Origin of the sequence: Flavobacterium sp. MEB061, assembly GCF_000834715.1 — a bacterium.
In the GTDB taxonomy this organism is placed as follows: Bacteria; Bacteroidota; Bacteroidia; order Flavobacteriales; family Flavobacteriaceae; genus Flavobacterium; species Flavobacterium pectinovorum.
This window is the reverse complement of record NZ_JXQR01000045.1, coordinates 57,672-173,014: the sequence shown is the minus strand read 5'-3', so window position 1 is coordinate 173,014 and position 115,343 is coordinate 57,672. Positions and strand designations below refer to the sequence as shown.

Annotated in this window: 85 protein-coding genes and 2 riboswitches (2 of these 87 cut by a window edge); of the genes, 23 read left to right on the top strand and 62 right to left on the bottom strand. The window is 33.8% G+C overall.

All coding sequences use genetic code 11. From position 1 onward, the window contains the following. The 4 genes in view from gldD to mutY are tightly spaced (at most 35 nt apart) and all read right to left on the bottom strand, a layout consistent with a single transcriptional unit that may run on beyond the window. Window positions 1-331 carry the 5' portion of a gliding motility lipoprotein GldD gene (gene gldD / locus RT99_RS18355; protein ID WP_042566192.1) on the bottom strand. Its footprint begins 230 nt before the window's first position, so the window shows 331 of its 561 coding nt (coding positions 1-331); the start codon lies at window positions 329-331; the stop codon falls past the left edge of the window. 1 nt (window position 332) lies between these two features. Continuing rightward, window positions 333-1,628, bottom strand: coding sequence for a gliding motility-associated protein GldE (locus RT99_RS18350; RefSeq protein WP_042566191.1), 1,296 nt, complete (start codon window positions 1,626-1,628; stop codon window positions 333-335). A 23-nt stretch (window positions 1,629-1,651) separates the two neighbouring features. Further along, window positions 1,652-2,092 carry a single-stranded DNA-binding protein gene (locus tag RT99_RS18345; protein ID WP_042566190.1) on the bottom strand — a complete coding sequence of 147 codons (441 nt, stop codon included), beginning with the start codon at window positions 2,090-2,092 and terminating at the stop codon, window positions 1,652-1,654. A gap of 35 nt (window positions 2,093-2,127) precedes the next feature. Further along, window positions 2,128-3,174, bottom strand: a complete 1,047-nt coding sequence (gene mutY / locus RT99_RS18340; protein WP_042566189.1) for an A/G-specific adenine glycosylase — start codon at window positions 3,172-3,174, stop codon at window positions 2,128-2,130. 139 nt (window positions 3,175-3,313) lie between these two features. Here mutY and RT99_RS18335 point away from each other — a divergent pair, with 139 nt between their 5' ends. Continuing rightward, the gene (locus tag RT99_RS18335; RefSeq protein WP_042566188.1) at window positions 3,314-3,604 is read left to right on the top strand and encodes an HU family DNA-binding protein; all 291 of its coding nucleotides are present in this window, start codon (window positions 3,314-3,316) and stop codon (window positions 3,602-3,604) included. A gap of 391 nt (window positions 3,605-3,995) precedes the next feature. Beyond that, window positions 3,996-5,540: a ribonuclease E/G gene (locus RT99_RS18330; protein WP_042566187.1), complete on the top strand. Its 1,545-nt coding sequence runs from the start codon at window positions 3,996-3,998 to the stop codon at window positions 5,538-5,540. A gap of 420 nt (window positions 5,541-5,960) precedes the next feature. Here RT99_RS18330 and pbpC read toward each other — a convergent pair whose 3' ends face one another. The 4 genes from pbpC to RT99_RS18310 all read right to left on the bottom strand — a co-directional run bounded on the left by pbpC (window position 5,961) and on the right by RT99_RS18310 (window position 15,463). Continuing rightward, a complete protein-coding gene (pbpC, locus tag RT99_RS18325) occupies window positions 5,961-8,336 on the bottom strand; it encodes a penicillin-binding protein 1C (protein ID WP_042566186.1) in 2,376 nt (791 codons plus the stop codon). Window positions 8,337-8,464: 128 nt separating this feature from the next. Next, on the bottom strand, window positions 8,465-14,155 hold the full coding sequence (locus RT99_RS18320) for an alpha-2-macroglobulin (protein WP_042566185.1): 5,691 nt from the start codon (window positions 14,153-14,155) through the stop codon (window positions 8,465-8,467). Window positions 14,156-14,364: 209 nt separating this feature from the next. After that, on the bottom strand, window positions 14,365-14,997 hold the full coding sequence (locus RT99_RS18315; protein ID WP_042566184.1) for a hypothetical protein: 633 nt from the start codon (window positions 14,995-14,997) through the stop codon (window positions 14,365-14,367). A gap of 22 nt (window positions 14,998-15,019) precedes the next feature. Beyond that, window positions 15,020-15,463, bottom strand: coding sequence for a nucleoside deaminase (locus RT99_RS18310; RefSeq protein WP_042566300.1), 444 nt, complete (start codon window positions 15,461-15,463; stop codon window positions 15,020-15,022). Window positions 15,464-15,937: 474 nt separating this feature from the next. Between RT99_RS18310 and RT99_RS18305 the strand changes: the two genes are divergently transcribed. After that, the gene (locus RT99_RS18305; RefSeq protein WP_042566183.1) at window positions 15,938-17,725 is read left to right on the top strand and encodes a 1-deoxy-D-xylulose-5-phosphate synthase; all 1,788 of its coding nucleotides are present in this window, start codon (window positions 15,938-15,940) and stop codon (window positions 17,723-17,725) included. A 40-nt stretch (window positions 17,726-17,765) separates the two neighbouring features. Next, window positions 17,766-18,767 carry a DUF3078 domain-containing protein gene (locus RT99_RS18300; protein ID WP_042566182.1) on the top strand — a complete coding sequence of 334 codons (1,002 nt, stop codon included), beginning with the start codon at window positions 17,766-17,768 and terminating at the stop codon, window positions 18,765-18,767. On the opposite strand, the gene RT99_RS18295 is transcribed toward RT99_RS18300, so the two are convergent. Together RT99_RS18295 and RT99_RS18290 are read right to left on the bottom strand one after the other, a co-directional pair. Beyond that, window positions 18,768-20,114 (bottom strand): deoxyguanosinetriphosphate triphosphohydrolase, encoded by a 1,347-nt coding sequence (locus RT99_RS18295; RefSeq protein WP_042566181.1) that lies wholly within the window; start codon window positions 20,112-20,114, stop codon window positions 18,768-18,770. Between the two features lie 84 nt (window positions 20,115-20,198). Next, window positions 20,199-20,660 (bottom strand): Lrp/AsnC family transcriptional regulator, encoded by a 462-nt coding sequence (locus tag RT99_RS18290; protein ID WP_042566180.1) that lies wholly within the window; start codon window positions 20,658-20,660, stop codon window positions 20,199-20,201. Between the two features lie 157 nt (window positions 20,661-20,817). On the opposite strand from RT99_RS18290, the gene metE reads away from it, so the two are divergent. Next, window positions 20,818-23,139: a 5-methyltetrahydropteroyltriglutamate--homocysteine S-methyltransferase gene (gene metE / locus RT99_RS18285; RefSeq protein ID WP_042566179.1), complete on the top strand. Its 2,322-nt coding sequence runs from the start codon at window positions 20,818-20,820 to the stop codon at window positions 23,137-23,139. Window positions 23,140-23,471: 332 nt separating this feature from the next. Here metE and RT99_RS18280 read toward each other — a convergent pair whose 3' ends face one another. Together RT99_RS18280 and RT99_RS18275 are read right to left on the bottom strand one after the other, a co-directional pair. Continuing rightward, the gene (locus tag RT99_RS18280; RefSeq protein WP_042566178.1) at window positions 23,472-24,074 is read right to left on the bottom strand and encodes an outer membrane beta-barrel protein; all 603 of its coding nucleotides are present in this window, start codon (window positions 24,072-24,074) and stop codon (window positions 23,472-23,474) included. A gap of 162 nt (window positions 24,075-24,236) precedes the next feature. Next, window positions 24,237-24,815 (bottom strand): outer membrane beta-barrel protein, encoded by a 579-nt coding sequence (locus RT99_RS18275; protein ID WP_042566177.1) that lies wholly within the window; start codon window positions 24,813-24,815, stop codon window positions 24,237-24,239. A 148-nt stretch (window positions 24,816-24,963) separates the two neighbouring features. Between RT99_RS18275 and gldA the strand changes: the two genes are divergently transcribed. Together gldA and RT99_RS18265 are read left to right on the top strand one after the other, a co-directional pair. Next, a complete protein-coding gene (gene gldA / locus RT99_RS18270) occupies window positions 24,964-25,860 on the top strand; it encodes a gliding motility-associated ABC transporter ATP-binding subunit GldA (protein ID WP_042566176.1) in 897 nt (298 codons plus the stop codon). A 433-nt stretch (window positions 25,861-26,293) separates the two neighbouring features. After that, window positions 26,294-28,402, top strand: coding sequence for a TonB-dependent receptor domain-containing protein (locus RT99_RS18265; RefSeq protein WP_042566175.1), 2,109 nt, complete (start codon window positions 26,294-26,296; stop codon window positions 28,400-28,402). Between the two features lie 207 nt (window positions 28,403-28,609). Here RT99_RS18265 and RT99_RS18260 read toward each other — a convergent pair whose 3' ends face one another. The 19 genes from RT99_RS18260 to RT99_RS18170 all read right to left on the bottom strand — a co-directional run bounded on the left by RT99_RS18260 (window position 28,610) and on the right by RT99_RS18170 (window position 53,668). Then, on the bottom strand, window positions 28,610-29,782 hold the full coding sequence (locus RT99_RS18260; protein ID WP_082036982.1) for a PepSY domain-containing protein: 1,173 nt from the start codon (window positions 29,780-29,782) through the stop codon (window positions 28,610-28,612). A gap of 114 nt (window positions 29,783-29,896) precedes the next feature. Next, a complete protein-coding gene (locus RT99_RS18255) occupies window positions 29,897-31,132 on the bottom strand; it encodes a DUF4374 domain-containing protein (RefSeq protein WP_042566174.1) in 1,236 nt (411 codons plus the stop codon). 77 nt (window positions 31,133-31,209) lie between these two features. Next, a complete protein-coding gene (locus tag RT99_RS18250) occupies window positions 31,210-33,573 on the bottom strand; it encodes a TonB-dependent receptor (protein ID WP_042566173.1) in 2,364 nt (787 codons plus the stop codon). A gap of 296 nt (window positions 33,574-33,869) precedes the next feature. Then, window positions 33,870-35,273: a pyridoxal-dependent decarboxylase gene (locus RT99_RS18245; RefSeq protein WP_042566172.1), complete on the bottom strand. Its 1,404-nt coding sequence runs from the start codon at window positions 35,271-35,273 to the stop codon at window positions 33,870-33,872. 35 nt (window positions 35,274-35,308) lie between these two features. Beyond that, window positions 35,309-36,532 carry a dicarboxylate/amino acid:cation symporter gene (locus tag RT99_RS18240; RefSeq protein WP_042566171.1) on the bottom strand — a complete coding sequence of 408 codons (1,224 nt, stop codon included), beginning with the start codon at window positions 36,530-36,532 and terminating at the stop codon, window positions 35,309-35,311. A gap of 102 nt (window positions 36,533-36,634) precedes the next feature. Further along, window positions 36,635-37,288: a class I SAM-dependent methyltransferase gene (locus RT99_RS18235; RefSeq protein WP_042566170.1), complete on the bottom strand. Its 654-nt coding sequence runs from the start codon at window positions 37,286-37,288 to the stop codon at window positions 36,635-36,637. A 107-nt stretch (window positions 37,289-37,395) separates the two neighbouring features. Next, window positions 37,396-38,352, bottom strand: coding sequence for a methylenetetrahydrofolate reductase [NAD(P)H] (gene metF, locus RT99_RS18230; protein ID WP_042566169.1), 957 nt, complete (start codon window positions 38,350-38,352; stop codon window positions 37,396-37,398). A 150-nt stretch (window positions 38,353-38,502) separates the two neighbouring features. Continuing rightward, window positions 38,503-41,178, bottom strand: coding sequence for a methionine synthase (metH, locus tag RT99_RS18225; protein ID WP_082036981.1), 2,676 nt, complete (start codon window positions 41,176-41,178; stop codon window positions 38,503-38,505). 257 nt (window positions 41,179-41,435) lie between these two features. Next, window positions 41,436-42,368 carry a tetratricopeptide repeat protein gene (locus tag RT99_RS18220; RefSeq protein ID WP_052483725.1) on the bottom strand — a complete coding sequence of 311 codons (933 nt, stop codon included), beginning with the start codon at window positions 42,366-42,368 and terminating at the stop codon, window positions 41,436-41,438. An 11-nt stretch (window positions 42,369-42,379) separates the two neighbouring features. Next, complete coding sequence (locus RT99_RS18215; RefSeq protein ID WP_042566168.1) at window positions 42,380-43,384, bottom strand: homocysteine S-methyltransferase family protein; 1,005 nt, start codon at window positions 43,382-43,384, stop codon at window positions 42,380-42,382. 313 nt (window positions 43,385-43,697) lie between these two features. After that, window positions 43,698-43,812: riboswitch (SAM riboswitch) on the bottom strand. Between the two features lie 329 nt (window positions 43,813-44,141). Next, window positions 44,142-44,501, bottom strand: a complete 360-nt coding sequence (locus RT99_RS18210; protein WP_042566167.1) for a TfoX/Sxy family protein — start codon at window positions 44,499-44,501, stop codon at window positions 44,142-44,144. Window positions 44,502-44,646: 145 nt separating this feature from the next. After that, a complete protein-coding gene (locus RT99_RS18205; RefSeq protein ID WP_042566166.1) occupies window positions 44,647-45,699 on the bottom strand; it encodes an NAD(P)/FAD-dependent oxidoreductase in 1,053 nt (350 codons plus the stop codon). A 97-nt stretch (window positions 45,700-45,796) separates the two neighbouring features. After that, window positions 45,797-46,378 carry a bifunctional precorrin-2 dehydrogenase/sirohydrochlorin ferrochelatase gene (locus RT99_RS18200; protein WP_042566165.1) on the bottom strand — a complete coding sequence of 194 codons (582 nt, stop codon included), beginning with the start codon at window positions 46,376-46,378 and terminating at the stop codon, window positions 45,797-45,799. A 176-nt stretch (window positions 46,379-46,554) separates the two neighbouring features. Next, on the bottom strand, window positions 46,555-47,328 hold the full coding sequence (cobA, locus tag RT99_RS18195) for a uroporphyrinogen-III C-methyltransferase (RefSeq protein ID WP_042566164.1): 774 nt from the start codon (window positions 47,326-47,328) through the stop codon (window positions 46,555-46,557). Continuing rightward, window positions 47,321-49,411, bottom strand: coding sequence for a HEPN domain-containing protein (locus tag RT99_RS18190; RefSeq protein ID WP_042566163.1), 2,091 nt, complete (start codon window positions 49,409-49,411; stop codon window positions 47,321-47,323). The genes cobA and RT99_RS18190 overlap by 8 nt, the downstream gene beginning before the upstream one ends. Before the next feature lie 115 nt (window positions 49,412-49,526). Next, window positions 49,527-50,771: a sulfate adenylyltransferase subunit 1 gene (locus RT99_RS18185; protein WP_042566296.1), complete on the bottom strand. Its 1,245-nt coding sequence runs from the start codon at window positions 50,769-50,771 to the stop codon at window positions 49,527-49,529. A 141-nt stretch (window positions 50,772-50,912) separates the two neighbouring features. Then, window positions 50,913-51,830 (bottom strand): sulfate adenylyltransferase subunit CysD, encoded by a 918-nt coding sequence (cysD, locus tag RT99_RS18180; protein WP_305809585.1) that lies wholly within the window; start codon window positions 51,828-51,830, stop codon window positions 50,913-50,915. A gap of 198 nt (window positions 51,831-52,028) precedes the next feature. Continuing rightward, the gene (locus RT99_RS18175; protein ID WP_042566162.1) at window positions 52,029-52,739 is read right to left on the bottom strand and encodes a phosphoadenylyl-sulfate reductase; all 711 of its coding nucleotides are present in this window, start codon (window positions 52,737-52,739) and stop codon (window positions 52,029-52,031) included. Window positions 52,740-52,765: 26 nt separating this feature from the next. Beyond that, entirely contained in the window at window positions 52,766-53,668 is a 903-nt protein-coding gene (locus tag RT99_RS18170) for a sulfite exporter TauE/SafE family protein (protein ID WP_042566161.1), read from the bottom strand. A 308-nt stretch (window positions 53,669-53,976) separates the two neighbouring features. On the opposite strand from RT99_RS18170, the gene RT99_RS18165 reads away from it, so the two are divergent. Then, window positions 53,977-54,759 (top strand): sulfite exporter TauE/SafE family protein, encoded by a 783-nt coding sequence (locus RT99_RS18165; RefSeq protein WP_042566160.1) that lies wholly within the window; start codon window positions 53,977-53,979, stop codon window positions 54,757-54,759. Between the two features lie 388 nt (window positions 54,760-55,147). Here the strand turns inward: RT99_RS18165 and RT99_RS18160 are convergent, their stop codons facing one another. From RT99_RS18160 to RT99_RS18110, 11 genes are all read right to left on the bottom strand, one after another. Next, window positions 55,148-55,558 (bottom strand): Rrf2 family transcriptional regulator, encoded by a 411-nt coding sequence (locus tag RT99_RS18160; RefSeq protein ID WP_008466594.1) that lies wholly within the window; start codon window positions 55,556-55,558, stop codon window positions 55,148-55,150. A gap of 135 nt (window positions 55,559-55,693) precedes the next feature. Further along, window positions 55,694-56,233, bottom strand: coding sequence for an RDD family protein (locus RT99_RS18155; protein WP_042566159.1), 540 nt, complete (start codon window positions 56,231-56,233; stop codon window positions 55,694-55,696). Window positions 56,234-56,240: 7 nt separating this feature from the next. After that, window positions 56,241-56,750 (bottom strand): RDD family protein, encoded by a 510-nt coding sequence (locus tag RT99_RS18150; protein WP_042566158.1) that lies wholly within the window; start codon window positions 56,748-56,750, stop codon window positions 56,241-56,243. A 196-nt stretch (window positions 56,751-56,946) separates the two neighbouring features. Beyond that, window positions 56,947-58,119 carry a PLP-dependent aspartate aminotransferase family protein gene (locus RT99_RS18145; RefSeq protein ID WP_042566294.1) on the bottom strand — a complete coding sequence of 391 codons (1,173 nt, stop codon included), beginning with the start codon at window positions 58,117-58,119 and terminating at the stop codon, window positions 56,947-56,949. A gap of 142 nt (window positions 58,120-58,261) precedes the next feature. Beyond that, window positions 58,262-58,687: an OsmC family protein gene (locus tag RT99_RS18140; protein WP_042566157.1), complete on the bottom strand. Its 426-nt coding sequence runs from the start codon at window positions 58,685-58,687 to the stop codon at window positions 58,262-58,264. A 67-nt stretch (window positions 58,688-58,754) separates the two neighbouring features. Further along, window positions 58,755-61,169 carry a bifunctional aspartate kinase/homoserine dehydrogenase I gene (thrA, locus tag RT99_RS18135; RefSeq protein WP_042566156.1) on the bottom strand — a complete coding sequence of 805 codons (2,415 nt, stop codon included), beginning with the start codon at window positions 61,167-61,169 and terminating at the stop codon, window positions 58,755-58,757. A gap of 1 nt (window position 61,170) precedes the next feature. Continuing rightward, entirely contained in the window at window positions 61,171-62,154 is a 984-nt protein-coding gene (locus RT99_RS18130) for an alpha/beta fold hydrolase (protein WP_242607225.1), read from the bottom strand. 79 nt (window positions 62,155-62,233) lie between these two features. Further along, window positions 62,234-62,341: riboswitch (SAM riboswitch) on the bottom strand. Between the two features lie 188 nt (window positions 62,342-62,529). Beyond that, window positions 62,530-62,730 carry a hypothetical protein gene (locus RT99_RS18125; RefSeq protein WP_042566154.1) on the bottom strand — a complete coding sequence of 67 codons (201 nt, stop codon included), beginning with the start codon at window positions 62,728-62,730 and terminating at the stop codon, window positions 62,530-62,532. Between the two features lie 623 nt (window positions 62,731-63,353). Further along, complete coding sequence (locus RT99_RS18120) at window positions 63,354-64,442, bottom strand: aspartate kinase (RefSeq protein ID WP_042566153.1); 1,089 nt, start codon at window positions 64,440-64,442, stop codon at window positions 63,354-63,356. A gap of 199 nt (window positions 64,443-64,641) precedes the next feature. Then, window positions 64,642-65,946, bottom strand: a complete 1,305-nt coding sequence (locus RT99_RS18115; protein ID WP_042566152.1) for an O-acetylhomoserine aminocarboxypropyltransferase/cysteine synthase family protein — start codon at window positions 65,944-65,946, stop codon at window positions 64,642-64,644. 101 nt (window positions 65,947-66,047) lie between these two features. After that, window positions 66,048-66,230: a hypothetical protein gene (locus tag RT99_RS18110; protein WP_042566151.1), complete on the bottom strand. Its 183-nt coding sequence runs from the start codon at window positions 66,228-66,230 to the stop codon at window positions 66,048-66,050. Window positions 66,231-66,974: 744 nt separating this feature from the next. Here RT99_RS18110 and metK point away from each other — a divergent pair. Together metK and RT99_RS18100 are read left to right on the top strand one after the other, a co-directional pair. Further along, window positions 66,975-68,225, top strand: coding sequence for a methionine adenosyltransferase (gene metK / locus RT99_RS18105; protein WP_042566150.1), 1,251 nt, complete (start codon window positions 66,975-66,977; stop codon window positions 68,223-68,225). 160 nt (window positions 68,226-68,385) lie between these two features. Then, window positions 68,386-70,170: a DUF4153 domain-containing protein gene (locus RT99_RS18100; protein WP_042566149.1), complete on the top strand. Its 1,785-nt coding sequence runs from the start codon at window positions 68,386-68,388 to the stop codon at window positions 70,168-70,170. A gap of 61 nt (window positions 70,171-70,231) precedes the next feature. Here the strand turns inward: RT99_RS18100 and RT99_RS18095 are convergent, their stop codons facing one another. From RT99_RS18095 to RT99_RS18085, 3 genes are all read right to left on the bottom strand, one after another. Next, window positions 70,232-72,457, bottom strand: coding sequence for a hypothetical protein (locus RT99_RS18095; RefSeq protein ID WP_042566148.1), 2,226 nt, complete (start codon window positions 72,455-72,457; stop codon window positions 70,232-70,234). 95 nt (window positions 72,458-72,552) lie between these two features. After that, window positions 72,553-75,240 carry a TonB-dependent receptor gene (locus RT99_RS18090; RefSeq protein ID WP_042566147.1) on the bottom strand — a complete coding sequence of 896 codons (2,688 nt, stop codon included), beginning with the start codon at window positions 75,238-75,240 and terminating at the stop codon, window positions 72,553-72,555. A 75-nt stretch (window positions 75,241-75,315) separates the two neighbouring features. Continuing rightward, the gene (locus tag RT99_RS18085; RefSeq protein ID WP_042566146.1) at window positions 75,316-76,224 is read right to left on the bottom strand and encodes a GLPGLI family protein; all 909 of its coding nucleotides are present in this window, start codon (window positions 76,222-76,224) and stop codon (window positions 75,316-75,318) included. Window positions 76,225-76,458: 234 nt separating this feature from the next. On the opposite strand from RT99_RS18085, the gene RT99_RS18080 reads away from it, so the two are divergent. The 4 genes from RT99_RS18080 (at window position 76,459) to RT99_RS18065 (ending at window position 78,728) form a co-directional block, all read left to right on the top strand. Continuing rightward, complete coding sequence (locus RT99_RS18080) at window positions 76,459-77,268, top strand: hypothetical protein (RefSeq protein ID WP_042566145.1); 810 nt, start codon at window positions 76,459-76,461, stop codon at window positions 77,266-77,268. Beyond that, window positions 77,268-77,882 carry a deoxynucleoside kinase gene (locus RT99_RS18075; protein WP_042566144.1) on the top strand — a complete coding sequence of 205 codons (615 nt, stop codon included), beginning with the start codon at window positions 77,268-77,270 and terminating at the stop codon, window positions 77,880-77,882. Before RT99_RS18080 ends, RT99_RS18075 begins: the two co-directional genes overlap by 1 nt. 179 nt (window positions 77,883-78,061) lie before the next feature. After that, window positions 78,062-78,358, top strand: coding sequence for a type II toxin-antitoxin system HigB family toxin (locus RT99_RS18070; RefSeq protein WP_042566143.1), 297 nt, complete (start codon window positions 78,062-78,064; stop codon window positions 78,356-78,358). Between the two features lies 1 nt (window position 78,359). Next, the gene (locus RT99_RS18065) at window positions 78,360-78,728 is read left to right on the top strand and encodes a type II toxin-antitoxin system HigA family antitoxin (RefSeq protein WP_042566142.1); all 369 of its coding nucleotides are present in this window, start codon (window positions 78,360-78,362) and stop codon (window positions 78,726-78,728) included. A gap of 69 nt (window positions 78,729-78,797) precedes the next feature. On the opposite strand, the gene RT99_RS18060 is transcribed toward RT99_RS18065, so the two are convergent. From RT99_RS18060 to RT99_RS17990, 15 genes are all read right to left on the bottom strand, one after another. Then, complete coding sequence (locus tag RT99_RS18060; RefSeq protein ID WP_042566141.1) at window positions 78,798-81,344, bottom strand: sodium-translocating pyrophosphatase; 2,547 nt, start codon at window positions 81,342-81,344, stop codon at window positions 78,798-78,800. A 111-nt stretch (window positions 81,345-81,455) separates the two neighbouring features. Beyond that, complete coding sequence (locus tag RT99_RS18055) at window positions 81,456-81,986, bottom strand: inorganic diphosphatase (protein WP_042566140.1); 531 nt, start codon at window positions 81,984-81,986, stop codon at window positions 81,456-81,458. A 110-nt stretch (window positions 81,987-82,096) separates the two neighbouring features. Next, a complete protein-coding gene (locus RT99_RS18050) occupies window positions 82,097-82,696 on the bottom strand; it encodes a DNA-3-methyladenine glycosylase (RefSeq protein WP_042566139.1) in 600 nt (199 codons plus the stop codon). A 281-nt stretch (window positions 82,697-82,977) separates the two neighbouring features. Beyond that, on the bottom strand, window positions 82,978-85,479 hold the full coding sequence (locus RT99_RS18045; protein WP_042566138.1) for a DUF5686 and carboxypeptidase-like regulatory domain-containing protein: 2,502 nt from the start codon (window positions 85,477-85,479) through the stop codon (window positions 82,978-82,980). 70 nt (window positions 85,480-85,549) lie between these two features. Next, on the bottom strand, window positions 85,550-86,527 hold the full coding sequence (locus RT99_RS18040; RefSeq protein WP_042566137.1) for a pyruvate dehydrogenase complex E1 component subunit beta: 978 nt from the start codon (window positions 86,525-86,527) through the stop codon (window positions 85,550-85,552). Between the two features lie 201 nt (window positions 86,528-86,728). Beyond that, complete coding sequence (locus RT99_RS25400; protein WP_165587213.1) at window positions 86,729-86,905, bottom strand: hypothetical protein; 177 nt, start codon at window positions 86,903-86,905, stop codon at window positions 86,729-86,731. An 888-nt stretch (window positions 86,906-87,793) separates the two neighbouring features. After that, entirely contained in the window at window positions 87,794-88,018 is a 225-nt protein-coding gene (locus RT99_RS18030; protein ID WP_042566135.1) for a hypothetical protein, read from the bottom strand. 227 nt (window positions 88,019-88,245) lie between these two features. Further along, the gene (locus RT99_RS18025; protein ID WP_042566134.1) at window positions 88,246-88,773 is read right to left on the bottom strand and encodes a hypothetical protein; all 528 of its coding nucleotides are present in this window, start codon (window positions 88,771-88,773) and stop codon (window positions 88,246-88,248) included. Then, window positions 88,737-89,066 (bottom strand): hypothetical protein, encoded by a 330-nt coding sequence (locus RT99_RS18020; protein WP_042566133.1) that lies wholly within the window; start codon window positions 89,064-89,066, stop codon window positions 88,737-88,739. The genes RT99_RS18025 and RT99_RS18020 overlap by 37 nt, the downstream gene beginning before the upstream one ends. 32 nt (window positions 89,067-89,098) lie before the next feature. Further along, window positions 89,099-89,602, bottom strand: coding sequence for an SMI1/KNR4 family protein (locus RT99_RS18015; protein ID WP_042566132.1), 504 nt, complete (start codon window positions 89,600-89,602; stop codon window positions 89,099-89,101). Continuing rightward, a complete protein-coding gene (locus RT99_RS18010; protein ID WP_042566131.1) occupies window positions 89,603-89,827 on the bottom strand; it encodes an HNH/ENDO VII family nuclease in 225 nt (74 codons plus the stop codon). Next, window positions 89,790-90,824 carry an RHS repeat domain-containing protein gene (locus RT99_RS24805; protein WP_052483724.1) on the bottom strand — a complete coding sequence of 345 codons (1,035 nt, stop codon included), beginning with the start codon at window positions 90,822-90,824 and terminating at the stop codon, window positions 89,790-89,792. The genes RT99_RS18010 and RT99_RS24805 overlap by 38 nt, the downstream gene beginning before the upstream one ends. Before the next feature lie 140 nt (window positions 90,825-90,964). After that, window positions 90,965-91,606, bottom strand: coding sequence for a hypothetical protein (locus RT99_RS18000; RefSeq protein WP_131494929.1), 642 nt, complete (start codon window positions 91,604-91,606; stop codon window positions 90,965-90,967). Window positions 91,607-91,651: 45 nt separating this feature from the next. Next, a complete protein-coding gene (locus RT99_RS17995) occupies window positions 91,652-101,566 on the bottom strand; it encodes a SpvB/TcaC N-terminal domain-containing protein (RefSeq protein WP_052483723.1) in 9,915 nt (3,304 codons plus the stop codon). A gap of 93 nt (window positions 101,567-101,659) precedes the next feature. Continuing rightward, window positions 101,660-104,632, bottom strand: coding sequence for a T9SS type A sorting domain-containing protein (locus tag RT99_RS17990; protein WP_042566129.1), 2,973 nt, complete (start codon window positions 104,630-104,632; stop codon window positions 101,660-101,662). A gap of 522 nt (window positions 104,633-105,154) precedes the next feature. Here RT99_RS17990 and RT99_RS17985 point away from each other — a divergent pair. The 4 genes from RT99_RS17985 to RT99_RS17970 all read left to right on the top strand — a co-directional run bounded on the left by RT99_RS17985 (window position 105,155) and on the right by RT99_RS17970 (window position 108,749). Further along, window positions 105,155-105,901 (top strand): electron transfer flavoprotein subunit beta/FixA family protein, encoded by a 747-nt coding sequence (locus tag RT99_RS17985; protein ID WP_042566128.1) that lies wholly within the window; start codon window positions 105,155-105,157, stop codon window positions 105,899-105,901. A gap of 146 nt (window positions 105,902-106,047) precedes the next feature. Then, complete coding sequence (locus RT99_RS17980) at window positions 106,048-107,016, top strand: electron transfer flavoprotein subunit alpha/FixB family protein (protein WP_042566127.1); 969 nt, start codon at window positions 106,048-106,050, stop codon at window positions 107,014-107,016. A 164-nt stretch (window positions 107,017-107,180) separates the two neighbouring features. After that, the gene (locus RT99_RS17975) at window positions 107,181-107,804 is read left to right on the top strand and encodes a bifunctional nuclease family protein (RefSeq protein ID WP_042566126.1); all 624 of its coding nucleotides are present in this window, start codon (window positions 107,181-107,183) and stop codon (window positions 107,802-107,804) included. Between the two features lie 93 nt (window positions 107,805-107,897). Next, window positions 107,898-108,749: a thymidylate synthase gene (locus RT99_RS17970; RefSeq protein WP_042566125.1), complete on the top strand. Its 852-nt coding sequence runs from the start codon at window positions 107,898-107,900 to the stop codon at window positions 108,747-108,749. Between the two features lie 40 nt (window positions 108,750-108,789). On the opposite strand, the gene RT99_RS17965 is transcribed toward RT99_RS17970, so the two are convergent. After that, window positions 108,790-109,086, bottom strand: a complete 297-nt coding sequence (locus RT99_RS17965; RefSeq protein WP_042566124.1) for an isoamylase early set domain-containing protein — start codon at window positions 109,084-109,086, stop codon at window positions 108,790-108,792. 238 nt (window positions 109,087-109,324) lie between these two features. On the opposite strand from RT99_RS17965, the gene RT99_RS17960 reads away from it, so the two are divergent. The 4 genes from RT99_RS17960 to RT99_RS17940 all read left to right on the top strand — a co-directional run bounded on the left by RT99_RS17960 (window position 109,325) and on the right by RT99_RS17940 (window position 112,197). Next, the gene (locus tag RT99_RS17960) at window positions 109,325-109,669 is read left to right on the top strand and encodes a 2TM domain-containing protein (protein ID WP_042566123.1); all 345 of its coding nucleotides are present in this window, start codon (window positions 109,325-109,327) and stop codon (window positions 109,667-109,669) included. An 8-nt stretch (window positions 109,670-109,677) separates the two neighbouring features. Beyond that, window positions 109,678-110,160: a dihydrofolate reductase gene (locus RT99_RS17955; protein WP_042566122.1), complete on the top strand. Its 483-nt coding sequence runs from the start codon at window positions 109,678-109,680 to the stop codon at window positions 110,158-110,160. Window positions 110,161-110,750: 590 nt separating this feature from the next. Next, window positions 110,751-111,482 carry a bifunctional demethylmenaquinone methyltransferase/2-methoxy-6-polyprenyl-1,4-benzoquinol methylase UbiE gene (ubiE, locus tag RT99_RS17945; RefSeq protein ID WP_042566120.1) on the top strand — a complete coding sequence of 244 codons (732 nt, stop codon included), beginning with the start codon at window positions 110,751-110,753 and terminating at the stop codon, window positions 111,480-111,482. 1 nt (window position 111,483) lies between these two features. Then, window positions 111,484-112,197 carry a porin family protein gene (locus tag RT99_RS17940; protein WP_042566119.1) on the top strand — a complete coding sequence of 238 codons (714 nt, stop codon included), beginning with the start codon at window positions 111,484-111,486 and terminating at the stop codon, window positions 112,195-112,197. A 9-nt stretch (window positions 112,198-112,206) separates the two neighbouring features. On the opposite strand, the gene RT99_RS17935 is transcribed toward RT99_RS17940, so the two are convergent. Then, entirely contained in the window at window positions 112,207-112,935 is a 729-nt protein-coding gene (locus tag RT99_RS17935) for an RNA methyltransferase (RefSeq protein WP_042566118.1), read from the bottom strand. Window positions 112,936-112,972: 37 nt separating this feature from the next. Between RT99_RS17935 and RT99_RS17930 the strand changes: the two genes are divergently transcribed. Then, window positions 112,973-115,343, top strand: partial view of a BamA/TamA family outer membrane protein gene (locus RT99_RS17930; protein WP_042566117.1) — the 5' portion only. The gene runs 185 nt beyond the window's last position; the window shows 2,371 of its 2,556 coding nt (coding positions 1-2,371); the start codon lies at window positions 112,973-112,975; its stop codon lies beyond the right edge, outside the window.

Here is a 115,343-nt window from a genome sequence, read left to right as displayed (position 1 = left end):
TATCATCCGCTTTTATTACATGCTCGTAAGTTAGTTTCTGAGCATCTTTAAGCAATTTTTCGATATCGCCGTTTACTGGTTTATAAGTTAAATAAATGGTAGCTTTCATTTTGGGATACGTAATTGCAAAACCACAATTTTTTTCGCCTTTTATAATCGCAGCTTCATTCATTTGAAAAGAAAATGGACAATTACCTTCAAAATTAGCATATGTAGCTTCCGGATAATCCAAACGTAAAAAACTTGCCGGTTTTGGCATCACATCATCTTTACAGCTTACAAGTGTTAGTGTTAGTAAAATTGTCGCTACTGAAATTATTCTTTTAAGCATTTTATTCTATTGTTACTTTTATTTGTTTTACACGTTTTTTATCAACTGTTTCTATCGTAAAAATACAGTTCTCAAACGCTATTTTTTGATCTTTTTTAGGGAAATTCCCCAGAATCTCAAGGATAAAACCGGCTAACGTTTCGGCTTCCCCTTTATGTGATTCAAAAATATCTTCATTTACATCTACAATTCTGTAGAAATCCTTCATATTGATTTTACCTTCAAAAAGAAAATTCTTTTCATCTATTTGAGAATAATTCAGGTTTTCATCATCAAACTCGTCACTTATATCGCCTACAATTTCTTCTATAACGTCTTCTAAAGAAACCAATCCGGATGTTCCGCCATATTCATCAACCACAATGGCCAAATGGCTTTTAAGACTTTGAAAATCCTTTAATAAATTGTCCAGTTTTTTATTTTCCGGAACAAAAAAAGGCTCTCTTAATAAAGATGTCCATTCAAACTCTTTTTTATCAATATGGGGCAATAAATCCTTAACAAACAAAACGCCTTCTATTTGATCGATATTGTCTTTATAAACAGGAATTCGTGAAAATCCTTTGTCGATTATTTTTGGATAAATTGAAGCAAATGATTCTGATATCTCTAATGCAAAAATATCAATTCTTGGACTCATTACCTGTTTTGTATCCGTATTCCCAAAAGAAACAATTCCTTCAAGTATTTTTTGCTCTTCGCTTGATGTTCCTTCAGAATCTGTAAGCTCTAAAGCCTGTGAAAGCTGATTGATCGAAAAATTATTCTTCTGTTTCCCTAATTTATTCTGCAAATATAGGGTAACCCGACGCATAGGCAAACTTATTGGTGAGAGTAATTTATCTAAAAAAGAAATTGGGTATGCTGCCCATTTCGCAAATTTTATATTGTTTCGACTGGCATAAACTTTAGGTAAAACTTCACCGAATAGCAAAATCAAAGTTGTCACCAAAGTAACTTCTAAAACAAACTTAAATACAGGTGAAATAACATTTGCAAAAATGTTTTGTCCAATAAAAGAGAATAAAATAACAACTCCAATATTGAAAAAATTATTGGCTACCAATAAAGTAGCTAAAAGTTTTTTGGGTTTATCTAAAAGACTGGAAATAATTTTTCCTTTTGAAGTATCTTCTTGTAAAGTATCTTCGATGTCTTTTTGAGATAAAGAAAAAAGCGCTACTTCGGCACCTGATACAATTGCTGATAAGAACAGCAAAATAAATATTCCGACAAAACCAATAATTAAATTGATGTCTAAGTTAGTAGAAAAAAATAAACTGGGCTCCGGGTCCAAATCAAAAAAGATTAGTTAAACAATCAAAAAGGCAAATCATTTATAGGCAAGCCTTCGTTACTCGCTTCAAAGTTAGCATTTTTTGCGGATTCTGACTCGTGATTTTGTTTATGATTTGCTACTTCTTTTTTGGTAGTCAAGAAAGTAAACTCCGTAACCTGAATTTCGGTTGTATATTTTGTAGTTCCGTCTTCGGCTTGCCATTGACGCGATTTTATGCGTCCCTCGATATAAATTTTATCTCCTTTAGAGAGATATTTTTCACAAATTTCAGCCGCTTTATTGCGTACTACTAAATTATGCCACTCTGTAGAGGTTATCTTTTCATTGGTCGTTTTATTAATATAAACTTCATTTGTTGCCAACTGAAAACGTCCAATACAATTTCCTCCATCAAAATAATGCATCTTTACATCATCGCCTAAGTGGCCGATGAGCATCACTTTATTTAATGTTCCGTTCATAGTTTTTGTGGTATTTATCTCAAAGATACATTTTTTTAGCAATTTATTTCTTGCTTTTTTATAAAATTATAAATCACAATAGGAAAAGGAAATGTTTCCAAACTAACTGAGTCTACTCCATTTTCAATTATTTCCTTGATTTTAATTTTCCAGAACTGAATATGCAAATGCTGATGCGAAAGTTTATGAATAACCGTCGCATGGCTACAATCTTCTATACCTAATATAGTGTAGTTTGCAAATATATCATTTTGAATTGCTTTTGAAACAAAATCAAAGTCTACAACTTCCTGTGTTTCCAAAAGTGGAAACTCATATAAATTATGCCAAATCCCTTTTGCGGTTCTTTTTTGAATTAAGGTATTACCCAAAACATCTTCTAAAATTAAATAATTAAAAAATCGATTGGTTACTTTTACCTTTTTAGACTTTACAGGCAAAACATCTACTTTCTTTTTTTGCAATGCCGCGCAGCTATTTGCAAAAACACAAACAGGACAGTTCGGACTTTTAGGAACACATTGCAAAGCACCAAATTCCATTATGGCCTGATTGAAAATTGCAGGATCGTCCTTTGGCATTAATTGGCGTGCCAGTTCTGTAAATTCTTTTTTGGTTGCCGGTAATGTAATATCAGATTCAATATCAAAATAACGGGAAAGCACTCTAAATACGTTTCCGTCTACTACCGGAACAGGTTCATTATAAGAAAAAGAAGCAATTGCAGCGGCTGTATATTCACCAACACCCTTTAATTTTAACAATTCAGTATAAGAAGGAGGGAAAATTCCATTTAACTCATTTGCCACATATTGAGCCGTTTTATGCAAATTTCGGGCACGAGAATAATAGCCTAATCCCTGCCAAAGTTTCAAAACTTGCTCTTCATCGGCATTTGCGAGATCAAATACCGTAGGAAATTCCTCTGAAAAAGAAAAAAAATAGGGCGTTCCCTGCGCAACTCTAGTCTGTTGCAACATTATTTCTGATAGCCAAATTAGGTACGGATTGGTCGTTTTTCGCCAAGGCAAATCACGTTTGTTTTGTAAATACCATTTTATCAATATGTTAGAAAAATCCATCGTAAAATACTTAGAATACAAAAGTAAATGTTTATGTAATTAAAATTTAACGAATTAGCTTGATTAATTATTTTTTTAATTCCTATATTTGCAAACTCAAAAAAATAGTACATCATTTATAAATAAAATAGGAAAGAAAATGACGAAAGCAGATATCGTAGCGAAAATTTCAGAGAAACTAGGTCTTGAAAAAGGAGATGTTCAAGCAACAGTAGAAACTTTTATGGAAGAAGTTAAAATTTCATTAGAAACTGGTGACAATGTTTACCTAAGAGGTTTCGGAAGTTTTATCGTAAAAACAAGAGCTGAAAAGACTGGAAGAAACATCTCTAAAAACACCACTATCAAAATTCCAGCGCACAACATTCCTGCGTTCAAACCTGCAAAAGTTTTTGTAGAAGGAGTAAAAACAAACAACGAAGCAAAATAATACTATTAATTAATTATAAAATCGACACGATATGCCAAGTGGTAAAAAAAGAAAGAGACATAAGGTAGCTACTCACAAAAGAAAGAAAAGAGCGAGAGCTAACCGTCACAAAAAGAAAAAGTAGTTTTAAACTACTTTTTTCTTTTTAACGTTCATTGAAATTGAAAAAAGATGAAAGAGTAAAGAAATAGAAAATAGACGTAAAAATCTATTCTCTTTGTTCTATTCTCTACTAATCTTCTTTTCCCCGGGTTCAATACCTGTTAAAAATATTGTTTAATCCATCTGTAGATAAGATTTTAGATTTTAGATTTCAGATTTTAGGCTTTACTAAGTCTTTATTCTTTACTCTTTACTCTATTTTCTGAAAAAACAGATAAAAATTTACAGTGTGAATAAAGAATTAATCATTAGATCTAGTTCTGAAGCCGTAGATTTTGCCTTATTAAAAGATGGAAAACTAATTGAATTACATAAAGAAGAAGAGAAAAGCAACTTTCAGGTTGGTGATATTTTTATTGCCAAAATAAGAAAACCAGTTGCCGGACTTAATGCTGCTTTTGTAAATGTAGGCTTCGAAAAAGATGCCTTTTTACATTATCACGATTTAGGACCTAACTTAGCTTCTCAATTGAAATTCATAAAACTTGTAAGCGCAGGTAAATTAAAAGATTTCTCCCTAAAAACCTTTCAGTTTGAAAAAGAGATTGACAAAGATGGCATCATTACTGATATTTTAAGTGCCAATCAATCTGTTTTAGTTCAAGTTGTAAAAGAACCTATATCTACCAAAGGTCCAAGAATAAGCGCTGAGCTTTCATTGGCAGGAAGATTTATTGTTCTCGTTCCTTTTTCTGACCGAGTTTCTATTTCACAAAAAATAGAAGACAAAAAAGAAAAGGATCGTCTAAAAAAACTTGTTCTATCTATCAAACCAAAAGGATTTGGTGTTATTGTTCGTACAGTAGCCGAAGGCAAAAACGTAGCCGAATTAGAAAAAGATTTGCAGAACCTGCTTGCCAGATGGACTGCAATGTGTAAAAAATTACCAACTGCTCATCATCCATCAAAAGTATTAGGAGAGCTTAACAGAGCTTCTTCAATATTAAGAGATGTTTTTAATGATACCTTTAGTGGTATCCAAATAGATGACGAAGAGTTGTACCATCAAACGAAGGAATATCTGCAAGAGATTGCACCTTCAAAACAATCGATTGTTAAGTTTTATCAATCAAACGACACTCCAATTTTTGAGAAATACAATATAGAGAGACAAATCAAAACTTCATTTGGAAGAACGGTTTCAATGAGCAAAGGCGCTTATCTTATTATCGAACACACTGAAGCTCTTCACGTTATAGACGTAAATAGTGGGAATCGTTCGAATAAGGCGACTAATCAGGAAGATACCGCCATGGAAGTAAATATGATCGCTGCCGCTGAAATTGCCAGACAACTTCGTTTGCGTGATATGGGCGGAATAATCGTAGTTGATTTTATCGATATGTCTAATCCTGAAAACAGGAAGGTTTTGTTCGACTTCTTGCGAGAAGAAATGAGCGACGATAAAGCAAAGCATAAAATCTTACCGCCTAGTAAATTTGGTTTAGTTCAAATTACGAGACAACGAGTAAGACCCGAAGTTAATATTAAAACTAGAGAAGAAGATCCAAACAATGAACATGGCGAAATTGAAGCGCCAATTTTAATCATTGATAAAATCACCTCTGATTTAGAAAGAATTTTAAAAACCCACAAGGGTGTTGTACTTAATGTACATCCGTTTGTGGCTGCATACCTCAGTAAAGGTTTTCCATCATTACGTTCAAAATGGTTTTTTGAACATAAGAAATGGGTGAAAATCATACCTCGTGACGCTTACACGTACCTAGAATATCATTTCTACGACAAAAAAGGAAATGTTATCAAAGAATAAAACAAGAAACCGCCTCTCGAAAGATTGGCGGTTTTTTTGTGCCTTTTTTTATTTTATTAGCCACGAATTCACGAATTATTATAAGTTCTAATTCGTGAATTCGTGGCTGTTTTTTAGGAGCAATTTCCAGCTATTCGTTACAATCTTTTATTTTTTAAAGAAAAAAATAAAAGGATTTCCACTTCTATCTGGGCTAGGCACTCGTTTTCATTAGACATTTTAATTAAAAATTGTAATGAATTCTATTGTCACCTTGAGCAGAGTCGAAGGGCGCTCCAATTGGATCGTAGGCTTCTCCCGAAGTTTCGAGACGCTCAGCCTGACAAACAATTAACATTATTTAGTTAGAAAAACAAATTAGTTTTACAATTGGAATTTGGTCCCGAAGCCTCGGGATAAAAATTGGAATTTCTTTCATTTTTATTCTCTCACAATTTCAACCTTTCTTCTAATTTCATTTCCAAATTCATCAACAACGGTAACATAATGAAAACCGGCGGTCATCATAATGGGTTTTTCATGAAAAACTTTTGTTTCGCCTTTGTAAACATTATCAACGTACCAGAACAATTTATTTTCTCTCTGCGAATAGGCAACTTTAAAAATTACAGGCTGTATTTCACTATTAAAATCCTTCGTAAGATAGATTTTGCTGTTTGCTTTCGGATAAATAAAATCCATTGAGGTGGTTTGCGATCCCATACAATCTTCCTTAAAAGGTGGCAATGGCAAGTATTCGATATGTTTGCCTTTGTAATACCAAGCCATAACAGGAGGCAGAATAAACCAATTTTTAACTACAATATTCTCTACATTTTCACAACTGCTATTAACCTGAAATTGTTCTGTTTGATCTAAATGCACGACTTTATGATACGGACAAATTGCTGTCGTTTTTCCTTTTTTACTGACCCATTGTTTTATTTTCGGGCATCCTTCTTTTGCCAGATAACCACTTAATTTACAAACTTCTACCTCATCTAAATCATTATGAGGCGTTTCGAACCATTTTTGCCTTGGCAGTAAATTAAAAACATCAAACAAAATAGGAGCCGCACTTGTAACTCCTGTCAAAGTTGGTCTTCCCTCGCCTGTTGCGTTTCCAACCCAAACACCCACTACATATCTCGAATTTGTTCCGATAGCCCAGGCATCACGATTACCAAAGCTGGTTCCGGTTTTCCATGCAATTTTCAATGAACTGTCATAAAATTTCCAGGCTTCGTCTCCTTCCGGACGATTTACTTCTTCCATTGCATTATACGTCAGCCAAATTGAGCCGGCACCTAAAATATTCTTCTGATTCGTTTCGTCTCCAAAATCAGCCTCAAAATTATTTTCGTAATTCAGTTCTGCAAACTCTTTTGTTCTGTATTTTCCGTGACTTTTAGTATAATAATTTACCGTCGAAGATAAGTTTGCATATGAACGGCATAAATCCCAAAGATTACTTTCGGCTCCGCCAAGAATAAGCGATAACCCGTAATGATCTGGCGTTTTATTTATATCTCTTAATTTAAATTTTTGCAATTCTTCATAAAATTTATTTACGCCAAATTCCTGCAGCATTAAAACTGCCGGAATATTTAGCGAACGGGACAGAGCTCTATGCGCAGGTACGGCTCCATCAAAAGTTAGATTAAAATTTTCTGGCGTATAACCCGCAATCTGAGTTGGTACATCTGCAACCAAAGTATTAGGCAAAAGTTCACCATCATCGAGCATTGCGGCGTATAATAAAGGTTTTAGAATACTTCCAGTACTTCTTGGCGCATCAATAATATCAACATCTTTTTGGTGATCTTTATCTGTTGGCGCATTCCCAACATAACTTATTACATTTCTGTTTTTGACATCAACCACCAAAATTGCCAGATTGTTAACTTCGTTTTGTTTGTATTGATTGTAATAATATTTCGCAATTTGATTTACTCTGTTTTGTAAAGCAAAATCGACCGTGGTTTTTACTTTTGTTCCTTCCTGATCTTTAGCAACTCGCTGTAATAAATGAGGTGCAATTTGAGGCAAATCATACGGTTTTCCGGGTAAAGGTTCATCAATAGAAAGCTCATAAGTTTGTTTGTCTATTATACCTTGCTGATTTAATTTCAACAAAAGTCTATTTCTTTTTTCCAGCAATTTAACTTGATTTTTTCCGGGATAAATTAAACTTGGCGCGTTTGGCAAAACTGCTAATGTTGCGCTTTCTGCCCACGAAAGCTGAGTAGATTTTAATCCGAAATAACGCCAGGAAGCCATTTCGAGTCCAACAACATTTCCTCCAAAAGGTGCGTGCGCAGCATACAAATCTAAAATTTCGTTTTTAGAATAACCTAATTCTAAACGTGTTGCCAGAATAAGTTCAATGAATTTTTCGAAATAAGTTCTGTTTTTTCCTTTTCGCGAAAGCCTTATTACTTGTTGCGTTAATGTACTTCCACCGCGAACTACTTTTCCGGCTTTTCGGTTTTGTTTGATAGCATTAACCATTGCGACAGGATTAAAACCTGGATGCTTATAGAAATATTCATCTTCAAAATAAACAATGCATTTTTTAAATTTATCGGGAACGCTATCTTGTTCCGGAAAACGCCATTGCCCGTCACGAGCAATTTTTGCGCCTAATAATTCTCCTTCTTTACTTTCTATAACGGTAGAATAAGGTTCCTGAAATAAAGTTCTTGGCAACGAGAAATAATAAATCAGCAAGAGTAAAAATACAATTGCTGATTTTATTTTATTTTTTTTTATCCAGTTTAAAATGCGTTGAAAAAACGCTTTTGATTTATTTTTCAAAACAATTTCGTTTTAGCCCACAGGTTTTACGGATGAAACGGATTTACACGGGTTTTTAATTTTTGGGAATGAGTATAAAAATAATCTGTGTAAATCCGTTTCATCCATTCTATCCGTGGGCAATATATTTACTTCACAACCTCAACCCAAAATCCTTTAGTTCTTGCTAAAAACGTATTATCATACATCGCTTCGCATTGCAATCCCGGTAAATAATAATTTCCTAAATAAGATGCATTCAGTAGAATTCTAAATACTTTGGTCTCGCCTGCTTTCATTCCAAAATAGAAATTTGTCCTTTCATCACGAATATCAATATAATCTGCAATATTGTTTGTTGCATCTCCGTAGTCAGTAAAACGGGTATTTACGATTTCAAATCCGGAAGGAAGAATTTGCGATAATGCTACATTTTCAACATGTTCATTTCGTTGATTTCTTACCGTAACTTCTGCAACAAATTCAGTTCCTTGTGTAATTCTCGAAACATCTATTGTTCCGCCTTTACGATTTTTGAAAACAATTCCGGCCGAAACATCATTTTGAACAACATTTTCCTGCCCAATTGGTAAAATTCCTGTGTTTAATACACGAACATAAATGGTGTTCTTTTTATTATTTTTTAAAGTAATACTGTTTGATCCTGTTTTTACCACCAAACTTCTGTCTGCAACTGTTTTTGATGTTTTTACTACCTGAGATTTACCGTCTTTACTAAACTGAACATCAATTCCTTTGGCACCATTGTTTGTAGCAAATTTAGACATTGCATATAGGCAATATGCTGTTGTTTGCGTGCTCATCCATTGGTCACTTGCCATGTTTTTAGCCAGTTTTATAGCCATTGCAAATGCTTTTTCTTTTTGCCCTAACAACAACATCGTTTCAAGAGCCATTGCTCTGTTTCTGGCGCTTGAACCATAATAATAGTAATTATAATCACTTGTTTCATCTTCAATTTTACTATGTAAAAACAGGTTTTGACTTGCTGATTTTTGTCCTGCCAGAATATAAGCGGCAGCCAATCGCAATTTACTTTCATTAGAAATTCCTTTTGTTTCTCTTAATCTGTTCATCGAAGATAAATCTGAAGAACCAGCCAAAGCCAATGTATACAAACGATACGCTTGTGCCAGATCATTTCCGTAACGAGGTTCAAATCGCCATTGTTTGGCTTCTTTTTGTTGGTATGAAAGCCATTTTGATTTAAAATTAATAGGTAAAACATATCCTTTTTTCTCAGCCTCAATCATAAAATGTCCTGCGTATGAAGTTCCCCAATCATCGGCAAGCGTATTTCCCTGCCAATAAGAAAGTCCTCCGTTTGGCAACTGAAAACCTCCCAATCGATTTATTCCGGCCGTAACATTCTTTTGAATCAATTGTAAACGTGTTGCATCAATATCGGCAACTTCATTTAAGAATAATTGTGGAAATACAGAGGAAGTCGTTTGCTCTACACAACCGTGAGGATATTGAATCAGAAACTGTAATCTTCCGTTTAAATTAATTGTTGGCATTGATGAAACTTCCAACTTAGCTTTATTGCTTCCGGAGACTCCAAACGTTTTCCAGTTAATTGTTTTAGAGCTATTAGGTTCTAAAATCACATCTGTAAACGTATTCGTTACCGGATTTGGGTTTGTCATATCAATCTCGACATCATAAACTGATTTTTCGTTCCCGGAAGTTGCCACAATTTGCACTTTTCCAATTCCGGTTAAACTGCCTACGGCCAGATTAAAATAAGCCATTTTTTCATCTGGTTGTGCAAATGTCAATCTTTGTGATGCACTTCCAATAACTTTCAATCCATTGCTGGTTTTGATCTGAACTGAAACATTTTTAATATTTTTTTCCATTGCAAAAACCGTAACCGGAATCGTTACTTTTTCTGATGGTGAAATTTTTCTTGGTAATGAAGCCAATACCATCAACGGACTACGAACAGGAGTTGCTTTTTCGACACTTCCGTATGCACTTGTATTGGCATCTCCCGCCACAACCATTGTTCTTACCGAACCAATGTATTTTGGTAATTTGATCTGATGTGTTTTTGTTTGTCCTTTTTCTAATTTAAAAGGTCCCAAATAAACCACAACCGGTTTAAAACGATTGGCTTTTTTAGCTTTTCCTCCACCTAAATCCTGATCTCCCCCAATACTGAAAATTTGATTTACTTTTCCGCCATATGCACCAATAACATCATTGTAAACATCCCAGGTTTTTACACCCAAAGCTTCACGCACATAAAAACTATCCCAGGCATTTGGCGTTTTAAAACGTGTTAAATCCAATAAACCTTCATCGACAATTGCAATCGTATACGTCATTTCTTTTCCGGATTGTTCGTTGACTTTTAAAGAAAATGTCTGTTCCGGTTTTAAAACATCCGGCATGGAAATTTTAGGAGAAAGAATCGTGTTTTTATCCACAACTTCGATCGGAACAATTCCGTACATTCTTATTGGCGAATCATTTTTGGTCGTTGCGTGTGGTTGCAACAGTGTAATATTAAAATACACATTTGGTGCCATCGCGGCTGTAACTGGAACTTCAACTTTTGTTTCGCCTTTTTTAGTTTCAACCCAAAGCGTCTGCACTACTTTTGATCCGTTTTCTATCGAAACCAATGCGCGTCCTCCTTCACTCGAAGGGAAAGAAATTTGCGCTTTTTCGCCTACAGCATACTCTTTTTTATCCGTAGAAAAAACAAGCATATTGGCAGTAGAAGCATCTGTATTTCTGGTTTTTCCAGACCAGATTGGCCAATCGATATTTACGGTTAATGCCGATGCATGTCCGCCAGCTTCATCTGAAACACGAATTAAATAACGTCCCCATTCTTCATCTGTCAAGGCAAATTGAAAACTTCCTTTTCCGCTTGAATCTGTGTTTACTTTAAAAGTTTTATAAGATGTTGTTGCTTCTGATGAATTATAATTGGATAAATTATCGCTTGAAGCATCCCACCACCAGCGCCATTCAACCTTGTATACTTTTATTTCCAGATCTTTAACAGACTTTGGTCTTCCATTTTCATCCACTGTTACAACATCAAATTTATTAGCTGTTCTGGTTTCCAGCATTCCGTATTTGTTTGGTTCAGGCGATTTAACTCCCACATATGTTTTATACGGAGAATAAGTTGTCGAGATAACATCTGTACTAAAATCTCCGCCTTCTTCATACACTTTGGTAACAAAAGCGGCTTTTAGCATTCCCGGCGCCTGACCTTGTAATTCTGGATCTATGTTTACGGATGCTCTTCCGTTTGCGTCTAATTTTCCGGAAAAAACATTCACTTCTTCGGTACTAAACTGGCGCACTAAATCATCAAAAACATATTTAGGATAATTTTTGAAAGTTGTGCTTTGCTGCGAAAATTTAGCCTGCATTTCTACATTCAGATTCTTAGCAATCGCACCGTGAAGCCAGGTTACTTCAAGATTACTTGTATTAGAATGTGACGAAGATAAAATAGGATTTCTGAAACTATTTTTGATTTTTAAACGATTTGGTTTAATCGTTTCTATTTTGATGCTTTTATAATATTTTGCTCCGCCTACGCTTACCATCGCTTCCCAATTTCCGGTTGGCGCGTCGGGATCTGTTGGAACCGTAAAAGCGTAATGATTTAATTCATTCGTTTTTTGTATGGCTTGATACGTCACTTTTCCATTCGGATCTGTTAACCTGAATTTTATCGGATGCGCTTTTGGTAATTTATTCGCAGCATCATTTAAAATAAATGATAAATACAAATTGTCGCCAGGACGCCAAACGCCACGTTCTCCGTAAATAAATCCTTTTAATCCTTTTTGTAAAGTTTCGCCGGAAACATCAAAATTACTTACCGAAAGCGAATTTCCGTCGTCAAGTTTTACATAAGTCGATTGATTTCCTAAAGTGACAATGGCAAAATAGGCAAATTTATCTAACTGAAATGAAGCAATTCCTTCACTGCTTGTTGCTGCTGTTGCCAGTTTTTGTTGCTGAAAACTATACAAATCAACTCTTGCATTTGAAACCGGTTCGGTTGTAATAATATTATTTACAGCAAAGAAATACGATTTGTTTTCGCCTCTTTTGGCAATTACACCCAAATCTGAAGCTAAAATATTGGTCCCTATTTTGGCATTATAATAATACGAACCTGTACACGGATCCTGACTTTCTCTCCATTCATAATCATCATAATAATAGTCATCGTAGGAGTTTCCGCTGTAGTTTACGTCATTTTCATCGACTTCTTCCTCTTCTTCTGCGGAACTATCATCACTTTCAGAACTTTCGCATTTGTATAAAGAATAGGCCTTTTTATAGGAGAATTCAACTCTGTAAATTGCACCGGGTTCCGGGCTTATAATTTTGGACAAATCCAATGCAAAAGTGTTCCATTTACTCGGATTTATTAATGAATTTTCTTTAAGATTAAGTCTTGTTTTAGCGATGGGCTGCGAAACTCGTTTTAGGTTTTGTGTTCCGTTTAGTTCATTATTTTGAAGAAATTGTAAAATGTTGTTTTTATAGATTTTATACACTTTTACATCAACAGCACTTAAATTTACGGCTTCGAAATTCAGTTTCAAATTACTTGAACTTGGCAGGATTGTTCCGTTTTTGACAAGACGAACATTTGGTTTTATTTGATCAAAAGATATTTTTTCAGTATAATTATTTTTCATTTTCTGACCGTACTGGCTCTCGATTCCCTGAAAAACCTCCAATAATAATTCACCTGAAACAACTGCTGATTCCGGCTCTGGTTCTGCTACAACTTCCTCCTCTACAACCGGTTCTGCTACCGCAACAGTATCCACAGCAACACTTGCAGAATCAACTACAGCAACGGTAGAATCTACAGCAACAGCTTCGGTTTCTACTTCAACTTCGTGTACAACTTCTTCAACTGGTTTTTGATTGCTGAAATAAACTTTAAGAATATTTCCCTGAGTAGAAAACTTAAGATTATTTGTGTTTTGAATTGCAACTAATCCTTTAAAATCCTGACCTTTTTCTAATGGTTCAGAAAAATTGATCAATACCTGTTGATTATTATCATCCGGAATATCGACTTTGACAATCTTAAAATCATTAATCGCTGTAATTGGAAAATCCATTTTGCCCTTTTGGTCGATATCAAAATCATTTCCATCATATGCAATCTCCAGATTACTTTCTGAATCTAATCGTTGAATGCTATCAATTATAAACTTAAATTCTTTTCCTGAATTTGGTGTTTTATCAAATTTAATTTTGACTTTATTTCCGTTTTGAGAAGCTTCAACCAATTTTTGGGCTGTTTCTAAATCTATATCATCTGCTGTTTTAAGAACGCAATTCAGATATTGATATTCTTTACTATAAGACTGAATATCCAGCGTATTGATGGTAAAATCCTGTTTTACAGTTTTAACAGTAAAATTAAAATCAGAAAGATCAGTTTTATCATCATCTGTTTTTTTAGGAAGTTCAATTAACTTATCTAAGTGTAATGTTACCTGATATTCTGTTCCTGCTTTTAGTTTTTCCTCCGGAATAAAAGCAATTGTATTGCTTGAAAGCGCCACTACTTTTCCGTCGACACTTGGCGAAATATCAAACAAATCATTGTCTAAAACCTCATTTACTTTCCATTCTTTTTTATCGAAAGCCAAAACAACACGTATATCCGATTGTGCTGAAACAATACCGCCCGTAAAACTTGTTATGTACTCTTTGAATAATGAAAAATCAGAGTTGAAATCTGATTTTTTGCCACAGGCCTGAAAAATTAAAAACACAAAAAACACGTAAACTAATTTTCTTGCTTTCACTTTGATAAAGGAGTTAATTGTTACAAATACTGTTAAATATAAAGAAAATGCGGTTTGATGATCTTAAAATCATATTAACAAAACACTAATTATATTCTAGTAAATGTATACTATTTTCCGAAGTATTTAAGAGGAAAATTCAGTTGCCTGAATTATTTTTCAGAAAGGAAAAGAAAGAATTATTGATAGCTTTTAGCAGAAAAAATGTTTTACATTTCTATACCTAATTTAGACAAATTTTCATCCATCTCACAAAAATGCTCCTCGGTATTGGCTGAATAAAAAAGTTGATTATTACTCATAATTATAATAACATCATCACTATAATTTCCGTAAAATTTTATTCCCTCACACCATTGTTTAAAAGCAACGTTTTTATTTTTGTAGTTTTCAACGACAAAATCTATCTCATTTTGTTTCAACTCTTTAAATGATTCAGATGGAAATTGAAGTGCAAAAGCGGCCTGAAGAAAAGCCATTGCAGTAAAAAACTCTAATAAGGTTTGTGTTTCTAACAGCCATGTTTTTTGATCATAACTTATATAAACTGGCGGATTAGCATTTAATAAATCCTGTTTATTGATTCCCCAAACACAAGCTCTTTGATTCTCAGAATAAAATATCAAAAAATCATTATGTTGATAATATTGAAAACGTTCCGGTGTAATTAATAAATCTTGTGTCTGATTTAAGTTTTGAATTTTTCCCAATTCAGCGTAATAATCGACAAATACTTGTGGAAGATTCCCAAAAATATTTTTAATGATTTCTATTTCATTATCTGTAAAACCATTAGATTCTGAAATGTGAAATAGTTTTTTTATTGTTGAAAAATCAGTCATAACATTGTTATCATCAAAAATATTATTTACGTCTCTCCATAAAAAAACGCTTCATTAATTCAGCCGCTTCATTTGCCATTACTCCAGAAACAACAGTTGTTTTTGGATGCAATTTTGTTCCCATTACCATAAAACCGCGCTGTTCATCGCGCGCTCCAAAAACGATTTTCGAAATCTGACTCCAATACAAAGCTCCTGCACACATTTGGCAAGGCTCGAGCGTAACATATAAGGTACAGTCTTTAAGATATTTGCCGCCCAGAAAGTTTGCGGCAGCGGTTATGGATTGCATTTCGGCATGAGCCGTAACATCATTTAATAACTCTGTCAGATTATGACTTCTTGCAATTACTTTATCAGCCACAACAATGATGGCACCAACAGGAATTTCGCCTTTTTCGTAGGCCATTTCAGCTTCCTGCAAAGCTTTTTTCATAAAGTATTCGTCGGTAAAAGGATTTATCATAATTGCAAAAATAGGGTTTTGAAATAATTTTTGCTGACTTTTCATTATTCCTTTTTATTTCGTGAGGCGATTAATTTTAGTAATTGCCTCAAATATGACGGTTTTTTGAGGCGATTAATTCTGTTAATCGCCTCAATCCTTAATTTAATCAGTTGTGAAGAATTAATTATTAGTTTAAAAATTTATTTGAGAAATTGATGAACTCACTACTTTCTTTTGAATTGCCTCCAGCTTTAGCTGGAGATATCATATATTATAGTTGAAAGGCTTTAGCCAAATTAGAGTTTGGCTAAAGCCTTTGACCTTTATTAAAATCCCCTCCAGCTAAAGCTGGAGGCTATTCAATGAAACAAAAACTTACTAAAATTAATATTTTCCCATTTAGTTCCATAGCGCATTAATATGGCGACGACAATAAAGAGCTCTATACCCTGAAAATAAATTTAAAACCGTAAATTTGTTTTTTACTCTACAATGAAAAGCAATTTACTTTCAAACATATTCAATCCAGCCGATTTACGCCTTTTACAAGAGACGCAATTACCTCAAATTGCTCAGGAATTACGTCAATTTATTATTGATGTTGTTTCTGTAAAAGAAGGGCATTTGGGCGCGAGTTTAGGTGTAATTGAATTGACAATTGCCTTGCATTATGTTTTTAATACGCCCGAAGATTTATTGGTTTGGGATGTTGGACATCAGGCTTACGGACATAAAATCCTGACTGAAAGACGAGAAAATTTTCATACCAACAGACAAATAGGCGGAATTTCCGGTTTTCCTAAAAGAGGTGAAAGTGTTTACGATACTTTTGGTGTTGGACATTCTTCAACATCAATTTCTGCGGCACTCGGAATGGCGATTGCCTCTCAACTAAAAGGTGATTTCAACAAACAGCATATTGCAGTTATTGGCGATGCTTCTATAGCTTCGGGAATGGCTTTTGAAGGTTTGAATCACGCCGGAGTTACAGACGCTAATATTCTGGTTATTTTAAACGACAACGCAATTGGAATTGATCCAAGTGTTGGGGCTTTAAAAAAATACCTTACGGCGGTTAAAAACGGAAAAAATCCGAAGCAGAATAATATGATCAAATCTTTGAATTTTGATTATTCCGGACCAATTGATGGTCACGATCTTCCCAATTTAATCAAAGAATTAAACCGTTTAAAAAAAATAAAAGGGCCTAAATTCCTTCATATTGTTACAACAAAAGGCAAAGGTTTACAGCAAGCTGAGGAAAATCAGGTGAAATATCATGCGCCTGGAAAATTTGATGCTTTAACCGGAGAAATTCATTTGAAATATGAAGAAAATCTTCCTCCAAAATATCAGGACGTTTTTGGTTTAACCCTTTTGGATTTGGCCAAAAAGAATGAAAAAATTATCGGAATTACACCCGCAATGCCATCCGGAAGTTCTTTAAAATTTATGATGGATGAAATTCCGGAGCGTGCTTTTGATGTGGGCATTGCAGAACAACATGCTGTAACGCTTGCCGCCGGAATGGCAACTCAGGGCATGATTGTATATTGCAATATCTATTCGACTTTTTTACAGCGTGCCTACGATCAGGTTATTCATGATGTCGCTTTACAGGATTTGCCTGTTATTTTTTGTCTGGACAGAGCGGGTTTGGTTGGCGAAGACGGAGCAACGCATCACGGTGTTTTTGATATTGCTTATTTAAGATCAATCCCAAATATGATAATTTATGCGCCAATTAATGAAATTGCGCTTCAAAACATTTTATATACTGCTCAATTTGGACTAGAGCATCCTATTGCAATTCGATATCCGAGAGGTCGGGGCGTTATTTCAAATTGGGAAGTAGAAAATTTCGGACAATACGAAAATATTAAAATTGGCGACGGAAATTGTCTAAAAAGCGGTACAGAAACAGCCGTTTTATCTACTGGAACAATTGGTAATAATGTGATTGCTGCCTTAAACGAATGCGGAAATCCAAAAACTATTGCCCATTACGATTTTCCATTCATTAAACCTTTAGATCACAATATATTACATTATATTTTTGAAAATTTCAAAACCCTTATTACTATCGAAGATGGTGTCATCAGCGGAGGTTTTGGAAGCGCAATTCTTGAATTTGCAGCAGCAAATAACTATACGAATAAAATACAAATTCTGGGCGTTCCTGATGTATTTATTGAGCATGGAACTGTCTTACAATTACAACAATTATGCAAAATTGACGTTAAAAGTTTAGCAAATCTTTTTTCTAACCGTTCAAAATAATTATTTTGCGCAGTCAAAAAAAAAATCAAAAGTTAACCTAATGAAATTATTTCGATTCACCATCTTATTATTCCTTTTTAGTTTTTCAATTACGACGTCTGCTCAAATTATTCGAACTACGCTAGATCCTTCCCAATTGCCAAAAATTCCTTCAAACTGGACAAAGAAAAATCAAATAGGTTTTGATATTTCAGAAATTGCGTTTGTTAACTGGAGCGCGGGGGGAACAAGTTCTATCTCTGGTTTATTTAAAGGTGAATTTGGAAGAACTTATGCCAAAGGAAATCATAAATGGGTGAATGAACTTATTGTAAAATATGGTTTAAACAAACAAGATGGTACCGAATTAAGAAAAACTGACGATGCTGTTCAGTTGAACTCTACTTACGGATTTAGAAAAGACACTTTATCAAACTGGTATTATTCTGCCAAGTTTAATTTTAACACGCAATTTACAGACGGTTACAATTATCCTAATAGGGATATTGCAATCTCTAAACCATTTGCACCGGCCTATATCTTTTTAGGAGCCGGAGCTGAGAATTCAAACAAGCAAAAAGACAGAACATTTTATTTCTCTCCAATCACGTTAAAAACTACTTTGGTATTAGATCAATATTTAGCAAATCAGGGATCTTTTGGTGTTAAAAAAGCCGTTTATATAACTGATCCTAATGATCCTGCAAGTCAAATCTTAGTTGAAGAAGGACAAAAGGTAAAAGCCGAATTTGGTATTTTATTCACCGGATATATGAAAAGCGAAATTTATAAAAACGTTTTTTATGAAAACAGGCTAAGTTTATATACCGATTATCTGAACAAATTTGGAAATGTCGACATTGATTATGACACGCGTATAGACCTTGTAGTTAATGCTTATGTAAAAGCAAACATTGGGGTTCATTTAGTATATGATGATGACATCAAAACCAAAATAGATGTTGTAGACCCGGTAACAGGAACAACAAGTCAGGTTAATGACGGACCAAGAGCTCAGCTAAGACAAGTTCTGGGTGTAGGTCTTGTATATGCTTTTCAGTAATTAGTTATTCTTTCTTCCGTTAATAGTTTCGAATAATTCTAAAGCATTTCCATCTGTTAAAAGAGAAACAAAATGACAAATATGAAGCAAACGTTCGTATAAGTTAGTTTTATCTAAATGATGCTTTTCCGGCAGCATTTTTAAAATTAAATTATCATAATTGGATGCCTTTCCTTCATATTTGTTATTAAAAGCTGTTATAAATTTATCCAGCAAGGTTTGAATAATTTGATAACCCACAATTTCCTTTTCAATTACTTCACGGCTTTGATAGATTTTCTCAATACTTAATTTGATAATATCATCCATTTGAGCTTTGTATTTACTTTTATCTGTTAAAGCAAAAGGAAATTTTCCAGCCAGGATTGCTTCTTCATTTTCAATAAAAACATCAACCGCGTCGTTTATTAAAGCTCCAATTGCTAAAGCTCTTAAATAACTAATTCGATCTTCTTTGGTCTCTAACATTTTATATTTTGAAACGCCAATATTGTCTTTCACAAGCTTTATTAAATATTCTAAAGCGAAATCTTCAGAAACTAAACCAAGATTTATCCCATCCTCAAAATCAATAATTGTGTAGCAAATATCGTCTGCAGCTTCTACCAAATATGCAAGAGGATGTCTTTCGAAACCAATATCTTCACCCTCTTTGTTGGCAATCATTCCCATATCCTGAGCTACTTCTTCAAAAAATGATTTATCAGTCTGGAAAAAACCGTATTTTTTATCGGCAATATTGTTTGTTGGTTTTTTAGGAAGGCTTTCTTTGGGATATTTCATAAAAGCGCCTAAAGTGGCATAAGAAATTCTAAGCCCGCCCTCAATTCCCGGACGACTGGCTGTAAGCACAGAAAATCCGTTGGCATTTCCTTCAAAATCAATCAAATCCTGCCATTGTTTTGCCGTTAGTTTATCTTTATGTTTCAGTCCGTTTCCTATTGAAAAATATTCCCCAATAGCTTTTTCACCAGAATGACCAAAAGGCGGATTTCCTATATCATGTGCCAAAGATGCCGCTGCTACGATAGCACCAAAATCATTCATATGATAGCCATGAATTTCTTTTAAGTCCGGATATTTTTCGATAATTTTTTTTCCAACCAAACGCCCTAAAGAGCGCCCTACAACCGAAACTTCCAAACTGTGTGTCAATCGTGTGTGTACGAAATCTGTTTTTGAAAGGGGAATAACCTGCGTTTTATCCTGCAAAGATCTAAAGGCTGACGAAAATATAATTCGGTCATAATCCACCTCAAATCCCAAACGGGTATCATCTTGTTCTACACGTAATCTTTTGTTAGTATCGCCTTGACGTTTGAGTGATAAAAGTTGTTCCCAGTTCATTATTCAATTTTAGATTTGTGATTTTAGATTGTAGATTTGGATCTAAATGTCAAAAATACATTTTATTTTATGATTTTATAGCGATTAAAACTCTAAAGCTGTGCTATGTTTAATTTCTCCCATAACAAAAATACTGTTGGTATTTCCAATATTTTCTATGGTTGATAATTTATTCATGACAAAATCCTGATAACTAGCCATATCCTGAACCAATATCTTTAGCATAAAATCGTAGTCTCCGGCAATATTATAACATTCTATAATTTCTGGAAGTGCCACAATATCTTTCACAAAATTACTTCCTACATTTTTTGCGTGCTCTTTTAGACGAACGTTACAGAAAACCGTCATGCCGCGATTCATTTTTTTCTTATCTAATAAAGCAACATATTTAGTAATATATCCGTCGCGTTCCAGTCTTTTTATACGTTCATAAACCGGCGTTACCGTCAGAAACAATTTACTTGCGAGGTCTTTTGTATTGATATTGGAGTTTTCCTGCAAGTGTTTAAGTATCAACAAATCGGTTTTATCTAAGTTTTCCATAGTAATTTTTACGGCTAAAGCTCTTTTAAATAAATTTAATCAGTAATATAATCTTTAAAAAAATCATTTTAAAAGACATTTTACTTAAATAATAACCAAATATAAGTATTAAAACCTAAAACAATAAATTTGTTCAGTAAAAACTACTGAGACAAAAATGAAGACAAATAATTTAGGTTACCCACGAATTGGCAGCAACAGAGAACTGAAAAAAGCCAGCGAATTGTATTGGGCAGGAAAAATTTCGGTTAACGAACTTATCGATACTGGAAAAGAAATTCGCCTTAACAACTGGAAATTACAAACTAAAGCCGGAATCGATTTAATCCCTTCTAATGATTTTTCTTTTTACGATCAGGTACTTGACTTAACATTGGCTTTGGGTGCCATTCCGGAGCGTTATCATGAATTTGCAAAAACCAACTCTTCTATCGATTTGTATTTTGCAATGGCAAGAGGCGCACAAAAAAATGGACAAGACGTTGTGGCGATGGAAATGACAAAATGGTTTGATACCAATTACCATTATATTGTTCCTGAATTTACAAAAAACCAAAAATTTGAATTGTTTTCAGAAAAAATAATCAATGAATTTAAAGAAGCAAAAGATTTAGGAATTGCTACAAAACCGGTTTTAATTGGGCCAATTTCTTATTTACTTTTAGGAAAAGAAAAAGAAGAAAGTTTTCACCGAATTGATCTTATTGATGCTCTGCTTCCTGTTTATTTCGAGATTTTCGAAAAATTACAAGCCGAAAATGTAGCATATATTCAGCTTGACGAACCTTTCTTAGCTTTAAATTTAACGGATAAAGAAAGAAACACTTTTACAGAAGTTTATAATGAAATCAATATTCGTTTTCCAAAAATAAAAATCATTCTGGCAAACTATTTTGATTGTTTTGGCGAAAACCTGGCTACTGCATTGGCTTTGCCTGTTGACACTCTTCATTTAGATTTAGTACGCTGTCCGCTTCAACTAAATGACATTTTAGAATCAGGAAAATTAAATACTACTGTAAATCTTTCATTGGGAGTTGTTGATGGTAGAAATATCTGGAAAAATGATTTCAAAAAATCTTTAGAATTAATCAAAAAAGCTACTGATGCTTTGGGAGAAAACAGAATTTTAGTTGCTCCGTCTTGTTCTTTAATTCATAGTCCGTGTGATTTAGATTTAGAAACAAATGATGCGACGCTTACGCCTGAAATCAAACAATGGCTTGCTTTTGCCAAACAAAAAATCAATGAAATTGTATTATTAAAACAGTTTTCTTCAAACGAAGTGAATACTGAGAATTCAGAAGATTTTAAACAAAATACAATTGCGAATGAAAACCGTAAAACTTCAAAATTAATTCACAATAATGAAGTTAAATCTCGTGTAGCCAACATTACAGCTTCTGACGATAAACGTAAAAGTACATTTGCAACGAGAAGAAAAAGTCAGGTTGAAGCTTTAAATCTTCCATTATTTCCAACAACCACAATTGGATCTTTTCCTCAAACGGCTGAAGTAAGAAGCTGGAGAGCGAAATTTAAAAAAGGCGAATTAACCGTTGAACAATACAATGATTTAATCGAAAAAGAAACCGAAGCTACGATTCGTTTTCAGGAAGAAACGGGAATTGATGTTTTGGTTCACGGAGAATTCGAGCGTAATGATATGGTGGAATATTTTGGAGAACAATTAGCAGGATTTACGTTTACTAAAAATGGCTGGGTTCAAAGTTACGGAAGCCGCTGCGTGAAACCTCCGGTAATTTATGGTGATGTTTCGAGACCAAACCCAATGACGGTTAAATGGTCGAAATATGCACAATCCCTAACTCCAAAATGGGTAAAAGGAATGCTTACAGGACCTGTAACCATTTTGCAATGGTCGTTTGTTCGTAACGATCAGCCCCGTTCTGAAACTTGTACACAAATTGCATTGGCGATTCGTGATGAAGTAGTTGACTTGGAAAAAGCAGGAATCAAAATTATTCAAATTGATGAGCCTGCTATTCGCGAAGGATTGCCATTGCGAAAAGAAGAATGGGCAAATTATCTGGATTGGGCTGTAAAGGCTTTTAGAATTTCCGCAAGCGGTGTTAAAGACGATACACAAATTCATACGCATATGTGTTACAGCGAATTTAACGATATTATCCAAAATATTGCTGACATGGATGCCGATGTTATTACAATTGAATGCTCGCGTTCGCAAATGGAACTTTTAGATGCTTTTGCCAACTTTAAATATCCTAACGAAATTGGACCTGGAGTTTATGATATTCACTCGCCACGTGTTCCTTCGAGTCAGGAAATGGTAAAATTACTAGAAAAAGCTTCGGCTGTAATCCCTGTAGATCAATTATGGGTAAATCCGGATTGTGGTTTAAAAACACGTCATTGGGATGAAACCAAAAAAGCTTTAATCGAAATGGTTGCCGCTGCTCAGGAAATGAGAGCTGCCGTTGAAAGTCCGGTTAATTAATACTTTTTATTTTAATATATTTTTGTTTTTTAATGTCAACAAAGTGAAGTCGGAAATCTGTAGTTATGATTTTTTTGGCTTCACTTGGTTGGCATTTTTGTTTTTAAAAATAAAATGAGTTAAAGTGAATTTTGAAGCAGAAATTTATGGTTTTAAAACACCTTATGTCCCGCTATCCGCTATATCTTTTATGTCCGCCGCAGCGGCCACAAAAGGATATCGCTTCTATCGGGGCTAAATGAGAATTTTTAGTTTTTAAAAGACTTCACGTAAAAAGCAAAAAGCATCCGCCTACGCGGATGCTTTCTTCAAAATTGAATATGATTTATATATTAAAAGTTTTTAGAAACTCCGATACTAACTGTTTTTCCAAAATTGAAATAGAATTTACTAACATCAGTATCACTAGTATCAAAACTTAATGTTTCGTATCCTAAACCACCAATGCTAAAATTTAATCCAAAGCCTTTTTTCATATTGATAAAAAGTGCTGGTGTTATTCCTGCGTAAAGTCCATCTGCTTTACTTTCTGAAGTAAGCGATCCGTTAATATAATCTTTATTTTTCTGATTTTGGAAACCAGCCCCTAAATCGGCAAATACTGAAAATGTTTCACTCAACGGAACCGAATAACGCACAAATGCACCTACTTTGAAAGTATTATATTTCGATTCTGATTCTTCTCCAAGATCATTTGGTAAAGAAATTGTAGATTTTGAAGAAGACAAGGCAAATTCAACACCGGCTGTCCAATTATCGTGAAACTGATACCCCACTTTTGGAGAAAAACCAAATGAATTTGATTTTCTCTCCTCGCCTTGATTATCAATTTTTTCAGAAGCAAATCCGATGTTTCCACCAACTAAAATTGTTCCCTTTTGGGCATTTGCAAAGCTAAACGTAGCCAATGCAAGAATAAGTAGCATTTTTTTCATATGTGATATTTGTTAAGATTTCACATAGACTAAACAACAAAAATACCACGATTTCATTCTAACAGATTTCTTAACAATTTGTTTAAAATCGAATACATAAAACATCTTAAAACAAAAAAGCATCCGCCGTGGCGGATGCTTTCATTTAATATAACCTTAATATTAGAAGTTTTTAGAAACTCCAATATTAAATGTTTTACCAAAATTAAAATCGAAGTTTTTGTATTCTGGTCCGTTGTTTTCGTAGTTTATTGTACCGTAGTTTAATCCACCAATGTTGAAGTTTAAACCAAAACCTTTTTTCATATCGATAAAAAGAGCTGGTGTTACACCAACATACATACCGTCACCTTTAGCTGTTGAAGTAAGTGGTCCTGCATAAGTTTTGTCTTTTTCAGCCTGATAACCTAACCCTAATTCTGCAAAGAATGAGAAAGTTGGATTTAATGGCATTGTGTAACGTAAAAATGCACCTAATTTAGTAGTATTAAATCTATCTTCGTTAACTCCTTGTTTCGTTTTAGAAGAACCAAAAGAAGCCTCACCCCCTACTGTCCAACTTTCGTGAAATTGGTAACCTACTTTTGGAGAAAAATCAAATTCATTGTTTTTTACTTCGTTGTTACCAAGAGTTCTGGTTTCTGAAGAATAACCAATACTACCACCAACTAAGATTGTTCCTTTTTGTGCATTTGCAAAGCTAACTACAGCTAATGCAACAATAACTAACATTTTTTTCATTTTGTTTTTGTTTTAAAAAATTTAATAACGCTTTAACAATAACGATGCCGCAACAATTAAACATTAAGATTTTTTTATGAGTTCTTAAAAAGACAAAAATTTAGTAAACGAGCGTATTTCTGTTTACTTTTGTAGCAAATAAATACTCATGTCGATAGAAGTAAACAACATATCAAAAAGTTACGGAACGCAAAAAGCTCTTAACGAAATTTCATTTAAAATTGAGAAAGGAGAAATCGTAGGATTCTTAGGACCAAACGGCGCAGGAAAATCTACGTTAATGAAAATTTTGACTACTTATTTACTTGCCGATAGTGGCTCGGCTCTTGTAAATGGTCATGATGTCATGACAAACACAAAGTCAGTCCAGCTTTCTATTGGGTATTTACCAGAGCACAATCCGTTGTATTTGGATTTGTATGTTCGTGAGTATTTGGCTTTTAATGCGGATGTTTATCATGTTGCCAAATCAAGAATTGAAGAAGTAATTCAACTGACAGGTCTGACACCGGAGAGCCATAAAAAAATAAGTCAGCTCTCTAAAGGATACCGCCAGCGTGTGGGACTTGCGAATGCTTTACTGCACAATCCGGATGTTTTAATTCTGGACGAACCAACTACAGGTCTGGATCCGAATCAGTTAATGGAAATCCGAAATGTAATTAAAAATGTTGGGAAAGATAAAACAGTTTTTTTATCAACTCATATTATGCAGGAAGTAGAAGCTATTTGCGATCGTGTCATTATTATTGACAAAGGACAAATTGTGGCTGATAAAAAATTAGATCATTTAATTTCTGAAAATAAAGAACAGGTTATCGAAGTAGAATTTGATTATCAGATTCAGGAACAGCTTTTAGCAAAACTTGAAAATATCATCTCATATAGAAACATTCATGATATGACCTGGGAATTAACTTTTGTTGCAGAAAAAGATATGCGTCCGGCTATTTTTGATTTTGCCAACGAAAACGGTTTGAAAACATTACAATTAAATCAAAAAAATAAAAATCTTGAAGCTGTTTTTAGAGAGATAACAAAATAGGTTTCAATTTAAAGTTTCAATTACAGAAAAGCTCGTTTTATAAACGGGCTTTTTTGTTTGTCTATTTTTCAATAGAATTCAATTATTTATTTTTCTTACTTTATTTCTAAGGTTAAGTTTTCGAAGTTTTAAAAACGGTTCATTCCCAGTATTTTGGCATTTTCTTGAAAAATTTATAGTTATTTTTATTTAGACTTGATATAAATAGTGTTATATTTGGAAAATAAAAACTCCAAAAACGTTCAAAATGTTGTCACTATACTCCTCCTTCAAAAACTACTTCCTTCGATTAATCAATCGCATTTTGCATTTTCGAAAAGTTCTTTCAGAAAAACTCGAACGCATTGTTTTACCATAAAAAACATTCTAAACTAATTTAAATCCCAATTCAATGAGATTTGAAAATCTCTTTTAAATTAAATATTACCGTAATATGAAAAATATTATAACCTCTCTTATGCTTGCTTTTTCTGTCTACAGTTATTCGCAAACGGAAAAAGAAACTGACAGTATTGTTGAAACCTCTATAAATGCGCTTGACGAAATTGTTATTGTAAAAAAGAAGGTTCTCTATACTCAAAAATCAGACAGAATGGTTTTTAATGTTGAAAACAGTATTATTTCTGAAGGCGGAACGGCATTAGATGTTTTAAGCCGCGCTCCGGGTGTTGTGGTTTCTCAGGATGGCGAATTATCAATTCGCGGGCAACAAGGCGTTGGTGTCATGATAAATGGCAAATTAACCCAGCTTTCTCAAAAGGAACTGGCTAATTATTTAAAATCGACAACCTCATCAAATATCAAACAAATTGAAGTTATTACCAATCCTTCATCAAAATATGATGCAACCGGAAAAGCGGGAATTATCAATATTATTTTAAAAAAACCAAGCAATTCCGGCTTAAAAGGAACCGCTTTTTCAAGTTATGGAAGAGGTAGAAAAAACAGAACAAATTCAGGAATAAATTTAAGCTATAATAAAGACAAATTTGGTGTTTACGGAAACTACAGCTACACCTTTAGAGGCGAAGAAGAGCGCAAAAAATATGATCAGATTCAATATACCGACAATACCAGACAAGAAATTGTAACTAAAAATTATCAGAACGCAACGACTGACGAACCCTTGACTTCAAACAATTTCAAAATTGGAACGACTTATGAAATTTCGCCTAAAACTAATTTAGAAGCGTATGTTGATGCTAAAATTGGCCGTTATGAAAATATTGCCAACGGAAGAAATACGTTATTGAATACGCAAGATCAATTACAATTTGATGCTTTGACTTATAATGACAGTAAAGAAAAATGGAATGATTATACTTATGCTTTTTCCGGAGTTCATAAATTTGATACTGAAGGAAAAAATATGACTTTTGATTTTGAATATGAGACCTCTAAATTTAGATCGAACCAGTTTCAGAGTGCCCAAAGCTCAACAGTTATTAATGACAGGAGAGGTTTTATTCCTTCGCAATTGAAAGTTTTTACAGGAAAAGTTGATTTTACAAATCCCCTAAAAGAAAAGGAAAACATTGAATGGGGATTTAAAGCAGGTTTGAAAAACAATGATAATCCATCGGTTTATGAATATAACGAAAATAACCAATGGATTATAGATGCAAATTCGACCAATCATTTTGAATATAAGGAACAGATTTATGCGGCTTATGCGAACTATAAATATCAAATGGAAAAACTCAATATTCAGGGTGGATTAAGAACGGAATATACTGCTATTAATATTCTACAAAAAACGTTGAATGAAGAACATAAAGATGATTATCTGAAATGGTTTCCGAGTGTTTCAATGAAATATGAATTTAATGAAAATAATTCTGTACACGCATCGTATAGCAAAAGGATTAACAGACCAAGCCAATTTGATTTAAACCCATTCCGTTTTTATGATGATTCTTTTAATTATTCGCAGGGAAATCCAAATTTAGTTCCCGAAATTACTCATGCAGCAGAAATTGGATATGCATGGAAAAGCACTTTTATGGCTTCGGTATATTTTAGCAAAACAAAAGATGTTTTTACAGAAGTGTATGTTTATAATGCAGCAACAAATACAACAGTAACTTCTCAAATTAATGTTGATAAATCATATAATTATGGTGTAAATATTACCAACACAAATGAAATATACAAATGGTGGTCACTTAGTACACTTTTTAATGTTTTTGAAAATAAATTTATGGGAAACACTGTAAATACCGATAAAATCGACCCAATAATTACTTTTAACTTAAGCGCACAAAATGCCTTTACAATTTCTGAAACATGGAAAGCTGAAGCAAATGCACAATATCAATCGAAATCAAATTTAGGTATTTATGAAAGAGCTGATTTTTTTGATTTCAGCATCGGAATTTCGAAACAAATTTTGGCAAATAAAGGAAATATCAAACTGAATTTTACCGATATTTTCAACACTAATAATTTTGATATTAAATCGGTCATCGGACAAACAGGAATTAATAAACAATACGAGCTTGATAACCGTATTGCTACAATTGCCTTTACCTATAGAATATAAGCCTATAATATAATTCAATCTTTGTTTTTTTGTTTTTTTTGTGTTAGTAAAGAGCCTGTTTGTAGTTAGCAGGCTCTTTTTGTATTATAAAACATCATCAAAAACTTATTTAATTTAATCTAAGAATGAAAAAAAGCCTTTTGAAAATCGTTAATTTTTCAAAAGGCTTTTCTATTCTCATTCAAACCAATACGTTTGAAATAAAAGCTAAGATTTTACTGTTGGTTTCTGTTTTTTCTTTCTTCCTAACCAAATATAAAAACCTGTGAGAGGTAGACTGGCACAAATTAAACTGGCTGTAAAATAAATTATTTTAGTTGTTAATCCGCCGATTGCACCAACATGAAGACTATAATTAGAACGGCTCATCCAATCATGGAATTTTTCATCGCCAATATATTTTCTTGAATTCGGAAGCAATTCTAATGTTTTTGGATCAAAATACAAATCTCTCCAATTTCCGTTATGCATATCTGTACAGGCATAAAAATCATCCTTTGGCTCATCAGGAAAATGAATAATAACGGCTTCTTTATTTTCTTTTGCGATTTCTTTTCGAACTTTATTCCAGATAAAATCTGCGGCTGTTAGTTTATCTAATTGTAGTGTAGCTAATGCATCTTTTTTGACTGAAAGAATTTGTTCTTTTTTCTCTTTTTCATTTGCCCAGCCACCGGTAATCCAATAAGTACTTTCTCTTACCCAATGAAAAGTCATAATCAATCCGGTTAATGAAATAAGCAAAGCCAAAATGAGTGTATAAAACCCCATTACGTTATGCAAATCATAATTCAAACGTTTAAACTTAGCATTCCATTTAATTTTAAAACTGCTATTTATCGTGGTTTTATTCCATTTTTTTGGAAACCAAAGAATAAGTCCGCTGATAAGCAAAAAAAAGAAAATAAAGGTTGCCCATGATGTTATGGCAGTTCCTATTTCTTTCCCTAGCCATAAATAGCGGTGCCCTTCATCTATTTCATGGAAAAAATCTTCATGATCAACCATTCCGGTTATCTTACCATTATAAGGATTTACGTAAATCAACGAATCTGATTCAACATCAACTTTTATTGTTTTATCTAAACCATTATACCATAAGCCATGAATTTCCTTTTCCGGCAAAGATTTCCTGACCAAAGCATAGATTTGGGAAGGGGGCAAAACTTTCTCCGGACTTTGAGCTTCTACATTTAACCAAGGCGAAGTGAATCCTTTTATTTCATGCTCAAAAACCAAAATACAGCCTGTAACTCCCATTATTACAACTACAATTCCAGAAGCAAGTCCGAGCCATAAATGAAGCCAGGCGTTTATTTTACTGAAGCGTGATTTGGATTTGGGTTTTGTTTTAGAAGGTTTTGTATTGATTGTAGACAATTATAGCAATCTTAGTATTTCATCAATAATGAAATCGTTATTATTTAAAAAACCATATAATCAATACCCGTCGAGGCATTGATTATATGGTTAAGTATTAAAAAACTCTTAGAATTATTGTCTTGGAGTTAATTTTGTAATAGCAGAAATATCAGTTCCACCTCCAGTTACTTTTGCTCCTGCAGTTGCAGCACCAGTTTCAATGTTAACTTTGTAAATACGAACTTCTGTATCTGTTACAAAAGCTTTGTAAGCATTTCCGTTCTCAACATATAAACTTCCAACGCCGAAGTAATTATCTCCAGCATGACCTGGCAATCCTGTCACAGGAGTTATTTTTTTCGATGGTAAATCAATAATTGCTGATTTAAATTTGAATAAATAATGTCTAAGGAATCCCCATTCAAAAGTATCATCTTCTGTTGGTATATATACAATATATGCTTTTTCTCCTCCAAGAGGGTAAGCAGCAACAACTTTACCATTTAAAGAACTCGCCTGAATATCAAAGAAATAAGAAGAATCAAAATCTGTCTGTCCTTTATTGATACGAAGAATAGCAGAATGTGCCTCTGTATTTACTTTATAACCTGCTGCTAAAGCATTAGATGAAAAAGTATACACATTTCCTGAATCGGTACGAATAATACCTGTATTGCTGTAGTACATACCTACAGAAGTAGTACGTGGGTCAGCAATTCTTTTCACAAAAGTTAATGCTGGGTAATCGTAAACTCTAATGTATGCATTAGTTTGATCAATATCCCAGTTTTCACTTGCATCTCTGTTAAATACACTTACAAATACTTTATCTCCAACTACAGTTACACCAGTAGGAAAATCAAAACGACCTTCGCTAGTAAAAAAATCATTAAACTTACGATTTGTAATAGCCTGTTTTGCAGGATCGTAAACAATTAATTCATTATCTGTAGAAGTACCATCCCAAGAAGCACCAATAAGTAGTAATTTATTATCATCTGTAACACCGTAAGCATAAGTAGATTCGATAAAAACGCGATTTCCTGCAATTAATTGACTGGCACTATTTAAATAAAAAGGAGCCGCTCCTTCAACCTCATTATCACAAGCAAACATTGTGTTTGCAACCGGAATGTAAGAACCACCTTGCTCGATACCTTTTCCTGTCATGTCGATAGTTCCACTCATTAATTGATCTAATGAATCAAAACTCCACATGTAGTTAACGTTCCAGGTTGCTGTTTGATATCCTAAAACATATTTATCTCCTGCTGTAGTATCTTCTGAAGAATCATCACTACTACACGAAAATAATGCCGCTGACATTAGCATTAAAGCTAATAGGTTTTTAATTGTAAATGTTTTCATATTATTTGATTTTAATTATTATTCTGTTTCTTAAAACAGATTCAGTATTGAGATGTATTGATTTATTTATTTTTTAATTACATAAAGAAATAGCGAAGCTTTAATGTAAATGCTCTCCCCGGTTTTTGCACTTTATAATAATCGTACAGTTTAGCATCAGTAATATCATTGCATTCTAAAGCAATATTATAACGTCCATTTTTTAATGTATAAGCAATAGCCGCAGAGTAATAAAGCTGTTGTGGAATTTCTTTTTTATTCTGACTTCCTAAAGTTGGTGGATTCAGGTAATAACTGTCAGAAAAGTTAGTCGATAAATTAACCGTCAGGAAATCATCTGTAAATTTTAATTTTTTGAAATGAAAGCCTATATTACCATTCCCGTACAAAATTGGTGTGTTTGGTAATTGTGTATTATATAATTCATTAGGTAAATTAGTTCCTGGCATAAGCGAATTATCCATATTTATCATTTTTTGATAAGTCGCATTCACGTCTACAGTAAACCATTCTTTATAACCATAATGTACCACTCCGTCTACTCCAGTAACCCTAACATTTGCAAAATTTATACTTTGGCTTTTGGTAACATCACCTTTAGCAGGACCTTGTTGTATAAAATCTTTTGCTTTTCTATAAATAAAACTTGTTTCTAATCCGAAAGAATGCGTTTTATAAACTTTTTTATAATTGAAACCAAAATTAATATTATCACTAATTTCAGGCTGAAGGTTAGGATTTGCAAGCTCTTGTACCCCATTACCTAATAACTCTGCTGCTGATGGAAGTCTGTAAGCATGTTCATAAGATAATTTTAGCTGGAGCATTTCAGGAATTAAAAAATAAGCAACAGCAGTTCCATATCCTACATTATCAAATGCAGGTTTTACTTGTATTTCTGAGGTTGTTCCAGCATTTGTAACTATTTCACCGTTCAAATTAAGTAATTTACCAAAAGCAGTATAAGTCAATCTTTTTTCAAGTGCAGATAAATTATAAGAAAGTCCTAAAATATTTTTATTTACGAAAGGCTCGCTTGGCGTATAGGTTTTTGAATATTCATTGTCTTCTTTACGTTTATAATTTACAAGTGTATAATTAAATGCCAGAACGTTATTTTCATTTAAATTGTAAATAAGATTAGCATTACTCTGAAGCGATTTTATATCAAATACTGTCAATGTCTTTTCTAAGTGAAATTCACCTCCGCTTTCATAATTTTTAATTTCGTAATTTCCTGACCAGTCATATCTGGCAGACGAAGTATCTACTACTCGCTCTTGTGATATATTATAAGATGCTGCTAAACTTGCCGTTAAATTTTTAGTAAACAAACCTGTTTTTTTATACTTTATCGAAGGAACAAAGTTTTTACCATCTCTAAAAGCATCTCCAACAACTCTTAACATCGTAATTCCTTGCTGTATTTCTTTTTTATTAGCACTTGCCCCTACGCCGAACATTAAGTAATCAGCATATTTTTTATCTTTTACACCTACTTCAGCCATCAAAGCAGCTTGCTTATAGCCATCGTGAAAATGTTTTACTTTTTGAACCGGTCCAAAAACTCCTGAAAAAGGATCAGGAATACTTGCATCTACTTTATAATCATTATCAGAATAATTTCCAAAAGCAGTAAGATTGGTTACAATACCTTTTTTACTCGTAAATCTTGTATTTAGGGAAACTTTATGTGTATTGAAAGATCCAATACTATAAGACGCATCAATAAATTTTTCGATACTTCTGTTTGTAACAATATTTACAGCACCTCCTAGTGCGTCACCACCAAGGTCAATTGGCACTACACCTTTATAAACATCAATACGTTCTGCTATATTAGTTGGAATATTATTTAATGTAAAAGATGAACCATAATTATCTAACGGAATTCCGTCTAAAAAAAACTTAACCTGTTCTCCTGCAAAGCCATTAATAGAAAATTTAAATTCAGAACCCATCCCTCCAGATTCACGAACTCGGATTCCTGTAGTAGTATTCAGAACCTGATTTAAATCGGCAGAAGTATTGTACAGCTTTTTCAAATCAACTGATGAAATATTATAAGCTTGTTCTTTAACACGTTGCACTTTAGACTTCCCAGTTACCTGAACCTCATCCAAAGCAGCCATATCTTCTTCTATACTAATGCTTGGTGCAGTTTGATTAGATTGTAAATTAATTTTTGTTTGCTTTGATTTGTATCCAACATAGGTAACGGATAAAACATAATTGCCCGGTTCGGCACTTAGTTCATATTCCCCTTTTTCATTTGTTAATGTTGAATAAGCTGTTCCTTTTAATGCTACAGAAACACCTTCAGCAGGCTGACCACTATCTGTTAAAATGACACCGGTTAAATTTACTTTACTACTTTGCGAAAAACCCTGAATTGAAGCCAGCAAAACCAGCATCAAGATTAACAATCTTTTTATTTGCATTATTTAAAATTTGAATGACAGTTAAAATTTGGCACAAAATTAACTTCTCCAATGGGTTTTTCCAAATTATATTTAATTATTCTAAATAAGGATTGCAATTAACTTTTAAACTGTTTTTTCTCAAAAAAAAAGACTCAATTATTAAGATTAACTTAATTTAGTCTTAATAATTGCTTAAAAAATAATCAAAAGGGTTAAAGAAAGACAAAAACATTTTATTAAAAAACTTACAAAAATTCACAAAAAAAGTCCTGTTTATGGATAAACAGGACTTTTAATAAATACTTATGATTTTGTTATATTTCTAAAAAAACAGCTTTCATTTCTTCAATTACTGTTTTAATATCATTTTCTGTAGTTTGCCAATTTACAAATGAAGCTCTGATTCCTTTTCGGTTGCGATAAACCGTTGGTGTCATAAAAACCTTGCCGCGGTCATTTAACTCTGTTAAGAATTGAGAAACTTTTTCCTGATTATGATCTCCTTTTAAAGTAAAACAAACATTATTAAGACGAATTGGCGCCAATAGTTCAAAATTTCCATCTTCGATAAGCTGATTTCCAAAATGCAAAGCCATTGAAGCACTGTTTTCGACAATATCACAAAAACCTTCCTTTCCGTACGCTAATAATGAAAACCAAACCGGCAAAGCTCTTAAACGTCTTGAATTTTCAGGCAATACATTCAAATAATTAAAATTCTCTAACGGATTTCCTAAATAGGGCGCATTCGAATTTTGAAATGTTTCTATTTGTAAAGTTGTATGTTCTTTTTTAACCAAATAAAAAGCGCTTTCATAAGGAACGTTCAGCCATTTATGGCAATCAATTGTAATACTGTCTGCTCTTTCCCAGCCTTCAACTAAGTGTTTAAATTTATCTGAAACTGCGGCAAAACCACCAAAAGCGGCATCAATATGCCACCAGAAATTGTATTTTTCTTTTAGTTTTGAAATGGCCAGAAAATCGTCAAAATCGGCCGTATTAACCGTTCCTGCACTTGAAATTAGTATAAAAGGCCTTCCATTTAAGCTTTCAATGTTTTTTTCTAGATCAGAGATATCAATTGCTTCACGATTGCCTTCAATTGTTTTAATTGTCGTGTAATTATTACTTCCAATTCCTAACATTGCCAATGATTTTATTGACGAAGAATGTGGTGTTGCAGTCAAAATAGTAATTGGTTCTGAAATTCCGTTTTTGGCAAAATCTTTCCCAAATTGTTTTCCAAACCATTGTCTCGCAACTCCTAAACTGGTGAAATTTGACATTGTGGCTCCAGTCACAAATCCGCCTAAAAAAGAATCAGGTAATTCAAATAACTGCAATAATAAATTGATGGTTTCAAATTCAATTAATGCCGAAGCGCCGCCTTGTGCTTTTATCGCCTGCGTATTTTGGTCATAAACCGTAGCCAGCCAATCGCCCACAATAGACGCCGGAGTTGATCCTCCGGTAACAAATCCCCAATACCGTGGCCCCGGAGAAGCAACCATCAAAGGTGCCAATCGCTCATTAAATTCTTTCAGCGCACTCAAAGAGCCTAAGCCTAGTTCGTTTAATTCTCTGGTATAATCAATTGAGTTTTTATTAGAAGTTGGAATATTTTCGAGATTATTTAAAAAATCTATTCCTTGTTGTTTTGCTTTTTCTAAAATATTTTCGAGATCGTTTAAATCGTGTTGTAATACTGAATTCATTATTTTATTTTGAAATCGTTATAAATAATAATTTTTTACCATTTTGTTTTTTCGGAAAACCGCGAAATCATCATCGAACAAATTAAATCGCCGTTTACGTTTAATAAAGTTGCAATTGGATCAACAAGAGTTCCTAAAATCATAGCTACAGGCAACGCTTGCTCCATTGGTAAACCATAAACTGTTATGGCCAAAACTTCTCCAATATATCCGCCATTCGGTATTCCGCCTTCTACAATAGAAACAATTACAGTAATTCCTAAGGCTAAAAGTATGGTTGAAGGTTCGGTAAAATCTTTTCCAAACATGGCAAAAAGAACTGTTATTTTTAAGATAGATGACATACTGGAACCATCTTTATGCAAAGGTGCGCCGAGCGGAATAACTAAGTTTTTTACATGATTTGGAATATTCATTCTTTCTGCCGCTTCGAGATTTGCGGGAATCGTAGCAATACTACTGCAGGTTCCTACAGCTGTTAAAGCAGGCGTAATATTGTTACTCCAAAATACTTTAAATGCTCTTTTCCCTCCTGCAACAAAAGCATACAAACTAAAAAACACAAAGAAATAGAATATACAAGCACCATAATAAATCCCTAACGGTTTGGCATAAACACCAAATAATTGCGGTCCGAAAACGCCAACCTGATAAGCAAAATAAGCGCCCAAACCTATTGGTGCCAATTTCATAATCATATTCAGTAATTGTTTCATAACTTCATTTCCTGAATCCAGAAAACTTCTAAAACTGCTTCCTTTTTCTCCGGATTGCAAACTGGCGAATCCAATTAAAAACGAAAAAATAATAAGCGCCAGCATACTTTTTCTGGACAACAATTCGAAGAAATCATTTACCGTAAGCAATTGTGCAATTTGTTCGCCAATACTTGCTGACTCAATATTTTCAATAGGAACTTTAGAAATTATAATGTTTTGGTGGATAGGAAAAAGATAAACTGCTGCAATCATAACTATTGCCGAAATTAGAACTGTGGCTAAAAATACAGCAATCATAATAATGAAAAGCTTCCCTAACTTTTCTGTTCTTTCTAAATTAGCAATAGAAGAAGCAATCGTGAAAAATATTAACGGAATAATTGCAGTAAAAAGTAAGTTTAAAAAGATGTCGCCAAGCGGTTTTATAACCATGACATCTTTACCAAAAAAAAGGCCTAAAATACTTCCCAGAATAATACCTCCAAGAAGCAACAGAATACTACTGTAACTTTTGAGAAAATTGATTTTTTTAACTTCCATAATTATAAAAAGTATTTAGGATTCAGAAATAGAAACTTGCAATAAAAAAATCAATTAAAGTACTCAAAAAAAGAGTTCGAAAATTATTATTCTAACTTTTTGTTATTTTTCTAAAACCAATGTAGTAAAAGCTCTGTCAACCAATTCTCCTGTTTTACTTTTTACTTTCTCTGTTTGAGTTTCTGTATAAACAATTTTAAAAGGTGTTTTCTTTATTAATTGCTGTGCTTTTTCGGTGTTGTAGAGTTCAAATTCAAATTGAGTGAAAGGAAGTTTCTTCATGAAGTCTTCTTCAGCAAATGTGATGCAAAAATTTCCTTTTGGTCTTAGAACCCTGTAAATTTCGAGAAGTAATTTTTCTGGTTCCTGCCAAAAATAAATAGTATTTACAGTAAATATTTTATCGAAAGAATCCTCTTCAAACGGAATTGTATTTCCATCATAAAGTGAAAAGAAAGCTTGTTTTTGAGAGACAAAATTCCTGTTTATCTGACGTGCTTCCTGAAACATTAATTCAGACATTTCGAGTCCAAAGTATTTCAGGTTTTCGCCTTGTTCAAATATAAATGCTACATGTCCCGCATTTCCGTGGCCTAATTCCAAAATAGAATTTCCGGCTTTTATATTTAGATTTTGAACAGAATGGCGCGTCATATTGATGTTGGTTTCATTCATCATATTTGCCATTTCAATTCCTTTTTCTCCCGTTGGATGTTTTAGCTGAGAAGCTATCGCTTGTAATTCTTCTTTTTCCATAATGTTTAAATTTAAAAAATTCTAAACTTTAACTCCCAAATTCCAAGCTAGCAATATCTTTTTCAAAGTTTTGAACTTTGACAAAGATTACAGCATTGTCTTAAATATTAAAAAATCTGACTCGCGATTTGGCGAATATTCTCAGATTTTCCCATTGAATAATAATGTAAAACAGGAACTCCGGCAGCTTTTAATTCTAACGATTGCTGAATTGCCCACTCGATTCCTACTTGTTTTATTTCTGCATTGTTTTTGCATTTATCAACAGCATCGATTAAATCTTCCGGTAAATCAATTCTGAAAATCTGTGGTAAAATTTGTAAATGTCTTTGAACAGCAATTGGTTTAATTCCCGGAATAATAGGAATTGTAATACCCATTTCTCTCGCTTTTTCTACAAAAGTAAAATATTTAGCATTGTCAAAAAACATCTGCGTCACCACATAATCTGCTCCTGCATCTACTTTTTCTTTCAGTCTTTTTAAATCTGATTGTAATGAAGGAGATTCTAAATGTTTCTCAGGATATCCCGCAACTCCAATACAAAAATCAGCTTTATTGCCGGCATCCATAACTTCATGCAGATATTTTCCGCAATTTAAATCGTTTATTTGTCTTACCAAATCAATAGCAAAACTATTACCACCAACTTTTGGCACAAAAGATTGTTCATCTTTCATGGCATCACCACGAAGAGCCATTACGTTGTTGATTCCCAAATACTGACAATCAACCAGCATATATTCTGTTTCTTCCTGTGTAAAACCACCGCAAAGCAAATGTGGTACAGTATCTACATTGTATTTATGTTTTATAGAAGCGCAAATTCCAAGCGTTCCCGGACGCATACGAGTTAACTTTTTATCCAAAAGTCCGTTGCCTTTATCAATATAAATGTATTCTTCGCGTGAAGTTGTTACATCAATAAATGGCGGTTTAAACTCCATCAACGGATCGATATTATCGTATAATTCCTGAATGCTTTTCCCCTTTTGAGGCGGAATAAGTTCAAATGAGAATAATGTATTTCCTTTGGCGTTTTCTATATGTTCTGTTACTTTCATTCTTTAAATTATGAGTTATGAATTATGAGTTTTGAGTTGTTTGTGTAAAAAATCTGAATCAAAAACATAAATCAAATATCTTTTTTTGTTTCAGGTTTCAAAGTTTCAAGTTGCTTTAGAGAACCTGAAACTTGAAACCTGAAACTTTTCTTAATCTGCTATATTAGGGTTTAACCATTTCATTGCGTAATCTGTTGGCACGCTACGTCGTTTGGCGTAATCAACCACCTGATCTTCTTTTATTTTTCCGAGTCCGAAATACCTGCTTTTCGGGTTTCCGAAATAATATCCGGAAACAGAGGAAGCCGGCCACATTGCCATGCTTTCCGTCAAGGTAACTCCAATTTCTTCGGCTACATTTAAGAGCTTCCAGATTGTTGGTTTTTCCAGGTGATCCGGGCAAGCCGGATATCCTGGCGCCGGACGAATTCCTTTATAATTTTCTTTAATTAATTCTTCGTTTGTTAAAGATTCTTCTATATCATAACCCCAGAAATCTTTACGAACTTTTTCGTGAAGATATTCGGCAAAAGCCTCAGCAAAACGATCGGCCAATGCCTTAACCATAATTGAATTATAATCATCCAAATCCTTCTCAAATTCTGCGGCCCATTCGTCTACACCAAAACCGGTTGTCACACAAAAAGCTCCCATATAATCCTCTATCCCGCTTTCTTTTGGCAGAATAAAATCAGACAATGCAATATTCGGCGCGCCTTTTGTTTTTTGTGATTGCTGACGAAGCGTTAAGAATTTCTCTAAAACTTTTCCATTTTCATCACGCAATTCGATATCGTCATCATCAACCTGATTCGCAGGAAAAATTCCATAAATACCTTTTGCTTGTAGTTTTTTCTCAGCCAAAATTACTTTCAGCATTTCCTGAGCATCTGCAAAAAGAGAAGTTGCTTCTTTACCCACAACCTCATCTGTTAAAATCGCAGGATATTTTCCATGCAATTCCCAAGTTTGAAAAAATGGCGTCCAGTCGATATACGGAACCAAAACATCTAGTTCAACCTCGACGGTTTGTTTTCCAATAAATTTTGGTTTTGTCGGCGTGTATTCACTCCAATCTAATTGCATTTTATTTTTACGGGCATCTTCAATACTCAAGAAGTTTTTATCTCTTGAACGATTTAAAAACGTTTCTCTAAACGAATCGTATTCTGCACGAATATCGCTTGCATATATTTTACGGTTATGATCTAACAGGTTTCCTGCAACTGTCACGGCGCGCGAAGCATCGTTTACGTGAATTACAGTTTCTCTGTATTGCGGAGCGATTTTCACAGCGGTATGCGCGCGCGAAGTCGTTGCTCCACCAATCATAATCGGGATTTTAATATCTTGTTTGTCAAGTTCTTTGGCCAGATACACCATTTCGTCAAGCGAAGGTGTGATTAGTCCGCTTAAACCAATGATATCTACATTGTGTTCAATTGCAGCAGCAATAATTTTTTCCGGAGGCACCATAACACCAAGATCTACAATCTCATAATTGTTACAAGCCAAAACTACCGAAACAATGTTTTTACCAATATCGTGAACGTCACCTTTTACGGTTGCCATCAATATTTTCCCGTTTCCTTGTTTGTCTCCGGCTTGTTTACTAGCTTCAATATAGGGCAATAAATATGCAACCGCTTTTTTCATTACACGTGCCGATTTTACTACCTGAGGCAAGAACATTTTTCCGCTTCCGAATAAATCTCCTACGACATTCATTCCCGTCATCAAATTGATTTCGATAACTTCGATTGGTTTGGTTGCTGCCAAACGGGCTTCTTCTACATCTTCTTCAATAAAAGCATCAACTCCTTTTACTAATGAATGTGTAATTCTTTCCTGAACCGTTCCTAAACGCCATTCCTGAATCGCTTTTTCATCTGATTTTACTTCGCCTTTTACGTTCTCAGCAAAATCTAAAAGTCGTTCTGTCGCATCGTCACGCCTGTCCAGAATTACGTCTTCAACGTGTTCTAATAAATCTTTCGGAATATCATCGTAAATCGAAAGCATCTCCGGATTCACAATTCCCATCGTCATTCCGTTCTTGATTGCGTGGTATAAAAACACCGAGTGCATCGCTTCACGAACGTGATCGTTTCCTCTAAAAGAAAACGAAACGTTACTTACTCCACCGCTAATATGCGCATGAGGCAAGTTATCTCTAACCCATTTTGTACCTCTAAAAAAGTCCAAAGCATTCAGGCGATGTTCTTCCATTCCGGTTGCAACGGGGAAAATATTTAAATCGAAAATGATATCCTGTGGAGGAAAATCAACTTTATTAACCAAAATATCATACGAACGCTGACAAATCTCGACTCTTCGGTCAAAATTATCGGCCTGACCTACTTCGTCAAAAGCCATAATAATCGCAGCCGCTCCGTAACGTTTGATTAATTTGGCATGATGAATAAAGGCTTCTTCACCTTCTTTCAATGAAATGGAATTTACAACACTTTTTCCTTGTACTACTTTTAGACCCGCTTCGATGATTTCCCATTTCGAACTGTCGATCATAATCGGCACTCTCGAAATATCCGGTTCTGATGCAATTAAATTCAAAAATTTAGTCATTGCCTGAACACCATCAAGCATTCCTTCATCCATATTAATATCGATGATTTGTGCTCCACCTTCTACTTGTTGTCTTGCAATATCAAGCGCCTCGTCATATTTCTCTTCCTTAATTAAGCGAAGGAATTTTCGTGAACCGGTTACATTCGTACGTTCCCCAACGTTTACAAAAACACTTTCGGGCGTAATAATTAACGGTTCTAATCCTGCTAATACAAGGTCTCTTCTTTTTTCTGCCATTTTTTCTAAGTTACTAAGATCCTGATCCCGAAGCCTCGGGACTAAGGTTCTGAGTTTTTTTTATTCTTTTCTTTCCTGCAAGGTTTTCGAAACCTTGTAGGTATATTTCGTTTTTTAATAATCTTATTTTGGGCGTGCCCCAAGGGTCGGGCTATCCGCTACAAGTCCTCGCACTTCCTTCGTCAGGCTGTGGGCTTTTCACTTCTATCCCTCACGCAACATTTGTTATATAATAATCTATTTGTTCCGTAACATATTTAATTACAAATTGCCTTTATCGCTTCAGCTGAAGACTTTCCACCTAATTCTTTTCCTTTTTTAAAATCAGAACAGGCTTCATTTTTTTTATTTAATTTTAATTTACTAAGCCCTCTATTATGGTAAAACTCTGGACGATCCGGACTTTGTTTAATCGCTATATCATAATAAATAATTGCATCATCATATTTTTCCAATTTAGCAAATGCATCTCCTTTAGCAGAATAAGGTCGCGAAAAGTCAGGCCTCAATTCACTTGCTTTACTAAAATCACTAATAGCTCCTTTATAATCTAAATTATCATATTTAATCAAACCTCTATTATAATATGCGTTGGTAAAATCTGGATTAAGTTCAATTGCTCTATCATAATCCGCCATTGATCCAATAGCATCACTCGAACTATACTTTACACTTGCCCTGCTATAATATAAATCAGCATCTTTATTACTAAACTCAATTGCTTTATTATAATCAGTTATCGCTCCACTGTAATCATTAAACGCCGTTTTAGCTGAAGCTCTTTCGGAATAATACATATCAGGAAAATTGTCTAAATCATCATTATTTAATTGTACAGCTTTATTTAAATCATTTATTGCTTCTCTGTAATTCTTAAGACATTTTTTCGCAATTCCTCTATTAAAATAAGCATTTATATATTTGGAATTAAGTTCAATTGCCTTATTATAGTCAATTATAGCTTCTTTATATTGTTCTTTTTTTGCTTTTATAATTCCAATTCCACAGTATGCTCTCGAATAATTGGGATTAATCTCTATTGCTTTATTATATTCAATAAGAGCATTTATATAATCCTCTTTTTCATAGCTTTCTTTTCCTTTTTTAAAATGTATTTCCGCAGTTTGTGCATAAAATTTCTCAATTGCAAAAAAAGAAAAAAAGGCTAATGCGATTATAAATATTCTCATAGTTATATTAATTAGACTAATATCGGCGCTACTCTCGGCTTATAACCCTTCGCAACCTCAGCAATTAATCGAATATGATCCGGAGTTGTTCCGCAGCAACCGCCAATTATATTGATTAAATTATCATCTAAATATTCTTTGATTAGCGCCTGAGTTTGTTCCGGCGTTTCATCGTATTGTCCGAAAGCGTTTGGCAAACCTGCATTGGGATGTGCCGAAACGTTAAACTGTGTATGCTGAGATAATGCTTTTAAATACGGCTTCAATAAATCGGCTCCTAAAGCACAATTGAACCCAACACTCAATAACGGAATATGTGATACTGAAATCAAAAACGCCTCAACCGTTTGACCAGAAAGTGTTCTTCCTGAAGCATCGGTAATTGTTCCCGAAACCATGATTGGAATATCCAAATTGCGTTCGTCTTTTACTTCTTCGATTGCAAAAAGTGCTGCTTTAGCATTTAAGGTGTCGAAAATAGTTTCTACCAAAAGTAAATCGCATCCTCCATCCATTAAAGCTTCGACTTGTTGTTTGTAAGCAATACGCAAATCATCAAACGTTACGGCTCTGTAACCCGGATCGTTTACATCTGGCGACATACTTGCCGTTCTGTTTGTTGGTCCGATGGATCCGGCAACAAAACGTGGTTTCTCCGGATTTTTAGCGGTGAATTCATCGGCTACTTCTCGGGCAATTTTAGCCGATTCGTAATTTAATTCATAAACCAAATCTTCCAGGAAATAGTCGGCCATACCGATCGTAGTTCCTGAAAAAGTATTGGTTTCTACAATGTCAGCACCTGCATCAAAATAGGCAGCGTGAACATCGCGGATCGCTTGTGGTTGTGTTATGGATAGTAAATCGTTGTTTCCTTTTAACGGATGGGGGAAATCTTTGAAACGCTCTCCACGAAAATCTTCTTCCGAGAAATTATAGCGTTGCAGCATTGTTCCCATTGCTCCATCAAGGATTAGGATATTTTTTTTTATTGCTTCCTGAATTGTTATTGCCATGACTGCTTGCCTTTTGCCACGAAGACGCTAAGACACTAAGCTTTTTTTATTCTATTATTTAAAACATACCTAATAGGCTTTGAAAACCTGTTAGGATACGCGTTTTGATTCACATTAATTCCAAGAATTCACTATTGTAAGCTAACTAGCCCCGATTGAGTCGATATCCTCGCAGTGAAACGGAGAGATAAAGACGAAAGCGGGAACTATTGACAGCAAAAAATGCGTCAATGATTCGCTCATGATACTGAATTCAGTAAAATAATATTGTATGGTTGTCAGGAAGAGTTTTGAGAAATACTTTTATGTATTTGTGTTATCTATCTTTAATACTATGAATTAGTAAAAAGTAGAATGTAGCACCTTCTTTATGATAAAGGGTTGCTAAGGTTTCATTGGGTCTTTCCCTCCGCCTTTCGTGATAACTTTCAATAATTTTAAGAACAGTGCAAAGGTATGAAATAGCCTTGCGACTTGCAAATGTTTTTTTAAGTTTCTAAGTTGCAATCCTGAAGCCTCGGGACTGAGGTTCTAAGTTTAAAATTTTTCTTTGTGTTTTGCTTGTATTAAAAGCTCCGGAGGAGCATAATATTTTATAGCCGAAAATTATCCGTTTGACCAAAGCTCCAGAGGAGCGATACCTCATTATTATAATTTAATATGTCACCCGATGGGGTTTCTTCCATAAATATCCTTAATTCTATAAATATAACATCCTTCTGGGATTTGTCAATATTATAAATAATCGTCCTTTTACTTATTTTTTCTTGCTTGCTTTTGCAAGCGGATTAAAATCTAAACAAAGCTGTAACCAAAACTCTAAATCCTTATTTCTTTGCCAGCCGTTTTCTGTGACGAAAATATAGTTTTTCATTGGTCTTTCAGAGCTTGACATTGGTATTATATCGTCTCTTTCTATTGCATCTGTATAGGCAATATCATCAATTCTGCAAAGCAAAAGATTTTCTCCCGTTTGTTTGTCAAGTCGGGTTCCGCAGCACATTTTATTGTCTACCATAAAAACAAGTCCGCCAAACATTTTCTTTTCGAAAAAGTCAGCTTCTTTGTGTTGTAGAAACCTTCGGATTCTTTGCGCATTATTTTCGTCGAAAGCCATTTTTTTAAGGTTCTAAGATTCTGAGTTACTAAGATAGAAAGTTTTGAAATTAATATTCCATAAAAGACTGTAAACGAGAAAGGTTCTGAGATGCTAAGTAAAAAACTTAGAACCTCAGAACCTTAGTATCTTAGAAGCTTAAAAACTAAACTATAGCTTTCACAACTGCTTTCGGCGCTTCTTTACGAGTTCCGTCGAAACCGTCTACTCCAGAAACTGTTGTATATTTTAATACATATTTTTTACCCGGATTGATAATTGCGTATGCAGCCTGACACATTAAAGTCGCTTCGTGGAAACCACATAAAATCAATTTCAATTTCCCTGGGTATGTGTTTACGTCTCCAATTGCGAAGATTCCCGGAATATTAGTTTGATAATCTAATGCATTGTTTACTTTAATGGCATTTTTTTCGATTTCTAATCCCCAGTCTGCGATTGGCCCTAATTTTGGCGTTAATCCGAAAAGTGGAATAAAGAAATCTGTTTCAATTTTGCGGTGTGCTCCGTTTTCTTCGATATCTAACGATTCAACGTGCTCTGCACCATTGATTCCGATTACTTCTGCAGGCGTAATTAATTTAATTTTCCCAGATGTTTTTAATTCCTGTACTTTTTCTACAGAATCAAGAGCTCCTCTAAACTCATTTCTACGGTGAATTAAAGTTACTTCTGAAGCTACATTGGCCAAAAAGATACTCCAGTCTAATGCTGAATCTCCTCCTCCGGCAATTACAACTCTCTTATCTCTGAATTTCTCCGGATTTTTGATGAAGTATTTTACTCCTTTATCTTCATAAAACTCGATATCTTCTATAAGTGGTTTACGAGGCTCAAAACTTCCTAAACCTCCAGCGATTGCAATAACAGGCGCGTGAAATTTAGTTCCTTTATTTGAGGTTACGATAAAACTTCCGTCTTCTTGTTTTTCAATAGTTTCAGCGCGTTCTCCTAATGTATAACCTGGCTCAAACTGCTTAATTTGCTCTTGTAAGTTATCAATTAAATCTCCTGCTAAAACTTCAGGGAAACCAGGAATATCATAAATAGGCTTTTTTGGATACAATTCTGAAAGTTGTCCTCCTGCTTGTGGCAAAGCATCTAGAATATGACATTTTAATTTTAATAATCCTGCCTCGAAAACGGCAAATAAACCTGTTGGTCCTGCTCCAATTATAAGTATATCTGTTTTAATCATTATGGTTGTTGTTTATAATCATTCTTAATAATACAAAGAAACGAATAATTTATTCTACTGCCAATGATTTTTGTCATTGATTTCTTTGCGCAATTTTCTATTCTTTATTTTTTAATGAATTGGTTATTTCATTCATTCTTTTTACCTTTTCTTCAAAGTCGCCTTTTAAGGTTTTGCGATATTCATTAAGATTTTCTACCATTTGGTTGATATCTTCCGGAATTACCTCTTCAAAAAACTCTCTTAACCTTTTAGCGGTTGTTGGCGATTTTCCGTTGGTCGAAATAGCAATTTTTACGTTTCCTTTCGTTACGATTCCGCCTAAATAATAATCACACAAATCTGGTGTATCGGCAATATTGCAAATCAAATAACGCTTTCTCGACAATTCGTAAACCCTTTTATTGACTTCAAAATCATCGGTACAAGCGATTACCATATGGCGTTTTTTGAGCATTTTCTTTTTAAATTTGGCTTCCGTCAATTTAATTGAAGGATGATTTTCGGCTAATACTTTAATTTCTAAATGAAAATCCGGCGCTACAACCTCAACATTTGCATTCGGACTCGATTTTAATAAAAAAGAGAGCTTTTCTAGTCCAACATTTCCTCCGCCCACAATCAACACATTTAGATTGTGAAGTTTTAAGAATATCGGATATAATTCGTTCTGTTCCATTTCATTTAATTTTATCCAATCAAAATTAGATGATTTTTATTTTATCGAATTAAATTCGGTCGTTTTTAACCTAATAAATTTAATTCTTTGCATCATTAGATTGAAATCCAAAATCATAATCTCGCGTTCCCCGGGTTGAAACCCGGCGCTACAATATGGATCGTTCCTACGGAACTTTATCTAACTATTTCTTTTGATAGAAATTCTTCGTAAAATCCTTTTAATTTATTGCTTTCTCTCACAACTTCTCCCAGAACGATAATTGCTGGTGAACTTAGTTTCTTCTCTTTTACAATTTCTAAAATTGAATTTACTGTTCCAACTCCCACTTTTTCATCTTTGGTTGTTCCGTTTTGGATGATTGCTACAGGCAAATCTCCTTTGTCTTCTTTTTGAAACAAATCGATAATTTGAGGCAATTTGTGCATTCCCATCAAAATAACAACTGTTGCAGATGATTGAGCGGCCAAAGCAACATCAGCAGATAATTTTCTATCAGAAGTTGTTCCTGTAATAGCCCAAAAACTTTCTGAAACACCTCTTTTTGTAATTGAAATTCCCAGACTTGCGGGAACGGCAACTACGGAAGATATTCCAGGAATGACAACTGTTTCGATTCCAAAACTTTCTGCAAATTCAATTTCTTCGCTTCCCCGCCCAAAAATAAACGGATCACCACCTTTTAATCGCACTACATTTCCGTAAGTCAATGCATTATCAACAATCAATTGATTGATTTGATCCTGCGTATAAGCGTGATTGCCTATCTTTTTTCCAACAAAAATTTTGATGGAATTTTTAGGAGCGTAAGCCAGTATTTCGTCATTGGCCAATGCATCGTACAAAACCACATTCGCTTCAGCCAATGCTTTTACACCTTTCAGCGTAAGCAAATCCGGATCGCCGGGACCTGCACCGACTAAAGTTACTTTTGGTTTAATATTAAGCATTTGCTAATTCTTGAGCTCTGTATTTTTCTATAATTGCAAAAAACGCAATTCCTTCTTCAATATATTGTTTTGCGAAGGCTTCACTTGGTTCATTTTGATTGATTTGATATACCAATTCTCTGAATGTTGTTGGTAATCCAATTTTTGCACTTTCAACAAAAACGGTATCAAACAAATCAACAATTCCTGCGTGATTGTTTGTTTTTTCGTTTTCTGAAAGTAATAATGCTTTTGCACCGTTTACAAATCCAGCATAAGCATGGTAAATAGCGTCTGACCATTTTCCCTCCTCGAATGATTCCTGAGCAAATGTCAATTTATCTTTAGCTTCTAACAATAAAGTTGCTACTAAATCGATCACAACTCCGGCACATTCTCCAACTCCAACTGCTTTTACATAATTGTCTGCATTACCCCAATCTACAAAATCAGCTTCGGTTAGATTGGTTACATCTGCGAAAGGTTTCAAAATTTCATAGAAATATTTCTCTCCTTTTTGATCGTAATAGTTAAGGAATTTTTCTCCGTTTGCATTAGCATCAAAATCATTTAAGATGGTACGCAAAGCATCTGGTCCTCTACGGCTTGGAATTTTGATTACTTTATCAGCAAAACGTCCTGCACCATTTCCTAATCTTCCTCCACCTAATAAAACCTGCAATGCCGGAGCTACTAGTTTTCCTGAATTGATCGACATTCCCTGAAAACCAATTGCTGACATATTGTGTTGTCCGCAAGCATTCATACAACCAGAGATTTTGATTTCGATTTCCTGATTGTTCAAATACTCAGGATATTCGGCATTTAAAACTTTTTCTAATTCTTCTGCAATCCCGGTACTACTTGCAATCCCCAAATTACAAGTATCTGTACCCGGACAAGCTGTAATATCTGCTGTAGAATTATAGCCTAAATGAACGAAGTCCAGTTTGGCTAATTCCTGATAAAAGAAAGGAAGATTCTCTTCTTTTACGTGACGTATTACAATATTTTGACGCAATGAAAAACGTAATTCATTTGCTGCGTAATTCTTAATTAAATCGGCTAATAATCTGGCTTTATCGGTATAAAAATCTCCTAATAAAACTTTAATTCCGATAGCATAATAACCATCTTGCTTTTGCTTAATTACATTTGATTTTTTCCACGCTTCATAAGCTTTGGTATCTTCAATAGTAACTGATGGAACTTCTAATAATGGTTCCGGAATTGCACCTTCAAAAGCTGTTGTATCAATTTCGTAGTTTTCAAAAGCGATTGCTTTTTTCTCTTTTTCAACTAAATCAAGAAAAACATCTCTTCCCATTTCTTTGATTAAGAATTTCATACGCGCTTTCATTCTTTTTGCACGCTCTCCGTAACGGTCAAAAATACGGATAATTCCTTCTGCTGTCGGGATGATTTCATTTGCCGGAACAAACTCTGAAAGTAATTCAGCATGTGCTGGCTGAGATCCTAAACCGCCACCAAACATGATTTTGAAACCGCGAACGCCATCTACAACTTTGGGAATAAATCCTAAATCGTGTAAATAACTCAAAGCAGTATCTTCATCAGATGAAGAGAACGAAATTTTGAATTTACGTCCCATTTCCTGACAAATGGGGTTTCTTAATAAATATTGAAATAAAGCGTGTGCGTAAGGCGAAACGTCAAACGGTTCGTTTACATCAACACCAGCCAATTCACTTCCTGTAATATTACGAACGGTGTTTCCACAAGCTTCACGCAAAGTGATATCATCTTTAGCCAAATTTGCCCAAAGTTCCGGAGTTCTGTCTAAACTTACGTAGTGAATCTGAATATCCTGACGCGTTGTAATGTGCAAACGCCCTGTAGAATATTCGTCAGAAACTTTAGTAATACGTACCAACTGTTCGCTCGTTACTTTACCGTAAGGCAATTTGATACGAATCATTTGCACGCCTTCCTGACGTTGTCCGTAAATTCCACGCGCTAAACGAAGACTACGAAAACGCTCATCATCAATTTTTCCTCCACGGAATAAATGAATCTTTTTTTCAAGATCGATAATCTCTTTTTGAACTATCGGATTTTCTATTTCTGTTCTAAAACTTTCCATTTTTCTTTAATGCTTTAGGCTTTAGGCAATAAGCTGTAGGCTTTCTTGCGTACCGTGTTATACATTTTTTGCTAAAAGCTTACAGCCTAAAGCTTATTGCTTACAGCAGTGAAAACTATCTAATGAATCCTACTCCTGCTGTTGTGTTCGTTGCTGTATCAATTAAGATAAATGCTCCGTTTGATTTGTTATCGTTATAGGCATCAAAATATAAAGGCTTGCTTAATTTGATGGTTACTTCTCCAATTTCGTTGATCGCTAATTGCGATGCTTCTTTTGTTCCTGAATAATCGGTTGAGATTGTATTTTTGATACTTTCTACTTTTGCTAAAACCGAGTTTGTGTTGTGCTGTACAATATATTTTGTACCCGCAACCAGTTTTTTACTGTCCATCCAACAAACTGTTGTTGTGATTTCTTTTTCAATTTTTGGAAGTTCAGATGATTTTACAATCATATCGCCTCTGGTAACATTAATATCATTTTCTAATTCGATTGTGATCGATGAACCTGCAACGGCTTCGTCAAATGTTTTATCGAAAAAGTGAATTTTTGAAACTTTTGATTCTGTTAAAGAAGGAAGAACTGTTACAGCATCTCCAACTTTAATTGAGTTTCCGTATAATTTTCCTGCGTAACCTCTAAAATCGTGGTATTCTTCTGTTTTCGGGCGAATAACGGTTTGAACCGGGAAACGTGCTTTTCCTGCTTCAAAAACATCTGAAGAATGCAATCCTTCTAAATGTTCCAATACAGTTTGACCATCGTACCAAGTCATATTCTCCGATTTATCAACTACATTTCCACCGTTGATTGCACTTAACGGAATATAACTTACGTTTTGCTCTTTAAATGTGCTTTTTGCATTTAATGCCTGAAAATCGGCTTTGATTTTATTGAAAACTTCTTCTGAATAATCAACTAAATCCATTTTATTAATCGCAACAATTACCTCTTTTACTCTCAATAAATTATTGATAAAAAAGTGACGATAAGTCTGCTCAATTACACCTTTTCTGGCATCAATTAAAATGATAGAAACCTGAGAAGTCGAAGCTCCTGTAACCATGTTTCTGGTATATTCTACGTGACCCGGAGTATCGGCAATAATGTAACTTTTCTTTGCAGTCGAAAAATAAATATGTGCAACGTCAATCGTGATTCCTTGCTCTCTTTCAGCTACTAATCCATCAGTTGCCAAAGAAAAATCAAGATAATCGTACCCTTTTTGTTTACTGCTTTTTTCGATTGCTTCTATTTTGTCTGTCGTCAATGATTTTGTATCATACAATAATCTTCCGATCAAAGTACTTTTTCCGTCATCTACACTTCCTGCTGTTGCTATTTTTAAAACTTCCATCTTAATATTTGTTTCAGGTTTTAATTTTGTTTCAAGTTTCAAGTTTTGAAAAACTTTGTCTAAAATTTAAACCTGTTGTTTTTTTGTTTTTGAATTTTACTGTAGAGATTTTTAATTTTTAATTCTAAATTTTTAATTGAATTAAAAATATCCTTGTTGTTTTCTCTTTTCCATTGCGGCTTCAGAACGTTTATCATCGATTCTGGCTCCTCTTTCAGAAATGGTAGATTCTCTAATCTCTCCTACAACTTCCTGGATAGTTGCTGCATATGATTCAACTGCGGCTGTACAACTCATATCTCCAACGGTTCTGAAGCGAACAATTCTTTCTTCGATTTGTTCGTCTTCTTCTTGGTACACATAAGGAGAATGTGACCAGATTAAACCGTCTCTCAAAAAAACTTTTCTTTTATGTGAAAAATAGATTGACGGAATCTCAATATGTTCTTTTTCAATATAACTCCAAACATCTAATTCTGTCCAGTTTGAAATTGGGAAAACACGAACGTTTTGACCATTTTCTATTTTTCCATTCAAAATATCAAACAATTCCGGACGTTGGTTTTTTTCATCCCATTGACCAAAATCGTCACGAACTGAAAATATACGCTCTTTTGCTCTAGCTTTTTCTTCATCACGACGTGCACCACCAATACAAGCATCAAACTTAAATTCTTCGATTGCATCTAAAAGTGTTGTTGTCTGCAAGCTGTTTCTACTAGAATATTTACCAGTTTCTTCTACCACTTTTCCTTCATCAATAGCATCCTGAACATTACGAACGATCAACTCTAATCCTAATTCTTCTACTAATTTATCTCTGAAAGCAATTGTTTCAGGGAAATTATGTCCCGTATCAACGTGCAAAAGAGGAAACGGAATCTTTGCAGGGAAAAATGCTTTTTGTGCCAAACGCACTAATGTTATAGAATCTTTTCCTCCAGAGAAAAGTAAAACCGGTTTGTCAAACTGTGAAATTACTTCTCTGAAAATGTATATTGCTTCACTCTCTAAAGCGTTTGTTTTTAATACTGAACTCATTGTTTTTTTGTTTGATATTTTGTTTGTTTCAGGTTTCAAGTTTCAAATTTTTGCTTGATTCTGATACTCTCAACATTTTATTCTATTCTCTATATTCTTTATTCTATTCTCCATCGGGTTAAAACCCGACGCTACAATATAAATCGTTCCTCCGGAACTTTAAATCTTAATTCTTTCCTCTTTGTTCTATTCTCTTTACTCTATTCTCTTGCTTCTTTACTCTTTCTTAGCGCTATGCAAACCACATTCTTTATGACTTGATTCCCACCACCATCTTCCGGCTCTGATATCTTCTCCGGGAAAAATGGCTCTTGTACATGGCGCGCATCCTATACTTACGAAACCTTGTTTATGTAAAGCATTTTGAGGAACATTGTTTTCTTGCAAATACGCTTCAACTTCTTCTAAAGTCCATTTTAATAATGGATTGAATTTGATGATTTCGAAACCTCCATCGTATTCAAACAAATTCAAATCTTGTCTGTTTTCCGATTGTTCTGCTCTTAAACCTGTTATCCAAACTGAATTTCCAGCTAAAGCTTTTCGTAGCGGAACTACTTTTCGAATAAAACAGCATTCTTTTCTGTTCTCTACCGATTCGTAAAAACTATTAGGTCCTTTTGTTTTTAATAAATTTTCTACTGCTGTAGCTTCCGGAAAATAAACTTCAATTGGTCTTTTGTACTTTTTTAATGTTTTGTGAAAAACATCATAAGTTTCCTGAAATAGTCTTCCAGTATCTAATGTAAAAATGGTAATATCAGTATTACTTTTTGCAATAAAATCTGTAATTACCTGATCTTCCTGACCAAAAGATGTCGAAAAAATCACTTTTCCCGGAAATTCATTTGCTAAAAAAACTAATGTTTCGTCAAGCGAAAGATCTTTTGTTTTATCTAATAATGATTGTATAATTGTCGCGCTCATATTCTCTTTCCTTCCTAAAAAATCGATTACAATAATTTAGATAATGTTTTTAAACTCAATAATATAATTAAAATTCCAACTGCAATCATCATTGGTTTTCTTTTGATTTTATTTACAAGGTAAGCTCCAAGTGGTGCTGCAATTACACCTCCTAAAATCAAACCGATGATTACCTGCCAACCGTGAATTCCTCCAAAAAGCATGAATGTAATTCCGCTTGCAAACGAAATGGCAAACTCAGCCGCATTTACTGAACCAATAGTGTAACGTGGATTTCTTCCTCTTCCTAACAATGTAGAAGTTACAATTGGTCCCCAGCCTCCACCGCCAACAGAATCCATAAAACCTCCAAAAGCAGCCAAAACACTTAATTTTTTTGTTTTCTTTTTTACAATTGTTTTTTTCAATGCTTTTTTGATAATAATAACAGCCAAAATAATCATGTAAACTGCAATAAATGGCTTGATAAAATCTCCATTGATAACATCTGATAGTAAATAAGCTCCAGTAATTGAACCTAAAACTCCCGGAATCAATAAATGCTTTACCAGTTTTTTATTGATGTTTCCAAAACGATGATGAGAAAGCGCCGATGCTCCTGTTGTAAACATTTCAGATACATGGACCGCTGTACTACTCACAACCGGCGGAACCCCATAAGCCAATAAAAAAGAGGTTGAAGTTGCTCCGTATCCCATTCCTAAAGTTCCGTCTACCAACTGAGCAAAAATACCAATAAAGAAAAAAACCAAAAACTCCTGATTAAATCCTGAAACAAAACCATTCCATGAAAAGTCAGCATAATGATTGTAGATCAAAGTACTTAACAACCCTACAAGCAAAACTACCGGTATGATAACCCATAATTTTTCTTTTATCGACGTATCAGTCTTTACATCAACACTATTTATTTTCAGTTCTTTCTCCATATTTCTATGTTTCTTTTTTAAAAAATCTATTACCCTATCGGCTTACTAGATTACTTTGCAAAAATACTACTTATTTCTAAATATCAAAACAATATTTTTATTTTTTTAACCCCTTAATAATCCATTAATTACACTATAACGAAATATTTAAAGTTTCAACGGAATATTTTAACAAATAACAGCATATTTCATCTTATTTAAACAACAAACATTTACTAAACATTTGGTTTTTAAATACATCTTTTAATGTCTACCATTTCCATAGGATAATTATAAAATTGTTGTTACTTTTACGCCAAATATTTATTATGGATTTTCAGATTGGTCTTGTAATTGCAGGTTTGGTGGTTGGTTTTGTTGTTGGATTAACAGGTGTTGGCGGAGGTTCTTTAATGACTCCGATTTTATTATGGTTTGGTATTCCGCCAACCACAGCAGTTGGTACCGATTTATTATATGCTGCTTTTACCAAAATGGGAGGCGTATTTGTCCATCATAAAAAAGGAAATATCAATTGGTCTATTACAGGCTGGCTTACTTTGGGCAGTGTTCCGGCGGCTTTGCTTACACTTTGGATTTTAAATAGTATTAAAACTGATATTTCAACTATAAATGCTGTAATAAAGTACAGTTTGGGATGGGCACTTCTTTTTACATCAGTAGCTATTTTGTTTAAAAAGAAACTTTTAGTCTTTTCTCAAAAACATGCCGGAGATAAATTTCATAGTGAAAGTCATACTCAAAATATGCTTACTATTGGAATTGGGGTTTTATTAGGCGCTACGGTAACACTAACTTCTATTGGTGCCGGAGCTCTGGGTACGGTTACTTTATTTTTTCTTTATCCGCTTTTACCAACACCTCGTTTGGTTGGAACCGAAATTGCGCACGCTGTTCCCTTAACTCTTGTTGCCGGAATTGGACATGCCTCAATGGGAAATTTAGATTTGGTTTTACTTGGTCAATTATTAATGGGATCTCTTCCTGGAATTTTTATAGGAAGCATGTTAAGCGGAAAAGTACCCGATTTATTGCTGAGAAATGCCATTGCTATAATGCTTTTCATTGCCGGATATAAATTGATTTTTTAGAATAAAATTCCAATCCCGCAAAATTTCCAAAACTTTGTAAATATGATTCTAATAGATATCTATTTAGAGATATCTAAGGATCAACGCTAAATGTTGTGGAGAAACATTAAAGATTTATACATCCTAATTATTTTTTAACGCAGAGATCACAAAGGTTTTTCGCAGAGTTCACTAAGATTTAAGTTGTGTTTTCACAGGCTAAGTACGCAAAGCGTTGTGAACTTTGTGTTTTTTAAAGTTCTTAGATAGATCTCTGCGGTAAAAAATATTTAACGTTATACGATACCTACATAGATATACCTACAAGGTTTTGAAAACCTTGCAGGACAAAAATAAAAGACCTTTCCATTTACTGAAAAGGTCTTTTTTTATTGAGAACAGAAATTGACTAAAATGCAATATCTGCCAGTGAATTACTTTCAAGAATTTTAAGCGTATTATCACGAACTTCAGTCATTAAACGTCTTGCAGCGCATGTAGATTCATCATCGCAATCGTCACATCTTTCATAAAAATTATGACTTGCACAAGGCAACAATGCAATTGGACCTTCGAGAATACGATAGACTTTTGCCATACTAATGTCTTTCGGATCTTTTATCAGATAGTAGCCTCCGCCTTTTCCTTTTTTTGCACCAAGAAAACCTGAATTTCTAAGTAACAGCAAAATACTCTCTAAAAATTTTATCGAAATATGTTCACTTTTGGCAATTTCGGCAATTTGTACAGGCTCGTTGTTTTCGCGTCTGGCCAAATAAGTTAAAGCTTTAATTCCGTATTTTGTTTTCTTTGAAAGCACTTCTTTATATTTTAATTGTTGAGTTGAGATTTTAGATTTTTAGCTAAATCACAAATCTTCATATTTTTAAACAACAAAAATATACTTTTTATATGAGAATAATCACAGAATAAGATTTAAATTCTACTTAGCCTATCAAATTATATCTTCAGTTCCAATTAAATTCAATTCCTGCAATTTCATTTGATCTTCTAATATGTTTTTCTCAACAACATATGTATCAGAAAGAGAATCATGCCACATTCTTCCTGATTCTCCCAAAAAAGATAAAGCATCAAAAGGAATAAGACGACTTAATGTCCTTTTGAAAATTGCGCCAAAACCCGGCTTTAGACCATACTCATTAATTACAACGCTGCCCGTAATAATTTTACCTAAAGTTCTACCCAAGAGACCTTCAAAAATAAAATAGTAGACCATTGCAAAAGAAAGATACGTTCCTATGAATCCAAGACTAATCAAAGTTTCTTCCCACATTCTATAGATATCCCATTGCAAAATATTCCCTATAATTACAATAACAAATGTAACCATGAATATTGTGACAAGTATAAAGACAAAATCAATAATACAGTTAAAAAAACGATCACGATCAAAAGTTAATAATTTCTTTTCAAGAATATAGATAAAGTCACTACTCTTTTGATCGGTGTTTTTTAATTTTATATTTTTCATTCCTTCTTTACGCTTCTACTTCCTGAACTCCAATTAAATTAAACTCATGAAACGTTTTTAAATTTTCCGCCAGATCTTTTTTGTTAACTACATATGTATCAGATATTGTATCATGCCAACCTCTACCTGAATCACCTAAAAAAGAAAAAGCTTCAAATGGAATTAAACGACATAAACTTCTTTTCAAAAAAGTACCAAAAGATGGTTTTTCACCGTTTTCATTTACCACAATTGTACCTGTAATAAGTTTTGCCAATGATCTTCCTAAAAACCCTTCTGTAATTGTATAATAAAAAATTGTAACTCCAATAAAAACTATCTGACCACTAAGATCACCCATATCACTTAACCAAAGTAATATTCCGTTCCATTGAAAAAGACCAGCTAAGATGGCCAATATGAAAGCTAAAGCAAATATTAAGCACATAATAAAAATAATATCTAAAATATAATTTAGGATACGGCTTCCTTTAGAAGCGAACAATTCTTCGTCAATAATGTAAGTAGAGTTACTCATGTTTGGTTTGGTTTTAAGTTTATGATTATTAAATAGATTTGAATTTTAATTCAAACAAAAATATACTTTTTACTCAAACTATTACAAAATAGAATAACGATTTTTAACAGTAATAGAATTACAGCTAAAAATCGTTATTTATAGTAATGATTCCGGATTTTTAAATCTGAAATCTAAAGTATAAAATCTAAATTATCTAAGAAAGCGCCTGATCTAAATCAGCAATAATATCTTTTACTGTTTCTAAACCTACAGAAACACGCACTAAACCTTCTGTAATTCCTACTGCCAGTTTTTCTTCAACAGACAATTTACTATGTGTTGTTGAGGCTGGATGCGTTACAATCGTTTTCACGTCTCCAATATTTGCCGAAAGCGAACATAATTTTATCTTGTCTAAAAATTTTCGCCCGGCTTCGATTCCGCCTTTAATTTCAATGGCGATGATATTACCCCCTAAAAGCATTTGTTTTTTGGCAATCTCATATTTTGGATGCGATTTTAAAAACGGATATTTAATGCTTTCTACATTTGGGTGATTTTCTAAAAACTCCGCTACTTTTAAAGCATTTTCGCAATGTTTATCAACACGAACTGCCAGAGTTTCTAAACTTTTTGACAAAACCCAGGCATTAAACGGTGACATTGCCGGTCCTGTATTTCTTGAAAACAGGTATATTTTACGAATCAATTCAGCCTCTCCAACTGCAACTCCGCCTAAAACGCGTCCTTGCCCATCGATTAATTTTGTTGCTGAATGAATCACGATGTGAGCGCCATATTTAATAGGCTGCTGAATGTATGGCGTGGCAAAACAATTGTCGATTATTAAAATCAAATTATGCTTTTTTGCAATTTGACCCAATAATTCCAAATCTACTACATCGACACCTGGATTTGTTGGCGTTTCTGCATATAAAATTTTGGTATTTGGCTTGATGAAACTTTCTATTGTTTCTGGTTTATTGATATCAAAATAAGAAGTTTCAATTTTCCATTTTGGGAAATAAGTCATAAACAACGCATGCGTAGACCCAAAAACACTTCCTGCAGATACAATGTGATCGCCAGAATCCAATAAAGCGGCAAATGTAGAATATATCGCTGCCATTCCGGTTGCAAAAGCATAACCAGCTTCGGCGCCTTCCATTGCACATACCTTGTCAACAAATTCTGTGGTATTTGGATTACTGAAACGAGAGTAAATATTGCGGACTTTTTCTTCTGTAAAAGAGGCTCGCATATCTTCGGCATCCTCAAATACAAAACTCGATGATAAATACAAAGGAGTTGAATGTTCCTGAAATTGTGTTTTTTCTAAATGTGTACGGATGGCTTGTGTTTCAAAACCAAATTCTTGTTCGTTCATTTTGTTTGTTTTTCTTGTTTCATGTTTCAAGTTTCAAGTTTTCTGCATTGCCTAAAACAAGAACTTAAAACTTAAACTTTATAGAGCATTAGTTAATCTTCATCTAAAAATTATCTAATTCTCTAATTGACTCATTTTCTAATTATAAAGCTTCGTTGTTCAACACAACTTTGTATTTAATTGTTGCTGTTGGCTCAACTGTTTTGGCAACTGAACAATATTTTTCGAAAGAAAGCTGTGCAGCGCGTTGGGCTTTTTCAGGATTAATATCGCCTTCTAAATAAAAAACGACATTGATTTCTTTAAAAGGTTTTGCTTCGTCAACTTGCACGCGCTCGCCTTCGACCTCAGCATTAAAGGATGTTATTTCCTGACGCTGTTTCTTTAAAATCGAAATCATATCAATAGCACTGCATCCTGCAACTCCCATTAATACTAATTCCATCGGACTTGCACCTAAATCGCTTCCGCCAAATTCGGCTCTGCTATCAACATCAACTACATGACCTCTTTCATTTTTTAGTTTGAAATGAAACGCGTCGTTTACTCTGTTTAGGGTTACTTTCATTTTTTTTGTTTTTTGTTTTTGTTTGAGCTCAAATCAGAAATCTAAACTCTGCAATCTAAAATCGATATTATCCTTTATCCGACAATCTCAAAATATCTCCAAATACTCCTCTCGCTGTAACCGCAGAACCTGCACCGGCTCCCTGAATTACGATTGGACGATCTCCGTAAGATTCTGTATAAATTTCGAAGAAAGAATCAGAACCTTTTAATCCGCCTAAGGCAGTATCTGAAGAAACAGAAACCAATTTTACTTCCAGATTTCCTTTGTCATTTTGCAAATCTCCAGACAATTCACCAATGTATCTTAATACGTGATTTGGTTTTTGATCGGCTTTTATTTTATCGTAAATTGGGTCGAATTCTTTTAGTTTTGTCAAGAAATCAGAAACATTTCCATCACGTAAATGTTCCGGAATTAAATTCTGAATCGAAATTTCTTCAAACTCGTTTTGCAAATCTAATTCTCTGGCCAAGATCAATAATTTTCTTCCCACATCATTTCCGCATAAATCTTCGCGTGGGTCTGGTTCTGTGTATCCGTTATCAATTGCTTCTTTTAAAATTTCGCTAAACGGAACATCTTTTGCAGAAAAATTATTGAATAAATAACTCAAAGTACCGGAGAAAACTCCTTTTATCTTCGTGATATTTTCACCAGAAAGGTGTAATAATTTTATTGTATCAATTAATGGCAATCCTGCACCAACATTGGTTTCGTACAAATAATTCTTTTGGTTTTCTGCCAAAGCTTTTCTCAATTCTTTATAAAAACCATAGCTTAATGTATTGGCAACTTTATTCGAAGAAATTAAATCGAAACTGCTTTCTATAAACGGAATATAATTTTCTACAAATGAAGCACTTGCCGTATTATCAATCGCGATTAGGTTTTCTAAATGATGCTGATTGGCGTAAGCAATAATATCCTGAATGGTGTAAGCAAGACCTTCTTTTTCAATGTCTGTTTTCCAGTTTGAAGTTACGCCATTTTTATTTAAAAGTAATTTTTTAGAATTGGCAATTGCAAAAACATTCAATCGAACATCTTTTCTTTTTTCGATGGCTGCAGCTGATTCTAAAATCTGATTGATTAAAGTTCCGCCTACTAAACCGTGACCAATAATGGCAATGTTGATTTTTTTAGAAACCCCAAAAATCTCACCGTGAATTACGTTTAAAGCTTTATTCAGCTCCGATTTTTTAACAACCAAACTCACGTTTTTACCCGTAACGGTGTTGTTAAATAATATTGGAACAATTTTATTTTTAATTAATGCCGTGTAAGGCTTATGGAAAGTACTTAAATCCTGACCAATAATTGAAATTACAGATACGTTGTCTGTTACTGTAATCTGGTTTACATCTTTAGAATAAAAGTCGTTTTCAAACTCTTTTTCTAGTTCAACCATTGCGGTTGTTGCTTTATCAGTCGCCACTACAAGCCCAATTCCTCTTTCTGAAGAACCTTGCGAAATGATACTTACACTGATGTTGTGATCGCCCATTACTTTAAAAATTCGGGCATCAACGCCGGCTTTTCCAAGTAATCCGCGACCTTCAAGATTTACAAGAGAAACATTCTCTAATACCGAAAGTGTTTTGATTCCTTCTTTTGCAGAATCTGAAGTGATTAAAGTTCCGCGATTTTCGTGATTGAATGTATTTAAAATACGAAGCGGAATATTTTTTTCCAACAATGGAATAATCGTTTTTGCGTGCAGAATTGTTGCTCCAAAATTGGCTAATTCGTTTGCTTCGTTAAATGAAAGAAATTCGATTTTTTTAGCATCTGCAACCAAATCAGGATTTGCTGTGTAAATTCCGTCAACATGTGTAAAGTTTTGTAATTCTTCAGCATTCAAATAATTAGCAATTAACGAAGCGGTGTAATTACTTCCGTTTCTTCCTAAGGTTGTGGTGTCGTTATTGTTGTTTGAACCAATAAAACCGGTTACAATATTTACAGTCGAACCGTTATGTTCTTTAAAATAATTGACAACATTTTTCTTCGAAAGCTGTTCTAAAGGCTGTGCATCACCAAATTTAGAATCGGTTTTCAGCAATTCTCTTGCATCAACAAAATTGGCCGGAATTCCTTTTTCTTTTAAAATCGAAGTCAATAATTTAGCCGAAAGCAATTCGCCTTTAGACAAAATCTGATCTTTAATTTTATTGCTGTAATCACCAATTAAGCTTACACCTTCAAAAAGTTTTTCTAAAATAGTAAACTCTTCAGATAAATCAACTTGTGGATAATCTGAAATTTGATAGATTTTAAAGTTTTCGAATAATGGTTTATAATTTCCGTTTTTGGCAGCAATTTTTAAAATATATTCTAATTCATCTGTAGCATTTCCGCGGGCAGAAACTACAACGGCAATTTGTTCGCCCTGATTTACTTTATCTGAAATAATTGAGACAACTTTGTTAAGTCCTTCTCCGTTTGATAATGATTTACCTCCAAATTTTAATACTTTCATTTTATTTTGCTATTGTTTCTGCCTTAAAAATATCGGCAAGTAAATGATCTAATTGTTTGTACTCGATTAAAAAAGCGTCATGTCCGTGAACAGAATCTATTTCGTTATAAAAAACATTGTCTTTGAACTTTTTTAATTCCTGATAAGTTTCTCTGTTTTCTTTTGCCGTAAAAAACAAGTCAGAATTAATTCCGATAATGTGAATTGTGGCATTTGTTTTTGATATTAAGGTTTCGAAACTCTCACTATTTCGAGTTATATCTATGGTTTTAAGCAACTGGTTCATTAATTTATAAGAAGCCAATTGGTATCTTTTCTGCAATTTGTCTCCGTGATGCGCCAGCCAGCTTTCTATATTAAAAACAGAAAGATTTGGGTTTGTCGTACGTTGAAATTTTTCTTTGAATGATTCCGGAGATCTGTAACACAACATTGCATGAATTCTCGCATCTTCAATTGGTCGTGATGAATTGTTCAGGATTTGTTCCTGTAAAAAGCAATTGGCAATCATCCAGTCTGTCGATTTCCAGTCTGTTGCAATTGGAATCAGGTTTTGAGTTATGTTTGGTTTTAATGCCAGCATTTCCCAGGCAATTCCACCGCCAACAGAACCTCCAATGATTGTATAAACCTGAGTTATATTTAGGGCATCAAGTCCTTCAAGAAAAATTCTGGCAATATCTCTGGTTGTAAAATCCTGATAATTTTCGATCAAAAATGTATCTGTCCCATTACCCGGAACATTGAATGCCAAAACGGTGAATCTATTTGTATCGATTGTTTTTCCCTGGCCAATTAAATCATTCCACCAGCCATTTTCGCCTGTAACCTGAGCATTTCCGGTCAAGGCGTGATTGACCAAAACAATAGGCGCGCTATGTAATGGCAAACCAAAAACGGTAAAACTTAAAGGTAACGAACGGTAAAGTGCACCATTTTCGGTGGTGAAATTTTGTATGCTAATGGGGTTTGGTATATTTTCCAATTTCAAATCTGTTGTATTATTGATTTGTATCTGGAAATATTAGAAAGAAAAAACTAGTATGAAACTAGAAAAATTCTTGTTGTTATCTTTCCACGTTTGGCGTGGTAGAATGCAGCACCTTCTTCGCTTTACCGAAGGGTTGCTAAGGATTCATCGGGTCTAATCCCTCGTCCTTTCTTTATAACATTTCAATACGTTTTTGAACTTAAAGGTGCAAATTAACTACTAATTTCTTAAACAAACAAATTTTATCGAAACTGATTGCTCAATTTCTTAAACATAATTCAAACTAAAACTATTGTACGCAAAAATTTACCGAACAATTTGCCCAGTAAAATTAAGCAGGTTTTCCCTTATTCTATGATGCTTTTCGATTTAGATAAAAAGCGTTTCATTTTCTTTTGAGTACATCAAAAACAATAAAGAGTTTGGCTCTTTTTTCTCTTCTTTTTTATCTGTTTCAGTTATTCCGAACCTTGGATGGATCAATTCATTCTTTGGCGGCGGCGGATTGTTTCTTTTAGTCCTGTTTTTCAATGTTGAAAATGTTTTTGCGATGTAGTTTAATGTACTCATGATATTAAGTTTTAGTTTGTTGTGTTATTATGTTTACTATTCGTTTATTATTTTGTTAAGAAGCCAAATGAAATAAAAAAACCCTTTTGGATCGGGATACCAAAAGGGTTTAAGTTTTTCAAACTCATATATACTTTTAGTATCAACAGACGCGCACGCAAATAAATGCGACAGAGAACTTTTGGTTCATCTGTAGGGACTTATTCATCTGTGATTTATTTATTGTTTTAAATTCTTGCATTTTCTTATAAAATTAAAAAGCCTCCAAAAAAATTATCGGGAGGCTTTTGCATATGTTTTTATTGTTTTCTTACAATTTAAGCAAAAGACTTCCCAACGGTTTTAACCGAAATGGCGCAAAACATTTTATAGACATTTAAGTTCATTGATTCAGTAGCTTTTGGGTTTAACAAATATGGCAATATTATTTTAATTACGCAAATAAAAAACAATAAATTAATACGAAAATCCGACAAAAAAGTACTTTTTTTCGATATAAAACATCTTACAAAACTTTTGTTACACAAAGCAGAAGTAAAAACTTACAAATAATTGATTTACACCTTAATATTTCCACAAATCAGTTTATCAAAGAACATTTCAAAGCATTTTTTAATTTGGTTTTAAAGCCAAACTGCTTCCTTATTTTTAATTTTTTCGGCAACTTTTAAGATGTCAGTTATAATTCCTCTTGAAATTGCCTGTTTACAAGCCGAAGCACTCTGAATTACGATCGGAACATCGGCATATGATTGTGTGTAGATTTCAAAAATGGTATCAGAACCTTTTAATTGTCCAATTGCCGATGCTGCAGATTCTGAAACTAATTTTACTTCCAATGTGTTTTTCTCTACATCAAATTCACCAACGTATCTTAAGACATGATTATCGGCCTGGGTGATTTTTGAAATTTTAAAATATCGGTCAATCGCTTCTTTATTAAGAATTCCGTTTTTCTCTAAATGCTCTTCTTTAATAAGCGAATTGATTTTAATATCCGACAGTTCAAAATCCTTTCCAATTTCTCTGGTCAGAATGAGCAGTTTTTTTGCTGTATCATTTCCGGATAAATCTTCTTTAAAGGTAGAACGCATCAATCCTAATAAACTGGCATCTTTTAAAACAGAAGAAAAAGTGGTTTCTTCATTCGAAAACCGGTTAAAAACATAACTCAGATTATCTGAGAAAACGCCCCGAATCCTTGTTATTTTTTCTCCTGAATAATACAAATCCCTCAAAGTCTGTAAAACCGGAAATCCGGTATCAACCGATGTTTCGTACAAAAACTCTTTGTCGTACTTTTTAAGATTTTCGCGTATTTCTTTATAAAGATCAAGCGGAAGCGTATTTGCCTTTTTATTTACCGCTACAATATTGAATCCGTTTTGAATCAATGTATTATAATGACTTATCAATTCGTCGCTCGCCGTGGCATCAACAGCAATCAAATTTTCAAATTCGTTTTCTTTTGCAAATTCTATGATATCTTCTACTTTAAACGGAACAGCCAATTGCACAAAATTGGTTTCCCAGGCATATCCAACGCCTTCTTTCTCGAAAAAAGCAACTGTAGAATTGGTGATTATCGGAAAATGAAAATCGATGTTTTTACTTTGCAGAAAAAATTCCTGACTTTCAATTATCTGATTGATCAAAGTGCTTCCGATATTTCCAATTCCGAAAAGGATAATATTTATTTTAAGCTTTGACATAATTTTAATTTTAATTTATTAAACCATATAAGTTATATAAGTTCATATAATGTGTCGACGATTATAATTTAGACGCACTGCTGTGCGTCTCTACTTATATGGTTCAAAACTTTATACTTGAATGCTTTTCTCATAAAAAATCACCTTTAGCAAAAACTCACTCGCTAAAGGCAATTTTTCAAACAAAAAACAAAAAAACCTAATTTTTATTGATGCTGTATTGTGACTGAGTCACACTTGCAAAAACCGTTTTTAAGTCGGCTATTAAATCTTCGATATCTTCAATTCCAACAGAAAGTCTGATCAAATCTTTTGAAACTCCTGTTTCAAGTTGTTCATCATCTGTTAGTTGTTGGTGCGTTGTACTTGCCGGATGGATAATTAATGATTTTGTATCACCAATATTGGCCAGCAATGAGAATAATTTCGTTTGATCTACTACTTTTTTGGCTGCTTCAAAACCACCTTTTAATCCAAAAGTGATAATTCCGCTTTGTCCTTCCGGAAGATATTGTTTGGCTAAATCGTAATATTTATTATTTTTCAAACCCGGATAATTTACCCAAACCACCTCATCTTGTTTCTCTAACCATTCGGCAAGAGCTAAAGCATTTTCGCTGTGTTTTTTAATTCGAATTGGCAATGTTTCTAATCCCTGAATAATCTGGAAAGCATTAAATGGACTCAAAGCAGATCCGAAATCACGTAATCCTTCAATTCTTGCTTTTGCAATAAAAGCAGCATTTCCTAAAGCTTCGTGATACACTAATCCGTGATATCCGGCAGAAGGTTCTGTAAATTCAGGGAATTTTCCGTTAGACCAGTCAAAAGTTCCGGCATCGATAATCGCTCCTCCTAATGAAGTTCCGTTTCCGGCAATATATTTAGTTAAAGAGTGAATTACGATATTCGCTCCGTGTTCAATTGGTTTTAACAAATAAGAAGTCGCGACAGTATTATCTACAATAAACGGCACTTTAAATTTTTTGGCTTCCGCAGAAATTGCTTTCAAATCCAATACATCCAATTTTGGATTTCCTAACGATTCTACGAAGAAAGCTCTTGTATTTTCTTTTGCCGCTTTGGTGAAGTTTTCTGCTTTTGCAGGATCCACAAATGTGGTTGTAATTCCTAAACGAGGCAAAGTCACTTTTAATAAATTATAAGTTCCTCCGTATAAACTATTCGAAGCCACAATATGATCTCCGGCTTTTAGCAAAGTCAGGAAAGTCGTCGCAATTGCCGATGCTCCAGATGCTGTAACTACGGCTGCAATTCCGCCCTCAAGCGCTGCTAAACGTTGTTCCAGAACATCATTTGTTGGATTATTCAATCTGGTGTAAATAAACCCGGCTTCGGCAAGGCCAAATAAGTTGGCTGCATGATCAGCATTATTAAATACGTATGACGATGTTTGGTAAATTGGCACCGCTCTTGTGCTTCCGTTTTTAGTTACATCGTGTCCTGCGTGTAGTGCGTTTGTTGCGAATTTTTGTGTGCTCATGATTTCTTAGTTTTTAAATATTGTTAAATAGATTTTATATTGTAATTGAATTTTATTTTTTGAAATTGACATTGAATTTGATTTTTGATATTGAAATAGATTTAAACAAAATCTCCTTCTTCTTCAAGATCATACATTTGAAACAGTAATGATTTTTGACTTTTCATATACTGTTCCGGATTGTACTGTAAAACTTTATTGGTTTCTTCAGCATTATTGTTTTTTTGAGAATCTGTTCTTAATAAGTATTGAAATGCGATTGTATTGATATCTAGTGTGTTCATGATTTTTAATTTTAATTGTTGGAAATAAAAAAAGCCCTTTCGGATGGCTTACCAAAAGGGCTTATAGTTGAAACTATAACAAAGATTTTATCTTTCACTTTCGGCAATAGCAGGTCTGGACGCACATCGACATCTTACAACACATCATCATTTTATTTACTACTGAATTCATTTTATTTTGTTTTCACCATATAAGTGATATAAGTTCATTTTAGTTTTATTTTGAAACTCCACTTATATTTTCTTACATCACTTATATGGTTTAATTAAATTTGATCAAAAAAAAACCTCTGCGATTTGCAGAGGTCTTATTGTTATTTTTAGATTTAGATACTAAACAATAGTGCACTCTGCGGAAGTTTCCGGCATCATGCAACACATATTTTTAATAACTAAATTCATTTTTGTTCTTGTTTTGTTTGGCAAATGTGAGAACTTTTTTTCAATCCACCAAACAAAAATTGATTTATTTTCCATTACCCTATCAAATTAGTATATTATGTTAAATTTCTGCTTATAAAAAGAAAAAATGTTCAACTTTAATTTGCAAATCAAAATGGTTTTGTACTTTTGCACCCGAATACAGAGGAAAAATTTGAACTGATTGCAACCTCTTCATAATGAAACGGTTCGTTATGAATACTGAAAGATTGATTTCAGTAGTAAAAAATGCTAAAGCAGGAATTCTCCTTTAGCCTTTTTCAGCAATTATTTTCCTCGCTTAATTTTAATTTAATAATTATTATGGCTTATTTATTTACGTCAGAATCTGTTAGTGAAGGGCATCCAGACAAAGTTGCAGATCAAATTTCGGATGCATTAATTGATAACTTCTTAGCATTTGATCCTGACTCAAAAGTAGCATGTGAGACTTTAGTTACAACTGGTCAGGTAATTTTGGCCGGAGAAGTAAAATCGAATACTTATCTTGATGTGCAGCAAATCGCTCGTGAAGTAATCCGTAAAATTGGATATACAAAAAGCGAGTACATGTTTGAGGCAAATTCTTGTGGAATTTTATCAGCAATTCACGAACAATCTGCTGATATTAATCAAGGTGTAGACAGAGCTAAGCCAGAAGAACAAGGTGCAGGAGATCAGGGAATGATGTTTGGTTACGCAACTAACGAAACTGAAAACTACATGCCTCTGGCACTTGATTTATCTCATAAATTATTACAGGAGTTGGCTATTTTAAGACGTGAAAATAATGAAATCACTTATTTACGTCCGGATGCTAAATCTCAGGTAACTTTAGAATATAGCGACGATAACAAACCAACTCGTATTGATGCGATTGTAATCTCAACTCAACACGATGATTTTGATGAAGAAGCTACAATGCTTGCTAAAATCAAAAAAGATATTATCGAAATTTTGATTCCTAGAATCATTGCAAAAAATCCAACGCACGCTCATTTATTTAATGATAAAATCAACTACCATATTAACCCAACAGGAAAATTTGTTATTGGAGGACCTCACGGAGATACTGGTTTAACAGGAAGAAAAATCATTGTTGATACTTACGGTGGAAAAGGAGCTCACGGTGGTGGTGCTTTCTCTGGAAAGGATCCAAGTAAAGTAGACAGAAGTGCTGCTTATGCTACACGTCATATCGCTAAAAACTTAGTGGCTGCAGGTGTTGCTGACGAAATTCTTGTACAGGTTTCTTACGCAATTGGTGTTGCACAGCCAATGGGTATTTTTATCGAAACTTACGGAACTTCTAAAGTAAATTTAACTAACGGTGAAATTGCTAAAAAAGTAGAAGAGTTATTCGATATGCGTCCTTACTTTATTGAGCAACGTTTAAAATTAAGAAACCCTATTTATAGCGAAACTGCTGCTTACGGACACATGGGACGTAAACCAGAAGTTGTTACTAAAACTTTTGCTGCTCCGGGCGGGCATTCAAAAACTGTAACTGTTGAGTTGTTTACTTGGGAAAAACTTGATTTTGTAGACAAAGTAAAAGCTGCATTCGGACTTTAATTTTTAATTCAAACGGTTATTAATTCTTAGACTTCACAGTCCATTTCTTTTTAATCTTACTTATATTACCCCCGATTTCTATTCGTTTAGAGATCGGGGTTTTTATTTGGTTATTAGTTTGCATTTGCTTTTCTTTAGTGTGAAATTAACCATCCCAAAAATGAGCAAACTTCCTTCGTTACAAAACGTATTAAACGCAATACAAAAAACAGTTCTTAGATTTCCTTTAGAAACCATTACAGCAATTCTGGGAACTATTTTTGCCATCATACTTAATGAGTTTGATTACAGCAATCCCAAAAAACATTTTTTCGAAAAAGCTTTATTGAGTTCTTCTTTATGTTTGGTTCTGTTTCTTTCTGTGAGTTTGTTTTTTCTTAGTTCGAACAAAAAGAACATTTTACGTTTTATCACAAGTCTAATTCTTGGATCGCTGGTTGTCGCTTTTGTTTTTAGTTTTAGAGACCGAATGATAGATACAGAATTTCAGCAGTTTTTTGTTCTTAATATTGCGCTGCATCTTTTGGTTTCCTTTGCTGGTTTTTTACCAAAAAAGTACAATCAGGAAGAGTTTTGGGAATTCAATAAACAGCTTTTTCTCAGGATTTTAACTTCTGGGTTATATAGCGTTGTACTTTATTGCGGTTTGGCTTTGGCTATTTTAGCTGTCGAAAAACTATTTAAATTTGATTTTTACGATAATATTTATCTTTATATCTTTTTCGTTATTGGCGGAATCTTCAATACCATTTTCTTTTTAAACGGAGTTCCTCAAATTGATAATCATGAAGTTCCGCTTCAGTTAAATTATCCAAAAGGGCTTAAAAATTTCACGCAATATGTTTTATTGCCTTTGATAAGTCTTTATCTGGTAATTTTAATTTGTTACGAAGCCAAAATTCTTATTACGCTTTCGTTGCCCGTTGGTTGGGTTTCTTATTTAGTTTTAGCATTTGCCATTACTGGTATTCTTTCCTTTTTACTCGTTCATCCAATCGCAAATGAAAGCGGAAATCTCTGGATGCGCACGTATAATCGCTGGTTTTATTTCTTATTAATTCCACTATTGGCACTATTATTTTGGGCTATTTTATACCGAATTAATCTTTACGGTTTTACACACGAACGTTATTATGTTTTGTTATTATCAACTTGGCTTGCGGTTGTTGTAGCTTATTTTTTAATTCAAAAGCATCCTAAAATAAAATTCATCCCTATAAGTATGTGCATTGCCGGATTGTTTTCAATTGCTGGCCCGCAAAGTGCCAATTCTGTTTCAAAATACAGTCAGTTATCTCGCTTTGAAAGTTACATGCAAAAGGATAAAAAAACAAAACTGACTTTTGAAGAAGAACAGGAATTGAGCAGTATTGTTTATTTTTTGGATAGAAATTATGGTTTTGAAGTTCTGTTGCCGTACGCTGACAAAAAATTAGACGCGCTTTATAAAAAAGATAAAGATCCGGATTCACATCAAATCATGGAAAGTTTAGGTTTTGAATATCGATCTGAATATGACAGAAAAGACGATTTAAACGATTCTTTTAGTTATTATTTTTATGAAAGAAATGATAATGCCGTTGAAAATATTCATGGCTATGATTTTAGTTTTACAATCCATAGCAGCATCTCTTTTGATTGTAAAGATTGTATCACTATCGGCAACACACCTTATTCAATACTATCACAACAAAAAAAATACGATCGTAATTTACAGATCAATGAGGATATAATTCCATTAAAAATAAATGATTTTGTTAATTCAAATTCAGCCTTTAAGAGTAGAAATAATTACGATAATTCAGCCGTAAAAATTAATCAAAACATAGAAAATTCAAAATACAATATTTTACTAACGTATATTAGCGCAAATGGTAAGATTGAAAACAACAAAAAAATCTTAGAAAACTACCAGATAAAAGTAATGATTGGTATTAAAAAATAAAAAAAAGAACCCGACAAAAGTAAAATCTTGTCGGGTTCTTTTTTATACGAATTTTAAAATTCTAATAGGTTCCGTCTTCCATTTTAGTTAATGTTTCGCGAATTTCAACGGCAGTTTGTTCGTCAATTTCATCAGTTAAAAACTTAACTGCCAACTTTTGAGTTACGATTGCTTTCTCTTTTTGACCGTCTTTATAATACAACTGCCCTAATGTATCTAAATAATACGGATTGTTTTTAGTTACAATTAAACTATACTCTGACCAACTTACAGCATCTTTTATGAAACTATTATTTGCAGGTTTTAATACTGTTGCCCAGGCAGCATTATTCGCAAGATTGGAATGGTAATCTTTAAATGAATTCCATCCGTTATAAGAATAATCAGAATCAGTGTCTAATGTCGCAAACATACTGTCTAATCTCTCAATAGCATTCCCTTTTTCGGTTGATAAATTCGAATCAAAATAAGATTTAAATTCTTTTAAGAAAGCAATATCATCCACACTGTTTTGACTATCTGAATTCAAATATTCAAAGTAATTTTTATAACAATCAAAATTTCCTTTACCGCTTGCAATCAACTTTTTGTAGATCGCAATTATTTTATTCTGATTTGCTTTTCCTTCAACACCTTCTTGCGTTACATAACTATTTTGTTGCAAAGCTGATGAAATTTCAAAACTTAAACTTCCTTTTAGTAATGCTAAGGCAGTTCCATTTTCATCTTCTATGCTCATTTTTTCAATGGCATCATAATGCTTTAACAAATAATCAATTGCTAAGAAATCGGTGTCATTAAAAACACGCTCTTCATTAAAAAACTGTTTAGTGAAACCTACATTTTTTATTTCTCTCAAGATCGTTTCTACCAATTCTCTGTTTGGTTTTGTATCTTTTTGGTGTGATTCAATTAACTTTTTCCAGATCTGAGTCACTTCTTTTTTATCCAGAGCAACTTTTGCAATATTAAAATCAACCGGATTTAACTCTACTGTAACAGAATCTGTTGTTTCATATTCATACGGTATATCAAGTATTGAAGCTTTATAAAAAGCCGAAATAACATCAGTATCTGTTGCTTTTTTATTCTTTGCCACTTTAGCAAAAGCAAAAAATGCATTGGCTCTTTGCAGTTTTTTGGCAAACTCATCATAATAACTTAACTCTGATTTTTTATCTAATAAATTCGATTTTGCGGTTGCCAAAACATCTCCATCTCCATTTAATATTACAATAGCAGGACTGTCAGAAATTTTATTGGTTTTAAGCCATTTTTTATCATCGCCTGTAGCCAAATAATAATTAAAAACATCATATTGCGCATTGTAAGCATCATACATATAATACCCAACCTGTTCTTCAAGATCTTTTAATACTGCATCAAAATCAGTTTTTGCTGCAGGGTTTTTACTATCATTATAAACTATTAAAAATTTAGTTTTAGCAGCTTTAGTAGCAGCAATAGCGCTTTTTAAATTGTTTTCGACTTTAAATTTAAAATCATATTTAGAAGCATAATCTACTGTTGCAGCACTATCTACAGCAACTCCAAAATCATCGCTAACTAAAGGTTCTTTTCCTGGATATGTCCATTTTAAAACACTTTTATTTTCAATTGGCGTAACATTTGATGCTACATCAGGCTGCGCATCTTTTGAATTTATAAAGGTCAGAGGATTTTTTCCTGCATGTTCTGCAATCTGTAATTCATTTGTTTTTTTATCATAAAAACCTGCCAGATTTAAATCATTTACTTCATTAAGTTCATATTTAATCGTAATTTCTGAAACGTCTTTTGGCAAAGCAAATTTTGAAATTGTACTCTTTGCCTCATATTCTTCGAATACTAAATATAAATAATCGGTACGATCAATTTCAAACTCTACGTCGATATTCGTCCATTCGGGATCCAGCTTGGTTTTAATATCTGAAAGTCTTTCATATTGAACAGCTTCAGACCCTTTTTGTGTTCCTACATAAAATGAATAAAAAGAAGGATCTATAAACTTAATTTTAATTTTTTGGGATTTATTATCATTCTTATAAGTAAGGTTAAAAGGATTTTCGACCTTTTTACTTTGAATAAATACTAAAGAATCGCCTTTAATCTTGTAGTCACCAGAGTAAAAAACCAATTCGTATTTATTATTGTCTAATAAGTTTAATTTGATTTTCTGACCCTTATTTGTAGAAATATAAGTTCCTTTTTCTATTGTTTTTGTTTGAGAGAAAGAGGCAAACACTACACAAAAAAACAATAAGAAACTCCATATATAATTGCGCATAATATAAATTTTGGCTTGTTAATATTAAACGTAAAGATATTTGATTATTATCGAAATCAATTGCCTTAAATCCAAAAATAGATACTTAATAGATACTATAGATTATATTTCATCGAAAAAATAATATAGCGCGGCTGCACGGTATATTGAGAAACCCTTGTAGAAAACTGCGAAAAACTGTCATCATTTAAATAGGTTGTGTTTAGCAAGTTTGTAGCCGATATTTTATATTCCCATTTGCTGTCTTTTTTTTGATAAATTAAACTGGCACTCAGAAAATCATACTCGTTATCGACTGTTTTATTCCCGTTATAATAATGGTAAAATTCATATTCTGAAACAAACGAAAAACTATTCAGAAAATAATAATCTAATCTCGCAAAAGGTTTGTCTGTATAATAGGTCGAACCACTGTATTTATTGATTAACGCATTGTATCCAAACTCGATATTGGGCAGGTTTTTATAATTTGTTGAAGCTTTTACAGTATAACTCTGTACAAAACTTTCTGTTGTAGCCAATTGATTGTTCTGAATATTATTAAACTTCGACCAATTGAAACTTGCATTTACAGAAGCTTTATAATTCTTCAAGAATGATCGACCGTAATTTCCCATTCCCGAAAAAGTTTCATCTGCCAAATTTGAATTATAAGGAACAGATGACTGATTAATTCCTGTAAATTCTGCCGCTGTTTTTATTGCATCTACTTTTTTAGTATAAGTTGCATTCGCAAAAATATTTTCAAAATTGAACATGTTATATTTAAAATATCGCAACGTATGCACTTGCGAAGTAGCATTTTCCAGAAAACGATTTCCTCTAAACAAACTACTGTAATCAGATAAAACATAACCCGAGGCCAATTGATTAACATCTGTAAAATCGTTTGACAAAGAGAAATTATAAGTTAGCGTTTCTGCTTTTTTAATTTGATAAAGAGCAAAAAAATCCGGTAATACTTTTGTAAAATTCTGAGAGTAATCTGTTCCTGACTGCGTGTTTTTCATCGCATACGAATGCACACTAAATCCGGGTGTTAATGTAAATTTCCCTGTCAATATTTTATAATGAAATCCTAAAAATACATCATCAAAATTATAATTTACCTGATTATTATTTTCCGATGTATTCAAATCATTTTTATCACCATTATCCAAAATCTGAAACATATGAGAATTAAAATTTTGATGTGAATAGGTATTCCCAAATGTAATATTGATGTTGCTTTTTGGCGTTACCATATAATAGTAATCCAGTTTTGCATCGATTTTATTGGTTTTTACAAAACGATCCTGATTCAAATCATTTCTGTCTTGTCCGGAAACATAACCTGCCAAATCAAAAGGCTGTGTTCTTAAATTGGCATTATAAAACGGATTTTCATCCTGATATAAATGCTGCATTTCAAAAGCAAAAATATTTTTGGTGCTTTGCGTATAATACAAACTCAAATTTTGATTTACCGATGTTGGATCGTGCTTTTTATTCGTTAAAATAGTTTCGGTATCCGAAATATTATCAACAACAGATTCCCGCAACAAATTGGTGTCTTCATCTTGTTTGGATAATTTTGTTAAGATGTCATAATCAAATTGAAATTTATCATTTGGCTTATAAGTCGAACTCAGTTTAAAAAGACCCAAATTGTTTTTTTGATGGGTTAATTCATCTCGTTTTTGCTCATCGCCAGAATCTAAAATGGTAGTTTGAGACTTGGTTTCCAAATCTGTTTTTGAAGAAGAAAGAATTCCGAAACCACTAATATTCCAGGATTTCGTAACGGAATAAGCAAAATTTGTTGCTCCAAATTTCGTTTCAATTTCCTTGGCGCGATTGTTTCGTAAAAGTGAAATCCCAATATCATTCGAAGAAATATTAAAATTACTTCCGCCCTTTTTCATCATATTTTTAAAACCTCCCGTAAACTTAAAATAGTCCTGCGCCGTAAGCGGCAGTTCTCCAATATTATTAAAATTGGTGATTAAATTTATACTGTATTTCGGACTATAATAAAATAGTTTCGGGTTAATAATATACCGGCTATCGAGTTCTCCAACTCCAATTCCTGCAGTAACATCACCAAACCAAAAGTTCTTTTTGCCTTCTTTCAGTTTAATGTTCATCGCCACATTATCCTGATCGTTTTCTAAACCTTTTAAAGCACTGACTTCATTATAATTTCGCAAAACCTGAATTTTATCAATGGCATCGGCAGGAATATTTTTAACGCCAAGTTTAGTATCTCCGTCAAAAAAATCTTTGCCTTCAACCATCAATTTGCTTACTTTTTTTCCTTCAACTTCAATTTCACCATCAGCATTTACCTCAACTCCGGGAAGCTTTTTCAGTACATCTTCCAGTTTTTTTTCTGTTCCCGATTTAAAAGAATCTGCATTATAAACAATCGTATCACCTTTTATGGAAACAGGCATTTCACGCACAATTTCTACGCCTTCAAGTTCAATTCCGGCGCCGTCCATGACAATGTTCTGTACTATATTTTCAGTCTTTGTCGAAAGGGAAATTTCTTTCGATTTCATTCCGAGATAACTGATTTTTACGATATAAGATGCATTAGGTTTCAGAGTAAGCTGAAATCTTCCTTTATCATTTGTAATTCCGTACGAATCCATAGCTTTTGTAGCCGAATTTATAGCCATAATATTGGCCATTTCTAACGGATTTTTCTGCTCGTCCTGAATGAATCCATCAAAACGAACACTTTGAGAAAAGGAAACAGAAGTCAATAAAAAGGCTACGAAACAAAGTATTTTGTTCATTTTGAAAGTTTTGTAATTTGGACCCGAGCGATAGCGAACAGGCGAAGCAATTTGAAATTTTAGAAGTTTGAAGCTTTATCTTCCTATCATTGGAGGTGGTCCACCTGCACGACCACGATTCATTTCCCTAAATTCCTCCATCTTTTTAATTACGGTTTCATCATAATCTTTTTGCGAAATTACTTTTCCTTTTTTAGATGGTTTTATTTCTGCTTTTTCTTTGGCATTCAAAACAATTTTCGAACATAAAATCGTTGTTCTTCCGTCGTTTATTTCTAAAATCAAACCTGGTAAACCCCAATAGTTTTCTGGCCCCTGATTGACCGGAATTTCCGGCGTATACCAAGCTGTTACGATAATTTCTTTTGGCATTTCAAAATTATCTTCAAAGTTGGTTTTTGTTTCTCCCGAAGTTTTTTTGGCTTCGTCTTTCTTTTCTTCCGGTTTTTTATCGTCGTTGTTTTTAGGCCTGAAATTTCTAAAATCAGTTTTACTGGCTTCTTTTACAGCCGTAGCTTTGTAACAATTGTAACCGCCAATTTGCTTGGTTTCCTGTTCTAATTTCCAATTTAATTTTGGCAAGGAATCAACAACGAGAAATTCTTTTCCCATAAATTCCTTATCAACTGTATATGATTTCGTTTTTACATCTTTATAAAAAGTTCCGCCGCCGCCCATAAACGAATTCATCATCACTCGCATTCCGCCGCCTTGCTGTCCGGGTGCGTCCAGTTTTTCTTCTTCTTTATAAATAGAAGCCGATTTATCAAAATTCAGAATAAACGTTTTCTCCAGCATTTTTTTCATTCGCTCTTCCATGTTCTTTTGCATCTCTGGCGTAATATCCCGATTACCGCCCCGCATACCTTCAAATTTTGGCGCCTGCGTTTTTGACTCATAAACAGCCATTCCCTGAAAATCTTTTTGAGCCTGCATTTGAGTAAATACAAGGACCAAAGACATATATATAATTACTTTTTTCATTTCGTTTTGTTTAAAATTGAGTAAATCCGATAAAACTTACATTCAAATGTATTATTTATTTTAAAATACTGAAAGTTAAATATATCAATTGCTGTAAGATATAGACAAAATTGCCTATTAGTTAGACTATTACGTTTTAGAACGGTTTAAATGGAAAATTCACGTAAATATGTCTTATTTAGGATATTCATCGGGTAGTTTTTTGTAATTTGGCTCTTCTGAAATCTTAATATTATGGGCAATACAGTTCGCATTTTATTTTTATTCTTTATCGGCTGTACTGTCTCTGTTTTTTCGCAAAACCAAAAGCTAAATGCCACTTCAATCTCTCATTTTAAATTAGATGCTGATGAATTTATAGGTTATGACTCTTTTGGATTTTCCTATCAGATAAAAAACAATGTTTTCAGCAAAGTAAAAGGAAATGAGATTTTTGAATACAAAAGCGTTTCTCTTGGAAATATTACTAAAGCGGATATTCTGAATCCTTTGAAAATTGTTTTATTCTACGAAGATTTTAATACTGTTGTTTTACTTGACAATCAATTGAATAAAATGACAGAAATTAATTTTTCTCAAAACAATATTCCCATTGTTGTTCCCGCAATTGGTATGTCTACCCAAAATCAATTATGGATTTTCAATACGTTAAACCAGCAAATTGGTCTTTTTGATTATTTAAAGAATGAATACAAAACGGTTTCTACACCATTAACAGAAACCATTAAATATTATCAAACTGATTTTAATACTTTTTACTGGATTGATAAAAAGAATAATTGGTTTTCCTGCGATATTTTCGGAAAAACAAGGGCTTTGGGAAAAGTGCCCGATTTTGACAAATTCGAAATTATAAACAATCATCAGTACATTTTTAGCAAGGCTAATTTGTTGTATTTTAAAGACATTTCTGATACAAATTCGAATACTGTTTCTGAAATCGAAGTTTTAGAAAAAACCTTTGATAAATTCTGCTACAAAGACCAAATTTTATCTATTTTTACAACTAAAGAAATTACCAATTATAAAATCGTAACACCGTAATGCACATAGCAATAGCAGGAAACATAGGCGCTGGAAAAACTACTTTGACTAAATTATTAGCCAAACATTTTAAATGGGAACCACATTACGAAGATGTTGTTGATAATCCGTATTTGGATGATTTTTACCACCAGATGGAACGTTGGTCGTTTAATTTGCAGATTTATTTCTTAAACAGCAGATTTCGTCAGGTGCAGCAAATTCGCGAAAGCGGAAAAAAAATCATTCAGGACAGAACCATTTATGAGGATGCTTATATTTTTGCTCCCAATTTATATTCAATGGGATTGATGACAAGCCGCGATTTCGAAAATTATACTTCACTTTTTGAATTAATGGAATCATTGGTAAAAGCTCCCGATTTATTGATTTACCTGAGAAGCTCTATTCCAAACTTAGTAGGTCAAATTCACAAACGCGGACGCGAATACGAGAACTCTATTTCTATCGATTATTTAAGCCGTTTGAACGAAAGATACGAAGCCTGGGTTCAGACTTACTCAAAAGGAAAATTATTGATTATTGATGTTGATAATATCAATTTTGTAGATAATCCTGAAGATTTAGGAAACATCATTAATAGAATTGATGCTGAATTGAATGGGTTGTTTTAGAAAAAACACGAATTTCACGAATTTACACTAATAGAAAAATGCCTCTAAAATTTTAGAGGCATTTTTTGTTTCTAAAATTTTAAAAGATAATTTTATTTATAATTAATTTCTTACTTTTATTTCATCCAAAAAGAATTTTCCCGTTTTGGGAAAATTCAGTATATTTGCCATAGTTAATTATGAGAATAATAGCCAAAAGAACCTTGCAGAATTTTTGGGAAAGATTTCCAAATGCTAAACAACAATTATTATCCTGGTATCAGGTTTTTGATAAAAACAATTTTGATAATTCTAATTCAATAAAATCCTTATTTGGTTCTGCAGATTTTATAGGGAATAATAAAGTAGTTTTTAATATTTGTGGAAACCATTATCGTTTAATTGTGAAAATTAATTATGAAACACAAATTGTCTATATTCTATTTGTTGGAACCCACAATGAATATGACGATTTAAAAGATATTAAAAACTTGTAAAATGGATATAAGACCAATTAAAACAGAACAAGATTATGATTTAGCTTTAGAAAGAGTAAATACTCTTTTTGATGCTAAACCTAATACAGATGAAGCTGATGAATTAGACATTTTGGTAACTCTTATAGAAAAATACGAGAAAATACATTATCCTATTCCAGAACCAGATCCAATTGAAGCTATTAAATTTATGATGGAACAAAATGGACTTACCGATGCTGATTTAGGCATAATATTAAATAGCCGTTCTAGAGTTTCAGAAATTTTTAAAAGAAAAAGAGCTCTAACAATTACTCAAATTAGAGTTTTAAATGAAAAACTTAATATTCCAGCCTCAACTTTAATTAAGGAATATGCTTTAATTAAATAAAAAATGCCTCTAAAATTTTAGAGGCATTTTTTTATATCAAAAGCTTTGTCAAAGTTTACAAGTTGTTTTTTATTTCACAGCTTCAATCTTTGCTTTCACTTCTGCTTCTGTACCTTCAAAAACTTCTGTTGTTGTTTTACCGTTTTCGGTTTTGGTTACGGTTCCAACTGTTACACCATTGGTCGTAGATAAATTTACCTCAACTCTGTTTTTGCTGTATTTTCTTGTATCAAAACAATCTGTTTTTTGATGTGCATATTTTCCGTTTGCATCGTAATGCGCCAGACATTTTGCCGTTTCTTCTGCAGAACATCCTTTTTCTTTACACATTTTAATGCATTCTTCTTTGGTCAGCATGGCCAGATTTCCGCATTTAGAAGCAGTTCCTGCATGCATTTCCATTTTACAGCAAGCACCTTTTTCTGCAATTCCTGAAGTTGAATGTCCTTCTCCTAAAATTGGAGCAATTACCAATCCAATCAAACAAGTTAATTTAATTAAGATGTTCATTGAAGGCCCAGAAGTATCTTTAAACGGATCTCCAACTGTATCTCCGGTTACTGCTGCTTTGTGTGCATCAGAACCTTTATAAGTCATTTCACCATTAATTAAAACTCCGGCTTCAAAAGATTTTTTAGCGTTGTCCCAGGCTCCTCCGGCGTTGTTTTGAAAAACTGCCCATAGTACTCCTGAAACGGTAACACCCGCCATATATCCTCCTAACATTTCAGCAATCAATTGGTTGTTATCTCCATAAACTAATTTTCCTAATAACACAATTGCAATCGGGAAACCAATGGTTAAAATTCCCGGTAACATCATTTCGCGTAAAGCCGCTTTTGTCGAAATCTCAACACATTTTCCGTATTCCGGTTTTCCAGTTCCTTCCATAATACCCGGAATTTCTTTAAACTGACGACGTACTTCGTAAACCATATCCATTGCCGCTTTTCCAACAGAATTCATAGCCAAGGCTGAGAAAACCACTGGAATCATCCCACCAACAAATAACATTGCCAGAACTGGCGCTTTAAAAATATTGATCCCGTCAATTCCTGTAAAAGTTACATACGCTGCAAATAATGCCAATGACGTTAATGCTGCAGAAGCAATTGCAAAACCTTTTCCGGTTGCTGCGGTTGTGTTTCCTACTGAATCTAAAATATCGGTTCTGGTACGAACTTCTTTTGGTAATTCGCTCATTTCGGCAATTCCTCCAGCATTGTCAGATATTGGTCCAAAAGCATCAATTGCTAATTGCATAGCGGTCGTTGCCATCATTGCAGAGGCTGCCAGTGCAACTCCGTAAAATCCTGCTAAAGCATACGAAATCCAGATTGCAGCAGCAAATAATAATACTGTTGGAAAAGTAGAGATCATTCCTGTTGCCAAACCTGCAATTACGTTTGTCCCTGCTCCTGTCGAAGATTTTTGCACAATCGCCATAACCGGTTTTGTGCCTAATCCTGTATAATATTCTGTTACTGATGAAATAGCACCACCAACAATTAATCCGACCAATGTGGCGTAAAAAACTCGCAGTGACGAAATTTGTTGAGAACCTTCACCAAAAAATTCCATTGTCATTACTTCTGGAAGCATGTATTTTACTAAAAAGAAACAGGCGATTGCCGTTAAAACAATCGATACCCAGTTTCCAATATTTAATGCTTTTTGAACTTGTGCTTCTTTAGCATTTTCATCTGTTATTTTTACTAACGTAGTTCCGACAATCGAGAATAAAATTCCGAAACCTGCAATTGACATTGGAAGCAAAATTGGTCCGATTCCGCCAAAGACATCCTGGATATTTCCACCCATATCTTTGATCACATAGTTCCCTAAAACCATTGCGGCCAAAACAGTTGCTACATATGAACCAAACAAATCAGCCCCCATTCCGGCAACGTCTCCCACATTATCTCCTACGTTATCTGCAATTGTCGCAGGATTACGAGGATCATCTTCCGGAATTCCGGCTTCAACTTTACCTACTAAATCAGCACCAACGTCGGCGGCTTTAGTGTAAATTCCACCACCAACTCTGGCAAACAAAGCAATAGATTCTGCTCCAAGTGAAAATCCCGCTAAAGTCTCTAAAACCTTAGTCATATCTTGAGAGGAAGTCCAAACTCCATTCATGAATATCTGAAAGAAAATAATAAAAAAACCTGTTAAACCTAGAACTGCCAAACCCGCAACGCCTAAACCCATTACGGTTCCGCCACCAAAAGAAACCTTTAAGGCTTGTGGTAAACTTGTACGAGCGGCTTGTGTTGTTCTGACATTCGTTTTAGTTGCTATTTTCATTCCCATGTTTCCGGCTAATGCTGAGAAAAATGCGCCAAAAATAAAAGCTACTACTATTAATATATGTGTGGTAGGAACGATAAAAGAAATTCCCGCTAAAACTAAACTTGCAGCAATTACAAAAAAGGTTAGTAATCGATATTCTGCTTTTAAAAATGCGAGGGCGCCTTCGTAAATGTGATCTGAAATCTCTTTCATCTTTCCGTCGCCCGCATCTTGTTTTAAAACCCAAGTCCTTTTTATTCCCATGAAAAGTAATCCAATAATTGCCATAACGATTGGCAAGTAAATCATAAATGCATTCATAATATAGTAATGGTTTTGGTTAATAATCAACAATCTAACTAAACGAATTTAAACAAAAAAGCAATACTCCTGACGGAGTATTGCTTTTTTTATAATGGAACAGGGTAAAAATTATTTAATACTAAATAATCCCTCTGGTTTGTTTTCGATATCGTTAAAACGTTTTGTACACTCAGCAATAATTGCAAAAGCTTCGTTTACGTCTCCCCAACCTTCTACATCTACTTTTTTGTTTTCAAGATCTTTGTACACCTGGAAGAAATGCTCGATTTCTTTTACTAAGTGTGGATTCATATCTGAAAGGTCATTTAAAGAATTCCAGATTGGATCTGAAACCGGTACACAAATAATTTTTTCATCCGGTCCTTTATCATCAGCCATGTGGAAAACACCAATTGGTTTTACTTCCATAACACATCCTGGAAAAGTTGGTTCGTTTACTAAAACCAATACATCAAGAGGATCTCCATCAAGGGCTAAAGTTTCAGGAATAAATCCGTAATCAGCAGGGTACATCATTGAAGAGAATAACATTCTGTCGAAACGCATTCTTTTGATTTCAAAATCGTACTCATATTTATTTCTGCTTCCTCTTGGTATTTCGATTAATACATCGAAAGTTGTTAGTTTGTCTGCGGTCATTTTCGTTTTTTATTATTTCTATAATTGCGATTGCAAAAGTAACTAAACAATCCTTTTTTACAATAAAAAACTGCATTAATCTGCCTACTTTTCTTTTAAATAACAGACAGTTAATATGTAATTTTCCTATTTCGCTTATTTAGGTAATAATGCCATAACAAATATGTTGCATAAGATCGATATGGCTTCCATTGTTGGGCATGAATTTCCATTTCTTGTTTATCATGAATATCAAGTAATTCTTTAATTGTATTTACAACTGCAATATCGCCTAACGGAATCAAATCAGGCTCTTGTAAACAAAACATCAGATAAATATCGATAGTCCAATTTCCAATTCCCTTTAATTTGATCAATTCTTCCCGAACCTGTTGCGCCGACTTTGTAGCCAAACTTTCAATATCCAGTTCTTTGCTTAAAACTGCATCAGCCAGAATTTTAATATATTTTGTTTTCTGACGACTTACACCAAGACTTCTGAATTCTTCATCTGACAAAACCGACATTGTTTCCGGGTTGCAAATTGTATACGCTTTGATCTTTAAGAATGTGGCTTTCGCCGAATCTATAGAAACTTGTTGCTCAAGAATAAGCAATACCAATGTTTCAAAACCTTGAGGGCGTTTTGGAATGGGCGGTAATCCATACTTTTCTATAATTTCCTGAAAGATTGGATTTTTAGTTGATAGAAAATCGATGGCTTCTTGCATACCTAAGAGTTTTTAGCCCCGATAGAAGCGGTATCCTTTTTCTAGCTTCTTTAGCTAGGAAAAGATACAAGCGGATAGCGGGAATAGCTTCTAAAATTAATAAAAAATCTCGCAAAGGCGTGAAGTCGCGAAGTTTTTTTGCACGCAGATTTTTAATTTCAATCGAACAAAAAAATCTGCGTGAAATAATTCAATTGCATTTTTAAATAAAATGACAAAAACGCCAAACTGCAAGAATAAAACTTAGCGGTTTGGCGTCTTTGTAGTATAACTTTATTTTATTAGAAATAGAAACCGAAAGATCCTTTTACAGCAAATTTATTAGCATCCGGAGTATTTAAATAACTTCCTCTCCAGGAGAAATCGATTCTGAAAACCTTAAAGATATTTCCAATTCCGGCATTGTATTCCCAATAAATATCCTCTGGTGCATTATAAGGCTGATCTGAAGCATTTATTGCTCTATTTGCAGCAGAAATAGTTCCATGAACTGCTTTTACACCAACAAATTCTCTCCAATTCAGTTTTCTCATAAAAGGGATTCTCGCAAATAATCGTCCCCCAAAATCGTGATTCCATTGCAGAGTTGTGTACTGATCTGTTATGAATTCGTAGAAATTTAAGTTACTGAATGTATTTTCAATAGTAAAATAAGTCTGGTTTCCGGGAATTACACTCATTAATCCCAGCGGAATTGTTCCGAAAGTTTTTCCTGTTTCCAGGATAATATTCGATCTCCCTAAAGGTCCGATAATAATTGGCTGTTTGTAGAATACTTGTATTTTTTCGTAAGCAAAATCACTGTTTAAGACTCCTTTTAAACCATAACTAAAGTTTACAAAGAAATGACTAAAAGGACTATCTACAAGATCTCTTTCTACCCCAAAACCAATTGTTTTACGGTTTGGCATAAATTCGAACTGGATATTAGCTTCTGATTGTGTTACGGCACTTTGCACAACTCCTGCCGGATTCTCGGCAGTAGGCAACGTACTGTAATAATTTAAACTAAAAGTTGGTGAAGCTGATTCTAAAGTACGATATGAAAGTCCTACCTGAACAACAAAGTTCTTCATTGGCTCCATTTCAACCGAAATATTACTCAAATTAATATTGGTTAATTTTCCGTTGCTTCCAGTTGTAAACAAGGCTGAAGAAGCAAAACTTCGGCCTAAAATATCATTTGTTGTGGTTAAACTGGCTCCAATTTGTTCAATATCACGCCTGTTTCCTCCAGAAATGATGACTCTTTTTTGTTTATCTACCATCCATTTCCCTGAAACTCCGTATTTGAATTTACTATCATCAAAACCATAGGCTGTATAAGCTTGTATACGCCATGGATCATTTGGTCCGAAATACGTTCGCCCTCCTACTCTTAATCGTAAACCTTCGACTTCGTTGTAGCCAAACGTGGAAAATATAGGTCCGAAATCAAAGTTTTTAAACTCTACATAGCCACTTCCTAAAATCGAAACAAGACTATATAATTGTTTAAATCGCTTAACGGTTTGCAACGTGTCAAGCATTTTATAAATTCCGGCTTCGTCCTTATTTAATTTTTCGAAACGATTTTCTTCCCAGAATTCAGGTGGTCTGTCATAAACAGCATTGTCTATAAAATTGACTTCTTCTTTATAAAATTTCTCCGGTTTTGGAATATTGAACTTATGATTTCGGAATAATGTCGTACGTTTTCCATAAACACCTTTTGATTTTTCTTTTTTATTTAAAGCAAAATCAGACATCATGTAATCGCGCGTCAATAGAAAAACAGAATCATTTTCTACCTCAAATTCCTGTTCAATATAGATGTCTTTTACCCAGTTAATATTGGCGCTTTTAGTAACACCCATATTAATTTTTTTGATGGCAAAAGTGGAATCATTAACCCAAAAATCTCCCTTAAAGGTTAATTCGTTTTTTCGCCTTGGATAAAAAACAATATTATAACACCATTTTTTGTCAATAAATGCACTGTCTTTTAAAACATAATTATAGACATCAATTCCGGTTTTTGAAAGCGGACTTGTAAAACTTTTGTCAAAAAAGGTAAGGTGATTATCGTAGATATTATAATCTGAATAAAGATCTTTTACAAATGACAAAATCTGCTGATTCCCATTGAAACCAGACATTTTATTTCCTGTAATATTCTCTTTTACTTTCTTTAATTTGTTATCGCCATAAACATCATACACCGATTCGTTAATAAAAATTGGCAAATAGGTTTTTCCGGTAACATCTGATGTATCAACATGATCAAACACAAACTCCATTCCTTTAAAGAGTTTATTTTTCATAAAAGCACTATCGATCGTGTTCATGTCGAACTCGACTTTCTCGTACTTTTGCATTTGATATTGATTGAAAAGATACAGACCGTTTTTACGTTTTCTTTCCCAGATTTTTCTCAAAATATCTAATGCGGGATTGTTCTTTTTAGATGTTTTTCCGGTAAAGATTACAACTTCATTAAGTGCCTCGGCTTCCCCCAAAACAATTTTAAAATCATAATTTACAGCTTTATCTAATGGAACTTCTTTATCTGAAAATCCTGCAGATGTAACTAGTAAAGCCGTATAAGTATTTGGTGATTCAAGATAAAAACGCCCATCTTCATTAGAAACTATTCCGGTATTTGACCCTTTAAAAACAACATTTGCAAACGGAATAGGCTGATTTGATTTATCCAAAACAATTCCACTCACTTTCGTTTGTGCAGTAGCAATAGTCGCAAATGCGAATACCAAAAATAGACTAAGTAAAATTATTCTTTTCATTGTCTGGACAAAAAAAAACTTCATCAATTAACTATGAATGATGAAGTTTTGTGAGTATTTTAAATTTGTATTATTTGTATAACACTTTTTTAACTGCTTTTACTACATCACCTGCATTTGGCAACCAGTCTTTTAATAATACTGGAGAATAAGGTGCAGGAGTATCTGCAGTTGTAATACGTTGAATTGGCGCATCAAGGAAGTCAAAAGCCTGCTCTTGAACGATATATGTAATTTCTGATGAAATACTTGCAAATGGCCAGGCTTCTTCTAAAATTACCAAACGGTTTGTTTTTTTAACAGATTTAAGAATAGCATCTTTATCCATAGGACGAACGGTTCTTAAATCGATAATTTCGCATGAAATACCTTCTTTAGCTAATTCATCGGCTGCAATAAAAGCTTCTTTTATGATTTTTCCGAAAGAAACGATAGTAACGTCTTTTCCTTCACGTTTAATATCAGCAACTCCCAATGGAATTGTATATTCTCCGTCTGGCACTTCACCTTTATCACCATACATTTGCTCAGATTCCATAAAAATTACAGGATCATTATCACGAATTGCAGATTTTAAAAGTCCTTTTGCATCATAAGGAGTTGAAGGTACAACAACTTTAAGTCCCGGAGTGTTTGCAAACCAGTTTTCTAAAGCCTGAGAGTGTGTTGCTCCTAATTGACCTGCAGAAGCAGTTGGTCCGCGGAAAACGATTGGCACATTAAATTGTCCCCCTGTCATTTGACGCATTTTAGCAGCGTTATTTATAATTTGATCAATACCTACTAAACAGAAGTTGAAAGTCATATATTCAACAATAGGACGACAACCGTTCATAGCTGATCCTACTGCAATTCCTGTAAAACCAAGCTCAGCAATTGGAGTATCGATTACTCTTTTTTCGCCAAACTCAGCAAGCATTCCTTTTGAAGCTTTATATGCTCCGTTATATTCTGCAACTTCTTCGCCCATTAAATATATGGATTCATCGTGACGCATTTCTTCGCTCATCGCTTCACAAATGGCCTCTCTAAATTGTATTGTTCTCATATTTATATTGTATGTTGAATTTTCTGAAGAGCAAAAATAAATATTTTAAATAACTTAAAAGCATAAATTGAATTTAAAATCACTCGAAGTTCTTTCTATATTTAGGTTTTAACTTTTTAAACTTTATTGTGATATTTACGAAATCGATGTAACGTTGGTTGTTTCGCTTATATTTTTTTTATTTTCCAATTGAAAACTTATTTACTTTCCTCCTTTATTTTTGTAGTAATTGATAATTGCCTGCGCAATTTTTGATATTGGCAGTATTTGAAGTATTTTTCTAAACTCTCCAAAAATTACTTTTATCTTTTCATTAGACATCACCCATAACATTGCTACTAGAACCAGTGACCAGCTTAACCATGCAATTGTTTCCATAATATATTCCTTTATATATAAATATTCCCGTTTTCTAAAAAAGTTGATTTTTTTTTAGATTTTTTTTGTTCACCTATAAGGGTTTTACACACTAAAAAAAGACGCCTTTTAAAAATCCCCAGTGTTTGCAAGTTATTTATAGGCTTTAAAATAAAATAGGACACCAAAAATCACCCTGCTGAACTATTTGTTTTTATTAGTTTTTACAAATTACAGCAGAGTATTTTAAATATGCTGTGACATGTAATTCACGACAATATTATTTATTCGGGAGATGGAAAAAGGAGGAATATTTTGCTTTTTTCAATTACAACTATCAGCGGAGCATTCTTCAAAAAAAATGAAGAGTTGATTTCCTTGTCTGGAAATTCCAAAACATAAAAAAACCCGCCAATTGGCGAGGTTTCTTCTTTTATTCTTTGTCGATTTTCTTTGCGGGTGCGAAGTCAAAGACATTCGCAGAGCATTTCAGCAGAACTCTTCGCAGAACAGGGTTAGGATCTTTTCGGGTACTTTCTCTGATTCATAAAATTTAGAAGTTTATAAACTACTCGCCAAGTTATCAAAAACACTATTGATTGTAGGATAAAAATAGCTATAAAGGAAATATCAACTATTACTAAGCCAAATAATAGAATATTTACTGGAATAGTTAATATTACAAGAGGTAACCACAAAGGACTATTATAGTCAAAACCCATTATTGAATAATCCGGAAAACTCACCATAACAGTGATAGTTCCCAATAGTACGTAAAAAAAGCTTATTATTAGTGCTTTAAAAAAAATATTTTTCATTTAAAATGATGGATTAGTGAGAGATGCAGGAATTACCAAAGAGTGTCTAATATTTAGACCAACTTTATTTAAAAGATGAAGCGACATTTAATCAGCAAAATCCCAAACCATTAACATAATCATTATTATCCAAACCATAGTAAGGAACGTCAAGCGAAGCATAATTTGCTTTAACTGTCTGTAAAGATTTTTTATACTTCGTATCGTAATCTACTTTTACACCAGAGAATGATTCTCCTGCTTTTTCAACTCTTCGAGGGTCTGCACCATAGCTGTCAAAATCTCTAAGTTTAGAAACTATTCTTTGGCTTTTCATTCTAATTAGTTTTTTCAAACTTATTATAAAAACAATGCCGAAAAAGGCTCTTACAGTTTTATTTATAATAGATTAAGGTCGAGACAAGACATAAAAAAACCTCGCCAATTGGCGAAGTTTAGTTCTTTTATTCTTTGTCGATTTTCTTTGCCGGTGCGAAGTCGCGAGACTTCACACAGCGAACAGCTTTGTCGTTAGAACTCTTTGCAGAGCTAGGGAAAGCACGGCTAATTACATTTCTCACCCAACATATCTTCACTAAATGCTTTTCTTTTTTTTCTATGTTCTTGCATAATATCATCTATCATAATATTATCAAAACATTTAATTGAACTAAAATCATTTTCACAAAAAATGAATTCATAATAAGGCGGGTCAAAATTATATGATTGCCCATCAAATTTTATAATATTTTTTTTTAGAAGTTCTTTTGGAATTTCTCGATTAGTCAGCTTTTCATTAGGATCTAAAAACAAAACATGAACTCCTTGAATCTTTCTATACTTATAACCCGTTTCTACTAGATATGGCGTATCGTATATAGCTAAAGTGATTATAGCATGATGAGGAGTTTTTCTCAATGAGCAAATAACTAATTTTGCACTGTATGTTTTTAGTTTAACAATAGAATCTTCTATTTGCTTGATATTCTCAATAAAATAAACTGATTCTTCTAAGTTACTTTTCTTTTCACAATTAGTAAATAGCAGAAAAACAATTAGTGAGATGGCGATGTTGAAAAACTTTTTTTCCATTTTAATGTGTTTTGGATATAATTTAAATCAAGAACAGAATTATTGTCATAATAATTTCTTATCAAGCCATTTGAATATGAGGGCTTGTCAATTATCCCATCTGAATTGTAATGGGAGATACCAAATCTATTCCAGATTAAATTCCCTAATTTAGCTTTTGAAGCATTTCTTAAATCTGCATCACTTGGACTGCTTCCCCCTCCTTTTTCTAAAAGCCATTTTCCGCTGTATGTTCTACCCCATATACCTGGAGTTTTTTCTTTTATTCTTTGTTGATGCTCTTTGAGCCACACGAAAGGATTCTTGCGGGAGCGGGGCGTTTAAATCACTTTTCAGAACCATCATAATTAAACTCCTCTAAACTCCATTCTATCATTACTTCTTGCATCCAATCAACAAAACTACTATTACAAACTTCAACATCCTCAAAGTTTTCATAAATACAATCCCATTGCCAAAATACTACTGGAGTGAAACCGTCAATGTATTTTGACAAATCCAAACAATAATGATTTCCTCTCCCGTCAGGGGAAAAGGGTACAAATTGCGAAGGCATTTTATTAGAAACTTCAAAATGCTCGAACTCATATACTTTATCTAAAGACGAATTTTGAAATTCATCATCATATCCAATCAATTCTACACCAAATAGAGAAATTTTATTATGTTTTTTCAGAATGTATTTAAAATCATCAGGCAAAATATACCCAATTTTTTTTTCAAAAATTTCTAAACGATTATCTTTTATGGGAATTCCTAATATTAGTACTTCATTCGAAAATTTATACAATTCATTTAATAATTTTTCACATTTTATACTTGTATCCATTTAATCTTTTTTTGGGTATTGTTGTATCCAATATTTTTTCCTAGCACTTTCAAACTTTACCCTCTCTTCTTTAGTAAGAGGTTTCTGTCCAGACGGATGATTTTTAGCATAATTTTCTCCGACTCTATGATCATTTTTATGCATTTCTATAAAAGGTCCTTCTGCTTTTTGCCCATCATGATGAATTTCAACTGACGTCCCATCTTTTTTTAAATGTTGGAGCATTTCCAGGTTTTTTAGGACTATTCAATAATTTTCTATCAATTTTATTACTTTCCTCTACCGTTATATTAATTGTAGCTTTTTCTACCTTTCCAACATCCTTAATAACTTTAATCGTATTTTTAGCATCTTTCAGCTCAGACATCAGTAATATTGACAAAAATCTATCATTTCCTGATAATTTATTCCCAACAAAATCATAACCAATAATTGCTTCAATTATACCTTTAGCATCTCCAACTACAGGAATAAAATCTATTGACATTGAAGCCTGAGTTGCACTTATTCTCTCCGTTGGCGGAGTCATAAAATAAATCTGCTTCCCGTTTGGATCAATTAAAGCAACAGGATTCTGGTAGCAATAACCATAAGTATTTAAGTTCTTATTATTGAAAGCACCGCCATTATGGTCTCCATCATAATAGAATTCTGTTTCCATTACAGGATTATAAACAGCAAGTGGATCAACAGAAGCCCAGATAGAAGTCTTAGGATCATAATATCTAGCACCGTAGTAGTATAAACCAGTTTCGCGATCTAACTCTTTACCGTTAAACAAATACGGTGTATTCCACTTAGCATTTCTTTCCTCCAAGAAAACTTCCCCGAAAGGCACGTATTCGATATGTTGAACAACTTCACCATCTAAGTTGCTAATATACGAAGAACTTCCTAAATGATCAGGGTGATAGTAAAATTGCTGCAATTCGGCATTATCATTTTTAGCCATCTTGGCTGTACTCTTTGCGGATTCTCCTCCAGTAGAACTAGGATTACAACAAAACCCTAAACCGTTTACATAATCATTATTATCCAAACCATAATATGGAACGTCTAGCGAAGCATAATTTGCTTTAACTGTCTGTAAAGATTTTTTGTATTTAGTGTCATAATCTACTTTTACACCAGAGAATGATTCTCCTGCTTTCTCTACACGTCGCGGATCTGCTCCGTAACTGTCGAAATCTTTAAGTTTAGAAACGATTCTTTGGCTTTTCATTCTAATTGGTTTCTCAAACTTATTATAAAAGCAATGCCGAAAAAGGCTCTTAAAGTTTTATTTATAATAGATTAAGGTCGAAACAAGACATAAAAAAAACCTCGCCAATTGGCGAGGTTTCTCTTTTATTCCTATTCAAATCAATTATCTTTTCCATTTTCTAAAACATATTGTCTGTATGCATCTGCGGCTAACCTTATTACAGTATAAGCATTTAAAATTTCCTTACTTTCTTTTAATACTTTCTCTGAAGCTTTAAACCAAACAAAAGGTATACCGTCTACTTCTTTAGAAGGTTGAAAAGAATACAAACCATCTGTTTGGTTTGTAACCACTAGCTTTTTTACAGCTTCTGCGTGATTTACAAGTATTTTGATTTCCTCGCTCTGTTCTATCTTTTCTAATAATTCGGGCTGATTAATAAATCTAGGCTCTGTTAATTCTATCACCCTTAAAAAATCTAAAACTGATTTTTCATCACTGCCATCCCACCAAATATCACGAGAACCTTTAACATTTATATTGTCTTCAGGATAAATAGATCGCTCTTCCTCGGTTAAAAAATGCCCGGGTCTCTTATAACTTTCGTTTGGTATATCTCCCCATGTGGCACCAATTATAGTGCTTTTTGATAAATAAAAATCTCCCGTAAAAGCACTATCATAATATCTATGAATTGTTAGCCCAAAAGTTAAATATAAATTTTGGCTAATTTTTTTAATAAATAATCCTTGAAAACCACTTTTTGTATCTTTAAATTCGGTAAAACCTAAAACTTCCAATTTAGGTTTTACCAATTTTATTAATTTTGCTTTAGATAACTTCATTTAATCTTTATTTTTTGGACCAATATAAGTGGGTGAACCTGGTTGGTAAGCTGGATTATTAGGATCGTAAAATATCTTCTCTGTTTTATGTCCGTTCTTTTTCATTAAGTTGTCTCTTGTCTTAGCTGATTTTTGACCTGATGGCGTATTAGGTTTAATAATTACCGCAGTCCCATCAGATTTAACAGCGTCTTTACGAACATTCCTTCCTTTTAATGGAACTTTTTTCTCAATATCTGTAGCATTATCAAGAGCTTTTAATTCCGCTTGAATTTGTCTATGAGCCTCTTGCCCTGTCACCGCAGTTTTTTTCAGCTTGGTCATTTTATTGACATCACCAGCCTTATCAACCGCTTTAACAATGTTTTTTGCACCTCTGAGTTCAGATAGGAACACCATTCCTAAAGCTCTATCCCATCCGTTTAATTCATTTCCAGCAGAATCATAACCAATAATACCTTCTATAAAACCTTTAGCGTCTCCAACTACAGGCATGAAATCAATAGTTGTTGAAACTTGTGCTCCGGAAAGTCGCTCCGTTGGAGGAGTCATATAATAAATCTGCTTCCCGTTTGGATCAATTAATACAACAGGGTTCTGGTAGCAATATCCGTAAGTATTTAAGTTTTTACTGTTAAAAGCCCCTCTGTTATGATCTCCATCATAATAAAACTCTTCTTCCATTACTGGATTATAAACAGCAAGCGGATCAACAGAATCCCAGATGCTATACTTAGGATCATAATATCTTGCACCATAGTAGTACATTCCCGTTTCTTTATCAAGCTCTTTAGCATTGAAAAGATACGGCGTATTCCACTTAGCATTCTTCTCTTCCAAGAAAACTTCCCCGAAAGGCACGTACTCTACATGCTGAACAACCTCTCCATCTAAGTTGCTAATATACGAAGAACTTCCTAAATGATCCGGATGGTAATAGAATTGTTGTAATTCTGCATTATCATTTTTAGCCATCTTGGCTGTACCCTTTGCAGTTTCTCCTCCAGTAGAACTAGGATTACAACAAAATCCTAAACCATTAACATAATCATTATTATCCAAACCATAGTAAGGAACGTCAAGCGAAGCATAATTTGCTTTAACTGTCTGTAAAGATTTTTTGTATTTAGTGTCATAATCTACTTTTACACCAGAGAATGATTCCCCTGCTTTTTCTACACGTCGCGGATCTGCTCCGTAACTATCAAAATCTCCAATCTTACTTACAATACGCTGTGAGCCTATATAAATGTGTTTAGTGTATCTTCCGCCATTCTGAGCCACCAAATAAGGGTTTACATAAAGCGTAAAATCACTTGTTGAAGTTTTTCCTCCAGAAAAAGCAGAGTTTACAAAAATACCTTGTCCGCCACCGGACATTTTCGTTATACGTTCACCTCCTGCATCATAACTGTAAGATGAAACATAACCGTTTATACTTACTGCTCCCAAACGATTTTCTTCATCCCAAAGCATTTTTTTCTCAAATGCTTTTTCAGCTACTTTTCCGTCAGCTTTTACTTCCTCGGTATTCACGTAAATCATGTTTCCGTTAGCATCATAAACATACTTGTTGTTTTTTTGCTTGTCTAATTTTGGGTCTGTATTTTTAGTTCTGTATTCTGTTTCGTTTACATTATCGAGCTGGTGTTTATTATTACTGTTGTAATTGTAATTCATTACATAACCTGCTTTCAATGCTCCCGGATCACTTACTTTGTTCTGTGCTACGTTTTGTGTTTTGCTCACGATATTGTGCAGATCATCATATTTCATTGTCAGGTTGTAATTGGCCGTTTTTTGGTCAGATCCTGTGTACACTCCACTCGCACCGGTTAACTGGTACAAATTATCGTAACTGTAATTGTGTGCCATCATTCCGCCCATTTTGGCTGTTACACCTGCAGCGCTATTGGTCACATTCAGTACATTGCTTACTTTGTCGTACTGGTACTTGTTGTTCATGAACATTCTTGGCGTATTGGTACCTTGATATCCTGTTCCTGAAGCTACGGTCATATTATCTAGTCTTCTTCTCAGTGGCTCGTAATTGTACTTGGTTTCGGTTCCGTTACAGTATTTTAAATAACTTCTTTGTTCGAACTTGTCGTAGCCTATTTTGTTTACATAATTGTAGCTGTAGGCTTTTTTGCCTGCCACTGCCTGCAATAATCCTCCTGAATTGTAGGTATAACTAATTTTCTCCTGATCGGGATAAATCATTTCCTGCAAACGGTTCCAGCTGTCATATTTCCAGCTTGTAACATAGGTCGCAATGGCTTGATTAGGTACAATTACGGTTCTACGAATACTTTCGATCTCGCCCATTACACCGTATGAGAATTCTTGTGCGCCTGTAACGTCTTCCATTAAAATTAATTTTCCTCTACGGTTTTGGCTCTCGTTTCTAGACCCAAAAACATAACGTACATTATTTTCAGGATGTTCCGGATAATTAATATTCGTCAATCGGTTAAAATCATATTCATACGTAATCTTTTTGCTTTTGGCTTCCAGATTCGCGGTTTGTCTTTCGAGTAAATTCCCTAAAGGATCAAATTTAAAAGTACTTTTTCCGGCGTCTGGCTGAATAACTTGTATACGTCTGTCGGCTAAATCATAAGTGCTTACTGTTTGTTGTCCCTGCGCATCTGTCACGGTAATATTTCTTCCTATTCCGTCATAACCAAACTGTGTAGCCACATTGTTGGCATCAAGAGTTTTCATGGTCAGTCCTGAACCGTTGGCAAAACTTGCATTGGTATTGTTTAATGCATCTGTAACTTCTGTTTTAAGTAAATTACTTTCTATGGTATAAGCCATTTTAGTTGCTGCACCATCGGGCAAAGTCATTGTAATTGGTCTGTCCAAAATATCATACGTTGTTTTGGTCGGCGCAGTCGAATCATAACTATCCATAAATTTATTCCAATCGCCCAAAGGTGCTGTCTGTGGATAGTAGGCTTCTTTGGCACGGCCAAAAGCATCAAACTTCGCACGTCCTGAAACCACCATTACATCACTTTGTTGATCAGGTGTTGTATTATTTGTAATGGCCGCATCTTTCTTAACCTGAATTGGCCTTCCTAATCCATCAACAAAGGTTACGGTTTCGATAGGATCATTTGGATGCTGGGCATCAAAATGTTTGGTTCTCGCATAAGCAGTTCTGGTGATATTTCCGTTTGAGACCACTGTAGTTGGAAAATAATCCATCATTATAGTGTATGGCTGTCCAGTTGCTGCTTCTTTTGGTCCTTGTACTTTGGTCAAACGCCCGAATTCGTCTATTTCTTTTTTCATTACATATCCGTTAAAATCCTCTGTTTCCAGTGCGATCCCATATTGCATATCATAATTCCTGAAGTAGGTGCGAAATTCAAAATTATCTACAATTTCTTCCAGATACATATTATATATATTGTCATAGCGGTATTTATAAACCAAACGCTGTTTCTTATAATTTTCCGGGAGTGTTTTTTGAGTTATATTTCCGTATTTATCATATTGTATGTCGGTAACAGCCCATTGGCTATCATTGAGCTTCTGGCTTACCTGCGTTAAATGATTGTCATAATTCATGTCGTAAACGGCTTTTATCTCGTGTACAGCCAGATTGGCCATCGTGACTTTGCTGCTCGTTGGCAATCCTATAATATGCTTGGTCAAATTATTAGCATAACCAATCTCGATTTTATAATTTCCAGTACTGTTGTCTTTATAACTGTAACTCTTCAAATCACCAAAATCACCTGACCCTACATAGTACTCGTTATTTATTTCACTTAATTTAAGTGGTGTTGTGCCTCCTTCATAAGCAAAAGAAGTCGTGTTTTTAACGGGATTAAAACTCACACCCCTGTCTGAACATATTTTAGTTCCTGGTGTAAAATCATATTTATCTCCTGTTGCTTTTACTCCATATGTATAATAATCCTGACTACTTTGGGTATATTTTACTCCTGAATTTGAAGTACTATTTACACCCTCGTTACTTTCTAAAACGGAACTTAATAAATGCCCTGCATTATAATAATCAGACACATCGTAATTTTGTGTTAGTGTTCTGTATACTTTATCGCCGTTCTCTGTATCGATACTTTGGGTTTTTACTTCTCCAAAACCAAGAAAACTTCTTTCGTGACGTTCGTATTTTCCTTTCGCATAGGCGAACTGTGTTTTCATGTCAGGACCATCGTTGGCGATTCCGTCTTTTACAAGTACACTTTGCATTACCCATTTCCCTCCCGGGTGGTCGTATGTTGGGGTACTTCGACTATAGTCTACAATAAACTCACCTCCAAGCGGCGTGTGAACTGATTTTAACTTATTGGTGCGCGCAATGGTAGAGCGTTTTACGCCCATTGCATCATCTGTCGTAGAGGTCAGATAATCAGGAAAACCGTCACCGTCGATGTCTTGCAACATTGTTTCTACACGGTTGCTTGAAATTCCTGCACTTACTCCTGGATTAACTGCTATTTTAATTTGAACAATAGGTATTGGTACTGCAGCAGTAAACGCTGTATTAAGGGACTCTCCAGTTGAAGAAACCTGTCCCAAAACTCCTAAACCATTCCATGACATTGGCGCGCTGTAACGATCTCCTAAATTCAAACGAACTAAATTATTCTTAAACACCTGATCTACCAGTCCATCACCATTTACATCCTGCAAACTAAAATCAGTCCATGTAATTGTTTTGGTAATTCCATAACCTGCACTGATCGATGAAGATCCCAAATCTACTCCCATTCCTATACTAGGAAATATCGATTCTCCTTTTGTAACATCTTCCAGTCCATAATCTATTGGTTCTGTAAAACCATATCCTAAATTAAGCTGTACTTTTTTGTTACTTAGTATCTTATCAGGCAATCCATCACCATTAAGATCCGTCCAGGATTGAACTGTTTCTTCTTTATTATAACTTATTCCACCGTTTACGGTAACTGCAGACGATTCCTCTTTGGCCTTATCTAAAGCGGCTTTTGCATTAGCAACTGTCTTTTCTGCTTTTTCTACCGCTTCACATGACCCTCCTTTATTTTCCCCGGCAAGAGCTTTTGCCGCTTTATTATAAACTCCTTGTGCAGTTGCTATTGAAGATGCATGCATTGCTCCACCTCCTGCTGATATACTATAAGACTGAGAACTACTGCTGTGTAATCCACTAATAGTTATATTTTCTCCGTCAAAACCACCTTTACTATTTGTCATCTGGATATTTGCTTTGGTAATAATATCCGGAAAACCATCACCGTTCATGTCCTGGTAGTCTGATACGACTTCAGAGTTTCCATCTGCTTCACTCACTGTAAAAGCACCGGCCCCGATTTGTCGTGCTTCACTTTTTGCTTTTGTTATTTTATTAATTCCAAATGCCGTTGAACCCTCTGTACAATATTGATTGTTTGTATTTAGATTTCCGACAGCCAGGCCTTCTAATGGATTTTTCAATACTATATTATCTTCCCCCAAACGTGAACTTGATACTATTGCCCCATTAATATAAGTTAAATTATCTGCTCCCGACCAATATTTTTTAGTTGTTACATCTGGAGTCATAATAGTGAAAATCATTTTTCGAGGGTCTGTTTCTGCTTTGTCAGAATCCGGCAATACGAGTTTACTTTCGTTTATAGGCTGGTTGTAACGCCCATCCATCGCATTGTATATAAATTGTCCCCAATGGCGTTGCATAGGTCCAAATTTCTCGGTATCAGATAAAACCGGAGCAAATACTGCTGCTGTAATTGAAGTTCCGTTTACAGTTACTTTCGTTACAGCTGTTGCGCTATTTCCTAAAGCTGTGCGATCAGATACGGTATATTCTATCCAGATTTTGTCACCTGCCGCTGCGGTTACTGCTAATGGTGTTGCAGCTGTAAGTGCGCCATTTAGCATAGTGTAGTTTTTCTTGCCTAATAAAACTCCTGTACTTGTTTTCGCAGATAAGGTTACTTTATAAGCAATTCCGTTAGTATTGACTGCTGTTAATGCCGGTGTCAAAGTAAGTGTTCCTGCAGCTGCTGCTGTGTACAATTGTCCTTCTATTAAGTGAGTGCCAAAAAGGCCGTAGTCTTTAAAAGGTACTGTTTCATAATCTGATGTTCCGGTTATATTGGCAGAATTTACTCCTGTACAATTAACATCTGAAGGCACCGGAGTTATCGCACTATATTGCCCTAAAGGATAATGCGTTAGTTTTGCATCCCAGCTTATTTTGTCCCAAGCGACATTCGTATCACTGGTTATGGTAATTTTTACTTCCTGATACTCTTCTGTAAGGGCAGGCAGCACCGTTTTTGCTGTTAATACGCCATTAGCAGTTTCTGTAGCGGCATAGGTTTTGCACCAAAGTGTATTAAATATACCTGAACTGTTTTTCCCTAAGAGGCTAACCGTAACGGCGTCACTAGTAATGGGTTTTGTAAATGTCCCCGTTACCTGTACTGCGCCCGGCTCATTTACTTTCTGGATTACTATGTTAGACGTATTATTATCTACTATAAAACCTTCTGTTGCTCTATAGCTAAAACGCTGCTGCCCGTCTGGATTTGTAGGCAAATTGGTTCTGGCGACATCGGTATAAGTAATAACCGGGTTCCAGTCGACCTGATCAAAAGCTCCATTGGCCAAATCTGTACGTCCGGATTGTACCCTGAAATAGACTTTTTCACCTTTGGCTACTGTCTGTGAAGCAACCGAAAGCGTTTTTGAATTTGCTGTTTTAGTTAGTGCCTGCTGTGTTACAATTTGTGTTGATCCTTTTTGGATCCCAACAAATACACCATCTGCCAAAGCATATTCGGCTTCATCATAATTGCCTGTTGGCGCAATAAGCGTCGCTGTACTTTCTATTTTTATTGTTCCTGCAAAAGGTGCTTCCCATACCCTTACTACATCGTGTAAAGGAGAATTGGCAATTGCCTCTGCTTGTTCTGCCGGATCTACCGCTGTTACACTGGTATCTATAGTTCCGCCTCCCATTATAGGGCTGGCTGTATCTGAGCTTGAAGTAGTAAAGGTTGGTATTGCATTACCGTTAAGATTGACAATATGGTTGAAGTATACCACCCCGTCACGAACCAAATCGACTAGCCCATCATTATTAACGTCCTGAAAATAAGCACTATTAATAGACTTACTATTTTCATAACTTGTTCCTACTGTAGCTACTGTAAATCCAATTCCAATTTTTGCTACTACTCCATAACTTGTTGCTGTTGATTTAGAAAATGAAATAGTTGAGATTCCATGAACCTCTAATCGATCTCCAAAAGTATTATTACCCATATTCGGGCGGTAATAAATATGTCCTGATTCATTAAAAACTTTATCAGCAAGACCATCGCCATTAATATCCACCAAGGCCAATAGTCCCTTTGATTGTGAAGGTGAAAATGAAAAGTTAGCCCCAATAGTATTACTTGCAGAAGCATAAGCTTTGTCATCAAGGCCTACTCCTACAAACAATGAGAATCCTTCAGAGGTAGAAACTCCACCTCCTAATGCTGATATTTTGTCATTGAAACTAACACCATCTCTTGTAATATCTGTTTTAGTAATAACACCATTACCGGTTATTTTATCGCTTCCGGTACTCCAGTTTTCGGTATCATTTTTAAAAGGCACATAACCTTCAGCTGCCTTTACATCATCATAATATTCAAAAACATGTTCGTTAAATTTGGCACCGCTGGCATCATTTTGTACTATTTTTTCTAAAAGGGTTTTCTTGAATGCCCCGTCGTCTTTTTTATATATAAAGGAATAACTTCGTACAGTATTATAACCCAAATTGATTACTTTAATATTAGTCAGTAATCTTTGCTGCGAAGTTAAAAACCCATAACGTCCGCTATTGGTTTTTACTGTTTTAACAGCACCGCTTGTAAAAAGAAGACGAGAGAATAATGTTGTATTAATGCGGCCATAATCTATGTAAAGTAAAGTTTTAGAGCCTGCGAAAACTTTACCAACGGTTTCATTTCCTGCACTATAAACATATGCCATGTAATCACCGTGCGTATTTGTCACTTGGCCCAGATACCATTCTGCAATATTTCCATTCTGCCCTTTAATTGCTTCTCTGTAAATATAAACAGTACCACTTTTATCTGTTACATACCAAGTATAATCACTAGTGCTGTTTCCTTTCCTTATAATTTTACTAAAATTGCTTTCTGTTCTGGGATAAAATTGCACTTCCCCGCTTTTACGAGCTATTTTATCACCACGATGCGCTACTGTTGCATTTTGGTTGTCCATTTGCACCAGCATCACACCGTTAAGGCTGTACGTTTCTGTTTCTTCTGTAGGGCTAAAACGTGGTACTCCCCAGCGGGTATCTACCGTAATTTTAGGTATTTCTATGTCCCAGCCTTCACCAAGCCAGCCACTGCTTCCATCACTGTTATAAGTTACATTTATGCTGGGCTGCATACCATTACGTGCTGGCGGTACTTCGATAGCATAACTTAAATTGGCAGATCCTTGTTGGTTTGCTGTTGGCGGTTGTATTGCTTGTATTGCTGCTGTTGGGTCCGCTGCCTTGATGTCGTTCATCATGGTAGCAGCAAAACCTTGCGTGTCTGGAGATTCGGGTGTTTTGATAACCCCGTTGATCATATCGGTAAAATGAGTTGTCTTTGAGATGATGATTTGATTTGTAACATCTAAACTATCACGCTCCAATGCTTCCCAATGTCCTGTGTTTTTATCAAAAAAGAAAGTACGAATGTCTTCTTCCGTATAACCTGGAGGAAGTAATTCTTTGTTGTATCCTAATTTTACCACCGCTCCATCAGCAAAATGTTCTCCGTGTGGTAAAAAACGATATCCTCTGCCATTGGTTAAATTGGTCATTAAAGGATCTAATGCCGGCAAATCAATAGAGCGCAAAGGTGTAATGCTTAATGTTTTATTTTCTAACAAGGCGGTTTTATCTACTTCAATACTGGCAGCGCCAATAGACAATGTCATTTTTTGTCTTTTTACAAATGTTTTAGAACTTCCTGAAAGAACATTCAATAAAGGTTCCTGATGTGTTACCGAAACCGGTTTCATCACAATATTTTGCTGTAAAGTTTGTCCGGCTGCAGTAATGTTTACAGTTGCTTTTGAATTGTTTTGCGCTGGCATAACATACTCAAAAAATCCGTTTTGATGGGGAATTTCTTTTCCTTCAATACTAATCTTGCTGTCTGATGTCAATCCATCTACAAAACCACTTATATATCCTTGTCCATTATAACTTAAAGCAGTAAGATTGTCTAATTGAAGTGATTTTGATTTCCCTTTTTCGATCACCAACGCAAGGTTACGAACCTGATAACCATAGGCTGCATTTTCGGGTAATGAAAATAAAAGAGTATTATCTCCCTGTTGCAGACTTCCTGCACTAATATATTGTTCCTGCGTGCTCCACTGGTCACTTTTCCGCACCCAGTTTCCTCCTCTTGAAAATTCGTCGTTGATACTAATTGCTGCCCCATGATAGTCGGAAATCCCTTGCAGTTCGTAAACAAGTTTAACACGATCTCCTGAATTGAGTTTTTCCTTAAGTAAAAAATGGAATACATTATCTGCAGGATTATCCAGAAGTTTACCTGCATACAACCCGATAACTCCTCCATTTTCGGTCGCAGGAATTATAAGCTGTTTGTTTTCATCAGGCAGATTTTCCGTCGTTTTTTTCTCGCTGTTACTATCCGCTGCTTTCAAATTTGGCAATACTGCCGCATGCTTCTGTGTGTTATTTTGAGTATTTGCTCCCGATGCTGTATTAAAAGATACCGTTTTGGCAGTACTAAAATTATAGGCAAGTGCGCTTTGCCCAAAGATTATGACAGCCAATATACTCGAAGTAATTCTTTGCAGGTTTGATTTTATATTTTCTTTGTTTTCCATTATTGGTATTGATTTTCCTGAATTGGTATGGATAATTATTTTTTGATCTGTAGCCCTGAGGTTTTAAAAAAAAGCCGTCATTTTTAATTACTACTACTGTATAATGATTGATTTAGAGAATTCACCCTCAGTTGTCAATACCTTTATGATATAAATTCCTGATGTGGGAATACTGGTAGTAAACGTGCCTGTTTTTTGAAGTTCCGGATTTCGAAGCTGCGTTATTAATGTCCCTGCTGTATTAAATATCAATACCATCATCTCTGAAGGATTATTTAATTTTACATAAATATTGAAATTTGCCCCTGCTTTTGAAGGTACCGGAGCTACGACAAGATTATCTGTTACAGGTGGTGTTACAGGCGGTAGAATTTCTTTACATTCAGGAGCTTTAATCTCTATTTTTTGCACTACTTTGCTGGCTATACCATCACCTTCTGTTATGGTTAAGTAGGTTGCCGTTGACCATCCAAGTTTGGTGGAACTGTTTACAAAACCGGTATGAGTTAAATTATAAATACCATTACTTGTTCCTTCAAAACCTATAAATCCAAAATAAGGTTTTCCCACCTCTGATTGATACAGATTTGTAGTTCCTACGAGACTGCCATTAACCGAGCATTTTAGAATATCGTTCTGCATTTCCAATTTTATTCTGTCGCCTTTACTTAATGTTGCTAAAACAACGTTATATGTACCTCCTCTGCTAAAGAAAGATAGCCGACCTCCTACTTCTATGTGCACTCCATAACTTAAAGCATCTCGGGTGAGGATTGTTTTTTGATCGATAAAACCTATATATTTATCCTCATATACATAATCAAAAATATCAGATACCGTCCATTCCAAACTTCCATTTCCTGATGTGATTAAGCTTGTGTTTGTTACTGAGGCTACCATGGCAAAAGAGCTACCTCCACTTCTTTCAAAATTGGTCCCTACCATTTCCAAAGTCAAATCATAGTTGCCTGCTTCCAGATTGGTCAACGTTTTTTTAGGTTCATTAAAAGTCCCAGTTTGCAAAACCGTAGAAGTTCCTGTTTTATTCAAAGTGTATTTATATGCCGGAAAACCTTCTTTTACTTCAATATTGATTTTTCCGTCTTGTTGTAAGACTCCATCAACACAAGTAGGCGGTATGGCTTCCTCAACGGCAATTAATTTTACGGCTTTATCTTTATATCCAAAAGAAAAAACATCCTTGCCATTACCATCTGTATCCCATAGTACATTGTTGAAAATTATTTTTTTTCGGGTATTATCGATCTCACTAATGGGTAGGTATTCTACATTATCAACTCCAAATTCTCCAGTACCGGAACGGTCTATAATCAGGTAACTCCTGTCTGTATAGTTTGCAAATTCTGCCGCTCTTGAACTATCATAAGAAAGTTCTACTCTTGATCCTGTTGCTATAAACCCACCATGAAGTACTGTCAGAGAAAAATCTACCGTTTTATTTACTGACGATACAACGCCATAAAAATCCTTATCGAGATCTGCAGGCAAAACAGTCAGGATTCTTGTTGTGATTGATTTTACACCGTTGGGATCATAGATATTTATAAAAACCTGATTTCCTTTTTTCTCTATCGTAGTTTTATGATAATTAGGTATTATTACCCCTAAATAAACGGGTTGTTTGGTGTTTTCGATTGCATAAATGGATCCGTTTGCATCCATTTTTATACCATAATCCATTGGTCCAGCAAGCCCGTTCTGCGCTCCAAATTTTACTGTTACGTCACTTCCTTTTGCTACTGTTTTAAACTCCAGATAACCATTTTTTTTCTGCGTAGGCGTTTTTGTGACACTTATTCCTTCCACATATGCATAATCACTAGTAAATGTACTTTTACCTAAATTCGAATCTACCTCAAATCCTTTACTGTTAAAAAGTAATTTCTTTTGTTCTGCTGTTGGGTTCGGAATGTTCGTAACAAGTTTCCATGTTCTTGCCATTCGTTTTATCCCTGCAATACCACCGGCATCTTTAGTGGCTAAAATACCATTGTCGTCCCCCCATAAAGCGGCATTCTTATCTGCCAATTCATTTGCGGGCATCTGCCCCATTGCCAATAAACGGTAACGTGTAGACTGGTCTCTATAAGCAGGATCCTGATAAGAATCATACGAATCGGAATAATAAGGTCCTTCTTCGTAACTTGTAGTAGAAAAAGGCTGATTCAAACCACTGGCATCATCACGCATAATTCCGGTAATACGGTTGTTGTAGGCTGTGTTTGCACTATAATCCCAAATTAATTTATCGTCACTCGCTATATAAGAATTAGTTAAGCTCACACCATATTTTACAGCCAGATAAGTTTCGGCTTTTCGGCGTTCAAGTAGTGTTAAAATACGGCTGTAGACAAATAATTCAGGCAGATAACCATACAGATTATTATAGAAATTTTTCATGGTATAGGTTGAAAAACCATTGGGCTCATTAATATGAACATTCCCAAGAGTTATACTTGAATTTTGATCTTCTCCCCAAACCGAAATATTAGGCTGCTGATATTGATAATACGAAACAATTTTTAAGGAACGTTCTCTGAATTTGGCTTCTGATCCTTCGCTGTTGTCCTGTTTACGGTACAAATCTTCTCCATTTGCTTCCCCATAATCCAAAATTTCACTGCCTCTTTCAGCACTGTCTACTATTTTATCATTGGTAATTAATGTGCTTTCATTTGGTCGGCCTTTAACTCCGAATATAGTAGTCTCGTAGTTAAAATTGGTGGTTACAAAACCGAAAATTCCAATTATTGTAGCTTGCTGTAAGTTGGTTTGATTTAAGAAAAACTCACTGCTCCAGCCATTCATATAAAGCCCGGTGTTAAAATTAAAATTACGATTGGTATAAGTATATTCCTTAGTAGAATTCCAATCATTAAACTTAACTCCATTGCCGCTAAAATCCTGCCAGTTGAAATAGCCATTTGGCAATTGATTCGTTTTAAACCAAACCTGTGATCCCGGAACTCCACCAGGAGATTGACTATAACCTATAAAATTAATAACCAAAACAAAACTCCAAATTATACTTCTTACTCTTACCATTATGCTTGTATTCTGATTATTAGTGACTAAGTTATTTTTATGCTTTATTTGTAAATAAATATTTAACATAAATTTCCTACAATTTTAAGTTAAATATTCGACTTTTCAAAATAAAATTGATATATTTTCTTACAAATATATTTTTAGTAAGATGTATTGGGATAGTTAATTCTTAAAAAAGAAATATTTATATTGATGTTTTTAAAATATGATTGCGTTATAAAGAGAAGCAAATAGCCGACAAATTACTATAAGTCAGCAACTTGTGTTTTTGTCTTATAAAATAGAGGTTGACAACCTAAAATCGGTTTTCGAATTGTTTCTTTAAAAATCAGGGATTAACTTTATTATATAATTCCTTCATCTTTCAATTCATAAGCTTAAAAAATTTATTTTAAGCTTCATTTCTACCTTTCTGCGAAATCGTAATAGTTTTCAAAAATATTATGCATGCATAGTATAATTATTCCAAATTAAATTCTAAATTTGTAAAAGCATATTATAAATTCAAAATATATACTTATGAAAATACTAGTTTGCATCAGCCATGTGCCTGATACTACTTCAAAAATTAACTTCTCCAATGGTGACTCAGAATTTGATACCAATGGTGTACAATATGTAATTAATCCTAATGACGAGTTTGGTCTAACGCGTGCTATTTGGTTTCAGGAACAACAAGGTGCTAACGTTACTGTAGTGAATGTTGGAGGTCCTGATACTGAACCAACTTTGCGTAAAGCTTTGGCAATTGGTGCAAACGAAGCTATTCGTGTAAACGCAAATCCAACTGATGGTTTTTTTGTTGCAAAACAACTGGCAGAAGTAATTAAAAATGGAGGTTATGATCTTGTAATTGCAGGAAAAGAATCTTTAGATTACAATGGCGGGATGGTTCCCGGAATGATTGCAGGAATTTTAGGTTCTAACTTTTTAAACTCTTGTACTTCTTTAACTGTTGATGGAAACAATGTAAAAGCAGTTCGTGAAATCGATGGTGGAAAAGAAACTGTAAGCACTACTTTACCTCTTATTATTGGTGGACAAAAAGGTCTTGTTGAAGAAAAAGATTTACGTATTCCGAACATGAGAGGAATTATGACGGCAAGAACAAAAGCACTTACTATTCTAGAGCCAGTTGACGCTCCTGTAAATACAAAAGCGGTAAAATTTGAAAAACCAGCTCCAAAATCAGCTGTAAAATTAATTTCTGCAGATAACTTGGATGAGTTAGTTAATCTATTACACAACGAGGCTAAAGTGATTTAAGGTTGTAGCGTTTAGATTTTAGATTGCTTTGCGCAAGGTTAAAATCTAAATTAAACATTTGATTCACTTCAAATCTAAAATCAATAATCTTTTTAGGTTTCATTTTCAAAGAATCTGAAATCTAAAATCTAAAATCTAAAAAAATCATGTCAATATTAATATATGCAGAATCTGCAGAAGGAAAATTTAAAAAAGTTGCTTTTGAATTAGCTTCTTACGCTAAAAAAGTGGCAGAAACTTTAGGAACAACCGTTACCGCTTTAACTGTAAACATTACAGATGTAAGCGAATTATCTAAATACGGAGTTGATAAAGTACTAAAAGTTACAAACGATAAATTAGCAGGTTTTACAGCTAAAGCTTACGCCGATGTTATAAAACAGGCTGCTGAAAAAGAAGGAACAAAAGTTGTTTTACTTTCTTCGACTACAGACAGTATTTATTTATCATCATTGGTTGCAGTAGCTTTAAATGCTGGTTTCGCTTCAAATGTTGTTGGATTACCGGTAAGTACTTCTCCTTTTCAGGTAAAAAGAAATGCTTTCTCAAACAAAGCTTTTAATATTACCGAAATTAGTACAGATGTAAAAGTTCTTGGCCTTGCTAAAAACTCTTACGGAATTTTCGAAAGTGCAGGATCTGCATCTGTAGAAGATTTTAATCCAACAATTGGAGATAATGACTTTGGAGTAAAAGTAGAATCTGTAGAAAAAGTATCTGGAAAAGTATCTATTGCTGATGCTGATATCGTAGTTTCTGGCGGACGTGGATTGAAAGGTCCTGAAAACTGGGGATTAGTTGAAGATTTAGCCGCTGTTTTAGGCGCTGCAACCGCATGTTCTAAACCAGTTTCTGATTTAGGATGGAGACCTCACAGCGAACACGTTGGTCAAACAGGAAAACCGGTTGCAACAAATTTATATATTGCAATAGGAATTTCCGGAGCTATCCAGCATATTGCGGGTATTAACTCATCTAAAGTAAAAGTTGTAATCAATAGCGATCCCGAAGCACCTTTCTTTAAAGTAGCGGATTATGGTATTGTTGGAGATGCTTTTGAAATTGTCCCTAAGTTAACAGAGAAATTAAAAGCGTTTAAAGCACAGCATTCTTAATTTAAAATTCTCTATAAAAATATAGCTGCCTAAAAACAAGATAATCGTATCTTTGTTTTAGGTAGCTTTTTTGTTCCATATTTTTTGATTAAAATTGCACCTTTATTTTCCAATCAAAAAAAGTATTAAAATGTGGCATTAAGTGCCCTTTTTTACCCACATATATGAGTCTAGTAAAATTGTCCATAAAAGGAATTTCATACAGTCAAACTCAAAATGGCGCTTATGCCTTAATTTTGAATGAAGTTGATGGTGAAAGAAAACTACCTATTGTTATTGGAGCTTTTGAAGCCCAATCGATCGCTATTGCCTTAGAAAAAGAGATAAAACCTCCTCGCCCGTTAACACACGATTTGTTCAAAAACTTTGCTGAAAGATTTGACATTGTTGTAAAACAAGTAATCATCCATAAACTGGTTGATGGCGTTTTTTATTCAAGCTTAATTTGCGAAAGAGATAAAATCGAAGAAATCATCGATGCCAGAACATCTGATGCTATTGCATTGGCATTACGTTTCAATGCACCGATTTTCACTTATAAAAATATCTTAGACAAAGCGGGTATTTATTTAAAATCAAATACTGCAGAAACAGATCAGGGTTCTCAGGAAATAGATGATGTACTTTCGAATCCGGAAACTTTCGGGCATGAAGAAGAAAGCAATCAATCCGGCGATGTTTATGCAAAACATAGTTTACAAGAACTAAATGAACTTTTAGATCAGGCAGTTTCTCAGGAAGATTATGAAAAAGCAGCGAAAATTAGAGACGAAATTTCAAAAAGATAATTCTGATTGTTTAATCGTGGATTTGTTTATTCGTTAAATCGATTAAACATTTACCCGAATAAACAACAAAACGAATAAACGATTAGACCAATTATGAAGCAATACTTAGATTTAGTAAAACATGTTTTAGAAAACGGTAACCAAAAAGGAGACCGAACAGGAACCGGAACAAAAAGCGTTTTCGGTTACCAAATGCGTTTTGATTTAAGTGAAGGTTTCCCAATGGTTACAACCAAAAAGTTACACTTAAAATCTATCATTTACGAACTACTTTGGTTTTTAAAAGGTGATACCAATATTAAATATTTACAAGAAAACGGGGTGAAAATCTGGGATGCCTGGGCAGATTCTAATGGAGATTTGGGACCCGTTTACGGTCACCAATGGCGCAATTGGAACAGCGAAGAAATTGACCAGATCTCTGAATTAATTACTGAATTAAAAACAAATCCAAACAGCCGAAGAATGTTAATCTCGGCCTGGAACCCATCAGTTTTACCAGACACAAAGAAATCATTTGAAGAAAATGTAGCAAATAACAAAGCTGCCTTGCCTCCTTGTCATGCTTTTTTTCAATTTTATGTTACAAGTCCTGATCTTGAAAAAGGCGAAACAAAAGGAAAGCTATCTTGTCAATTATACCAAAGAAGCGCCGATATATTTTTAGGCGTTCCGTTTAATATAGCTTCTTATGCATTATTAACAATGATGATTGCCCAGGTTTGCGATCTTGAAGCAGGTGAATTTATTCATACTTTTGGAGATGCACACATTTACAACAATCATTTTGAGCAATTAGAATTACAACTAACGCGCGAACCAAAACCATTACCAAAAATGATTTTAAATCCTGCGATTAAAAACATTTTTGATTTTGATTATGACGATTTTACACTTGTTGATTATGAACCACATGCAGGTATAAAAGGAAGTGTTGCTGTATAAATAAAAAAATCCGCTTAAAATTAATTTTAAGCGGATTTTTTTATACTACCAAAACACTATTTTCACTTCCTGCAAAATCATTCCATTTGTATGAATCTGCTTCAGGATCATTTACATAGCTTCCATCGATTACGTATTTAAACTCGTAAATTGCATCTTTTACTAAGTCATAAGTAGCTTTAAAAGTCCCGTTTTTTAACTTGCTTAAAGTTCCTTCTTCGGCATTCCAATTATTAAAATCTCCAACTACAGCAGCCGAACTTGCATCTTTTGCTTCTACAGAAAATGTAACCTTACAAACTGGTTTTGTTTTGATAAATTGCTTCTTTAAAGACATAACTATTTAATTTTTAGATTTATACACCTAAATTACACAAAATCATTCTTACATTAGACACGTACTAAAGCGATTTGTGACAATAACAAAAAGCGTGTGTAATTTTAATCATATCTATAATTTTAATACTATTTTTTTTAGCAATTAGAATTAAACAGTTGTTTTTAACGAAATATTCCACGCTTCAAATTGTTGAATTTCAAAATAAATTTTAACTTTATGACCTCATTTATATCTTATGGAAAAAGAAGCGCACGAACAATACGAATATGCCAGAAGAAGATTAAGACAAAAGAAAGTTCTTTATTTTCATTTTGTTCTTTTTTTAATAGGGAGTCTATTTTTATTTATAGCAAATAGGTTTTTTGGTTTTGGTGCTAATACAGATCAAAATTGGTGTATCTGGGGCATAACGATATGGCTTTTCATTTTTATTCTGCATTTTATAAAAGTCTACATTACAGACAGATTTATGAATAAAAAGTGGGAAAGAGAACAAATTGACAGACTTGTTGCTTTACAACAAAAAAGAATTAGTCAATTAGAATCAAAAATCAACGAGGATACAGATAACAAAATTTAGTTTATACGATGCTTATAATGATAGCGGCTGTAGCCGAAAATAATGCGCTTGGAAAAAATAATGAACTTGTTTGGCATTTACCAAATGATTTTAAAAGATTCAAGGAACTTACAACCGGTCATCATATTATTATGGGAAGAAAGACTTTTGAAAGTTTTCCAAAGCCATTACCCAACAGAACCCATATTGTTATAACGCGCCAGGAAAACTACAACCCCGATGGTTGCATTGTTGTAAATAGCATTGAAAAAGCAATTGCTATATGTCCTGAAAACGAAGACTCATACATTATTGGTGGAGGAGAGATTTATAACTTAGGTTTGCAATATGCTGACATTATAGAAATCACAAAGGTTCATCATACTTTTGAAGCTGATGCATTTTTTCCTAAAATTAATGAAAACGATTGGCTGTTAGTTGAATCTGAAGAAAATTTTAAAGATGAAAAACATCTTTATGACTACACTTACGAAACTTACATTAAAAGATAAAATAAAAAACATCCCCAAAAATGAGGATGTCTTTAATAAAAAATGATTTCTAGCTTAGGACTCATTCAAGAAATAGTATTTGATAACATGACGTAAAATTTACAATTGTTAAACAATTGAAAACTATTGTTATAAATGAATTGTTTTTCTGAGAATAAATCTCAAAAAATGGGGTCTTTAATACCAAATACCACGAAGGTATTAAAGACAAGAAAATTAAAATTTCCAAAAACAAATTTAATCCTAAGAACGTATTTTGCGCTTTAAAAAATAGTATCATTAAAAATAATACTTTCAAAACTACCTACAAGAACAAATGAAATTACCAGCACAAAAAAAGTATTCATTTGATTTGAGTCACAACAACTATTAATCATTAAAAATTTTAATATTTTTATAGGACAAAAGTGACAATAAAATCTTGTTGCCACAATACCCACTTTCCGTGATTTTTTCACAATACCCACTTTCCGTGATAAGCAAAAGACAATTGTTAGCTTAAAAATCTTTTTCTGAAACATTTGATTTACAAATTAAAAAACCCATAACAGTTAAGTCAGATTGTATTATATTTGCGTAAATAAAAAATAATGACTGAAAAGGTAACCCCATATAAAGACTCTACACTAGGCAAAAAAGAACAAGTTGCCCAAATGTTTGATACTATCTCTGGAAACTATGATAATTTAAACCGCGTAATTTCTTTTGGAATTGATATTAAATGGCGAAAAAAAGTATTGAAAATAGTTTCTGATAAAAAGCCAAAAATCATTCTTGACATTGCGACAGGAACCGGTGATCTTGCTATTTTAATGACACAAACTAATGCTGAAAAAATTATAGGCCTGGATATTTCTGCAGGAATGCTTGAGGTGGGAAAAAAGAAAGTAGAAGAAAAAAAACTATCAAATGTTATTGATTTAGTTTTAGGGGATTCAGAAAGCATACCTTTTGAAGATAATTATTTTGACGCAATTACTGTTGGTTTTGGAGTTCGAAACTTTGAGAATTTAGAAAAAGGTTTCGCAGAAATTTTAAGAGTTTTAAAACCAAATGGTGTTTTTGTTATCTTAGAAACTTCGGTACCAGATAAAACACCTTATAAACAAGGATATAAATTCTATACAAAAAACATACTTCCCGTTATAGGAAAGTTATTCTCTAAAGATAATTCAGCTTATGGATATTTGTCTGAATCGGCTGCTGTTTTTCCTTATGGAGAAGCGTTAAACAATATTTTGAGAAAAATTGGGTTTATAGATGTTGTGGCTATGCCACAAACGTTTGGAGTTGCAACCATTTATTCTGCTTCTAAAAAATAGTATGAAAAAAACAGTAATCTTACTTTTATTAGTCTTAACGACAAAAGGATATTCTCAATTTGCTAAAAACATGTTTAGCAAAGATCCTATTATTAATCTCGAAAACTGGCAAAAACAACGCCTGTACTTCGGGTATTATTTAGGTTTCAATAGTTTCGACTTTAAAATTGATTACAAAAATGTCGTTCAACAAGACATTCAGGTAAAAAAAACAACTGGTTTTAATGTTGGTGTTGTTGCCGATTTAAGATTGCAGGAATACATTAATTTGCGTTTTGAGCCAGGTTTGTATTACACAAAAAGAGATTTGTATTATCCTGAAATGCCTTTACAAAAAGATTATTTAAGAGAAGTAAACAGTACTTATATACATTTTCCTTTACTATTAAAATTCTCATCATTGCGTACCGGAAACATTCGCCCATATTTAGTTGGCGGAATGTCTACGACATTAAACTTATCGAGTAATTCGAAATCTAAGGATGATAACCATGAAGGGAAATTCAGGGTTAAACCGTGGACTGCCGCTTATGAACTTGGTTTTGGAATAGATATTTTCTCTGAATATTTTATTTTCTCACCTTCTATCAGAGGAATGTTTGGTATAACCGATGAATTAATTCGTGATAATCCGGCAAACGGGCCAAGTCCGTGGACAGATAATATTGATTCTATGAAATCAAGAGCGATTTTAATAAATTTCACTTTTCATTAAAACAATTTCTCAACTATTTCGTTTAAATTCACTTAGAATAATTGCTGTTGCAGTAGCTACGTTTAAACTTTCCGTTTTTTGTAGCTCTCCAAATCTTGGAATTGTGAGTCGGCTGGTAACCGTTTTTTCAATTTCTGCCGAAATACCATTGGCTTCATTACCCATAATAATGATTCCGTTTTGTGGTAAATTAGATTGATAAATGTTTTCTCCATTCATAAAAGTTCCAAAAACAGGTAATTTTGTTTGCGAAATAAAAGTTTTCAAATCGACATAATTTACGTTTACTCTGGTAATAGAACCCATTGTAGCCTGAACTACTTTGGGATTGTAGATATCAACGGTTTCTTTTGAACAAATAATTTGTTTAATGCCAAACCAATCGCAAAGACGCAAAATGGTTCCTAAATTTCCGGGATCACGAATGTCGTCTAAAGCTACAATTAAACCAGAGTCGGTAATTTTATTTTCGGCAGGAATTTTAAAAACCGCCAAACATGAATTTGGAGTTGATAAAGCACTTATTTTTTTAAGTTCCTGCTCATTAATAAGCGTGCGTTTTGAAGGCTCAACTATTTCAAAATCATTTTGTGTTGTGTATAAATGTTCTAATTCAAAATTGGATTGCAAGAGTTCTTGAATTACTTTTACTCCTTCGGCAAAAAATAATTGATTTGCAAAACGTTGCTTTTTTTGATGTAAACCTGTTATAAGTTTTATTTGGTTTTTACTAACCATAAAATAATGTACTTTTGAATTAAATATTAAAAAACACTTGAAAAAGAATTCCACAAAAATAGTAGCATTTATTCTAATAGCAATATTTATTTCTGCTTGTAATGCCGTAAAAAGAGTTCCGGATGGAAAAAGCCTTCTTGTAAAAAATAATATTCTGGTTAATGGAAAGTCTACAAACGACGAAATAGCATCAAATCAAATGTATCAAAAACCAAATGGTACTTTATTGGGCTACAAATTGCGTTTAAACATGTACAATTTAGCCAATTTAAATCCTGATTCTACTTATCAGGCAAAATTTAAAAACAATCCGGGTCTTTATGAGCGACAGGCAAAAGTTTTATCTGCAAAGCAAGTAGATCGTCTTGGACAATCATTTTTATATAAAGGAATTCACGAATTTTTAAAAAATACCGGTGAACCGCCTGTTATTGTCGACACTGCAAAAACAAAAAAGTCCCTGACCCGTTTAAAATATTATTATTTCAACAATGGTTTTTTTAATGTAAAAACAGATTATAATATTGATAGCGTTGGCAGAAAAAAAGCTCAGGTAAATTATAATATTACAACAGGGCCGGGTTATACTTTAGATTCAATTAAAACCAACATTCTTACCCCTGCTCTGGATTCATTATACAAAACAAATAATGAACCTTCTCTTTTAAAATCCGGAAATCAATTTAAAACTTCTGATTTTGAGGAAGAAAAAAGCCGTATTACCACTTATTTCAGAAATCATGGTGCTTACTTTTTTCAGCCAACTTATATCAATTATAATATTGATACGATTGGCAAACAAAACAAGGCAGATGTAACTTTAATTATTAAAAACAATAACATTCAGGAAAGAGATTCGAGCCGTACTGAACCTTTTAAATTGTATAAAATCAGCGATGTCAATATTTATACAGATTATTCTCCAACGAATGCAAAAACGAAAATTAACGATAGTACGGCTTATAACAACTTTAATTTATACAGCTATAAAACCTTAAAGTATAAACCTCGCGCAATAACAGATGCGATTTTTATCACAAAGGGAAGTACTTTTTCTGACACCCGAACAACCCTTTCTTCCCGATATTTGAATAATTTGAAGATTTTTAATTATCCTTCGATACAATATGAAGTCGACAAACGAGATCCGGCAGGAGAATCTTTAATTGCTAATGTTTATTTAACACCACGAAAGAAATATAGTTTTGGGGCTACTTTGGATTTTACACATTCTAATATTCAAGATTTTGGAATTGGAGCGAGTGTTTCTGAAACGATTCGAAATGTTTTTAACAGGGCTGAAACTTTAGAAATCTCGGCGCGTTTAAATATCGGATCATCAAAAGATATGGCCAATCCAAATAATAATTTCTTTAATGTTTCGGAATACGGAATTGATACAAAACTTAATTTTCCAAGAATCCTGATGCCGTTTGGAACTGAAAAAATTATTCCGAAAAGAATGATTCCTTCAACGAGTATTGCAGCTGGTTTTTCAAAACAAAGAAATATTGGTTTAGATAAAGAAAATTTTACAGGTGGATTATCTTATAACTGGTCTCCAAAAAGACGTAATACAGTAAAACTTGATTTATTGAATGCACAGTTTGTACGTAATCTAAATCCGGGCAATTATTACAGAGTTTATACTTCTTCTTATAATGAATTAAACGGCATTGCAAATCAATACAATACTGATGCGACAAACATAGATGAAAATGGAAATTTAATTATTAGCCAGGGAACAACAAATTTTACTAATCAGGTTTTAAATAATCAAACAGCATTAACTCCGGCAGATGCACAATATAAAGATGTTGAAAGTATCGAAGAAAGAAGAGTAAGATTGACAGAAAATGATTTTATTCTGGCAACGAGTTATACTTTTACAACAACAACAAAAAAAGATCTTGCCGACAATACTTTTTATCAGTTTAAAACAAAAATAGAATCTGCAGGAACTTTATTATCAGCCATTTCGAGCGTTGCGAGTTTACCTAAAAATACAAACGGGAACTATGAAATTTTTAATTTGGAATATTCAGAATATGTAAAAACCGAATTAGATTATATTAAACACTGGGATTTTGGTAAAGAAAAAGTTTTGGCAGTAAGAAGTTTTTTTGGAATCGCAATTCCATTTGGAAACTCAAATTACATTCCGTTTTCACGAAGTTATTATGCGGGAGGTTCTAATGATAATCGCGCATGGCAGCCTTATTCGTTAGGTCCCGGAAGCACAAATGCTTTGAACGATTTTAATGAGGCCAATATGAAAATTGCAATGAGTGCCGAATTTCGATTTAAAATATTCGGAGATGTCAAAGGAGCTATCTTTGCAGACGCCGGAAATATCTGGAATGTACTCGATAATGTGATTGATGACAAAGCAAAATTCAACAACTTAA

Coding starts and splice junctions, on each gene's coding strand:
- RT99_RS18345 (WP_042566190.1), bottom strand. CDS start 2,092: ATGAACGGAACATTAAATAAAGTGATGCTCATCGGCCACTTAGGCGAT.
- mutY (WP_042566189.1), bottom strand. CDS start 3,174: ATGGATTTTTCTAACATATTGATAAAATGGTATTTACAAAACAAACGT.
- RT99_RS18335 (WP_042566188.1), top strand. CDS start 3,314: ATGACGAAAGCAGATATCGTAGCGAAAATTTCAGAGAAACTAGGTCTT.
- RT99_RS18315 (WP_042566184.1), bottom strand. CDS start 14,997: ATGACTGATTTTTCAACAATAAAAAAACTATTTCACATTTCAGAATCT.
- RT99_RS18310 (WP_042566300.1), bottom strand. CDS start 15,463: ATGATAAATCCTTTTACCGACGAATACTTTATGAAAAAAGCTTTGCAG.
- RT99_RS18305 (WP_042566183.1), top strand. CDS start 15,938: ATGAAAAGCAATTTACTTTCAAACATATTCAATCCAGCCGATTTACGC.
- RT99_RS18300 (WP_042566182.1), top strand. CDS start 17,766: ATGAAATTATTTCGATTCACCATCTTATTATTCCTTTTTAGTTTTTCA.
- RT99_RS18295 (WP_042566181.1), bottom strand. CDS start 20,114: ATGAACTGGGAACAACTTTTATCACTCAAACGTCAAGGCGATACTAAC.
- RT99_RS18290 (WP_042566180.1), bottom strand. CDS start 20,660: ATGGAAAACTTAGATAAAACCGATTTGTTGATACTTAAACACTTGCAG.
- metE (WP_042566179.1), top strand. CDS start 20,818: ATGAAGACAAATAATTTAGGTTACCCACGAATTGGCAGCAACAGAGAA.
- RT99_RS18280 (WP_042566178.1), bottom strand. CDS start 24,074: ATGAAAAAAATGCTACTTATTCTTGCATTGGCTACGTTTAGCTTTGCA.
- RT99_RS18275 (WP_042566177.1), bottom strand. CDS start 24,815: ATGAAAAAAATGTTAGTTATTGTTGCATTAGCTGTAGTTAGCTTTGCA.
- gldA (WP_042566176.1), top strand. CDS start 24,964: ATGTCGATAGAAGTAAACAACATATCAAAAAGTTACGGAACGCAAAAA.
- RT99_RS18265 (WP_042566175.1), top strand. CDS start 26,294: ATGAAAAATATTATAACCTCTCTTATGCTTGCTTTTTCTGTCTACAGT.
- RT99_RS18255 (WP_042566174.1), bottom strand. CDS start 31,132: ATGAAAACATTTACAATTAAAAACCTATTAGCTTTAATGCTAATGTCA.
- RT99_RS18250 (WP_042566173.1), bottom strand. CDS start 33,573: ATGCAAATAAAAAGATTGTTAATCTTGATGCTGGTTTTGCTGGCTTCA.
- RT99_RS18245 (WP_042566172.1), bottom strand. CDS start 35,273: ATGAATTCAGTATTACAACACGATTTAAACGATCTCGAAAATATTTTA.
- RT99_RS18240 (WP_042566171.1), bottom strand. CDS start 36,532: ATGGAAGTTAAAAAAATCAATTTTCTCAAAAGTTACAGTAGTATTCTG.
- RT99_RS18235 (WP_042566170.1), bottom strand. CDS start 37,288: ATGGAAAAAGAAGAATTACAAGCGATAGCTTCTCAGCTAAAACATCCA.
- metF (WP_042566169.1), bottom strand. CDS start 38,352: ATGAAAGTAACAGAACATATAGAAAACGCCAAAGGAAATACATTATTC.
- metH (WP_082036981.1), bottom strand. CDS start 41,178: ATGGCAGAAAAAAGAAGAGACCTTGTATTAGCAGGATTAGAACCGTTA.
- RT99_RS18220 (WP_052483725.1), bottom strand. CDS start 42,368: ATGAGAATATTTATAATCGCATTAGCCTTTTTTTCTTTTTTTGCAATT.
- RT99_RS18215 (WP_042566168.1), bottom strand. CDS start 43,384: ATGGCAATAACAATTCAGGAAGCAATAAAAAAAAATATCCTAATCCTT.
- RT99_RS18210 (WP_042566167.1), bottom strand. CDS start 44,501: ATGGCTTTCGACGAAAATAATGCGCAAAGAATCCGAAGGTTTCTACAA.
- RT99_RS18205 (WP_042566166.1), bottom strand. CDS start 45,699: ATGATTAAAACAGATATACTTATAATTGGAGCAGGACCAACAGGTTTA.
- RT99_RS18200 (WP_042566165.1), bottom strand. CDS start 46,378: ATGGAACAGAACGAATTATATCCGATATTCTTAAAACTTCACAATCTA.
- cobA (WP_042566164.1), bottom strand. CDS start 47,328: ATGCTTAATATTAAACCAAAAGTAACTTTAGTCGGTGCAGGTCCCGGC.
- RT99_RS18190 (WP_042566163.1), bottom strand. CDS start 49,411: ATGGAAAGTTTTAGAACAGAAATAGAAAATCCGATAGTTCAAAAAGAG.
- RT99_RS18185 (WP_042566296.1), bottom strand. CDS start 50,771: ATGGAAGTTTTAAAAATAGCAACAGCAGGAAGTGTAGATGACGGAAAA.
- RT99_RS18175 (WP_042566162.1), bottom strand. CDS start 52,739: ATGAGCGCGACAATTATACAATCATTATTAGATAAAACAAAAGATCTT.
- RT99_RS18170 (WP_042566161.1), bottom strand. CDS start 53,668: ATGGAGAAAGAACTGAAAATAAATAGTGTTGATGTAAAGACTGATACG.
- RT99_RS18165 (WP_042566160.1), top strand. CDS start 53,977: ATGGATTTTCAGATTGGTCTTGTAATTGCAGGTTTGGTGGTTGGTTTT.
- RT99_RS18155 (WP_042566159.1), bottom strand. CDS start 56,233: ATGAAAAATATAAAATTAAAAAACACCGATCAAAAGAGTAGTGACTTT.
- RT99_RS18150 (WP_042566158.1), bottom strand. CDS start 56,750: ATGAGTAACTCTACTTACATTATTGACGAAGAATTGTTCGCTTCTAAA.
- RT99_RS18145 (WP_042566294.1), bottom strand. CDS start 58,119: ATGAACGAACAAGAATTTGGTTTTGAAACACAAGCCATCCGTACACAT.
- RT99_RS18140 (WP_042566157.1), bottom strand. CDS start 58,687: ATGAAAGTAACCCTAAACAGAGTAAACGACGCGTTTCATTTCAAACTA.
- thrA (WP_042566156.1), bottom strand. CDS start 61,169: ATGAAAGTATTAAAATTTGGAGGTAAATCATTATCAAACGGAGAAGGA.
- RT99_RS18125 (WP_042566154.1), bottom strand. CDS start 62,730: ATGAGTACATTAAACTACATCGCAAAAACATTTTCAACATTGAAAAAC.
- RT99_RS18120 (WP_042566153.1), bottom strand. CDS start 64,442: ATGTCAAAGCTTAAAATAAATATTATCCTTTTCGGAATTGGAAATATC.
- RT99_RS18115 (WP_042566152.1), bottom strand. CDS start 65,946: ATGAGCACACAAAAATTCGCAACAAACGCACTACACGCAGGACACGAT.
- RT99_RS18110 (WP_042566151.1), bottom strand. CDS start 66,230: ATGAACACACTAGATATCAATACAATCGCATTTCAATACTTATTAAGA.
- metK (WP_042566150.1), top strand. CDS start 66,975: ATGGCTTATTTATTTACGTCAGAATCTGTTAGTGAAGGGCATCCAGAC.
- RT99_RS18100 (WP_042566149.1), top strand. CDS start 68,386: ATGAGCAAACTTCCTTCGTTACAAAACGTATTAAACGCAATACAAAAA.
- RT99_RS18095 (WP_042566148.1), bottom strand. CDS start 72,457: ATGCGCAATTATATATGGAGTTTCTTATTGTTTTTTTGTGTAGTGTTT.
- RT99_RS18090 (WP_042566147.1), bottom strand. CDS start 75,240: ATGAACAAAATACTTTGTTTCGTAGCCTTTTTATTGACTTCTGTTTCC.
- RT99_RS18085 (WP_042566146.1), bottom strand. CDS start 76,224: ATGAAAAAAGTAATTATATATATGTCTTTGGTCCTTGTATTTACTCAA.
- RT99_RS18080 (WP_042566145.1), top strand. CDS start 76,459: ATGGGCAATACAGTTCGCATTTTATTTTTATTCTTTATCGGCTGTACT.
- RT99_RS18075 (WP_042566144.1), top strand. CDS start 77,268: ATGCACATAGCAATAGCAGGAAACATAGGCGCTGGAAAAACTACTTTG.
- RT99_RS18070 (WP_042566143.1), top strand. CDS start 78,062: ATGAGAATAATAGCCAAAAGAACCTTGCAGAATTTTTGGGAAAGATTT.
- RT99_RS18065 (WP_042566142.1), top strand. CDS start 78,360: ATGGATATAAGACCAATTAAAACAGAACAAGATTATGATTTAGCTTTA.
- RT99_RS18060 (WP_042566141.1), bottom strand. CDS start 81,344: ATGAATGCATTTATGATTTACTTGCCAATCGTTATGGCAATTATTGGA.
- RT99_RS18055 (WP_042566140.1), bottom strand. CDS start 81,986: ATGACCGCAGACAAACTAACAACTTTCGATGTATTAATCGAAATACCA.
- RT99_RS18050 (WP_042566139.1), bottom strand. CDS start 82,696: ATGCAAGAAGCCATCGATTTTCTATCAACTAAAAATCCAATCTTTCAG.
- RT99_RS18045 (WP_042566138.1), bottom strand. CDS start 85,479: ATGAAAAGAATAATTTTACTTAGTCTATTTTTGGTATTCGCATTTGCG.
- RT99_RS18040 (WP_042566137.1), bottom strand. CDS start 86,527: ATGAGAACAATACAATTTAGAGAGGCCATTTGTGAAGCGATGAGCGAA.
- RT99_RS25400 (WP_165587213.1), bottom strand. CDS start 86,905: ATGGAAACAATTGCATGGTTAAGCTGGTCACTGGTTCTAGTAGCAATG.
- RT99_RS18030 (WP_042566135.1), bottom strand. CDS start 88,018: ATGAAAAGCCAAAGAATAGTTTCTAAACTTAGAGATTTTGACAGCTAT.
- RT99_RS18025 (WP_042566134.1), bottom strand. CDS start 88,773: ATGGAAAAAAAGTTTTTCAACATCGCCATCTCACTAATTGTTTTTCTG.
- RT99_RS18015 (WP_042566132.1), bottom strand. CDS start 89,602: ATGGATACAAGTATAAAATGTGAAAAATTATTAAATGAATTGTATAAA.
- RT99_RS18010 (WP_042566131.1), bottom strand. CDS start 89,827: ATGCTCCAACATTTAAAAAAAGATGGGACGTCAGTTGAAATTCATCAT.
- RT99_RS24805 (WP_052483724.1), bottom strand. CDS start 90,824: ATGAAAAGCCAAAGAATCGTTTCTAAACTTAAAGATTTCGACAGTTAC.
- RT99_RS17995 (WP_052483723.1), bottom strand. CDS start 101,566: ATGGAAAACAAAGAAAATATAAAATCAAACCTGCAAAGAATTACTTCG.
- RT99_RS17990 (WP_042566129.1), bottom strand. CDS start 104,632: ATGGTAAGAGTAAGAAGTATAATTTGGAGTTTTGTTTTGGTTATTAAT.
- RT99_RS17985 (WP_042566128.1), top strand. CDS start 105,155: ATGAAAATACTAGTTTGCATCAGCCATGTGCCTGATACTACTTCAAAA.
- RT99_RS17980 (WP_042566127.1), top strand. CDS start 106,048: ATGTCAATATTAATATATGCAGAATCTGCAGAAGGAAAATTTAAAAAA.
- RT99_RS17975 (WP_042566126.1), top strand. CDS start 107,181: ATGAGTCTAGTAAAATTGTCCATAAAAGGAATTTCATACAGTCAAACT.
- RT99_RS17970 (WP_042566125.1), top strand. CDS start 107,898: ATGAAGCAATACTTAGATTTAGTAAAACATGTTTTAGAAAACGGTAAC.
- RT99_RS17965 (WP_042566124.1), bottom strand. CDS start 109,086: ATGTCTTTAAAGAAGCAATTTATCAAAACAAAACCAGTTTGTAAGGTT.
- RT99_RS17960 (WP_042566123.1), top strand. CDS start 109,325: ATGGAAAAAGAAGCGCACGAACAATACGAATATGCCAGAAGAAGATTA.
- RT99_RS17955 (WP_042566122.1), top strand. CDS start 109,678: ATGCTTATAATGATAGCGGCTGTAGCCGAAAATAATGCGCTTGGAAAA.
- ubiE (WP_042566120.1), top strand. CDS start 110,751: ATGACTGAAAAGGTAACCCCATATAAAGACTCTACACTAGGCAAAAAA.
- RT99_RS17940 (WP_042566119.1), top strand. CDS start 111,484: ATGAAAAAAACAGTAATCTTACTTTTATTAGTCTTAACGACAAAAGGA.
- RT99_RS17935 (WP_042566118.1), bottom strand. CDS start 112,935: ATGGTTAGTAAAAACCAAATAAAACTTATAACAGGTTTACATCAAAAA.